The 115,343-nt window shown below is 34.6% G+C and carries 121 protein-coding genes, 18 tRNA genes, 2 rRNA genes, 2 pseudogenes and 2 other annotated features (1 of these 145 running past the window's edge); of the genes and pseudogenes, 114 read left to right on the forward strand and 29 right to left on the reverse strand.

Going from position 1 to position 115,343, the window contains the following annotated elements; all coding sequences use genetic code 11:
* The 20 genes from CIB95_RS00005 to CIB95_RS00100 all read left to right on the forward strand — a co-directional run.
* A 23S ribosomal RNA gene (locus CIB95_RS00005) occupies window positions 1-99 on the forward strand; the annotation flags it as partial.
* Window positions 100-224: 125 nt separating this feature from the next.
* Window positions 225-341 (forward strand): 5S ribosomal RNA (rrf, locus tag CIB95_RS00010).
* A 10-nt stretch (window positions 342-351) separates the two neighbouring features.
* Window positions 352-426 (forward strand) — tRNA-Asn (locus tag CIB95_RS00015).
* A gap of 3 nt (window positions 427-429) precedes the next feature.
* Window positions 430-521, forward strand: a tRNA-Ser gene (locus tag CIB95_RS00020).
* Window positions 522-534: 13 nt separating this feature from the next.
* A tRNA-Glu gene (locus CIB95_RS00025) sits at window positions 535-609 on the forward strand.
* A gap of 10 nt (window positions 610-619) precedes the next feature.
* Window positions 620-695 (forward strand) — tRNA-Val (locus CIB95_RS00030).
* A 17-nt stretch (window positions 696-712) separates the two neighbouring features.
* Window positions 713-789, forward strand: a tRNA-Met gene (locus CIB95_RS00035).
* 3 nt (window positions 790-792) lie between these two features.
* A tRNA-Asp gene (locus CIB95_RS00040) sits at window positions 793-868 on the forward strand.
* A 48-nt stretch (window positions 869-916) separates the two neighbouring features.
* Window positions 917-992: transfer RNA gene (locus tag CIB95_RS00045), tRNA-Phe, on the forward strand.
* 11 nt (window positions 993-1,003) lie between these two features.
* Window positions 1,004-1,076, forward strand: a tRNA-Thr gene (locus CIB95_RS00050).
* A gap of 66 nt (window positions 1,077-1,142) precedes the next feature.
* A tRNA-Tyr gene (locus CIB95_RS00055) sits at window positions 1,143-1,227 on the forward strand.
* A gap of 21 nt (window positions 1,228-1,248) precedes the next feature.
* A tRNA-Trp gene (locus CIB95_RS00060) sits at window positions 1,249-1,322 on the forward strand.
* Window positions 1,323-1,353: 31 nt separating this feature from the next.
* Window positions 1,354-1,426, forward strand: a tRNA-His gene (locus CIB95_RS00065).
* Between the two features lie 18 nt (window positions 1,427-1,444).
* Window positions 1,445-1,519 (forward strand) — tRNA-Gln (locus CIB95_RS00070).
* 3 nt (window positions 1,520-1,522) lie between these two features.
* A tRNA-Gly gene (locus CIB95_RS00075) sits at window positions 1,523-1,597 on the forward strand.
* A gap of 4 nt (window positions 1,598-1,601) precedes the next feature.
* Window positions 1,602-1,675: transfer RNA gene (locus CIB95_RS00080), tRNA-Cys, on the forward strand.
* A 26-nt stretch (window positions 1,676-1,701) separates the two neighbouring features.
* Window positions 1,702-1,790: transfer RNA gene (locus CIB95_RS00085), tRNA-Leu, on the forward strand.
* Window positions 1,791-1,931: 141 nt separating this feature from the next.
* Window positions 1,932-3,929: a bifunctional diguanylate cyclase/phosphodiesterase gene (locus CIB95_RS00090; RefSeq protein WP_094920242.1), complete on the forward strand. Its 1,998-nt coding sequence runs from the start codon at window positions 1,932-1,934 to the stop codon at window positions 3,927-3,929.
* Window positions 3,930-4,153: 224 nt separating this feature from the next.
* Window positions 4,154-5,062 carry a DMT family transporter gene (locus CIB95_RS00095; RefSeq protein WP_094922057.1) on the forward strand — a complete coding sequence of 303 codons (909 nt, stop codon included), beginning with the start codon at window positions 4,154-4,156 and terminating at the stop codon, window positions 5,060-5,062.
* Window positions 5,063-5,184: 122 nt separating this feature from the next.
* Window positions 5,185-5,265 (forward strand) — tRNA-Leu (locus tag CIB95_RS00100).
* 65 nt (window positions 5,266-5,330) lie between these two features.
* Here the strand turns inward: CIB95_RS00100 and CIB95_RS00105 are convergent.
* Complete coding sequence (locus CIB95_RS00105; RefSeq protein ID WP_094920245.1) at window positions 5,331-5,717, reverse strand: nuclear transport factor 2 family protein; 387 nt, start codon at window positions 5,715-5,717, stop codon at window positions 5,331-5,333.
* 258 nt (window positions 5,718-5,975) lie between these two features.
* On the opposite strand from CIB95_RS00105, the gene CIB95_RS00110 reads away from it, so the two are divergent.
* From CIB95_RS00110 to CIB95_RS00145, 8 genes are all read left to right on the forward strand, one after another.
* Window positions 5,976-6,353, forward strand: a complete 378-nt coding sequence (locus CIB95_RS00110) for a VOC family protein (protein ID WP_094920247.1) — start codon at window positions 5,976-5,978, stop codon at window positions 6,351-6,353.
* Window positions 6,354-6,518: 165 nt separating this feature from the next.
* Window positions 6,519-7,292 (forward strand): arylamine N-acetyltransferase family protein, encoded by a 774-nt coding sequence (locus CIB95_RS00115; protein ID WP_094920250.1) that lies wholly within the window; start codon window positions 6,519-6,521, stop codon window positions 7,290-7,292.
* Between the two features lie 68 nt (window positions 7,293-7,360).
* Window positions 7,361-8,119 (forward strand): SDR family NAD(P)-dependent oxidoreductase, encoded by a 759-nt coding sequence (locus CIB95_RS00120; protein ID WP_094920252.1) that lies wholly within the window; start codon window positions 7,361-7,363, stop codon window positions 8,117-8,119.
* Between the two features lie 87 nt (window positions 8,120-8,206).
* On the forward strand, window positions 8,207-9,787 hold the full coding sequence (locus CIB95_RS00125) for an FAD-dependent oxidoreductase (protein WP_094920255.1): 1,581 nt from the start codon (window positions 8,207-8,209) through the stop codon (window positions 9,785-9,787).
* Window positions 9,788-9,908: 121 nt separating this feature from the next.
* A complete protein-coding gene (locus CIB95_RS00130) occupies window positions 9,909-11,642 on the forward strand; it encodes a LysM peptidoglycan-binding domain-containing protein (RefSeq protein WP_094920257.1) in 1,734 nt (577 codons plus the stop codon).
* A 145-nt stretch (window positions 11,643-11,787) separates the two neighbouring features.
* Window positions 11,788-12,240, forward strand: a complete 453-nt coding sequence (locus tag CIB95_RS00135; RefSeq protein WP_094920260.1) for a DUF2269 family protein — start codon at window positions 11,788-11,790, stop codon at window positions 12,238-12,240.
* A 130-nt stretch (window positions 12,241-12,370) separates the two neighbouring features.
* Window positions 12,371-12,444, forward strand: a tRNA-Gly gene (locus tag CIB95_RS00140).
* Between the two features lie 88 nt (window positions 12,445-12,532).
* Window positions 12,533-12,606, forward strand: a tRNA-Gly gene (locus CIB95_RS00145).
* Between the two features lie 78 nt (window positions 12,607-12,684).
* On the opposite strand, the gene CIB95_RS00150 is transcribed toward CIB95_RS00145, so the two are convergent.
* Complete coding sequence (locus CIB95_RS00150; protein WP_094920263.1) at window positions 12,685-13,353, reverse strand: B3/B4 domain-containing protein; 669 nt, start codon at window positions 13,351-13,353, stop codon at window positions 12,685-12,687.
* Window positions 13,354-13,479: 126 nt separating this feature from the next.
* Between CIB95_RS00150 and queG the strand changes: the two genes are divergently transcribed.
* The 9 genes and pseudogenes from queG to CIB95_RS16375 all read left to right on the forward strand — a co-directional run.
* The gene (gene queG / locus CIB95_RS00155) at window positions 13,480-14,613 is read left to right on the forward strand and encodes a tRNA epoxyqueuosine(34) reductase QueG (RefSeq protein ID WP_094920266.1); all 1,134 of its coding nucleotides are present in this window, start codon (window positions 13,480-13,482) and stop codon (window positions 14,611-14,613) included.
* A 33-nt stretch (window positions 14,614-14,646) separates the two neighbouring features.
* Complete coding sequence (locus CIB95_RS00160) at window positions 14,647-15,147, forward strand: methylated-DNA--[protein]-cysteine S-methyltransferase (protein WP_094922060.1); 501 nt, start codon at window positions 14,647-14,649, stop codon at window positions 15,145-15,147.
* A gap of 84 nt (window positions 15,148-15,231) precedes the next feature.
* A complete protein-coding gene (locus CIB95_RS00165; RefSeq protein ID WP_233143859.1) occupies window positions 15,232-16,122 on the forward strand; it encodes an amidase domain-containing protein in 891 nt (296 codons plus the stop codon).
* Window positions 16,123-16,208: 86 nt separating this feature from the next.
* Window positions 16,209-16,682, forward strand: coding sequence for a tRNA (uridine(34)/cytosine(34)/5-carboxymethylaminomethyluridine(34)-2'-O)-methyltransferase TrmL (gene trmL, locus CIB95_RS00170; protein ID WP_094920268.1), 474 nt, complete (start codon window positions 16,209-16,211; stop codon window positions 16,680-16,682).
* Window positions 16,683-17,071: 389 nt separating this feature from the next.
* Window positions 17,072-18,967, forward strand: coding sequence for a PrkA family serine protein kinase (locus CIB95_RS00175; RefSeq protein ID WP_094920271.1), 1,896 nt, complete (start codon window positions 17,072-17,074; stop codon window positions 18,965-18,967).
* Between the two features lie 109 nt (window positions 18,968-19,076).
* The gene (gene lepB / locus CIB95_RS00180) at window positions 19,077-19,631 is read left to right on the forward strand and encodes a signal peptidase I (protein WP_408607177.1); all 555 of its coding nucleotides are present in this window, start codon (window positions 19,077-19,079) and stop codon (window positions 19,629-19,631) included.
* Between the two features lie 178 nt (window positions 19,632-19,809).
* Window positions 19,810-20,991: a sporulation protein YhbH gene (gene yhbH, locus CIB95_RS00185; RefSeq protein ID WP_094920277.1), complete on the forward strand. Its 1,182-nt coding sequence runs from the start codon at window positions 19,810-19,812 to the stop codon at window positions 20,989-20,991.
* A 490-nt stretch (window positions 20,992-21,481) separates the two neighbouring features.
* Window positions 21,482-22,648 carry a hypothetical protein gene (locus tag CIB95_RS00195; RefSeq protein ID WP_094920281.1) on the forward strand — a complete coding sequence of 389 codons (1,167 nt, stop codon included), beginning with the start codon at window positions 21,482-21,484 and terminating at the stop codon, window positions 22,646-22,648.
* A gap of 63 nt (window positions 22,649-22,711) precedes the next feature.
* A pseudogene (locus CIB95_RS16375) lies at window positions 22,712-22,858 on the forward strand (sporulation protein YhbH); the annotation flags it as partial.
* A 71-nt stretch (window positions 22,859-22,929) separates the two neighbouring features.
* On the opposite strand, the gene CIB95_RS00205 reads toward CIB95_RS16375, so the two are convergent.
* The 3 genes from CIB95_RS00205 to CIB95_RS00215 all read right to left on the reverse strand — a co-directional run bounded on the left by CIB95_RS00205 (window position 22,930) and on the right by CIB95_RS00215 (window position 25,593).
* Window positions 22,930-23,730: a hypothetical protein gene (locus CIB95_RS00205; RefSeq protein ID WP_094920284.1), complete on the reverse strand. Its 801-nt coding sequence runs from the start codon at window positions 23,728-23,730 to the stop codon at window positions 22,930-22,932.
* Window positions 23,731-23,779: 49 nt separating this feature from the next.
* Window positions 23,780-24,211 carry a hypothetical protein gene (locus tag CIB95_RS00210; protein WP_094920287.1) on the reverse strand — a complete coding sequence of 144 codons (432 nt, stop codon included), beginning with the start codon at window positions 24,209-24,211 and terminating at the stop codon, window positions 23,780-23,782.
* A 140-nt stretch (window positions 24,212-24,351) separates the two neighbouring features.
* Window positions 24,352-25,593, reverse strand: a complete 1,242-nt coding sequence (locus CIB95_RS00215) for a lamin tail domain-containing protein (protein ID WP_094920290.1) — start codon at window positions 25,591-25,593, stop codon at window positions 24,352-24,354.
* Window positions 25,594-25,854: 261 nt separating this feature from the next.
* Here CIB95_RS00215 and CIB95_RS00220 point away from each other — a divergent pair, with 261 nt between their 5' ends.
* The 5 genes from CIB95_RS00220 to CIB95_RS00240 all read left to right on the forward strand — a co-directional run bounded on the left by CIB95_RS00220 (window position 25,855) and on the right by CIB95_RS00240 (window position 29,978).
* Entirely contained in the window at window positions 25,855-26,184 is a 330-nt protein-coding gene (locus CIB95_RS00220; protein WP_094920293.1) for an ArsR/SmtB family transcription factor, read from the forward strand.
* Between the two features lie 27 nt (window positions 26,185-26,211).
* Window positions 26,212-28,299: a heavy metal translocating P-type ATPase gene (locus tag CIB95_RS00225; RefSeq protein ID WP_094920296.1), complete on the forward strand. Its 2,088-nt coding sequence runs from the start codon at window positions 26,212-26,214 to the stop codon at window positions 28,297-28,299.
* 128 nt (window positions 28,300-28,427) lie between these two features.
* The gene (locus tag CIB95_RS00230; protein ID WP_094920299.1) at window positions 28,428-29,192 is read left to right on the forward strand and encodes an SDR family NAD(P)-dependent oxidoreductase; all 765 of its coding nucleotides are present in this window, start codon (window positions 28,428-28,430) and stop codon (window positions 29,190-29,192) included.
* Between the two features lie 17 nt (window positions 29,193-29,209).
* The gene (locus tag CIB95_RS00235) at window positions 29,210-29,512 is read left to right on the forward strand and encodes an ArsR/SmtB family transcription factor (protein WP_094920302.1); all 303 of its coding nucleotides are present in this window, start codon (window positions 29,210-29,212) and stop codon (window positions 29,510-29,512) included.
* A gap of 109 nt (window positions 29,513-29,621) precedes the next feature.
* Window positions 29,622-29,978 carry a YidH family protein gene (locus CIB95_RS00240; protein WP_094920305.1) on the forward strand — a complete coding sequence of 119 codons (357 nt, stop codon included), beginning with the start codon at window positions 29,622-29,624 and terminating at the stop codon, window positions 29,976-29,978.
* A gap of 43 nt (window positions 29,979-30,021) precedes the next feature.
* Here the strand turns inward: CIB95_RS00240 and CIB95_RS00245 are convergent, their stop codons facing one another.
* The gene (locus tag CIB95_RS00245) at window positions 30,022-30,219 is read right to left on the reverse strand and encodes a cold-shock protein (protein ID WP_094920308.1); all 198 of its coding nucleotides are present in this window, start codon (window positions 30,217-30,219) and stop codon (window positions 30,022-30,024) included.
* A 374-nt stretch (window positions 30,220-30,593) separates the two neighbouring features.
* Between CIB95_RS00245 and CIB95_RS00250 the strand changes: the two genes are divergently transcribed.
* Entirely contained in the window at window positions 30,594-30,890 is a 297-nt protein-coding gene (locus CIB95_RS00250) for a hypothetical protein (RefSeq protein WP_094920310.1), read from the forward strand.
* 24 nt (window positions 30,891-30,914) lie between these two features.
* On the opposite strand, the gene CIB95_RS00255 is transcribed toward CIB95_RS00250, so the two are convergent.
* Both CIB95_RS00255 and CIB95_RS00260 read right to left on the reverse strand, forming a co-directional pair.
* Entirely contained in the window at window positions 30,915-31,508 is a 594-nt protein-coding gene (locus CIB95_RS00255) for a hypothetical protein (RefSeq protein ID WP_094920313.1), read from the reverse strand.
* A 22-nt stretch (window positions 31,509-31,530) separates the two neighbouring features.
* Window positions 31,531-32,073: a zinc metalloprotease gene (locus tag CIB95_RS00260; RefSeq protein WP_142296439.1), complete on the reverse strand. Its 543-nt coding sequence runs from the start codon at window positions 32,071-32,073 to the stop codon at window positions 31,531-31,533.
* A gap of 279 nt (window positions 32,074-32,352) precedes the next feature.
* Here CIB95_RS00260 and CIB95_RS00265 point away from each other — a divergent pair, with 279 nt between their 5' ends.
* The 15 genes from CIB95_RS00265 (at window position 32,353) to CIB95_RS00335 (ending at window position 48,478) form a co-directional block, all read left to right on the forward strand.
* Window positions 32,353-32,712 (forward strand): rhodanese-like domain-containing protein, encoded by a 360-nt coding sequence (locus CIB95_RS00265; protein WP_094920319.1) that lies wholly within the window; start codon window positions 32,353-32,355, stop codon window positions 32,710-32,712.
* A complete protein-coding gene (locus CIB95_RS00270; RefSeq protein WP_233143861.1) occupies window positions 32,712-33,122 on the forward strand; it encodes a rhodanese-like domain-containing protein in 411 nt (136 codons plus the stop codon). Before CIB95_RS00265 ends, CIB95_RS00270 begins: the two co-directional genes overlap by 1 nt.
* Window positions 33,123-33,141: 19 nt before the next feature.
* Complete coding sequence (locus CIB95_RS00275; RefSeq protein WP_094920322.1) at window positions 33,142-33,525, forward strand: DUF302 domain-containing protein; 384 nt, start codon at window positions 33,142-33,144, stop codon at window positions 33,523-33,525.
* Window positions 33,526-33,953: 428 nt separating this feature from the next.
* A complete protein-coding gene (locus CIB95_RS00280) occupies window positions 33,954-35,030 on the forward strand; it encodes a BMP family lipoprotein (protein WP_094920325.1) in 1,077 nt (358 codons plus the stop codon).
* Between the two features lie 82 nt (window positions 35,031-35,112).
* The gene (locus tag CIB95_RS00285) at window positions 35,113-36,645 is read left to right on the forward strand and encodes an ABC transporter ATP-binding protein (RefSeq protein ID WP_094920328.1); all 1,533 of its coding nucleotides are present in this window, start codon (window positions 35,113-35,115) and stop codon (window positions 36,643-36,645) included.
* Entirely contained in the window at window positions 36,645-37,685 is a 1,041-nt protein-coding gene (locus tag CIB95_RS00290) for an ABC transporter permease (protein WP_094920331.1), read from the forward strand. Before CIB95_RS00285 ends, CIB95_RS00290 begins: the two co-directional genes overlap by 1 nt.
* Window positions 37,686-38,639: an ABC transporter permease gene (locus CIB95_RS00295; protein ID WP_094920333.1), complete on the forward strand. Its 954-nt coding sequence runs from the start codon at window positions 37,686-37,688 to the stop codon at window positions 38,637-38,639.
* Between the two features lie 97 nt (window positions 38,640-38,736).
* The gene (locus tag CIB95_RS00300) at window positions 38,737-39,603 is read left to right on the forward strand and encodes a ComEC/Rec2 family competence protein (RefSeq protein WP_094920336.1); all 867 of its coding nucleotides are present in this window, start codon (window positions 38,737-38,739) and stop codon (window positions 39,601-39,603) included.
* Between the two features lie 65 nt (window positions 39,604-39,668).
* Entirely contained in the window at window positions 39,669-40,097 is a 429-nt protein-coding gene (locus CIB95_RS00305) for a CBS domain-containing protein (protein ID WP_094920338.1), read from the forward strand.
* Between the two features lie 138 nt (window positions 40,098-40,235).
* Window positions 40,236-41,774, forward strand: a complete 1,539-nt coding sequence (locus CIB95_RS00310) for a GNAT family N-acetyltransferase (RefSeq protein WP_094920340.1) — start codon at window positions 40,236-40,238, stop codon at window positions 41,772-41,774.
* A gap of 126 nt (window positions 41,775-41,900) precedes the next feature.
* Entirely contained in the window at window positions 41,901-43,391 is a 1,491-nt protein-coding gene (gene glpK, locus CIB95_RS00315) for a glycerol kinase GlpK (protein ID WP_094920343.1), read from the forward strand.
* Window positions 43,392-43,499: 108 nt separating this feature from the next.
* Complete coding sequence (locus CIB95_RS00320; RefSeq protein ID WP_094922069.1) at window positions 43,500-45,131, forward strand: glycerol-3-phosphate dehydrogenase/oxidase; 1,632 nt, start codon at window positions 43,500-43,502, stop codon at window positions 45,129-45,131.
* 47 nt (window positions 45,132-45,178) lie between these two features.
* Window positions 45,179-46,924, forward strand: coding sequence for a phospho-sugar mutase (locus CIB95_RS00325; protein ID WP_094920344.1), 1,746 nt, complete (start codon window positions 45,179-45,181; stop codon window positions 46,922-46,924).
* Window positions 46,925-47,025: 101 nt separating this feature from the next.
* The gene (locus tag CIB95_RS00330) at window positions 47,026-47,676 is read left to right on the forward strand and encodes a DUF421 domain-containing protein (RefSeq protein WP_094920346.1); all 651 of its coding nucleotides are present in this window, start codon (window positions 47,026-47,028) and stop codon (window positions 47,674-47,676) included.
* An 82-nt stretch (window positions 47,677-47,758) separates the two neighbouring features.
* Window positions 47,759-48,478: an SDR family oxidoreductase gene (locus tag CIB95_RS00335; protein ID WP_094920348.1), complete on the forward strand. Its 720-nt coding sequence runs from the start codon at window positions 47,759-47,761 to the stop codon at window positions 48,476-48,478.
* A 36-nt stretch (window positions 48,479-48,514) separates the two neighbouring features.
* On the opposite strand, the gene CIB95_RS00340 is transcribed toward CIB95_RS00335, so the two are convergent.
* A complete protein-coding gene (locus CIB95_RS00340) occupies window positions 48,515-48,865 on the reverse strand; it encodes a hypothetical protein (RefSeq protein WP_094920350.1) in 351 nt (116 codons plus the stop codon).
* Window positions 48,866-49,003: 138 nt separating this feature from the next.
* On the opposite strand from CIB95_RS00340, the gene CIB95_RS00345 reads away from it, so the two are divergent.
* From CIB95_RS00345 to CIB95_RS00420, 16 genes are all read left to right on the forward strand, one after another.
* Window positions 49,004-50,419 carry a SpoVR family protein gene (locus tag CIB95_RS00345; protein WP_094920353.1) on the forward strand — a complete coding sequence of 472 codons (1,416 nt, stop codon included), beginning with the start codon at window positions 49,004-49,006 and terminating at the stop codon, window positions 50,417-50,419.
* Window positions 50,420-50,640: 221 nt separating this feature from the next.
* Window positions 50,641-51,648 carry a LacI family DNA-binding transcriptional regulator gene (locus tag CIB95_RS00350; protein ID WP_094920355.1) on the forward strand — a complete coding sequence of 336 codons (1,008 nt, stop codon included), beginning with the start codon at window positions 50,641-50,643 and terminating at the stop codon, window positions 51,646-51,648.
* Between the two features lie 197 nt (window positions 51,649-51,845).
* Window positions 51,846-53,159 (forward strand): ABC transporter substrate-binding protein, encoded by a 1,314-nt coding sequence (locus CIB95_RS00355; protein ID WP_094920357.1) that lies wholly within the window; start codon window positions 51,846-51,848, stop codon window positions 53,157-53,159.
* An 84-nt stretch (window positions 53,160-53,243) separates the two neighbouring features.
* Window positions 53,244-54,149 (forward strand): carbohydrate ABC transporter permease, encoded by a 906-nt coding sequence (locus CIB95_RS00360; protein WP_094920358.1) that lies wholly within the window; start codon window positions 53,244-53,246, stop codon window positions 54,147-54,149.
* A complete protein-coding gene (locus CIB95_RS00365; RefSeq protein WP_094920360.1) occupies window positions 54,149-54,979 on the forward strand; it encodes a carbohydrate ABC transporter permease in 831 nt (276 codons plus the stop codon). Before CIB95_RS00360 ends, CIB95_RS00365 begins: the two co-directional genes overlap by 1 nt.
* Before the next feature lie 17 nt (window positions 54,980-54,996).
* Complete coding sequence (locus tag CIB95_RS00370) at window positions 54,997-56,334, forward strand: GH1 family beta-glucosidase (RefSeq protein WP_094920361.1); 1,338 nt, start codon at window positions 54,997-54,999, stop codon at window positions 56,332-56,334.
* A gap of 54 nt (window positions 56,335-56,388) precedes the next feature.
* Entirely contained in the window at window positions 56,389-57,381 is a 993-nt protein-coding gene (gene mgrA / locus CIB95_RS00375) for an L-glyceraldehyde 3-phosphate reductase (RefSeq protein WP_094920364.1), read from the forward strand.
* A 28-nt stretch (window positions 57,382-57,409) separates the two neighbouring features.
* Complete coding sequence (locus CIB95_RS00380; protein WP_094920367.1) at window positions 57,410-58,747, forward strand: glycoside hydrolase family 30 protein; 1,338 nt, start codon at window positions 57,410-57,412, stop codon at window positions 58,745-58,747.
* Window positions 58,748-58,830: 83 nt separating this feature from the next.
* Window positions 58,831-62,061, forward strand: a complete 3,231-nt coding sequence (locus tag CIB95_RS00385; RefSeq protein ID WP_094920369.1) for a cellobiose phosphorylase — start codon at window positions 58,831-58,833, stop codon at window positions 62,059-62,061.
* Window positions 62,062-62,177: 116 nt separating this feature from the next.
* A complete protein-coding gene (locus tag CIB95_RS00390) occupies window positions 62,178-62,795 on the forward strand; it encodes an FMN-binding negative transcriptional regulator (protein ID WP_094920371.1) in 618 nt (205 codons plus the stop codon).
* 41 nt (window positions 62,796-62,836) lie between these two features.
* Window positions 62,837-63,154 (forward strand): putative quinol monooxygenase, encoded by a 318-nt coding sequence (locus CIB95_RS00395; protein ID WP_094920373.1) that lies wholly within the window; start codon window positions 62,837-62,839, stop codon window positions 63,152-63,154.
* Between the two features lie 69 nt (window positions 63,155-63,223).
* Entirely contained in the window at window positions 63,224-63,658 is a 435-nt protein-coding gene (locus CIB95_RS00400) for an SRPBCC family protein (RefSeq protein ID WP_094920375.1), read from the forward strand.
* Between the two features lie 44 nt (window positions 63,659-63,702).
* Window positions 63,703-64,200: a metallophosphoesterase family protein gene (locus CIB95_RS00405; RefSeq protein ID WP_094920377.1), complete on the forward strand. Its 498-nt coding sequence runs from the start codon at window positions 63,703-63,705 to the stop codon at window positions 64,198-64,200.
* Between the two features lie 74 nt (window positions 64,201-64,274).
* Complete coding sequence (locus CIB95_RS00410) at window positions 64,275-64,826, forward strand: hypothetical protein (protein WP_094920380.1); 552 nt, start codon at window positions 64,275-64,277, stop codon at window positions 64,824-64,826.
* 274 nt (window positions 64,827-65,100) lie between these two features.
* Entirely contained in the window at window positions 65,101-66,549 is a 1,449-nt protein-coding gene (locus tag CIB95_RS00415; RefSeq protein WP_094920384.1) for a SulP family inorganic anion transporter, read from the forward strand.
* An 18-nt stretch (window positions 66,550-66,567) separates the two neighbouring features.
* Window positions 66,568-66,987 (forward strand): universal stress protein, encoded by a 420-nt coding sequence (locus CIB95_RS00420; RefSeq protein WP_094920387.1) that lies wholly within the window; start codon window positions 66,568-66,570, stop codon window positions 66,985-66,987.
* Between the two features lie 86 nt (window positions 66,988-67,073).
* On the opposite strand, the gene CIB95_RS00425 is transcribed toward CIB95_RS00420, so the two are convergent.
* Window positions 67,074-67,619, reverse strand: coding sequence for a CBO0543 family protein (locus CIB95_RS00425; protein ID WP_094920390.1), 546 nt, complete (start codon window positions 67,617-67,619; stop codon window positions 67,074-67,076).
* 194 nt (window positions 67,620-67,813) lie between these two features.
* On the opposite strand from CIB95_RS00425, the gene CIB95_RS00430 reads away from it, so the two are divergent.
* The 13 genes from CIB95_RS00430 to CIB95_RS00485 all read left to right on the forward strand — a co-directional run bounded on the left by CIB95_RS00430 (window position 67,814) and on the right by CIB95_RS00485 (window position 77,570).
* On the forward strand, window positions 67,814-69,334 hold the full coding sequence (locus CIB95_RS00430; protein WP_094920393.1) for a spore germination protein: 1,521 nt from the start codon (window positions 67,814-67,816) through the stop codon (window positions 69,332-69,334).
* A 14-nt stretch (window positions 69,335-69,348) separates the two neighbouring features.
* Window positions 69,349-70,440 (forward strand): GerAB/ArcD/ProY family transporter, encoded by a 1,092-nt coding sequence (locus tag CIB95_RS00435; protein WP_094920396.1) that lies wholly within the window; start codon window positions 69,349-69,351, stop codon window positions 70,438-70,440.
* Window positions 70,437-71,672, forward strand: coding sequence for a Ger(x)C family spore germination protein (locus CIB95_RS00440; RefSeq protein ID WP_094920398.1), 1,236 nt, complete (start codon window positions 70,437-70,439; stop codon window positions 71,670-71,672). The genes CIB95_RS00435 and CIB95_RS00440 overlap by 4 nt, the downstream gene beginning before the upstream one ends.
* On the forward strand, window positions 71,669-71,836 hold the full coding sequence (locus tag CIB95_RS16115; RefSeq protein ID WP_158217532.1) for a hypothetical protein: 168 nt from the start codon (window positions 71,669-71,671) through the stop codon (window positions 71,834-71,836). Before CIB95_RS00440 ends, CIB95_RS16115 begins: the two co-directional genes overlap by 4 nt.
* A gap of 131 nt (window positions 71,837-71,967) precedes the next feature.
* On the forward strand, window positions 71,968-72,519 hold the full coding sequence (locus CIB95_RS00445) for a histidine phosphatase family protein (protein WP_094920401.1): 552 nt from the start codon (window positions 71,968-71,970) through the stop codon (window positions 72,517-72,519).
* A gap of 97 nt (window positions 72,520-72,616) precedes the next feature.
* A complete protein-coding gene (locus CIB95_RS00450; RefSeq protein WP_094920404.1) occupies window positions 72,617-73,555 on the forward strand; it encodes an MBL fold metallo-hydrolase in 939 nt (312 codons plus the stop codon).
* Between the two features lie 115 nt (window positions 73,556-73,670).
* Window positions 73,671-74,405, forward strand: coding sequence for a sulfite exporter TauE/SafE family protein (locus CIB95_RS00455; protein WP_094920407.1), 735 nt, complete (start codon window positions 73,671-73,673; stop codon window positions 74,403-74,405).
* 215 nt (window positions 74,406-74,620) lie between these two features.
* Window positions 74,621-74,944, forward strand: a complete 324-nt coding sequence (locus CIB95_RS00460) for an Mpo1-like protein (protein ID WP_094920409.1) — start codon at window positions 74,621-74,623, stop codon at window positions 74,942-74,944.
* A 78-nt stretch (window positions 74,945-75,022) separates the two neighbouring features.
* Window positions 75,023-75,331 carry an MGMT family protein gene (locus tag CIB95_RS00465; protein WP_094920412.1) on the forward strand — a complete coding sequence of 103 codons (309 nt, stop codon included), beginning with the start codon at window positions 75,023-75,025 and terminating at the stop codon, window positions 75,329-75,331.
* Window positions 75,332-75,500: 169 nt separating this feature from the next.
* A complete protein-coding gene (locus CIB95_RS16380) occupies window positions 75,501-76,097 on the forward strand; it encodes a hypothetical protein (RefSeq protein ID WP_094920414.1) in 597 nt (198 codons plus the stop codon).
* Window positions 76,098-76,198: 101 nt separating this feature from the next.
* Window positions 76,199-76,666, forward strand: coding sequence for an SRPBCC family protein (locus CIB95_RS00475; RefSeq protein WP_094920417.1), 468 nt, complete (start codon window positions 76,199-76,201; stop codon window positions 76,664-76,666).
* A 14-nt stretch (window positions 76,667-76,680) separates the two neighbouring features.
* Window positions 76,681-77,160: a DUF456 domain-containing protein gene (locus tag CIB95_RS00480; RefSeq protein WP_094920420.1), complete on the forward strand. Its 480-nt coding sequence runs from the start codon at window positions 76,681-76,683 to the stop codon at window positions 77,158-77,160.
* A gap of 14 nt (window positions 77,161-77,174) precedes the next feature.
* Window positions 77,175-77,570, forward strand: a complete 396-nt coding sequence (locus tag CIB95_RS00485; RefSeq protein ID WP_094920423.1) for a hypothetical protein — start codon at window positions 77,175-77,177, stop codon at window positions 77,568-77,570.
* A gap of 64 nt (window positions 77,571-77,634) precedes the next feature.
* On the opposite strand, the gene CIB95_RS00490 is transcribed toward CIB95_RS00485, so the two are convergent.
* Entirely contained in the window at window positions 77,635-78,699 is a 1,065-nt protein-coding gene (locus CIB95_RS00490; RefSeq protein ID WP_158217533.1) for an SDR family oxidoreductase, read from the reverse strand.
* A gap of 125 nt (window positions 78,700-78,824) precedes the next feature.
* Between CIB95_RS00490 and CIB95_RS00495 the strand changes: the two genes are divergently transcribed.
* Together CIB95_RS00495 and pssA are read left to right on the forward strand one after the other, a co-directional pair.
* Window positions 78,825-79,175 (forward strand): nuclear transport factor 2 family protein, encoded by a 351-nt coding sequence (locus tag CIB95_RS00495; protein ID WP_233143862.1) that lies wholly within the window; start codon window positions 78,825-78,827, stop codon window positions 79,173-79,175.
* Window positions 79,176-79,250: 75 nt separating this feature from the next.
* Window positions 79,251-79,943 (forward strand): CDP-diacylglycerol--serine O-phosphatidyltransferase, encoded by a 693-nt coding sequence (gene pssA, locus CIB95_RS00500; RefSeq protein WP_094920432.1) that lies wholly within the window; start codon window positions 79,251-79,253, stop codon window positions 79,941-79,943.
* A 16-nt stretch (window positions 79,944-79,959) separates the two neighbouring features.
* Here pssA and CIB95_RS00505 read toward each other — a convergent pair whose 3' ends face one another.
* Window positions 79,960-80,475, reverse strand: a complete 516-nt coding sequence (locus CIB95_RS00505) for a phosphatase PAP2 family protein (RefSeq protein WP_094920435.1) — start codon at window positions 80,473-80,475, stop codon at window positions 79,960-79,962.
* Window positions 80,476-80,609: 134 nt separating this feature from the next.
* Between CIB95_RS00505 and CIB95_RS00510 the strand changes: the two are divergent.
* The 3 genes and pseudogenes from CIB95_RS00510 to pyc all read left to right on the forward strand — a co-directional run bounded on the left by CIB95_RS00510 (window position 80,610) and on the right by pyc (window position 85,278).
* A pseudogene (locus CIB95_RS00510) lies at window positions 80,610-81,044 on the forward strand (DUF1284 domain-containing protein).
* 254 nt (window positions 81,045-81,298) lie between these two features.
* A complete protein-coding gene (locus tag CIB95_RS00515) occupies window positions 81,299-81,697 on the forward strand; it encodes a VOC family protein (protein WP_094920438.1) in 399 nt (132 codons plus the stop codon).
* Between the two features lie 134 nt (window positions 81,698-81,831).
* Window positions 81,832-85,278: a pyruvate carboxylase gene (gene pyc / locus CIB95_RS00520; protein ID WP_233143864.1), complete on the forward strand. Its 3,447-nt coding sequence runs from the start codon at window positions 81,832-81,834 to the stop codon at window positions 85,276-85,278.
* Window positions 85,279-85,405: 127 nt separating this feature from the next.
* On the opposite strand, the gene CIB95_RS00525 is transcribed toward pyc, so the two are convergent.
* From CIB95_RS00525 to CIB95_RS00540, 4 genes are all read right to left on the reverse strand, one after another.
* Window positions 85,406-85,903, reverse strand: coding sequence for an AAA family ATPase (locus CIB95_RS00525; protein ID WP_094920441.1), 498 nt, complete (start codon window positions 85,901-85,903; stop codon window positions 85,406-85,408).
* Window positions 85,904-85,982: 79 nt separating this feature from the next.
* Window positions 85,983-86,192, reverse strand: a complete 210-nt coding sequence (locus tag CIB95_RS00530; protein ID WP_094920444.1) for a zinc ribbon domain-containing protein — start codon at window positions 86,190-86,192, stop codon at window positions 85,983-85,985.
* A gap of 67 nt (window positions 86,193-86,259) precedes the next feature.
* Window positions 86,260-86,808 carry a hypothetical protein gene (locus CIB95_RS00535; RefSeq protein WP_094920447.1) on the reverse strand — a complete coding sequence of 183 codons (549 nt, stop codon included), beginning with the start codon at window positions 86,806-86,808 and terminating at the stop codon, window positions 86,260-86,262.
* Window positions 86,801-87,295, reverse strand: coding sequence for a hypothetical protein (locus CIB95_RS00540; protein WP_094920450.1), 495 nt, complete (start codon window positions 87,293-87,295; stop codon window positions 86,801-86,803). Before CIB95_RS00540 ends, CIB95_RS00535 begins: the two co-directional genes overlap by 8 nt.
* Before the next feature lie 153 nt (window positions 87,296-87,448).
* Window positions 87,449-87,706 (forward strand) — a binding site (T-box leader).
* Between the two features lie 40 nt (window positions 87,707-87,746).
* Window positions 87,747-87,993, forward strand: a binding site (T-box leader).
* 61 nt (window positions 87,994-88,054) lie between these two features.
* Between CIB95_RS00540 and trpD the strand changes: the two genes are divergently transcribed.
* The 5 genes from trpD to trpA are packed head-to-tail and all read left to right on the forward strand — an operon-like array spanning window position 88,055 to window position 92,439.
* On the forward strand, window positions 88,055-89,083 hold the full coding sequence (gene trpD / locus CIB95_RS00545) for an anthranilate phosphoribosyltransferase (protein WP_094920452.1): 1,029 nt from the start codon (window positions 88,055-88,057) through the stop codon (window positions 89,081-89,083).
* Window positions 89,080-89,859 (forward strand): indole-3-glycerol phosphate synthase TrpC, encoded by a 780-nt coding sequence (trpC, locus tag CIB95_RS00550; RefSeq protein WP_094920455.1) that lies wholly within the window; start codon window positions 89,080-89,082, stop codon window positions 89,857-89,859. Before trpD ends, trpC begins: the two co-directional genes overlap by 4 nt.
* On the forward strand, window positions 89,856-90,446 hold the full coding sequence (locus tag CIB95_RS00555; protein WP_094920458.1) for a phosphoribosylanthranilate isomerase: 591 nt from the start codon (window positions 89,856-89,858) through the stop codon (window positions 90,444-90,446). The genes trpC and CIB95_RS00555 overlap by 4 nt, the downstream gene beginning before the upstream one ends.
* Window positions 90,447-90,461: 15 nt before the next feature.
* The gene (gene trpB / locus CIB95_RS00560) at window positions 90,462-91,661 is read left to right on the forward strand and encodes a tryptophan synthase subunit beta (RefSeq protein WP_094920461.1); all 1,200 of its coding nucleotides are present in this window, start codon (window positions 90,462-90,464) and stop codon (window positions 91,659-91,661) included.
* Window positions 91,654-92,439 carry a tryptophan synthase subunit alpha gene (gene trpA, locus CIB95_RS00565; RefSeq protein ID WP_094920463.1) on the forward strand — a complete coding sequence of 262 codons (786 nt, stop codon included), beginning with the start codon at window positions 91,654-91,656 and terminating at the stop codon, window positions 92,437-92,439. Before trpB ends, trpA begins: the two co-directional genes overlap by 8 nt.
* Window positions 92,440-92,815: 376 nt before the next feature.
* Here trpA and CIB95_RS00570 read toward each other — a convergent pair whose 3' ends face one another.
* The 3 genes from CIB95_RS00570 to CIB95_RS00580 form a co-directional block, all read right to left on the reverse strand.
* Complete coding sequence (locus tag CIB95_RS00570; protein WP_094920466.1) at window positions 92,816-94,288, reverse strand: SulP family inorganic anion transporter; 1,473 nt, start codon at window positions 94,286-94,288, stop codon at window positions 92,816-92,818.
* Between the two features lie 260 nt (window positions 94,289-94,548).
* On the reverse strand, window positions 94,549-95,010 hold the full coding sequence (locus CIB95_RS00575; protein WP_094920468.1) for a hypothetical protein: 462 nt from the start codon (window positions 95,008-95,010) through the stop codon (window positions 94,549-94,551).
* Between the two features lies 1 nt (window position 95,011).
* Complete coding sequence (locus tag CIB95_RS00580) at window positions 95,012-95,803, reverse strand: hypothetical protein (RefSeq protein WP_094920471.1); 792 nt, start codon at window positions 95,801-95,803, stop codon at window positions 95,012-95,014.
* Between the two features lie 128 nt (window positions 95,804-95,931).
* Between CIB95_RS00580 and CIB95_RS00585 the strand changes: the two genes are divergently transcribed.
* The 6 genes from CIB95_RS00585 to CIB95_RS00605 all read left to right on the forward strand — a co-directional run bounded on the left by CIB95_RS00585 (window position 95,932) and on the right by CIB95_RS00605 (window position 98,520).
* Window positions 95,932-96,399 carry a hypothetical protein gene (locus CIB95_RS00585; protein WP_094920473.1) on the forward strand — a complete coding sequence of 156 codons (468 nt, stop codon included), beginning with the start codon at window positions 95,932-95,934 and terminating at the stop codon, window positions 96,397-96,399.
* Window positions 96,396-96,911, forward strand: coding sequence for a hypothetical protein (locus tag CIB95_RS00590; protein WP_094920475.1), 516 nt, complete (start codon window positions 96,396-96,398; stop codon window positions 96,909-96,911). Before CIB95_RS00585 ends, CIB95_RS00590 begins: the two co-directional genes overlap by 4 nt.
* A gap of 63 nt (window positions 96,912-96,974) precedes the next feature.
* Entirely contained in the window at window positions 96,975-97,103 is a 129-nt protein-coding gene (locus CIB95_RS16470) for a hypothetical protein (protein ID WP_269844931.1), read from the forward strand.
* Between the two features lie 119 nt (window positions 97,104-97,222).
* Complete coding sequence (locus tag CIB95_RS00595; protein WP_094920477.1) at window positions 97,223-97,876, forward strand: MIP/aquaporin family protein; 654 nt, start codon at window positions 97,223-97,225, stop codon at window positions 97,874-97,876.
* A gap of 4 nt (window positions 97,877-97,880) precedes the next feature.
* Window positions 97,881-98,300, forward strand: coding sequence for an arsenate reductase (thioredoxin) (arsC, locus tag CIB95_RS00600; protein WP_094920479.1), 420 nt, complete (start codon window positions 97,881-97,883; stop codon window positions 98,298-98,300).
* 64 nt (window positions 98,301-98,364) lie between these two features.
* Window positions 98,365-98,520, forward strand: a complete 156-nt coding sequence (locus CIB95_RS00605) for an imidazoleglycerol-phosphate dehydratase (protein WP_094920481.1) — start codon at window positions 98,365-98,367, stop codon at window positions 98,518-98,520.
* A gap of 32 nt (window positions 98,521-98,552) precedes the next feature.
* On the opposite strand, the gene CIB95_RS00610 is transcribed toward CIB95_RS00605, so the two are convergent.
* Window positions 98,553-99,143 (reverse strand): CBO0543 family protein, encoded by a 591-nt coding sequence (locus tag CIB95_RS00610; protein WP_094920483.1) that lies wholly within the window; start codon window positions 99,141-99,143, stop codon window positions 98,553-98,555.
* A gap of 180 nt (window positions 99,144-99,323) precedes the next feature.
* Here CIB95_RS00610 and CIB95_RS00615 point away from each other — a divergent pair, with 180 nt between their 5' ends.
* The 4 genes from CIB95_RS00615 to CIB95_RS00630 are packed head-to-tail and all read left to right on the forward strand — an operon-like array spanning window position 99,324 to window position 101,759.
* A complete protein-coding gene (locus tag CIB95_RS00615; protein ID WP_198949155.1) occupies window positions 99,324-99,620 on the forward strand; it encodes a rhodanese-like domain-containing protein in 297 nt (98 codons plus the stop codon).
* A gap of 15 nt (window positions 99,621-99,635) precedes the next feature.
* Window positions 99,636-100,199, forward strand: a complete 564-nt coding sequence (locus CIB95_RS00620; RefSeq protein WP_094920488.1) for a sulfurtransferase TusA family protein — start codon at window positions 99,636-99,638, stop codon at window positions 100,197-100,199.
* A 21-nt stretch (window positions 100,200-100,220) separates the two neighbouring features.
* Window positions 100,221-100,616 carry a DsrE/DsrF/DrsH-like family protein gene (locus CIB95_RS00625; protein WP_094920491.1) on the forward strand — a complete coding sequence of 132 codons (396 nt, stop codon included), beginning with the start codon at window positions 100,221-100,223 and terminating at the stop codon, window positions 100,614-100,616.
* Window positions 100,617-100,631: 15 nt separating this feature from the next.
* On the forward strand, window positions 100,632-101,759 hold the full coding sequence (locus CIB95_RS00630; protein ID WP_094920494.1) for an MBL fold metallo-hydrolase: 1,128 nt from the start codon (window positions 100,632-100,634) through the stop codon (window positions 101,757-101,759).
* Between the two features lie 123 nt (window positions 101,760-101,882).
* On the opposite strand, the gene CIB95_RS00635 is transcribed toward CIB95_RS00630, so the two are convergent.
* From CIB95_RS00635 to CIB95_RS00650, 4 genes are all read right to left on the reverse strand, one after another.
* Window positions 101,883-102,230, reverse strand: a complete 348-nt coding sequence (locus CIB95_RS00635) for a DUF3905 domain-containing protein (protein ID WP_094920497.1) — start codon at window positions 102,228-102,230, stop codon at window positions 101,883-101,885.
* 67 nt (window positions 102,231-102,297) lie between these two features.
* Complete coding sequence (locus CIB95_RS00640; RefSeq protein ID WP_094920500.1) at window positions 102,298-103,869, reverse strand: GMC family oxidoreductase; 1,572 nt, start codon at window positions 103,867-103,869, stop codon at window positions 102,298-102,300.
* On the reverse strand, window positions 103,850-104,458 hold the full coding sequence (locus CIB95_RS00645; protein WP_094920503.1) for a gluconate 2-dehydrogenase subunit 3 family protein: 609 nt from the start codon (window positions 104,456-104,458) through the stop codon (window positions 103,850-103,852). The genes CIB95_RS00640 and CIB95_RS00645 overlap by 20 nt, the downstream gene beginning before the upstream one ends.
* Window positions 104,459-104,474: 16 nt before the next feature.
* A complete protein-coding gene (locus CIB95_RS00650) occupies window positions 104,475-104,870 on the reverse strand; it encodes a hypothetical protein (RefSeq protein ID WP_094920506.1) in 396 nt (131 codons plus the stop codon).
* A gap of 136 nt (window positions 104,871-105,006) precedes the next feature.
* Here CIB95_RS00650 and CIB95_RS00655 point away from each other — a divergent pair, with 136 nt between their 5' ends.
* The 6 genes from CIB95_RS00655 (at window position 105,007) to CIB95_RS00680 (ending at window position 108,733) form a co-directional block, all read left to right on the forward strand.
* Window positions 105,007-105,729: a DUF421 domain-containing protein gene (locus tag CIB95_RS00655; protein ID WP_094920509.1), complete on the forward strand. Its 723-nt coding sequence runs from the start codon at window positions 105,007-105,009 to the stop codon at window positions 105,727-105,729.
* Between the two features lie 7 nt (window positions 105,730-105,736).
* Entirely contained in the window at window positions 105,737-106,108 is a 372-nt protein-coding gene (locus CIB95_RS00660) for a DUF4363 family protein (RefSeq protein ID WP_158217534.1), read from the forward strand.
* 91 nt (window positions 106,109-106,199) lie between these two features.
* Window positions 106,200-107,555 carry a TrkH family potassium uptake protein gene (locus CIB95_RS00665; protein ID WP_094920514.1) on the forward strand — a complete coding sequence of 452 codons (1,356 nt, stop codon included), beginning with the start codon at window positions 106,200-106,202 and terminating at the stop codon, window positions 107,553-107,555.
* Window positions 107,556-107,763: 208 nt separating this feature from the next.
* Window positions 107,764-107,967, forward strand: a complete 204-nt coding sequence (locus CIB95_RS00670; protein WP_094920516.1) for an alpha/beta-type small acid-soluble spore protein — start codon at window positions 107,764-107,766, stop codon at window positions 107,965-107,967.
* Window positions 107,968-108,156: 189 nt separating this feature from the next.
* Window positions 108,157-108,408 carry a hypothetical protein gene (locus tag CIB95_RS00675; protein ID WP_094920519.1) on the forward strand — a complete coding sequence of 84 codons (252 nt, stop codon included), beginning with the start codon at window positions 108,157-108,159 and terminating at the stop codon, window positions 108,406-108,408.
* 64 nt (window positions 108,409-108,472) lie between these two features.
* Window positions 108,473-108,733, forward strand: coding sequence for a metal-sensitive transcriptional regulator (locus CIB95_RS00680; protein WP_094920522.1), 261 nt, complete (start codon window positions 108,473-108,475; stop codon window positions 108,731-108,733).
* 52 nt (window positions 108,734-108,785) lie between these two features.
* Here CIB95_RS00680 and CIB95_RS16275 read toward each other — a convergent pair whose 3' ends face one another.
* From CIB95_RS16275 to CIB95_RS00700, 5 genes are all read right to left on the reverse strand, one after another.
* Window positions 108,786-108,962, reverse strand: a complete 177-nt coding sequence (locus tag CIB95_RS16275; protein WP_198949139.1) for a hypothetical protein — start codon at window positions 108,960-108,962, stop codon at window positions 108,786-108,788.
* 132 nt (window positions 108,963-109,094) lie between these two features.
* Entirely contained in the window at window positions 109,095-110,285 is a 1,191-nt protein-coding gene (locus CIB95_RS00685; protein ID WP_094920524.1) for a YheC/YheD family endospore coat-associated protein, read from the reverse strand.
* Window positions 110,282-111,646 carry a YheC/YheD family endospore coat-associated protein gene (locus CIB95_RS00690; RefSeq protein ID WP_094920527.1) on the reverse strand — a complete coding sequence of 455 codons (1,365 nt, stop codon included), beginning with the start codon at window positions 111,644-111,646 and terminating at the stop codon, window positions 110,282-110,284. The genes CIB95_RS00685 and CIB95_RS00690 overlap by 4 nt, the downstream gene beginning before the upstream one ends.
* A 17-nt stretch (window positions 111,647-111,663) precedes the next feature.
* Window positions 111,664-112,731 (reverse strand): YheC/YheD family endospore coat-associated protein, encoded by a 1,068-nt coding sequence (locus CIB95_RS00695; protein WP_094920530.1) that lies wholly within the window; start codon window positions 112,729-112,731, stop codon window positions 111,664-111,666.
* 23 nt (window positions 112,732-112,754) lie between these two features.
* On the reverse strand, window positions 112,755-114,110 hold the full coding sequence (locus CIB95_RS00700; protein ID WP_094920533.1) for a YheC/YheD family endospore coat-associated protein: 1,356 nt from the start codon (window positions 114,108-114,110) through the stop codon (window positions 112,755-112,757).
* Between the two features lie 119 nt (window positions 114,111-114,229).
* On the opposite strand from CIB95_RS00700, the gene CIB95_RS00705 reads away from it, so the two are divergent.
* Window positions 114,230-115,343 carry the 5' portion of a DUF445 domain-containing protein gene (locus CIB95_RS00705; protein WP_158217535.1) on the forward strand. The gene runs 32 nt beyond the window's last position, so the window shows 1,114 of its 1,146 coding nt (coding positions 1-1,114); the start codon lies at window positions 114,230-114,232; its stop codon lies off the right edge, out of view.

The following is a 115,343-nucleotide window of genomic DNA, read 5'->3' on the forward strand; positions in this document are numbered from 1 at the left end:
AAGTAAGATCCCTTAGAGATGATGAGGTTGATAGGTCTGGTGTGGAAGCGTGGTAACACGTGAAGCTGACAGATACTAATCGATCGAGGACTTAACCAAATTTTTAAATGTATGTGATTGTCGTTATCTAGTTTTGAAGGAACGATGTTCCTTTTTATTACAAGAAAATACCATTGTCTAAGTGTAAACTATCATGGTATAATTCATCTTGTCTTTAAAATATGTCTGGTAATGATGGCGAAGAGGCCACACCCGTTCCCATACCGAACACGGAAGTTAAGCTCTTCAGCGCCGATGGTAGTTGGGGGCTGTCCCCCTGTGAGAGTAGGACGTTGCCAGGCATTAAATTAATCCACAGTAGCTCAGTGGTAGAGCTATCGGCTGTTAACCGATCGGTCGCAGGTTCGAGTCCTGCCTGTGGAGCCATTTGGAGAGCTGTCCGAGTGGTCGAAGGAGCACGATTGGAAATCGTGTAGGCGGCTAACGCTGTCTCGAGGGTTCGAATCCCTCGCTCTCCGCCACAAGGTTTTTTGTGGCCCGTTGGTCAAGCGGTTAAGACACCGCCCTTTCACGGCGGTAACACGGGTTCGAATCCCGTACGGGTCACCATATATATATTGGAGGATTAGCTCAGCTGGGAGAGCACCTGCCTTACAAGCAGGGGGTCGGCGGTTCGATCCCGTCATCCTCCACCATTTTAACTTAATATTATCGCGGGGTGGAGCAGTTCGGTAGCTCGTCGGGCTCATAACCCGAAGGTCGTAGGTTCAAATCCTGCCCCCGCAACCAAATGGTCCCGTGGTGTAGCGGTTAACATGCCTGCCTGTCACGCAGGAGATCGCCGGTTCGATCCCGGTCGGGACCGCCATTTTTAGATTGCAATCACTGTTTATTAGCATAATGCATATATTGTTATGGCTCGGTAGCTCAGTCGGTAGAGCAGAGGACTGAAAATCCTCGTGTCGGCGGTTCGATTCCGTCCCGAGCCACCATTTATTCATATGCCGGTGTAGCTCAGTTGGTAGAGCAACTGACTTGTAATCAGTAGGTCGGGGGTTCAAGTCCTCTTGCCGGCATCTTTAATAAAGTTATTGTTGACATTATTAAAGAATGAATATATAATATTAATTGTCTTTCTTAACGGAGGGGTAGCGAAGTGGCTAAACGCGGCGGACTGTAAATCCGCTCCCTACGGGTTCGGCAGTTCGAATCTGCCCCCCTCCACCACTTTTAATAATTAGTTATTAAAGGGGCATAGTTTAAAGGTAGAACTAAGGTCTCCAAAACCTTCAGTGTGGGTTCGATTCCTACTGCCCCTGCCATAATTTAAATTAAATAATTAATAATACAATGGCGGGTGTGGCGAAGTGGTTAACGCATCGGATTGTGGTTCCGACATTCGTGGGTTCGATTCCCATCACTCGCCCTTTAATTTTTAAAATTTTGGGCTATCGCCAAGCGGTAAGGCAACGGATTTTGATTCCGTCATGCGTAGGTTCGAATCCTGCTAGCCCAGCCATACGCGGAAGTAGTTCAGTGGTAGAACACCACCTTGCCAAGGTGGGGGTCGCGAGTTCGAACCTCGTCTTCCGCTCCAAGATGGCGGCATAGCCAAGTGGTAAGGCAGAGGTCTGCAAAACCTTTATCACCGGTTCAAATCCGGTTGCCGCCTCCAAAATTTTAATACTGCCAAATATATTTGCCGGGGTGGTGGAATTGGCAGACACACAGGACTTAAAATCCTGCGGTAGGTGACTACCGTGCCGGTTCAAGTCCGGCCCTCGGCACCATACTTAAATGACCAACCAACATACATTATGTATGTTGGTTTTTTCGTGTTTATTATATTTGTAAAGCGATTCAAATTTCCCCTTTTTTTTACAATATGTGATAGAATATAAAAATATATTCTCCTAGAAAGGGTGTGCACAATGGTTTTAGAAAAATTAAAACTAAAAGCCATTGCCTATCCACTCTCTGCACTTTTTATCTTAGCTTCTATAATAATAGATGGTTTTATTTTTGAGAATCGTGTTGAAGCAATATGGATGGCAAATATTTTATCGATACTCGTTGTTGCTTATATTAGAGGCTTTAAATCAGGGATTATTATTTCAGGAATGGTCACAGGGTCACATGTCTTATTTAGTATATTAATTTTCTCAGATACCTCTCTAATTAATACGGTATTTTTTGCTGTATTTTTCTTTACTATTTCCGTCCTTTTTTGTTATTTAGTTGATATAGTGCAACGAAGAGTGAACATCCTTGAAGCATTTCGAAAAAGCCCAAATGCAATGTTTTGGGTCCGTCTTTTTAATCCAGAAAGAGTTTTTGTAGCAGAAGGTATTGCTCGACTTTATGGAGCTGATCAAAAAGACTTTGAAGAAAATCCAGATTTTTGGTTTGAAAATGTAGTAAAAGAAGATAAGGATAGAGTAAAAGCGCATGAAACAAAGTATTTGAATGGGGAAAACAGTAAGATTGAATTTCGAATAAGACTTAATAATGGTGAGACTAGATGGATTGAAAGTTACGCAATACCAATTATTAATAAAAGTGGAAAACCATTTATGGTATGTGGGTCTGTTATAGATATTACTTCCAAAAAGGAAGCTGAAGTAAAGCTAGAGTACATGGCATATCATGACTCAATTAGTGGCTTGAAAAACCGATTTAAGTTAGAGGAAGATTTACATGAAACCTGTCTGAATGCAAAAGAAGGTAATGAAGGATTTTCTTTATTATTTTTAGATGTAGGACGATTAAAGGAAATTAATGATACATTAGGTCATAATTCAGGAGATCAACTGTTAAAAGAAGTAGGTAAACGATTAATTGATCTTCTTGGTATACAAAGTTATCTTTATCGTTATATTAGCCAAGAGTTTATTATTTTGCTTAGGAATACAAATAGAGAAAAAACAGAAAGTATCGTTAATGATATTATTACATGCTTATCTAATCCTGTAACATTGTTAAATGGCCGTGAGGTTTATCTTACACCTAAAATCGGAATAGTATGTTCAAATGAAGTGGAAGAGCTAAAACCAGAATACTTAATAACAGCAGCTAGTTTAGCCTGTGTCTCTTCAAAGAAAACGAACGCAGGAGCATATGTATACTATAACTTTACATTACGTAATGCAAGTAATCGAACCTTATTATTGGAAGATAGGCTCCAAAAAGTGCTAGCTAACAATGAGTTGGAAATGTACTATCAAGCAAAGGTAAATCTAATGAAGCAAAATATAGTTGGAGTTGAAGCTTTACTTAGATGGAATGATAAATCAGAAGGATTTATTTCACCAATGGAATTCATTCCTATTGCTGAAAATAATGGGACAATAATTCAAATTGGTAAGTGGGTGCTAGAAGAAGCATGCCAACAAGCCAAAAAATGGTTTGATGAAGGTCATCCAATTACTGTTTCTGTAAATGTATCAGTGATTCAGTTTAAGCATATAAACTTTGTGCAAACCGTAAAAGATGCCCTTTTGAAAACGAAACTCCCGCCACAATATTTAATACTTGAGATAACTGAGAGTTTACTTATTTCACCAGATGAAACGATAGAAGTATTTCACGAACTAAAAGAGCTCGGAGTCAAAATATCTTTAGATGATTTTGGCACAGGTTATTCAAGCCTAAGTGTCTTAGTAAATCTACCTATCGATGAACTTAAGATTGATCGTTCATTTGTAATAGATATGATGAGATCAGAGAAAAAGCGTTCTATTATAAAAAATATAATTAAATTAGGGAATGACTTAAATATAAGCACAGTTGCAGAAGGAATAGAAACAGAAGATGATTTAAGTTTCTTAAAAGGTGAATTGTGTGAACTTGGGCAAGGATATTTATTTTTAAAGCCAGTTCCAGCAAATGAATTAATTTTTGATGGAAATGGTGTCTTAGTGAAAAAGTAAGTGGATAATACTTTTTCGCTATCATGCTAAATTCAAGTCCATAGTTAAGTGATCTAACGACATAACTTATTGTGTGTCGTTTTTCTTGTTATAGAAAGGGTTACTAGCTATTTCGAGCTAAATAAAAGATACCTACATATATTAATAGACTTTAATTCTTTCGTTTTTACAAATTTCATATATACTTACAACTAGAATATAAAAAATGCGCGAGGTTAAATATGATGAACCAACCAAAAATAAACCCTTATTTCATGTTAGCAATTGGTGTAATTGCTGTATCAAGTTCAGCAATTTTAGTAAAGCTTTCTTCTGCACCTGCTCCTGTCATTGCTTTTTATCGTTTATTTTTTTCCGTAGTAATTATGCTGCCTTTATTTTTAATAAAATATCGTCATGAACTTAAACTTATAACAAAACGAGATTGGCTATTTTCAGCAGTCTCTGGTGTATTTTTAGCATTTCATTTCATTTTATGGTTTGAATCATTGAATTACACATCTGTTGCAAGTTCAACGGTATTAGTTACATTACAGCCGATCTTTGCTTTCGTAGGAACATACCTTTTCTTCAAAGAAAAGCTTAAGCTTCAAGCAATACTAAGTGGAGCTCTAGGAATAAGTGGAAGTATTATTGTTAGTTGGGGCGATTTTGCTATAAGTGGTATGGCTTTATATGGAGACTTTTTAGCGTTACTCGCTTGTGCGATGGTTACAGCATATTTATTATTTGGGCAGACAGTCCGTAAAAGGTTATCACTTATTACGTATACATTTGTTGTCTATGGTATTTGTACGTTCACGTTATTTTTATATGTGGTTACACTTCAATATGAACTTTATCCATATCCACAGTCTGATTGGCTTTATTTTGTATTGCTTGCTATTGTGCCGACGTTACTAGGGCATACGCTATTTAATTGGTCGTTGAAGTGGTTAAGTACTTCTACAATTTCGATGAGTATACTTTTTGAGCCAATTGGTGCTTCGATATTAGCGTATTATATATTAGGAGAAATGGTATTGTGGACACAGGTCATTGGTGGTGGAGTCATTATTATTGGAATCTTGATGTTTTTAATGAGTGAAAGAAAAGCAAGAAGGTCATTCCAGAAAGCAAGTATAACGGAGTAGTGTTGCTATAATTAAATCTTCGAATTGAGTGGAGCTATTGAGGTAGGAAAACTCTAGTTGACATAGCTCTATTAAGATGTTAAGTTATATCTTGTCCGATATAGTAATAACTATAGTAATATGCCGGTGTGGCGGAATTGGCAGACGCGCACGACTCAAAATCGTGTTCCTCTGGAGTGCCGGTTCGACCCCGGCCACCGGTATCAAACTAATACAAAAACACTCACTTTGTGAGTGTTTTTTTGTTTTACACATTTGTTGAAGTTAATCAAAACATCCCATTCTCATTCGGAGAATTTTCGGGGATTTGTTGGCCGACATCCCACATTTCAACGATTTCGTCATTTTCAAAGCGGAAGATATGGACAATAGCTGCTCCGATATCATCGGCATTTTGCTTCACATGCGAATATACAACAACTCTATCACCTTCTTGCAACGCAAGCTTAACTTCAAAAATCTTGTTAGGGGCATCTACATGATTTTCCTCCATTGCAACGATGAGTGATTCTGCATCACCATGGAAATAAGGGTTGTGATGACATAAATCAGCGCTTGTGTACCGCTTGAATGCATCACGAATGTTCCCAGCTACGACGAGTTTCAAAAAAGCGATTGCTTCTTCTTTCATTGAAATATTTGATTCTATATTCATTTGGTTCATCCTTTCATTCTATAAATTTCCTTTAAACTATTAATTGAAGCTTATGATAGATATGAATCTATGTCAATTTCCTTCCTTAGTAAGAGATGACATAATTGTCTCAGATTAATAATAGTCGAAGGTATATAATAGACACGTAGCGATGATGAAAGATGTATACGAAGGAGATGTGCTTACATAACATAGACAAAAATGCAAAATCAATTGCGTAATAGTATAATTTTAATATGTAACCTAAGGAGTGATTAGATGATAAATAAAATTGCAAAAGTATCTATCTATGTCGAGGACCAAGAACAAGCAAAGGACTTTTGGTTAAATAAAGTCGGGTTTGAAATAAAGCTGGAACAGCCAATGGGACCTGACTTTTCCTGGATTGAGGTCGGACCAAGTGATAGTAATGGTACGACGTTAATTCTTTATTCGAAAGTGGCGATGCAGCAACAACAACCTTCTAAAGTGTCACATCCATCCATACTTTTTAGTACAACGGATATTGAGTCAGCATATGAGAAAATGAAGCAAAACGATGTAAAGGTCGGTGATATGATGAGAATGCCATATGGCACAATGTTCGCTTTCTATGACCAAGATGGAAATGATTATTTATTAAGAGAAGATAAATAGCACAGTACTGTAAAATTGAAACTACTTATTAATGTTGGAAAGCAGCATTATAAGTAGTTTTTTACTTAGCAAAAAGAGGCAAATGAGCGTTTTGTGTGGAATAAAATGATATACAGGTGGCTAACGCAAAACCAACATCGTCTTTATTAAGAAGGAGTGTTGCACTTGAACATCAATTCATTATTCCGAAAAAGAATTGGAATTTCTGAAAACGAAGAAATTACTTTTGAAAAGCTCGCTTACATATTAGTGAAAACTTCACAAACGATACCTTTTGAGAATTTGGTAGTGATTGATAATAGGGAAATTGAAATCTCAAATGAATACTTAGTGAATAAGGTCTTAGTAAATAATGAAGGAGGTCTTTGCTACGAAATAAATCCTTTATTATATCTCTTTTTAAGAGAGAACGGGTTTCATGTAAACTTGTTAAGCGGAAATGTTTATGACAAAGAAAATGAACAGTTTCAACCAATAGGGGATACACATGTCACAATTCTACTTAGTCATCAGAATAAGTCTTATATCATTGATTCTGGCTTTGGCGGGAATTTACCTTTAAAGCCAGTGCCGCTAAGTGGAGAAACAGTGAAGTCAATGAATGGCGAGTTTAAAATAAAGGGGTTAGATAGGCAAGCAGGCAGATATCTGTTTGAGATGAAGATAAAAGATAAATACACGGACTGGAAAGTTGGCTATGCATTTAATGTAGATACGCCAATCGAAAGTATGGATGAATTAAATAAAATAAAAGATATTATTTTTGAGCATGAACAGTCTCCCTTTAATAAACATCCATTGGTTTCATACTTCACAGAAAGAGGAAGAACAGTCCTCACGAATACCTATTTTAGAAGTTGGGAAAACGGTGTGATGAAAAATGAAGAAATAGATGATGAGAGATTTGCAAAGTTGGTATGTCGTATTTTTAGAATTTAATAGAAAAAAGTGTCGTAAATTTAACTAGCATACATAAAACCTAGGAAATATTAGAAAGGATGAGCAACTTGGATCTTGGCTTAACTGGAAAGAAGGTATTAGTTACTGGAGGATCAAAGGGAATTGGAGAAGGAATAGCAAAAGCATTTCTTGCAGAAGGGGCAATTGTTGGCATTGCCGCTAGAGGAGGAGAAGCTTTAGAGGAAGCGAAGGCAAACTACCCTTCCATTTATACCTATCAGTGTGATGTCACAAGCGAATCAGAGCGGACAGCGTTAGTTTCAACGTTCCTCGAAGAACATGGTGGAATAGATATTCTTATTAACAATGCCGGTGGAAGTAACGGTAGTACTGTGATGAAAACAGAAATGGAAGATTTCGAGCGGGCAATGGAGTTAAATTATTATTCTGCGGTCCACTTAAGTAAACTAGCTGCCACTGAAATGAAGAAACAGCAACAAGGAGTCATTATTAATATCACCTCGATTTTCGGCCGTGAAAGTGGTGGGAAAGTAACGTATAACAATGCCAAGGCAGCATTAATTAGCTTCACAAAATCCTTTGCCGATGAAGTCATTAATGATGGCATTCGCGTAAATAGTGTCGCGCCTGGCTCAATCCTACACCCAACAGGTAATTGGCAAAGACGTCTAAACGAAAACCCTGATCAGATTAAGCAATTTGTAAAAGATGAAATACCAGCTGGACGCTTTGGAACAGTGGAAGAAGTAGCAAATGTTGTGACATTTCTAGCTTCTGATAAAGCCTCATGGGTCGTAGGTGCAAGCTGGAATGTTGATGGTGGCCAGTCGAAGATGAATATGTGATGAGTTTACGTAAACTTAAATAAGTATGAATGTTTCCCTCCATTTCTACAAAAACTAAAGCATCTTTGTTTTTAATGGAGGGCACAAATGAAAGAAGAAAATGCACAAGCAGAACAACTACCTAAATCCCCAATATCCTACTGGATCGAAGGCACGGATATTCCGACGTTCAATCAGCTACAGGAAAATATTCATGCGGATGTCGTTATTGTCGGTGGTGGGATTACCGGCATTACGACAGCGTATCTTTTAATGAAAGAAGGCAAAAAGGTCGCTTTAATTGAAGCGGATCAACTGTTGAACGGAACGACAGGGCATACGACTGCTAAAATAACGGCGCAGCACGACTTAATTTATGATGAGTACATTACTCATTTTGGCGTTAACAAAGCAAGGCTATATTATGAAGCGAATATGGAAGCGCTACAGTTCATCAAGGATACAGTGCAAGAGCAAAACATTGATTGTGAATTCGAAACAGAAGATGCATTTTTATATGCGACGACGGAGGAATACGCTAGCAAACTAGAAAAAGAATACGAAGCGTATCAAAAACTGCACATTGATGGACAGCTAGTTGATCAAATTCCGTTTAATATAAAAATCACAAAAGGACTCTCTATGAAGGGACAAGCGCAATTTCACCCACTGAAATATCTCGCGCACCTCATCCAGCTCATGAAGGAAGAGGGCTGTCTATTATTTGAAAAGACGGTTGCGGTAAATATTGAAGAAAATGGTGAAGATGTTTCTGTATTAACGAGGGATGGCTACAGCATCACAGCGAAACATATCGTTTCAAGCTCCCATTTTCCCTTTTACGAAGGAACGGGGTTATATTCAACGAGAATGTACGCGGAACGTTCGTATATTTTAGCGGTGAAAACGAAGGATGAATATCCAGGTGGCATGTATTTAAGTGTTGATCAGCCAACTCGCTCGCTTCGTTCTGTTACGATAAATGGGGAAAAAATGGTTCTCGTCGGTGGTGATAGCCATAAGTCTGGCCAAGGAAAAGACACACTTGAGCATTACAATGCGTTAAAGACCTTTGCTCAGCAGACGTTGGCAAGTGAGGAAGTCGTCTATCGTTGGTCAGCACAAGACTTAATAACAATTGATAAGTTACCGTATGTTGGTGCCATCACACCTTCTAAGCCGAATATACTTATAGCGACTGGCTACAGAAAGTGGGGTATGACAAACGGGACTGCTGCAGCGAGGCTATTAACAGATCTCATCATGGAAAAAGACAATCCATATCAAGATGTCTATAGTCCATCTAGGTTTTACGCTGACCCTAGCTTAAAGCACTTTTTTAAAGAAAATGTAGATGTCGTTAAACATTTAATAAAAGGGAAACTAGAAGTCCCCGTTAAAGAAGTGCATGAGCTCGAAAATGATGAAGGCGCCGCTGTCTTAATTGATGGCCATCGCAAAGGTGCGTACAAAGACAAGGAAGGCAACGTTCATATTGTCGATACGACTTGTACGCATTTAGGTTGCGAAGTCAATTGGAATCATGGTGAACGGTCGTGGGATTGCCCGTGTCATGGCTCGAGATTTTCCTATAATGGTGAGGTCATGGAAGGGCCGGCAGAAAAGCCGTTGCAAAAATATGATTATAAGATTCTTGATAATTTAACATCAGAGGACTCTGGATATTAAATATACTTACAACGTCTACTTCATTTGAAGAAGGCGTTTTTTAATTTCATTCTGTTCATAATTGGTTAGTTTTGACGAATACTACATACATGGAAGTTTAAGGAGAGTGGTGAGTAAATTTATGGAACAATTTAACTATGAATTACGCAAGCAAAATAATGACACATTCGCGCTAGTTATTTTTCTTGAAAATACGGAATTTGCAGATGAACTAGGAAACAAACCGAGCGAGAGATCGGACCTTGTTACAAAAGCAAAACAAATTGTAAAAGAACGATATCCTAATATAAAGGTTACGATGTTGAAAGTGATTGCGGGTGGATTGGTCGTTACTTCCATTCCATTGACGACAGGATTTACAACAGCCAAAGCACATGCTGCAACAAATACGTCAGCAGAAGTTTATTATCACGTTAAGTCAGGTGATACGTTATGGGATTTATCAAAACGATTTAACGCTTCTATCGATCATATAAAACAAGCGAATCATTTAACTTCAGACCTTTTAAAAATCGACCAAGCGTTAATTATTCCGAAAGCAATCCATACCGTTGCGGCAGGAGATTACTTATCTGTTCTTGCGAAAAACTATGGCACAACAGTTGATGCGATAAAAGAAGCGAATGGCTTAACTAGTGATTTCGTAAAAATTGGCCAAACAATAATTATTCCTTCGATTCCAGGAGCTACTGAGGGAAGTGAGACAACAGCACAAACGGCAGTTGGAGTGACAGAGCAAACAGGCAATTCTTACACAGTTGTTGCAGGAGATAGTTTATCAGTTATTGCGGAGCGCTTTGGGACGACAGTTGCGGCCTTAAAAGCGTCGAACAATCTAACCTCTGACTTTCTCCGTGTCGGACAAGTATTATCAATTCCGACAAACGCAACTGTAACTTCTCATACAGTAATTGCTGGAGATAATTTATGGGATATAGCCAGAAAATATGGCACGACAGTCATTGCTTTAAAAAGTGCGAACCAATTAACGACTGATACGTTACAAATTGGGCAAAAATTAACAATTCCAACTCACGCAACGCAATCTACGGATACTGCAAGTAGCAAAAGAGAGACGTTTGTTTACACTGTCGTTTCTGGAGATAATTTAACGTTTATTGCCAAACGTTTTGGGGTAACGATAGATGCCATTCGCCAAGCGAATAATTTATCAACAGATTTATTACAAATCGGCCAAAAGTTAACCATTCAAAATGGCACGAATCAAATGCCAGCCCAACAAACTACAGTGCAAGAAAATACGGTTTCCTACATTACACATACTGTGCAATCTGGAGATAACATATGGGATTTAAGCGTCCGCTACGGTATACCTCAACGAGAGCTGTTACAAGCAAATAATTTAACGACGTCCAGTATGCTATCAATTGGGCAACAGCTTAAAGTGCCAGTTCACACTATTGCCGTAAAGGAAGTCGTAAGTGAACGCCATGGTGAATATTTAGATTGGTTTACCGAAGCACAATACGTGTTCACAATTGGTAAAACAGCAAAAGTAACTGATTTTGAGACAGGGAAAAGCTTTTATATTAAGCGGACGATAGGGGCGAATCATGCCGATTCAGAAACGGTTTCTTACAATGATACAAACATTGCAAAATCGATATGGGGTGGCTACTCTTGGGAAACAAGGGCAGTCATATTAGAAATCGATGGGCGAAAAATTGCAGCAAGTATGAGTTTCATGCCACATGATGTTGAATATATTTATGACAATGGTATTAAAGGACATTTCGATGTTTACTTTGGTGACAGTTTACGTCATAAAGATGGACAACCAGATCCGTACCATCAGGAAGAAGTAGAAAAAGCGGCAGGGATAGCTGGCTATTAAAAATTAATCATTGAAAACGTCTTTCTACAATTTGTAGGAAGGCGTTTTTTTTTTAAAAAGACATTTACAAATATTTGACATTTAACTTGTTGCTGCAACGTACACTATATATGAAGTTTATTAAAAGAAGAAATGGGGTAATAGGATGTCACTCTATGCCATTATTTTAATTATTCATCTCGTGTCTGCTGTCATTGGGTTAGGTGTATCGTTTGGAATGCCAATTGTGTTACGTTTAGTGAAAACGACGACGCAAGCAAAATTTGCTCATGAAGTAAATGTAGGTTTAGAAAAGTATGCAAAAATCGGAAGTATTACGTTGCTAGTAACAGGGTTGGTCATGGGTGCGCTTCATCCGTATTTGTTTAAAGAAATTTGGTATATTGCTTCAATTGTCATCTATATTGCTGTCCAACCAATCGTTGCGGGAATTCTCCCGAAGAAAACGGCAAAACAATTAGAATTACTTCAAGCGCATAAGGAAGAAGAGTTGCCAGAGGAATATCAAAAACTGACGAAAGAAATGCTGCCACTTCACAATGTGTTAATGGTGTCAGTTGTTATACTAGTGGTATTAATGTCGATAAAGCCTTTCTAAGAGAGAGAACTAAGCCAAACTATTTCATAGGCGCATTCACTAACTTTAAAAAAATATAAAAAAGCCTCTTGCAATATGATATCGAACTATGTATAATATTCATATCGTCGCAATTACAATAAGTTTTTGTGCGGGTGTAGTTTAATGGCAAAACCTCAGCCTTCCAAGCTGATGTTGTGAGTTCGATTCTCATCACCCGCTCCATTTATTTTATTTTTAAACTAATGTTTAAATATGGTTGCCAAATAAAGCGGTTATAATATATACTTCATAAAGTAATTATTATTCTTTTGCGGGTGTAGTTTAATGGCAAAACCTCAGCCTTCCAAGCTGATGTTGTGAGTTCGATTCTCATCACCCGCTCCAATACATAATCTCAATGACTTTCTACTTAAGGTAGAGGGTCATTTTCTATGTGAAAAGCTAAACGCATGAAATATGCACTTAGCTCTCCACCACTTCTGATTTAATGACATGTCCGCCATGTACTTGAATAAACATTTTTTCTACAGCGCGCAACATCTCAGTTGCATGTTCATTGCTAATTGACGGAGTAAAATAAATGATTTGTAATGCACGTGTTGTGTCAGTCGTAATCATTGTTCTTTTTGAATCTACAATTGGACTTCCAAAAGGACCGACAGCATCACTTGAAACTAATTTCCCCCCCATATTTACAAGCCTTCCATTTAAGGCATCATACTGACTATCTTCACCACCAATAGATAAAATAACTGGCTCTTGGATTATATCCTTATTATAAATGCCAAATGGAATAGCATATTGTAAGGAGAAAAAGTTATTAATATCAATTGCAGAGTTATCGGTAATAATACTATTTCCTTTTTTAACTCTTCGGTAAAGTGCTTCTGAAGATGGGCGATATTTACTAGGGTCTGTGCCGACTTGTTTAAAAATTGTTCTCCATTCCATTAAACTAGGATACTCACTTATTGCTTTTGTTTCCAATTCAAATTGCAAGGACTGTTCAAAAAACTGTAATCTCCCTTTTATCATTTTAGGAGTTTCGCTAATTGTTATATCGTCATATTCAATTACACCAATTTTAAATCTAGGTAATTTTTCTTTAATGTCATCAGTTATCTTAATCATTTTATGCCTCCATCATTTTCCCACTGGTAACGTACTACTATTGCAAGTTCCTCTACATGTAATTATTATCATAGTATAATGAAGATTAATCGTACGCAAATGTTTAACTTTTGGAGGTGTATGGGTATGGATATAAAAGAGCTCAAGCAAGAGATCATTCAGTACAGTAAACAAATTGGTATTGATAAGATTGGTTTTGCGTCAGCTGTACCATTTCAAACGCTAAAACACCAATTGAAAACGCAACAAGATTTAGGCTATCAATCAGGATTTGAGGAGCCAGATATAGAAAAGAGAACGAATCCGTCGCTACTATTAAATGAAGCTCATTCGATTATTTCCATTGCCCTAGCTTATCCTTCTAAACTAAAAAATGCACCAAAAGGGACGAAAGAAGATCGACGTGGTATTTTCTGTCGAGCTTCATGGGGAATAGACTATCACGATATATTAAGAGATCGTTTAAATAAGTTAGAAAAGTTTATTAGTGCAAAGGTTCCTGGCGTAAAAACAAAATCAATGGTTGATACAGGGGAATTATCAGATCGAGCTGTTGCAGAGAGAGCAGGTATAGGCTTTAGTGGGAAAAATACAGCTATCATTACTCCCGAGTTTGGCTCTTATGTTTATCTAGGTGAAATGATTACCAATATTCCATTCGAGCCGGACACACCGATTGAAGAGATGTGTGGAAGCTGTACAAAATGTATGGATGCCTGTCCAACAGGGGCGTTAGTGCAAGGTGGACAACTAAATTCGCAAAAGTGTATTGCATACCTTACACAGACGAAAGGTTTCTTGCCTGATGAATTTCGTGATGAAATTGGCAATCGTATATACGGTTGCGATACTTGCCAAACAGTTTGTCCGATAAATAAAAAAATGGACTTTCATTTTCATGAGGAAATGGAGCCAGACCCTGAAGTTGTAAAACCGAAATTAAAGCCGCTCTTAACGATAAGTAACCGTGACTTTAAAGAAAAATTTGGGCCAATTTCGGGTTCATGGCGTGGTAAAAAACCAATCCAAAGAAATGCCATTTTAGCGTTAGCGCATTTTAAAGATAAAACTGCTGTACTAGATTTAATTGAATTAGTTGAAAAAGATCCTCGACCAGTAATTCGCGGAACTGCTGCTTGGGCCATAGGAAAAATTGGTACAGAACATGCCAAACCATTTTTGTTGCAAGCCAAGGAAAAAGAAAAAGATGAAGAGGTTTTAAAAGAAATTGACAAAGGACTAATGTTATTGGGGGGATAAAAGGTGTTTAATAATCGATTTTTCTATAGTGAAATGAATAGCCCGATAGGCGTACTCACGATTATTTCTTACTTTGGAGAACTCTGCATGATAAACTTTGATACGAAAGAAAATACGCTTCCAGTAATGAAAGAGAAACTAAAGTTTGGCATACCTATATTAAATGTAATTGAAAATGATAACGAAGAAGTTATATTAAAAACAAAACATCAACTAAGTGAATATTTTGCAGGGAAAAGGAAAACATTCGATGTGCCAATCATTACTGGTGGTACGCCTTTTCAAAGGACTGTTTGGGACGAGCTGCAAAACATTCCTTATGGCGAAGTTGTAACGTATAAAGATATTGCAAAGAAGATTGGTAATGAAAAAGCTGTTCGTGCCGTTGGAGGAGCAAATAATAAAAATGTCCTTCCAATCGTTATCCCATGTCACCGGGTAATTGGTGTAAACAAAAAACTTGTCGGTTATGCAGGTGGTATTGATGCAAAGAAAAAACTACTAAAAATTGAAAATTGTAAGCTTTTCGCTTAAGTCGCTCGGATAGAGCAGCTTCTTTTTTATGTCACATTGCTCAGACCTTTCATATTTTAATAATATCGATAAGGAGGAGCAACCATGAACATCAAATCGCAAATTGAAAAACTTATTCAAAATAGTCAAACTGAAATTATTTATGATGCTTCAAATGGTAATAAACCGGCAGATGAAATCGAGCGCATACAACGTTGGAAAGATATAAATAAAGAGCGTAAAGCAGAAATTGTTAAAGTAAATGCTCGTGGGAAAATTTATAACAGCTCAAAATACGGTAATTATCAAACTGTTGATTATTTGTTGCAGCACGAATATTTAATAAAACAGAAAAACAATCTGTATGTTGAAGAACGTTCGGAGAAAAGGAGAGCAACTTTCTTAAACGGAGTGTTACAAAAAGACGAAGCGATTGCCGAAAGAGGAGTAGAAAGAGAGCATAAAAAAGAAAAAATAGAACGCTATAAGTCAAATGATTCTAAGCGCTTTTATTACAACCGCATGCGTGCAGTACAGTATGCTGAAAATTGGTGGAATACCTATAATTCAAAATATAAAAAGTTTGAAAATGATTGTACTAATTTCATATCACAATGTCTACATGAAGGTGGTGCACCAATTTATGGTATGCCAAATCGCTCAAAAGGTTGGTGGTATACAAATAATAATTGGAGTTATAGCTGGAGTGTAGCGAACGCGTTAATGTGGTTCTTGGCAAGTTCAGAAAAAGGGTTGCAGGCCAAAGAAGTAACATCAGCAGAACAGTTAATCCCAGGGGACGTCATATGTTATGACTTTGATGGGGATGGAAATTGGCAACATAATACGATCGTAGTAGCTAAAGATACGAACAATATGCCATTAGTAAATGCCCATTCAACAAATAGTAGGATGAGGTATTGGGAGTATAAAGATTCACACGCCTGGACACCAAAAGTGAAGTATAAGTTTTACCATATTATAGATGACCATTAAGCTGCTTAAAAGTAGCTTAATTTTTTTGTGCCTACTTTGTAAAGTGATATAATAGTTGAGGAAAAATATTTTAATGAGGTGAAACAATGGGTATACATGTCGTTCAATTCCAACCAGAAATCCCACAAAACACAGGAAATATCGCAAGAACTTGTGCAGCTACAAATACAACACTACACTTAATTAGACCGTTAGGATTTTCAACGGATGACAAGCATTTGAAGCGAGCTGGATTAGACTATTGGGAACATGTGGATGTTAGGTACTATGATTCATTGGAAATTTTCTTCAATCAAAATGCAGATGGAGAGTTTTTCTTTTTAACGAAATATGGTACGAATACATATAGTGACTTCGATATGAGTCAATTAGATAAAGATTATTTCTTTATTTTTGGCCGTGAAACAAGCGGTTTACCAGACGAAGTAATTGCATCTAATAAAGACCGTTGTTTACGAGTGCCGATGACAGATAAAGTTCGTTCATTAAATTTATCAAATACAGCGGCAATTTTAGTTTATGAAGCATTACGCCAACAAGGTTTCCCGCAATTAAGTTAATCGAATCGCATTAAAAAACGACCATGATCCTAGATCATGGTCGTTTATCGTTAAAGAGTTAAGTATTACTTGTTCGCACCAGGCTTACCATTATATCCAGCAGTAAGAATTGCGATTAGGAATGTAATTAGAACTCCTAAAATAATAAGAAATGTCATGAGTTTGCCTCCTCTATTTACAAGTAGCTAATCTATGTACATTATAGCCCATTTATATAGGCGTGTGAATATATAAACTAATAAATAGTTTGTCAATTTTATTACGGATATATACATTTGGATAAATAATCCTATTTTATCTTTTTGAAGTGGAAAAGCATGATAAGCTACCTTTTGCATATGATGTATTAAGTTATCACTAAGAAATCATCTAATGATGAGGAGGTACTCATGGATATTATAAAAAAATTAGAAGACTACCGAGAACATGAAAAAAGCCTTTATTGGGAAGGTACCTTCGCCGAATACTTGGAATTACTTAAAGAGAGGCCGGAGGTAGCCCAATCTGCTCACTCGCGTGTTTATAATATGATTAAAAGTGCTGGAATAGAAAGTAACAATGGCAAAAATGTTTATAATTTCTTCAAAGGTCAAATATATGGACTTGAAGACTCTCTCGAAAGATTAGTGGAAGAATATTTTCACCCAGCTGCAAAAAGGTTAGATGTACGAAAGAGAATATTATTATTAATGGGACCAGTAAGTGGTGGTAAATCAACGATTGTGACAATGCTAAAGCGTGGATTAGAACAGTACTCCCGTACCGATGAAGGGGCAGTTTATGCAATTAAAGGGTGTCCGATGCATGAAGACCCACTACATTTAATACCGAACCATTTAAGAGAAGAGTTCCACAAAGAATACGGCATTCGTATTGAAGGAAACTTGTCTCCATTAAATGTCATGCGCTTGGAAAAAGATTATGATGGAAAGATAGAAGATGTCATGGTGCAAAGAGTCTTATTATCTGAGGATAAACGTGTTGGAATTGGAACATTTAGTCCATCTGATCCAAAATCTCAAGATATTGCAGATTTAACTGGTAGCATTGACTTTTCGACCATAGCTGAATATGGTTCTGAATCTGACCCGCGTGCCTATCGTTTTGACGGTGAGTTAAATAAAGCGAATCGAGGTATGATGGAATTCCAAGAAATGCTAAAATGTGATGAGAAATTCCTCTGGCACTTGCTATCTCTCACGCAAGAAGGGAACTTTAAAGCTGGTAGGTTTGCCTTAATTTCTGCAGATGAACTTATAGTTGCACATACTAACGAAACAGAATATCGTTCATTTATTTCAAATAAGAAAAATGAAGCATTACATTCACGAATTATCGTCATGCCAGTTCCTTATAATTTAAAGGTAACAGAAGAAGAACGCATTTATCAAAAAATGATTGATGAAAGTGATATGAAACATGTTCATATAGCACCTCACACACTTAGAGTAGCAGCAATGTTCTCAATCTTAACGAGATTAAAAGAACCTAAGAAAAATGGCTTAGATTTAGTAAAGAAAATGAGATTATATGATGGTGAAAATGTTGAAGGTTTTAATGCTGTAGATGTGGAAGAGTTAAAGAAAGAGTATAATGACGAAGGTATGAGCGGAATTGATCCACGATATGTCATCAACAGAATCTCCTCAACAATTATTAGGAAAGATGTACCGGCAATTAATGCCTTAGATGTTTTAAGGTCAATAAAAGATGGGCTTGATCAACATGCTTCTATATCTGATGAAGATAAAGAAAAGTATATGAACTTCATTTCAGTAGCAAGACGGGAGTATGACGATTTAGCAAAAAAAGAAGTACAGAAAGCATTTGTTTACTCATACGAAGAATCTGCGAAGACATTAATGGATAACTATTTAGATAATGTTGAAGCATATTGCAATAAAGCAAAAATTCGTGATCCTCTGACTGGTGATGAAATGACACCTGATGAAAAGCTAATGAGGTCAATAGAAGAGCAAATTGGCATCTCTGAAAATGCGAAAAAAGCATTTAGAGAAGAAATTCTCATTCGAATTTCTGCATATGCCCGTAAAGGAAAGAAGTTTGATTACAGATCACATGACAGACTTCGTGAAGCAATTCAGAAAAAACTATTCTCAGACTTAAAAGATGTTGTAAAAATAACGACATCTACAAAAACGCCTGATGAGACGCAGTTAAAGAAAATTAATGAAGTCATTGCAACATTAATAGATGAATATGGTTATAATTCAATTTCAGCAAATGAATTATTGCGTTATGTAGGAAGCTTATTGAATCGCTAGAATGAAAAGTGTGCCTAATTCAGGCACACTTTTTCCTAGTAAAGGCTTAAAAAGTTTCAGTTGAGTAGTTTCCGACACATTGATACAATAAGGGGTAGAGGTTGGAGGAATTAATATGCTCAAACGGAAAAAATCACTGGAATGGTTAAAAGCAATCATTATTGGATTATTAGTAGCATTTGTATTGCGAACTTTTTTGTTCTCCAGCTATGAAGTATATGGAGTATCGATGTTACCTACCGTTGAAGAAGGTGACAGATTGGTAATTAATAAAATTGGTTATTACATATGGGAGCCTGAACGTTTTGATTTAATTGTATTTCATGCTAATGAACAAGAGGATTTTATAAAGCGAGTGATCGGTCTCCCTGGAGAAACCGTTGAATATAAAGATGATAAACTATACATAAATGGTGAAAGTATTGAAGAAAAATACTTAGAAGAATATAAAGAGAGTTTAAATATCGGAAAACTTACCGGAGATTTTCAACTAAGGCATGTGACAGGTGTAACAATTGTGCCAGAAGGTCATATATTTGTTTTAGGTGATAATCGTAGGTTTAGTAAGGATAGTAGACATATCGGTTTTGTAAAGCTAGATGACGTTGTAGGAGAAGTTAATATGCGCTACTGGCCATTGAATCAATTTAAAATAATGAGGTAATGAAGAGCATGAAAGTTCATGTTCTTTTTTTATAAGTTAAATAGTCTGAATAAACTGTCAATTATTGCGCGAACGTGCATAATATAAAAGTAACTCTATTATTATTTTTCGATAATCTGTAATAACAATTCATGAAAAGAAACATCTAATAACAAAAAATGAAAAGGAGGGAGAAAGAGTGAATAAAAAACACTCGAACTCTAAAAACTTTGTGATTTCGCAAGAGAACTGGTCCCTCCATCGCAAAGGTCACGAGGACCAGAAGCGACATCAAGATAGAGTGCAAGATGCAATAAAAAATAATTTACCAGATTTAGTTAGTGAAGAAAGTATCGTTATGTCTAATGGCAACGATGTAGTTAAGATACCAATAAGATCTTTAGATGAATATAAAATAAGGTACAATTACGATAAAAATAAAAATGTCGGTCAAGGTGATGGGGACAGTCAAATAGGCGATGTTGTTGCGAGGGATGGATCACCGCAACAAGGTAAGGATGGAGCAGGAAAAGGTCAAGGTGCAGGAGATAAGCCTGGTGAAGACTATTTTGAAGCGGAAGTTTCCATGGTTGAACTTGAGGAAATGCTCTTTAAAGAGCTTGAATTACCGAATCTAAAGCAAAAAGAAGAACAAAATATCGTTGTAGAAAATATCGAATTTAATGATATCCGTAAAACAGGCCTAATGGGAAATGTAGATAAGAAAAGAACGATATTATCTGCTTTAAAGCGTAACTCGTTAAAGGGAGAAACGAAAGTTGCTCCAATAACGAATGATGACTTGCGATTTAAAACATGGACGGAAACGATAAAGCCAGAATCAAAAGCAGTCGTATTAATGATGATGGATACGAGTGGGTCGATGGGTAACTTTGAAAAGTATATGGCAAGAAGTTTCTTCTTTTGGATGTCGCGGTTTTTACGAACTAAGTATGAAACGGTTGAAATTGAGTTTATTGCGCATCATACAGAAGCTAGGGTAGTTACAGAGGATGAGTTTTTTACAAAAGGTGAAAGTGGTGGAACGATTTGTTCATCTGCTTACAGAAAAGCCTTAGAGCTCATAAACAGTAAATATAGCCCGCAAAAATATAATATATATCCATTCCACTTTTCAGATGGAGATAACTTAACGTCAGACAATGCTCGCTGCTTAAAACTCGTCGATGAAATAATGAAAGTTTCCAACCTGTTTGGGTATGGGGAAGTCAATCAATACAACCGTCACTCCACATTAATGTCTGCCTACAAAAATATTGAAAATGAAAAGTTTAAGTATTATATCTTAAAGCAAAAAGCGGATGTGTATCATTCGTTGAAAAGCTTTTTTAATAATGAAGAAAATGTTGAACATGTGTAAATAACGATTAAAGTGAGAATGTGAGATATCGATCTTACATTCTTTTTTGTTCGTTGATACTATCATTTTAAATAAAGTTAATATCTTACTAATTACATAGTCAGTTTAAGTTTTCCATAAATTTCATATATTTTCTTAATTTATGTATGAAGTTTTTGTTGTATTTCCCAATATATGTTTTATTAAAATCCGTTATAATTAGGTTATAAATAATAAAAGGAAGATTACATGCCAATCTATAAAGGTTCTGTGAAAGGCCATATACTTAATGTTTCAGGGTATGATATTAGAGACTCTTCTTCAGAACAAATAAGACTTACTGATCCATATGATCAAGGAGATAGAGGTGTTCCACTTGGGAATGTATGGCATCCTTTATCCGGTGTTTATATGCAAATTTCAATCACTCTCGTCAAGAATTCATTCATTAACATCTTGTGTTCAGAGGGAAACGATATATTTTTTCCCTCTTCATATTTAGGAGGACTACATGAATAAGAAATCTTTATTATTTATCTTTTTATTACTGTCATTGACAGTAATACTCTACCTTTTATTAACGCCAAATATATCAGAGACTAGTAAAGTTACTGAATTAGATAATAACAATGTAAATAGTACCCCTATAGAAAGTGAATCTTTAGCTAGTAATCTAAATAAGGTGCTCTTAGGAAATAAGGAGTTACAATTAGAAAATTGTTCAACAGAACAGTTCATGGCACCAGTTTATGTTAATAACAATGGCGATCTATACATTAAAAGCCGTCATGATGGCAAAACTTATATATTTTTATCTAAAAATGTAGATAATTATACTTCATGTGAATTAGTACATACTTTTAATACAAGTGGAAATGTTGTGGGATTATCTAATTATATATACTGGACAGAGTATACACGTCAAAAGGAAGGTATAATTTGGGAGATTAAAAAGTTAAACCTGAAGGATGATTCAGTAATAAAAATAGATGAAGGTATTAGTAAGAGAGGAAACGAAATCCCGACGTTAGTATCTGATAATGAAAATGTATATTGGATTGAATATCATACACTAGAAAACGAAATAACAGAATCAACTTTGTTTAAATACAACGATAAAGTAGGAAAACAAAAAATTATAATTGACCAATTACATGAAAAAGATGGTTACAATGGAAACTACTTAATTTATTATTCACAAAATAAGAATAATTCATTAGTATACAAGTCAACTTTTTTAGATGGTGATAAACAATTCGAACTTCTTCTAAATAACGACAAGACAGAAAAAGTAGTTAGTAACCTTACAAACTTATTAGACATAACTATAAACGAAAATTATGTTGCTCTTACTGGTATAGATTTAGTAAATGTCTACAAATACGATGACTTAAAACTTGGTGCTTTAGTCTATTCTGTTAGTGGCAATAAAGATTCCTCTGTACCTAGTTCAGAAAAAACATATGACACACCTATTTTTATAGATAAGAACACGTTAGTGTATAGAATAGGAATGAGTGAAATTTTACTAGTTGACCTAAAAACAAACACTGAATATAAATTGAACCCAAATACAACTATTCTTTCGAAACCGAGGTTTAATAATGGATTTTTAGTGTTTGCATATAAAAAAGAAAAACAAATGGTAGTTAGAGTTTTGGACTTTATTAACAGGTAAGTAAAATTAAATAAGTAGTTTAAAAATTAACAAAGTAAGAGGGTATATCCTAGACATCTATACCAATACAACCGTCACTCCACATTAATGTCTGCCTACAAAAATATTGAAAACGAGAAGTTTAAGTATTATATATTGAAGCAAAAAGCGGATGTGTATCATTCGTTGAAAAGCTTTTTCAATAATGAGGAAAATGTTGAGCATGTGTAAGATGATGACTTACAATCTTTTAAACTAAAGAAAAAAGGAACAATCCATGATGGATTGTTCCTTTTTATATCTTAGTTCGTAAAAGTTGAAACGAGAAAGTTTATATAAGATGGTTGTGGTAAGAGAGCCTCATTTCCAATTTGGATACTGTCAAATGCAATATCAGTAGGAATGCCATACCCACCAGCGCCACCAACCCAGATAGAACCAAACCAAAGCTCTTGTAATGGGTATGTTTCACCTTTATAAGGAATCGTCATTAATTTATTATTATTCAAATATAAACTTACTTCATTACCAAGACCATCAACATAAACGTATATATCTTCCCAAGTATCTTTCTTGATCTCTTCTGAGCTAGAGTATATAGGTTCAGCACTAAAATCTGTAGCTATTCCTAACTGATGGTCTTTATTAGCAACAATTGTTATAGGTCCTGTTGGAAAATATAACGTAGATAAAGTTACAGACGATTGTGTAAATGAATGTAATCGAGCTTTAAAGTGATAAACAAAAGTATCGGATTGGATACTATTTAATCCTTCAGTAGTCATCATGTTAGGGCTAAAGTACTCGTTTCTTGCAAGTTTTACAACCCCGTTTTGCCCGTGATAGTCTTCGAGATGAGTAGCATCAAATGAAGTCCAATTAAGGGACAATTCTTCAAATTCAGTAGAATAGTATGTTTCATTAGGTGTGATAGCAGATAAATATTTACTATAGGAATAATAAGAAGATAACAACGCTATAATTACTGTTATGAAAAGTAATGTTATCAAGAATTTTTTTGTCTTTTTTATTTTTCCGTGAGAATCTAAACTACTTTCTTGCAAGTTATATATAATGTCTTTGTTATTGTGTTTAGTTTCCATGAAATTTCACCAACTATTGCTGAGGATTGTATACAATTTGATAATTAAATTAATTACGAGATTCAACAGTTACAACTGTACGATATCCTGCAGTTAATGCTTCAGATAATGATACCTCTACATTGGCTGCTGTGACAGTCGTTGCACCTGCAGTATAACTAACTGTTTCAGGCGTTGCATCTGTTCCTTTGGCACCAATATTATTTGAAGAATTGTTATAAACGTTTACATAATAATTTAATGTACTAGTAGAGTCACTTGGCATATCGAATTCTAAATTCATATATAGTTTTCCGGTTTTAAAGTTATACCCAGCTATTTCAATTTGTGAAGCATATGCAGCACCTGTAACAAATCTAGTTGTATCCCCTTCAACAGTCGTATCGCCTTTTGTATTACTTTCAGCAAAAACTGGGATGTTCATGAAAATAAGTGTTGCAGTTAAAACAAAAGTGCTTAGTTTAAATAACCTTTTTAACATTTTGTATTCCCCCAATAAATCTATAATTTATAACACATACTTAATTATAGATAATAAAAAGGGGAAATAAAAGGTTTTTTTGACAAAATTCGCTATTTTCAGATAAATATATCATTTACTACTAATAAATAATTAATTTGTTAATTAATAGAAACACTTTTAATGACAATGACGATCCTATAAGCTGCGGGTAAGTCTTGCGTTAGTAATAGATTAATATTTTTTATATCAACATCAGAACTACCAAGGTTGCCAGTAACTGCAATCGGATTAGAGATATCACCAAGATTACCAATTACATTACTAAATTCATCATAAACTTTTATAAAATAATAAAAAGTTGCTGTTTTATTTGTTACATCTTTTTCCGTATGTAGTGCTGAGTTAATATAAAGTCTTTTTTCGCGAATGTTATACCCAGTCATCTCAATTAACGTAGGGTAAGAATCTCCTGTCGCAGTATAACCTTGTGTTCCTTCTACTGTGTTCATCGCTTTAACAGTAATACTATTAGATGTGAGGTTACCGGTCCCGACTAAGCCGTTATCCAATACAGTAAAACTAAAATTAGTAATATCGACATCAAAATTTGTACCATCATATTGCAATGTTACATGTACAGAATAGTCGTTATATCTTTCAACACTACCAATCAATGTTCCAGGTGGTGGGTTATTCAACGTTATAGATGACGCGACATTTGTTGAGTATGTATCATTTTGAAGATTCAGTGAAATAACATTTCCATCTAATGTATGTTCAGTCAATTCTAATGGAGTTGCCTTAACTTTCCGATTTGGATTATTTGATTTTGAGTTAAGAGCTCTAGGAGTTCCATAGCCACCTGTATATAGAGAAATGGAATCATTCCAGTTTGTTGGTACATTTCCTTCAATAGTACCATCTGTTCTTTCCATAGTAGATTTAGTAGTGTTATTTCCTGCATGCCACATATCTACCTGATCTATCAAATTTCTAGTTTGTATATTAGTAGAATCATATAGTGTTAGAGTTTCTCCACTATTTTCTAAACTTCCAGTGTATACTTGGTCTGCAGTTATATTTGTTGACGAATCATCAGTCCGTTCTAATAAGAAATATCCATTTGCAGCAATGCTTCCTTGTAAAACAATCTCGGGGGACCCGTCACCAGCTATAAGCACCCATCCATCTAAAATAATCTCTGTAGCCGAATTGTTATATAATTCAATCCATTCACTATTATAATTTAAGCTAGTCCCCATCCAAGCAATTTCATTAATTACTACAGATAGAGGTGATGAGGCATATCCTCTGTTTATTTCATGTTGCGATTGTATGATTCCATTAGTTAGCAATATTAGTATTGTTATCAGTGAAAATAGAACTTTTGAAGTCTTCATGATAGTCCTCCTATTAAAAGAGAATCCCTCTCTGACAAATCGAAAATTTACATATTTATATAATCATTTTTCCCAATACAGTATACCATTAATATGTGTTTTATTCTGAAAAATGAAAAATTTATCACTTATTGGCAGGAATTGTTTGATTTTAAGAAAATGTATCTTTTGATTTTAAAGCACATTTTTGCTACATTAATAATATATTATATATGAACATATGCTCATATAAAGGGAGCTTTTCTTAAAGGAGAATAATAAATGGATGATTCGAAGTTAAATAAAAGTAAATTAAAACAGGAACAATTAGATGAAGAAACATTATTTATCGTTTCGCAAACCTTTAAAGCACTGTCAGATCCAACACGAATTCGAATTTTGCACCTTCTTTCACAGCAAGAATTATCAGTAAATGATATTGCTAATAAATTGGGAATGTTGCAGTCAACAGTATCTCATCAGCTTAGGTTTTTAAAGAACTTGCGACTAGTGAAGTACCGTAGAGAAGGTACAACTTTTTATTATTCGCATGATGATGAGCACGTAATGAATTTACTTGAACAAACAATTACCCATGCACAACATCATTAAAATTGATAGAGAATGGGGGGAGTTAAGATGAAAGAACATAAACTACAAGGTTTAAGTTGTGCAAATTGTGCAGCTGACATAGAAAAACAAATAAAACAACTCGACCATGGTGATTCGGCAGCAGTATTATTTAATTCATCTAAGTTAAAAATAGATGAGAAAGTTAATATGCAGAAGGTTGAACAAATATTAGCAAATGATGGAGCGTCAATAGTGAAGGAATCTGGTAATGAGGAACATTCTCACAATCATGACTACGGGAGCAACATGAAACTTTTACTAATTATTTCAACTGCCCTATTTATATTGACAATGTTTCTTTCGAAATATATACCTTCATGGGCTGAGATAGCATTATATATTGTATCAATTACGATTAGTGGATACAGCACGTTTATTCGAGGAGCTAAAAATCTAATTAAACTAAAATTTAACATTGATACATTAATGACTGTTGCATTAATTGGAGCCATTGCTATTGGGGAATGGAAAGAAGCAACGGTAGTCGCTATATTATTTGGACTTAATGAATTTCTTGAAGGATTAGGGATGGAAAAAGCTCGTAGATCAATGGAAAAACTCCTTCAAGTCGCACCAAAAGAAGCGGTATTAATCGACAATGGTCAAGAGAAGATTGTTCCTATTAAAGAGTTAAAAAAAGGAGATATCGTTTTAGTAAAAGCAGGTGAAAAGATTCCTTCAGATGGAGTAGTTCTTGAAGGGAAAAGCTCTGTAAATGAAGCCGCTATTACAGGGGAATCTTTGCCAGTCGAAAAAGAAATTGGGGAAAACGTATTCGGAGGAAGTATTAATAACGAAGGTGTACTGAAAGTTAAAATAACTAAAGCTTTTGTAGACTCTTCACTAGCTAAAATATTGCATTTAGTGGAAGAGGCGCAAGAGACGAAAACGCCAACTGAATTGTTTATTAATCGTTTTGCTAAGTACTATACTCCACTTGTAATGATTATTGCAGTAATTGTTATGTTTATTCCTCCACTATTCTTGAGCGGTGATTGGCAAACTTGGATTTATCAAGGGTTAGCAGTACTTATTGTCGGTTGCCCATGTGCATTAATTTTATCATCTCCTATTGCAATTGTTGCTGGTATTACTAGAAATGCTCGTAACGGTATTTTAGTAAAAGGTGGGGTGTTCCTTGAGCAGTTGGGGAAAATATCGGTTATCGCATTTGATAAAACAGGAACGCTCACAAAAGGTGAACCGTACGTATCTACAGTTGTTGAATATGAAGAAAACTTTTTAGAAATTGCTGCAAGTATCGAGAGTACATCCTCACATCCTCTTGCAAAAGCAATCATGAAAAAAGTGAAGCAAGAGGGAATAATTTTTAGTGAAGCAGAGGAAATTGAAACGATTTCTGGGCAAGGAATTGTAGCAAAAATAAATGAACAACGCTACTTTATTGGAAATGAAAAAACAATTGTACACATCAACCCGACAAACGTAGTCCAAGAAGATATTAATCGCCTAAAGGAAGCGGGCTTTACATTAGTTATTGTTTCTGATGAAAAGAAAGTATTGGGAATTATCGGGATTACTGATGAAATTCGTCAGGAGAGTAGAGAAGTAATTTTTGGATTGCACCAAGCGGGAATTAAGGATACGGTAATGCTTACTGGAGATCATCATAAAACCGCCAAAAATGTTGCGGATTCTGTAGGAGTGAAGACATTTTTCACCAATCAACTACCAGAACAAAAGGTGGAAAAAATAAAAGAGTTAAGACAGCATGAAACTGTAGCGATGGTAGGAGATGGCATTAATGATGCACCTGCCTTAGCAGTTGCTGATTTAGGTATTGCCATGGGTAAAGGAACTGATAGTGCAATTGAAACAGCAGATATTGTTTTAATGCAAGACCATTTAGGAAAGCTTCCTAATGCAATTAAGATAGCTAAAAGAATGAACAAGATTATTAAGTTTAACATTTCGATTTCGCTTGGGTTAAAAGTCATCGCATTATTATTAACAATTCCAGGCTGGTTAACGTTATGGATAGCGATTTTAGCAGACATGGGTGCAACAATTTTCGTAACGCTCGTTAGCTTAAGTTTATTAATATCTAAAAAAGAAAAAGAATCAAGCTACTAATGTGAGCTTGATTCTTTTATTATTTTTTGGCTTATCCAAGTTCATCCATTGTTTTCAGTAAACGAATGAATGATAATATGTTTAAATACTTAAACGTTTAAACGAAAGATCAATTAGGAGGCAGAAGAATGACAAAAACAGCATTAATTACAGGCGCGTCAAGCGGATTAGGGTACGAATTTGTTAAACTTTTTGCAAAGGATGGCTACAATCTTGTATTAGTAGCACGAAATGAAAAGAAACTAAATGAAATAAAACAAACTTTTAATAACATTAATATTACTATTATTAAAAAGGACTTAAGTTTAAAAGGTGCCTCAAAAGAAATATATGAAGAATTGAAAACTGAGGGTATATCGATTGATGTATTAGTGAACAACGCTGGCTTCGGTCTATTAGGGTCGTTTGACGAACTTTCAGTTGAAAAGCAAACAGAAATGATTAACTTAAACATTTCTACTCTGACACAAATGACTCATTATTTCCTTCCTGAAATGAAACGAAAAGGAAGTGGAAAAATTTTAAACGTTGCAAGTCTTGCAGCATTCCTTCCAGTACCAATGATGGCAGTTTACGCTGCGACAAAAGCCTATGTATTATCTTTTTCGGAAGCTTTAAATGAAGAATTAAACGGAAGGAATATTTCTGTAACGGCCCTTTGTCCTGGAGCAACAAAAACTAATTTTGGATCTGTAGCAAATGCGGCTGAAACGAAAGTGTTCAAAGAGGCGATGGAAGCAGAAGTTGTGGCGAAACAAGCATATAAAGCATTATTAAGCGGGAAAAGCACGGTTATTACTGGTAGTTTAAATAAAGCTTCTGCTCTAGGAGTTAAATTTCTTCCACGGAAAGCTGTACCAAAAATCTCAAAGCGTATGGCTACGAAGAAATAAAAGGATGGTGAATACAAATGGGACAGGAAGCTATAGAAGTATTTCGTTCAAGTATTCCTTTATTTCAATCATTAAGCGATCCTGCCAGGCAAGATATTATTTTAATGTTAGCAGAGAATGAAAAGCTTAGTGTGAATGAGATAACTGAGAAGTTAACGCTTTCAAGGCCAGCTGTTTCTCATCACTTAAAGATACTTCGCGATAATAATCTAGTTTCAATTGAACAAAAAGGGACGCAGCGGTATTATATGTTGGCAATTGATCAGGCGTTAAAGCTGTTAAAGCACTTAATACAAACAGTTGAAACTACATGTAAATAGCAATAATAACAGCCATCCATTTATGTGGGTGGTTTTTTTACGAATGGAAAAGAGATAAAGTGTAGAAAATAAAAGAAACTAGTAGTAAAAATGTAGGTGAAGAAAGAATATGGAAGAAAAAACAATTGCTTCAAAGTATACGGAACAACATTTAGCTAATGAACGAACATATTTAGCTTGGGTAAGAACAGCTATTGCGATTATTGGTATAGGATTTTTAGCGATAAGTCTTCATTTTAATACAGAAATTGAGACTAGTTATATATCTGATACGATTGCAGTTATTATGAGTATTGGATCCGTAATTACTGGAATGATTATGATGATTTTTTCAACGATAAACTATTTTCGTAAACTTAAACAAATTAACAGTCAAAAATTTTCACCATCTAGGTTTTTAATAACTAACATCACGATCTTAACTATTGTAATAACTTTTTTATTTTTGCTTTATACAATTATGTAAAAAAAGGACTCCTAATTGAATTAGGAGTCCCTTAAAAGTCTTATTACTTTTGAACGTTAGTAGCTTGAGGTCCACGTTGACCTTGCTCGATTTCGAAAGTAACTTCTTGACCTTCTTCTAATGATTTGAATCCTTCACCTTGAATAGCTGAGAAATGTACGAATACATCTTCTCCACCGTCAACTTCGATGAATCCGAAACCTTTTTCTGCATTAAACCATTTAACTTTACCTTGTACCATATGAGTGTACCTCCTGCGTGGATATTATTATCCACTTTGTATTACTATTCTTGCTCAATCATAATTTTCGAAAGATCTATTTCTTTTTTACAATTAATTCCGAAACAAAAATAACTTCTTAAGTATAACAGGAATAAATTATAAAGCAAATTTAATATATAAAAAATATTGTAATAGCTTTTTGAATAGTCTAGAATACTTATTATAGACATAATACATTTTTTAACATTTATAGAAATAATAACATTAACGGTTTTCATAATGGAAAATACTAAGCAAGTTTATACTCGGATACATAGAATCTATCATACTTACATACTATCTATTAATTGACAATGAATGAGAGCTAGAAAAAATGTGGTGGAGGTTATTTTATGAAGGAGTTTCATTTTACACTAGAAACTAATAGTAGAAACACATTTAAAAAGGTTAATTATGCAACGAATGTTATCATTGAGGCATCGAGCATTAGAGAAGCTATCCGTCAATTTACTACTCAAGAGGATTTAAAGTATATTGGAATAACGAAACTAATGAATTCTAATAGTTACCGTGTATTTCTTTTGAAAAAGAGCAAAATAGTTGGTGCTGGTAAGGAATTAGTATATTTAGTTAAAGAAGATGATGGACTAGAGTTTGGGGATTTGCATTTAGAGTATATTAATGAATAAAAAAGTTAGCAACAGCTAACTTTTTTAATTTAGATATTTCTCTTTATATTTTTGATGAACTTGTTTTGCAAGCTTATCATGTAGGTTATTTGCTTTAGAGTCGCTATTTAAATTTTTCAACTTAAATTTCCCGTTGTTCATATTTAACAAAGAATAATTACCAAAAGTATTTTTTCCTAAAAATAAAATGTAAGTTTCATTTACTTCAAGTTCTTCATAATGAGCTAAAGTGACTTTTACTTTTTTTCTAGCATCATACGAAATAGGCTCAATTATTTGCAGTTTGTCGTTTATGGCAAATTTCTCATCTTCTGGTTGTTTAATAATTTTTTCGATTATTATTTCTGTTCGAGTGAACAAGTCCGTAATTCCTGGAAGATCATTCCCATTATTATCTTTCATATACTTAAAAACGTGTTTGCGATCTAAAAAGGCTTGGCTAGTAGTTGCTATTACTATTAAATCTGTTTTATTTTCTAATTGTTCAAGTGTAGTAGCTTCGATGAAATTAGCATGTATGGAAATGACCTTCATTCCTAATTGTTGTTTAGGAACTATATAGAAGGAAATGGTTAATAAAATAGCTATTGTACTGATAAAGGTCCACTTTTTATACATTGTTACCATAACCTCCAGATTTTTAATATCCCCATTTGAAATATAACTCTTGTCTATCATAATCTGTTGTTGAAGAATAAATAGGGTAGAACCCTTTGTTCATGACACTATCATAATAATTAGCCCCGTAATACATAGGTGCATGGCCCATTTTTAATGTATGGCCAATCTCATGAGCGATGTTCATTTTAACGGCATTTGAACTATAGTTACTTGAGGCTCTCATGTTATTTTCATAAATGACAATTTCACAGTAATCCCAATAATCGTTAGATCCAACATTTTCTGATGAGAACCATGTATATTGGTAATATGCTGCCAAACCAATTAAATCTTTTACTTCAGAATTCGCCACATAGTACCGGTCTTGATATTTCTTATGAGAGCCAGTATTTTTACTGATATGGACTTTGGAAGAGTTGTAATTCCAGTAGGTTCGTGCTGCATCGAAATGATATGTATAGCCATAAGCTGCGATACTAGAATCGTACCATGCTGTGTGTGTTCCTAAGCCATTGCGGTCTTCTGGGAAGGTAGTAGCAGTTGTTTTGCTAGTATGAAACATAAAGACTATAACCATTGTAAAAACTAAGGAATTTATTATGACTTTAAAGATGTGCAAAGATGTTCACCTCGTCTTTTTTGGAAATATATGTCGTATTTCATACATATTATAATATTCTATTAAAAAAAAGAAGGAACTATTGAATATATTAGTGCACTATAACTAGCAAAATAGTACATCGGTATTATCGCAATCTATCTATCTATTTTATTTGACTTTATACCAATAGGGGTATATTATTTAATTAGAAGTAGTTAAACATATGAAGGAGGAAACATCATGGAATGGAATACAATACTTTTTGCACTTCTCGTATTGTTTATCGTAGTAAGAATGATGCCTGCTAGAGGAGTAAAGCACATTTCAACAGTTGAATTAAAAAAAGAAATAGGAAATATAGATAAACAGTTTGTGGATGTCCGCACACCAGCAGAATATAAAGGAAGAAATATTAAAGAATTTATAAACATCCCATTACACAAGCTAAACCAGGAATTATCAAAACTTGATAAAAATAAAGAAGTAATTGTAATTTGTCAAAGTGGTATGCGAAGCAACAAGGCTAGTAAGTTGCTTAAGAAGAATGGATTTAAAAAAGTGACTAATGTTAAAGGAGGAATGAGCGCTTGGAGGATGTAATGAGATTTCCTAAGATTATTGGCTTACTAACATTTATTCTCTTAGGTGTTATTATGAATGGATGTCAGTCTGTAGATCATGAAAATGATATTCCTGGGACAACAATTGCGCAAATTAATACAGATGAACTTGCTAGTATAATGCAAGGTACTAACGATAATACAATTTTTATTGATGTAAGAGAGCCATATGAATTTGAAGAAGGGCATATAAATGATATGATTAATATGCCACTTAGTTCTTTAGAAGACAACTATGAAGAGCTTCCATTAGATTCTGAAATCGTAATTATTTGTAGAAGTGGAAATCGCAGCATGAAAGCTGCAAATATGTTAAAGAAATATGGATACACAAAGCTTATTAATGTTCAAGGTGGTATATCTAACTGGAATGGTAAGCTTGTTAAATAAAAAATAGGTAGGTGTTAGAATGTTTCACTATACTGTAGAAACAAATAAGACTGTTACAGAGGCAATTTCTTCTTTAGAAGAAAACTTAATGAAGGAAAAGTTTGGTGTACTTTGGAATTTTGATGTCAAAGGTAAATTAAATGAAAAAGGCCTTGAATATGACAATGAATTTACTGTATTAGAAGTATGTAACCCTAAAGAAGCACAACGCGTATTAAAGGAAGAAATTTTAGTTGGTTACTTCTTACCATGTAAAATTGTTGTCTATAATGAAAAAGGAAAAACTAAAATTGGTATGCCTAAACCATCATCACTAATCGAAATGGTTGATAACCAAAAGTTAAAAGAGATTGCTTTAGAAATTGAAGAGCGTTTAACAACATGTATTAACGATAGTATTTAACACTTAAGATGCCATTTTGGCATCTTTTTACACTGTATGATTTTTAATTTGCTGCTTTAATTTGTAACATAATTTATCCTAAAGGTAATCTATGTGAAGATTATTACATAATTAAAGTGAATATAATTATTTTATTTCCATAGTATTCAATATAAAATGTAAAAAAATCATTTTCAACAACGGTAATTAATGGTATAGTAATGTCGAATAACTTGTGTATTTTGTCGAACTTCAGTTAAGTCTTTGATGAAAGCGGTTTACTTCTTTTTTTATAAAAAAATGTATCATATCAATATGATTGGAAAAATTAACAGTATCCACTCGGTACTGAAGATTTTTAAATCTTATGTTGTGATGGGGTAATTGCATTTGTTAAAAGGTAATGAATGAAGGCAAAACACAAAAATTTTATAGGGGGGAATACAGAGATGAAGAAATTTAGTTTCTTAATGGCTACTGTATTAGCTGCTGGAACACTTCTTGCAGCATGTGGTGGAGCAGATGACAAAACTGGTACAACAGGAGATTACGATGGCTTTAAAGTAGGTATGGTAACTGATACTGGTGGAGTAGACGATAAGTCATTCAACCAATCTGCATGGGAAGGTTTAACAAAATTTGGACAAGATTTCGATATTCCTGAAAAAGACGGTTACAAATATTTACAATCAAATAATGACGCAGACTACCAACCAAACTTAAAAAAATTAGTACGTGACGGATTTGATCTTTCATTCGGTATTGGTTTCTTAATGGCTGGAGATGTTAAAGAAGTAGCACTTCAAAAGCCGGAAAGTAAGTTTGCAATCGTAGATATGGTTGTTACAGATGACGAAGGAAACTTAATTCCTAACGTAGCTAACATCACTTTCGCTGAAGAGCAAGGTTCATTCTTAGTAGGTGTTGTTGCAGGTCTTCATACAAAAACTAACAAAGTTGGTTTCTTAGGTGGAGTAAACTTCGACTTAATTAAGAAATTTGAAAACGGATTCAAAGCTGGTGTTAAATCAGTTAACCCTTCAGCTAAAATTATTGTTCAATATGCAGACAGCTTTGTAGATGTTGCAAAAGGACAATTAATTGCTAACTCAATGTACTCTCAAGGTGCTGATATTATTTATCATGCAGCGGGTGGTACTGGTCTTGGTGCTTTCACTGAAGCAAAAGATCGTAGCAAAAAAGGTGAAGAAGTTTGGGTTATCGGTGTAGATAAAGACCAACATCAAGAAGGTATGCCAGAAAACGTTACTTTAACTTCAATGGTTAAACGTGTAGACAACGCTGTATATGATGTTTCTAAGAAGACAAAAGAAGGTAACTTCCCTGGTGGACAAGTATTAAGCTACAGCTTAGCTGATGGCGGTGTTGGAATTGCTCCTACAACTGACAATGTAAGTGAAGAAGCACTTGCTAAAGTTGAAGAGTACAAGCAAAAAATCATTAACGGAGAAATCACTGTTCCTAAAACAGATGATGAATTCGAAAAAAGTGAGTTCAATAAGTAAATCATAATAGATAAAACTTGAAAGGCTAGTGAAAGCTAGCCTTTTTTTAAAGATTATCCGATGGATGTAGGAGTTGATTTCGATGGAACATGTAATTGAAATGCTTAATATTAGGAAGGAATTTCCTGGTATCGTGGCAAACGATAATATTACATTACAAGTAAAAAAAGGAGAAATTCACGCCCTCCTCGGTGAAAATGGTGCCGGAAAATCCACGTTGATGAACGTTTTATTTGGGCTTTATCAGCCTGAAAAAGGTGAGATTCGCGTTGAAGGTGAAGCAGTAAAAATTACAGATCCAAATGTTGCGAATGAATTAGGAATTGGAATGGTCCACCAACATTTTATGCTCGTAGATAAATTTACAGTTGCCGAGAACATTATTTTAGGTAGTGAGCCTAAAAAAGCTGGTAAAATCGACATGGCTAAAGCAGTTAATGATGTAAAACAAATCTCAGAGCAATATGGCCTAGCTGTTGACCCACTTGCTAAAATTGAAGACATTTCTGTTGGTATGCAACAGCGTGTTGAGATATTGAAAACACTTTATCGTGGTGCTAATATTTTAATATTTGATGAACCTACTGCTGTTTTAACTCCGCAAGAAATTAAAGAGTTAATTCAAATTATGAAGCGCTTAATTGAGGAAGGTAAATCAATTATTTTAATTACTCACAAACTGAAAGAAATTATGGAAGTTTGTGACCGCTGTACTGTTATTCGTCGTGGTAAAGGAATCGGAACTGTAAATGTGTCTGAAACGAACGAGGAGCAATTAGCTTCTATGATGGTTGGCCGTGAAGTCAACTTTAAAGTTGAAAAGACTGAAGCAAATCCAGATAAACCTGTGCTTGAAATAAAAAATCTTCAAGTAAAAGATTCACGTGATGTGAATGCCGTGAATGGATTAAACTTAGAAGTACGTGCAGGAGAAATTGTTGGTATTGCTGGAGTTGATGGCAATGGTCAAACGGAATTAATTGAAGCAATTACAGGCTTACGTAAAACGGCAGCTGGTGAAGTGCTAATTAATAATAAAAATGTAGCTAATTTACCTCCACGAAAAATTACTGAGAGTGGTGTTGGGCATATTCCAGAAGATCGCCATAAACATGGATTAATTCTAGATTTTTCTATCGGAGAAAATATGGTTTTACAAACGTATTATCAAAAACCTTATTCAAACAAAGGTGTTTTAAACTACAAAGAAATATTTAAAAAGGCAAAATCACTAATTTCAAGCTATGATGTGCGTACTCCTGATGAGTTTACGCCAGCTCGTGCACTTTCAGGTGGGAATCAGCAAAAAGCAATTATTGCACGTGAAGTTGATCGAAGCCCAGAATTGCTAATTGCTGCGCAACCGACACGTGGTTTAGATGTTGGAGCAATAGAGTTTATACATAGCAAGCTAATTGAAGAGCGAGACAAAGGAAGAGCAGTTTTACTAATTTCATTTGAATTAGATGAAATTATGAATGTGAGCGATCGTATCGCAGTAATTTATGAAGGCGAGATCGTTGCTGTAGTAGACCCGAAAGAAACGGATGAGCAACAACTTGGACTATTAATGGCAGGGTCAAAAGCAACTGGTACGAAAGCAGGTGGAGCATAATGCTTAAAAAATTATCGGGTATTTATACCCCCTTATTTGCAGTTTTTCTAGGTATCTTTGTAGGTGCAATAATTATGCTAGTAAGTGGATACAATCCAATTGTAGGTTACGGAGCACTTATTGAAGGTATTTTCGGTAATGCTGAATATCTTGGTGAAACAATTAGAACAATGACACCTCTTATTCTTTCAGGACTTGCAGTCGCATTCGCATTCCGTACGGGATTATTTAATATCGGTGTAGAAGGTCAATTAATGGTTGGGTGGCTTGCAGCAGTGTGGGTCGGAGTAACATTCGAATTACCTAAAATCATCCACCTACCAATGGCTATTATGGCGGCTGCAATTGCAGGAGCGCTTTGGGCATTTATACCTGGATACTTAAAAGCTAAATTTAAAATTCATGAAGTAATTACAACAATTATGATGAACTACGTTGCATTATATGTAACGGCATACTTAATTCGTACTTATTTAAAAGCTGGGATGGAGCGTACAGAAAAAATTGCTTCTTCAGCATCATTAGCTTCCGAGTATTTACAGGTAATTACAGAATATTCAAGATTACATTACGGAATTATCGTAGCTTTATTAGCAGCAGTATTAATGTGGTTCATGTTATGGAAAACGAAGCTTGGTTATGAATTACGTGCAGTAGGTTATAACCAGCATGGCGCACACTATTCAGGAATGAAAGTTAATCGCAATATTGTATTATCCATGGTAATTTCAGGTGCATTCGCAGGTGCTGCTGGTGCAATGGAAGGGCTTGGGACATTCCAATATATGTCTATCATGGCTCACTTCACTGGAATTGGATTTGACGGTATCGCAGTAGCACTTCTTGGCGCTAACACGGCATTAGGTGTAGTTTTAGCTTCTGGTTTATTTGGGGGACTAAAATTTGGTGCTGCTAACATGGAGAATGTTGGTGTTCCACCTGAACTTGTTGAGATTGTAATAGCTCTTATCATTTTCTTTGTAGCTTCAAGCTATCTAATCCGTCTCATCATTAATCGTTTTCAGAAGGAGGGGAAATAAGTGGATATTATACAATTAATTATCTCATCTACGATCCTTTATGCAGCTCCCCTTATTTTCACAGCCCTCGGAGGAGTATTCAGTGAACGTTCTGGTGTAGTTAACATTGGATTAGAAGGTTTAATGGTAATGGGTGCATTTACTGGTATTGTTGCTTCCTTATACTTTGAAGGATTAGGTATGGGGAATGCATCACCATGGTTTGGTTTAATTATCGCAATTATTATTGGAGCAGTATTCTCATTATTCCATGCAGTTGCTTCAATTAGTTTCCGTGCTGACCAAGTAGTTAGTGGGGTTGCATTAAACTTTTTAGCTGTAGGTTTATCGGTATTCTTAGTTAGAAAGATTTTTGATAAAGGACAAACTGACGTTATAAAGTTTAGTATTTCAAAAATAGATTTACCTATATTGTCTGATATTCCTTTTATTGGACCTATATTCTTTACAAATATCGCGATTACATCTTATATCGCAATAATCTTAGCATTTGTAGTTTGGTACGTTGTTTACAAAACACCATTTGGATTACGCCTACGTTCAGTAGGAGAACACCCAATGGCTGCTGATACTATGGGGATAAATGTATCAAAAATGCGTTATATTGGTGTTCTACTTTCAGGTGCATTCGCAGGTCTTGGTGGAGCTGTTTACGCATTATCTAGTTCACTACAATTTAGTGGAACAACGATAGCCGGACAAGGATTTATTGCTTTAGCAGCGATGATCTTTGGTAAATGGAACCCAATTGGTGCTCTAGGAGCAGCATTATTCTTTGGACTTGCTCAATCTTTAGCAGTAAGTGGGGGAACATTACCATTATTGCAAGACATACCAAGTGTATATTTATCTATTGCGCCATACGTATTAACAATTGTAGCTTTAACAGGATTTATTGGACGTGCCGATGCTCCAAAAGCTATTGGTACACCTTATATAAAAGGAAAAAGATAAATGGAAAAGGCTCCTCAATTATGAGGAGTTTTTTTCATAGTAAAAAAACGGCGAGGTATACTAATCCTAACTAATAAAATATAGGTGGTTATTCATAATGGTTAGAATAATCAAACTCTTCATTTTAGTTTTGCTTCTCTTAAATGTAGTTACGCCACTTCAAGTAAAAGCAATGAAAAGTAATAAACTTGCTATCCATTATTTAGATGTTGGACAATCAGACTGTATTTTTATTGAAGTAATTGGTGGAAAAAATATGCTAATTGATGCTGGTAACAATCAATCAGGGCCTAAGATTATAGAATATTTGCAACGTCTCGGTATATCAAAGATCGATTTTGTAGTATCTACCCACCCTCATCATGATCATATAGGAGGATTAGATGAGGTTATAAAAAGTTTTAAAATTGGGAAATTTTATACAAGTAATGTAACTCATGATACAGCAAGCTTTTATGATGTTTTAAAAGCTGTAAAAAAGTATAAGTTATCAGTTCATAATGTAAAAAAACAGAAAAAGATAAAACTTGCTGCTGATATAAAGGTTGATTTAATTGGACCGTTGATTGACAGTTACGGAAGTATCAATGAGCAAAGTATTATTGTTTACTTAGTTCATAAAGAAAAATCATTTCTATTTATGGCGGACGCTGGAATTCCTGCTGAAAAAAAACTCCTAATTAAGAAGAAAAAATTAAAAGCAAATGTTTTAAAAGTTGGACATCATGGTGCAGATTCGGCGTCATCTAACACATTTATTAATAAAGTGAAGCCAGATATCGCAATAATTTCAGTAGGAAAGAATAATCAATATCACTATCCATCCCCTTCAGTACTTAATATACTTCAAAAGAACCATGTAAAAGTGTTAAGAACCGATAAACTTGGTACAATAACGGCTTTATCCAATGGGAAAAAAATAATATGGTTTACTAGTAAGTATGGATTCATTTACCCTAGATAAAATAAGTTTATTAATAATGAAATATTGTTAAAGGGCCATAATAAATATGAAAGGTGGTATTTACTATGGCAGAAAGTTTAAAAAATATTATGGCGCAAAATGTCGTTTCTATATCTTCTGAAGCAACAATCCAAGAGGCAGCTTCTTTAATGAGTCAACATAATGTAGGTTCAATTCCAGTCGTTGATGGTGGACAAATTAAAGGTATTATTACTGACAGAGATATAACGTTAAGAAGTACGTCGCAAGGGTTACCAGCGACAACATCTGTTTCACAAGTTATGTCATCTAACCTGGTAACTGGAACACCAGACATGGATATCCATGAAGCAGCTAATATAATGGCTCAGCAACAGATACGAAGACTGCCAGTCGTAGAAAATAATCAAATTGTTGGAATGGTTGCATTAGGAGACTTAGCAACAAAGAACATTTATCAAAATGAAGCTGGAGAAGCACTTTCAAGTATCTCAGTTCCTTCACGGACACAATAAGCAGTAAACATGACCGAAAGCATTCCATAATGGGATGCTTTTCTCATATATAAGTTCTTAATTTTTGAATTATAGGCACTAGTTATGTAACTATATACATATAGAAATCTATTGTGAAATGAAGAAGGAGTGTTTATGATGTCTAAAATAGATATCGGAAAATTTGAGAAAAAGATAGAAATCCGCAACATTACTCCTGAAGATATTGATGAAATTTTAGAGTTACAAAAAATATGTTTTCCAAACATGGATCCATGGGAAAGAAAGCATTTAGAAAGTCACATATCAATCTTCCCTGAAGGTCAATTTTGTGTGGAATATGATGGAGAAATTATCGGAACTAGTGCGAGTTTAATTATAAACTTTGATGAGTATGACGATCAGCATACATGGGATGAAATTTCGGATGAAGGATACATAACGAATCATAATCCTGATGGGTATAACTTATATGGAATTGAAGTAATGGTTCATCCTGAATTCCGCCGTATGAAAATTGGAAAGAGACTTTATGAAGCTAGAAAAGAACTAGCAGAAAAAATGAACTTAAAAAGTATTATTATTGGTGGGCGTATTCCTCATTATTATAAGTACGCTGGAGAAATGTCTCCGAAAGAATATGTTGAGGAAGTTTCTCGTCATAACATTTATGACCCAGTGTTAACTTTTCAGGTCATGAACGGTTTTACATTAATGAGAATTAATAAAGATTATCTTCCTGATGATAAAGCTTCAAAGAAATATGCGACATTAATGGAGTGGAATAACGTAAATTATCGTTCGACTTCAAAAAGACATTTTAGAACGTCATTTCCAGTCCGCATTTCTTCCATTCAATACATGATGAAAAAGATTAACTCATTTGATGAATTTGCGACACAATGTGAATACTTTGTAGATGTCGCTGCAGGCTATGGATCAGACTTTGCTGTTTTTCCGGAGATTTTCACAACACAATTATTATCGTTCTTAGACATAAAGAGCCCTAGTCAAGCCATTCGAAAACTAACGGAATATACAGAGGATTATATTAAACTCTTTACTTTCCTAGCAGTTCGCTACAACGTTAATATTATTGGTGGGTCTCATTTTGTTGAGGAGAACAATAATATTTATAATGTATCTTATTTATTCCGGAGAGATGGAACGATAGAAAAACAATATAAGATTCACATTACTCCAAATGAGCAAATTTTCTGGGGGATTACACCAGGTGATGAAGTAAGAGTATTTGATACGGACTGTGGGAAAATTGCAATACAAATTTGTTACGATATTGAATTTCCTGAACTAGGACGCTTGGCAATGGAAAAAGGAGCAAAAATAATTTTCACACCATTTTGTACAGACGACCGCCAAGGCTATATGCGAGTGAGATATTGTTCACAAGCACGAGCAATTGAAAATCAAGTATATACAGTCATTTCCGGTACTGTTGGAAACTTAACTCATGTTGCAAATATGGACATTCAGTATGCTCAATCAGGTATTTTTACTCCTTCTGACTTCCCGTTCCCGAAAGATGGAATTGTAGGGGAGTGTAATCCAAATATAGAAACGATTGTTGTTGGTGATGTCGATCTAGAAATTTTAAGGCGCGCAAGACAATCTGGCACTGTTAAAAATGTGATTGATCGCCGAACAGATCTATACGAAATTAAGTATAAAAAGAAATAGCAAAAAGCATTCCTACACGGAATGCTTTTTTTACTGTTGAAAGACAACATTATTTAATACAATAGAAGTAATATAAAAAGTTCTTGTTAAAGATTAGCGATGATAGCTATAAAGGGGGAGTTAGCTTTGTCTAAATACGTGTTAACGATCGATCAAGGAACGACAAGCTCGAGAGCAATTCTTTTTAACAAACAAGGAGAAGTTATCGAAGTGTCACAGCGTGAATTCACGCAACATTTTCCTAAGCCAGGATGGGTAGAACATGATGCCGAGGAAATTTGGGAATCAGTAAAAGTTGTTATCGAAGATGTATTAAAGAAAGCAAATATTACAGGTAAAGATGTGGCTAGCATCGGTATTACAAACCAAAGAGAGACAACAGTTGTATGGGATAAGCAAACTGGTAAACCAATTTACAATGCAATTGTCTGGCAATCACGACAATCAACAGAAATTTGCGATGAGTTAAAACGAAATGGATATGAAGACTTAATAAAGGAAAAGACTGGTCTTGTCATTGATGCATATTTTTCAGGAACAAAAGTAAATTGGATTTTAAATCATGTGGAAGGCGCTCGTAAGGAAGCTAATCAAGGACAATTATTATTTGGGACAATCGATACTTGGTTAATTTGGAAACTGACAGGTGGCAAGGTTCATAAAACAGACTACTCTAATGCTTCAAGAACGATGTTATATAACATAAATCAATTATGCTGGGATGAAGAGCTTCTTGAGATAATGGATATACCAAAGAAAATGTTACCGGAGGTTTTTGATTCATCACACGTTTATGGCTCAACGGCAAGAGAACTATTTGGTGAAGAAATTATCATTTCAGGTGTAGCAGGTGATCAACAAGCAGCTTTATTTGGTCAGGCGTGCTTTGAAAAAGGTATGGCTAAGAATACGTATGGCACAGGATGCTTTATGTTAATGAACACTGGAGAAAAAGCAGTGCCATCAAAGCATGGGTTACTTACGACAATTGCTTGGGGCTTGAATGGGAAAGTTGTGTATGCCCTTGAAGGTAGTATTTTTGTAGCAGGATCTGCAGTTCAATGGCTACGCGATGGGATTAAAATTATTTCAACGGCAGCGGATAGTGAAAAGTTAGCAACGAAAGTAGATGAAACAGATGGTGTATACGTTGTCCCTGCATTTGTCGGACTTGGTGCACCGTATTGGAACAGTAAAGTAAGGGGCGCGATATTCGGACTTACGAGAGGAACGACAGATGCTCATCTAGCTAGGGCAACATTAGAGTCACTAGCTTATCAAACAAAAGATGTTTTTTCAGCAATGGAAGATGATGCGAGTATTACATTAAAAACGCTTAGAGTTGATGGTGGAGCAGTAAGTAATAACTTTCTCATGCAATTTCAAGCAGATATGTTAGGTCTGCCTGTCGAAAGACCAAGCGTACATGAAACAACAGCATTAGGAGCAGCGTATTTAGCTGGGCTTGCAGTTGGATATTGGGAAAGTGTTGAAGAGATTAAAGAAAATTGGAAAGATGATCAAACATTTAACGCGAAAATGTCAGCTGAATACCGCGCTGAAAAATATGTTGGCTGGAAAAAAGCAGTTCAGGCTGCAATGAGTTTTAATGAGTAAATCAATATCTTCTATACGTAAACCATAAAGATGTTACATACATATGTAATACCTTTATGGTTTTTTATATGGAAGGGGTGTTTAACTGTGCAGTCGTTTTCTTGTCTAATGCGTGAGAAAAATTTTGAACAAATGGAAAAAGAAAGTCTTGACCTACTTATTATTGGTGGAGGAATCACCGGGGCTGGAATAGCTTTAGATGCAACTTCACGGGGTTTAAAAGTAGGATTAATTGAAATGAATGATTTTGCTTTTGGTACATCGAGTCGTTCGACAAAATTAATTCATGGTGGGTTGCGTTACTTAAAGCAACTAGATATAAAGTTAGTTTCAGAGGTTGGCAAAGAGAGGGCAATTGTCTATAAAAATGCGCCACATTTAACTAGTCCAGAATGGATGTTACTGCCTATCGTTAAAGGTGGTACGTATGGGAAGTGGATGACTTCACTTGGGTTGAAGATTTATGATTGGCTGGCAAGAGTAAAAAAAGAAGAGCGACGAAAGATGCTTTCAAAAGAAAAGACGATTCAAAACGAACCTTTATTACGAGAAGACATTTTACTAGGCAGTGGATTATATGTGGAGTATGTGACAAATGATGCGCGTCTAACTATTGAAGTGTTAAAAGAAGCGGTTTGTCGAGGTGCACATGCAGTAAATTATGTTAAAGCAGAAAATTTACTGTATCAAGATGGTCGCGTTGTTGGAGTTGAAGCAACGGATCAAATAAGTAATATAAAACGAACCTTATACGCAAAAAAAGTTGTTAATGCATGTGGTCCATGGGTGGATACGATTCGTGAAAAAGATCGCTCAAAAACAGGAAAGCATTTAATGATTACAAAGGGAATTCATATTGTTGTCTCACGGGAAAAGTTTCCGTTAAAACAAGCAGTGTACTTTGATAATGAAGATGGAAGAATGTTATTTGCAATTCCGAAAAACGGAAAAACATACATCGGTACGACAGATACAGAGTATGATGGCGATTTAGCGAGGCCAATTGCGACTGAGGAGGATTGTATTTATTTACTGAATGGGATAGCAAGTATGTTTCCATCTATTTGCTTATCATTAAAGGATATTGAATCAAGTTGGGCGGGGTTAAGGCCCCTCATCCATGAACATGGAAAGGCACCTTCAGAAATATCACGTAAAGATGAGATTTTTGAATCGCCTTCAGGTCTTATTTCTATTGCAGGTGGAAAACTTACAGGGTATCGGAAAATGGCTGAAAGAGTAGTAGATTTAGTATGCATGCAATTAAATAAATACACACCGTGTAAGACGGAAAATATTAAGTTATCTGGCGGAAATATGAGTACTGTTGAGAATTTAATAGAGGAAATACGGGAAACTGGTCATTCAATCGGATTAAGTGATAGTGAGATCCATCTATTAACTAGAAGATATGGAAGTAATATTGAAAAGGTGTTCGCGAAAGTGAACGAAGTGAGGGAGTATGTAAAAGGGGAATCGTCTGTTTCATTGTCATTGTTGCTATCTTTATTTTATAGCTTGGAAGAAGAAATGACAGTAACACCTACAGATTTTTTTATTAGGCGAACGAGTGACTTGTATTTTAATAGAAAAGAAGTCGAAGAACAAATGATGGAAGTTGCTACAATTATGGCTTATTACGGGAAATGGAGTGATGAACGTTTATCTTATGAGCTTACTGAACTAAATCAGCAACTAGAAATTGTAAAATTCATGGAAGGGAGTACGAACTTAGTGTAAAATAATGAGAGATAGTAATACGTTTTGTCTAACTTTAGGAGGATCACATGAACTGGAAAGTAGAATATGAGCGTTGGATGTCTGACGCGAATTTAGATGCACAATTAAAACAACAATTAGTAGAAATGAAAGATGACGAAAAGACACTAGAAGATTGCTTTTATCAACATTTAACATTCGGTACTGGTGGGATACGGGGAGTTATTGGACCTGGTACTAATCGCATGAATGTTTATACAATTAGAAAAGCATCAGAAGGTTTAGCACGATATATTGAAGAACAAGGTGAAGAAGCAAAAGCCCGTGGAGTTGTAATTGCATATGATTCTCGTCATAAGTCACCGGAGTTTGCGATGGAAGCTGCATTAACATTAGGGAACCACGGGATTAAGACATATGTCTTTGACGAGCTTCGTCCAACTCCTGAACTTTCGTTTGCCGTACGTTACTTGCATGCCTATGCGGGGATTGTTGTTACGGCAAGTCATAATCCCCCTGAATACAACGGATACAAAGTTTACGGTCCAGACGGCGGTCAAATTCCGCCTGCAGCTGCAAATGAAATAATAAACAAAGTAAATGAAGTCGGTAATGAACTTGAAGTTGAAATTGCCAATGAGCAAGAACTTAAAGACAAAGAATTATTAACGATTATCGGTGAACATATTGATCGTTCATACAACGAAAACTTGAAGAAATTAGTATTAAATCCACATATTATTGAGGAAATGGCTGAAGATGTTAATATCGTTTTCACTCCGTTACATGGAACAGCTAATAAACCAGTACGTAGAGGATTAGAAGCAATTGGATTTAAAAATGTAACAGTAGTTACTGAACAAGAAATACCAGATTCAAATTTCTCAACTGTAAAAGCACCAAATCCTGAAGAGCATGCAGCATTTGAATATGCAATTCAATACGGAAAAAAAGGTAATGCAGACATTTTAATTGGGACTGATCCGGATGCAGACCGTCTTGGTATCGCTGTTAAAAATGACGCTGGAGAATACGTTGTTTTAACTGGTAACCAAACAGGTGCACTAATGCTTCACTACCTTCTTTCGCAAAAGAAAGAAAAAGGAATTTTACCAACTAACGGTATCGTGTTAAAAACGATTGTCACATCAGAAATCGGCCGTGCAATTGCTGCTGACTTTGGTTTACATACAATCGATACGTTAACTGGTTTCAAATTTATTGGTGAAAAAATTAAAGAGTATGAAGAAACAAAAGAATATACATTCCAGTTTGGATATGAAGAAAGCTACGGCTATTTAATCGGTGACTTTGCACGTGACAAAGATGCTGTGCAAGCAAGTCTTTTAGCAGCTGAAATGTGTGCGTTTTATAAAGCACAAGGTAAGACTTTATACGATCAGTTAATGGACATCTTTAAGCAATATGGCTACTACCGTGAAGGGCTAGAATCTTTAACGTTAAAAGGAAAAGAAGGAGCGGAAAAAATAGCAGATTTATTAGCTCATTTTCGCGAAAATCCACCTACTGAAATTGCTAATCATACAGTTGTCACTCGCGAAGATTATGAAGCGCAAAAACGTGTCAACGTGCAAGAGGTAAGCGAGGAAAGTATTAACCTTCCGAAATCAAATGTCTTGAAGTACTTTTTAGCGGATGGTTCTTGGGTTTGTCTTCGTCCTTCTGGAACGGAACCGAAAGTTAAGTTCTACTTTGGAATAAAAGGTACTTCCTTAGAGGATAGTGAAAACAAGCTAACTACAATTTCTGCTGATTTAATGAAAAAAGTAAATAAGTTTCTTGATGAGAATTAATTAGTACTGCGCCAGTGAGAACTGGCGTTTTTCTTTTCCCTAATGTATATTGCCTTCATTATGACAAACAATAAATGGTAGCATAAATAATGGAGGTAGTTATGGAAGCGTATTTAGAAACAGCTGGCAAGGCATTTATTTTGTTCACTGTAGGGATTCTTTTTTTACGTGTAGCTGGCCGGAAATCAATTAGCCAAATGACATTAGCTCAAACAGTAATCATGATTTCACTAGGCTCAATTATCATACAGCCAATTACTGATAAAAGCATTGGACGGACAGCAGTTGCAACGGGTATCCTTGTTGTTTCTTTAATTATTGTTGAATATTTACAAGTAAAGTCGAATGCATTTGAGAAGTTTATTACAGGAAAAGCAAAAGTTGTTATTGAAAATGGCCAACCTGTAGAAGAAACGTTAAAAAAACTAAGGCTAACTGTCGATCAGTTGGAAATACGGCTAAGACAACAAGGAATAGGGGAAATTTCAGATGTGAAAACTGCCACACTGGAAGCTAATGGTCAATTAGGCTATGAGTTAATTCGCGAAGCAAAGCCATTAACAATTGGTGAATTCGAGAAATTAATGGATAATTATATGAAGTCAAATCAACCTGTGAATTCACCTTTATTCAATCAATTGCACCAGGAACAAAATCAAAAGCAAAAGCAACAACCGCAACAAAATGGAAACATATTTGGTGAAGTGAAACAAAATCAAAATAACAATCCTAACCCGACACATTTGCAATAACTATATAAAAATTGATGGACTCCATTACTGGAGTTCTTTTTCACGTTATTGTACAATTTGGAATGAAAGAAAGGATGATTAGATGCTAGCAAGAAAAACAGCAATCGTAACAGGAGCAACACGAGGGATTGGAAAAGCAATCGCTGCTAAGCTTACTGAAGAAAAAATGAATGTCGTATTAGTCGGAAGTTCAAATGAAATCTATAAAGTTGAAGAAGAATTAAAAGGTAAAGGTTGTAATGTTACTGCAATCCAAGCTGACATTTCAAATGAGCAGCAAGTAAAAGAAGCAGTTGAAACAACTATCAATACATACGGTTCGCTTGATTTATTAGTTAATAATGCCGGAGTTGGCTTCTTTAAATTAGCTGAAGAAACAACGTTAGAAGAATGGCAGAAACTATTTGAAGTTAATGTCCAAGGTGTTTTCTTATGTATGAAGGCAGTACTTCCTCATATGAAAGAAAAGCGCGCTGGTACTATTATTACGATTTCATCTGATGTGGCACGTCGTACCATTGCTAATGGATCAGCATACACTGCCTCTAAATATGCAGTGCAAGGATTTTCAGGAGCAGTTTCACAGGAAGTCAGAGAATATGGCATTCGTGTAGGGACGATAAATCCTGGAATGGTCGACACTTACTTTAACAATTCGCAACAAGGGGTACCAGAAAAAGAGGATTGGCTAAAAGTAGAAGATGTTGCTAATGCTGTTGTTTATATGGCTAGTGCACCAAAACATATGGTTGTTGATGAACTTATGCTCCACCCGCTTATTCAAGAATATCCAAATGTATAAGGAATAAAAGAAAGGACGGCCAATTGGCGCGTCCTTTTATTGAACTTTTGTTATCGTGTAATCTCCGCGATCTGTTCGAAGATGAATCATATTATTATCGATATCCACATTATAAACTTCTCCCATAGCTATCTCGTAGCTGGACATTGGAAGGTCCGCAGTCATACTATCCATGATTACTTCACCATCGCCTTGTAATCGAATGACATACGGAGATATGTACCCATCCATTGTTGGCTGATTTTGCATAAAGTCTGTTGCACTTAACTGAACAGATGTTTCATCAAAGTCACCATTTTCCACTTTTCTTACTAGTAATTTACTACCTTGCCATCCCTCTAAGTTTTGTAACACTTCGGCAACTTGAATGCCCCAAGGATTTGTCATTTTCTTCACCTCAGTAAATAGTCTCACCATCTGTACTATTGAATATACTTTCGCAGATCATCCATGAAAGACAAGAAACATGAATCAATCGTAACTCTCATACATTTAAATAAAGAGATATGGAAGGGAGTATTATTAATGGATGAAAAAGTAAGTAAGGACCTGCAATACGCCATAGATGAAATAACGGAAATCGCGACAGGTTTTGGATTAGATTTTTATCCGATGCGATATGAAATATGTCCAGCTGAAATTATTTACACATTTGGTGCATACGGTATGCCAACAAGGTTTTCCCATTGGAGTTTTGGAAAACAATTTCATAAAATGAAAATCCATTATGACCTAGGCTTAAGTAAAATATATGAGCTGGTCATTAATTCCAATCCTTGCTATGCATTTTTATTGGATACAAATAGCTTAATACAAAATAAGTTAATAGTAGCTCACGTACTCGCCCATTGTGACTTCTTCAAAAATAATGTCCGGTTTTCTAATACGAAACGAGATATGGTTGATAGCATGGCCGCAACTGCAGAACGGATTAAGCATTATGAGCATGTGTACGGGAAAGAAGAAGTGGAAACATTTTTAGATGCTATTTTAGCTATCCAAGAGCATATTGATCCGTCATTACTCCGTCCTAAATTACAATGGAGTATCGATGAAGAAGAAAGTGAAGAACAAACGAAAAATCAAGGAGATTCAGCTTATGCTGATCTTTGGGCATTGGATAAAGATAATAAAGAAGAAAAGCCTACTAAAAGGAAAAAGAAACTCCCACCTAAACCTGAAAAAGATATTCTATTATTTATTGAACAATATAGTCGAGATTTAGAAGAGTGGCAACGTGATATTTTAACAATGATGCGCCAAGAAATGCTTTACTTTTGGCCACAATTAGAAACGAAAATCATGAACGAAGGCTGGGCTTCGTACTGGCATGCAAAAATATTGCAAGAGATGGATTTAGATTCAAGTGAAGCAATCGAGTTCGCTAAGTTAAATGCCAATGTTGTGCAACCGTCACGGACGCAAATTAATCCTTACTACCTTGGCGTGCAAATTTTTAAGGATATTGAAGAACGCTATAATAACCCAACAGAAGAAATGATAAAACGAGGAGTTAAGCCTGGGAGCGGACGTGAAAAAATGTTTGAAGTGCGAGAAATCGAGTCAGACATTTCCTTTCTGAGAAACTACTTAACGAAAGATCTCGTTCACCGCGAAGATATGTACCTTTTCCAAAAGCAAGGTCGCGACTACAAAATAGTAGATAAAGATTGGGAAAATGTCCGTGATCAACTCGTTAGTATGCGTGTAAATGGAGGATTTCCTTACATTACAGTAAATGATGGTGATTATCTTAAAAGCGGAGAACTTTACTTAAAACATCATTATGAAGGCATTGAATTAGATTTAAAGTATTTGGAAAAAGTTATGCCGTATATTCATCAGCTTTGGGGAAGACCGGTTCATATGGAAACTTTTTATGAAGAACGGTCAGTAGTATTTACGTATGAAGGAAAAAAGGTCCATAAAAAATATTTATAGGATTAAGAAGCAATTCGGATGGTTAGCCCATGCTGAGTTGCTTTTTTTTATAGTTTTCTCTATGAAACTATAATAATAGGTAGTAGATTATTCTGCTTATAAAAAAACATAAATGATATAAAAGCAAAAAAATCTATTGACTATTACATTTAATGTTAATATAATTGGAATTACGAAAGCGCTTTCGGTAGCGCTTCCATAAACATCGAGGTGTAATAAATATGGTTACTATATACGACATTGCAAAGAAAACAGGCTTTTCAGTAACTACAGTGTCTAAAGCATTAAACGATTATAAAGATATTAGTCAGAAGACGAAAAAGAAAATCCTCGATGCTGTTGATGAACTTGGATACCTTCCTAACTCTCATGCTAGAACGCTGACAACAAAGAAGTCTTGGACAATCGGCGTTGTATTCGTAGAATCGTTAGGTATCGGTATGAAGCACCCATTCTTTAATGCAGTTATTGAAAGTTTTAGACAAAATGTAGAAACAGCTGGATATGACTTATTGTTTGTATCTAGAAGTATTAGTAACAAGCAAAAAAGTTACTTGGAACACTTCATGTATAGGGGCGTTGATGGAGTTGTCATTGTCTGCTCTACCTATAATGACAAACAAGTCCAAGAATTAATGGATAATCCACTGCCTACAGTAGTTATTGATTTAAAAAGTGATAAGTCTAGTGTTGTTTTCTCTGACAATAGATGTGGGAGTAAGATGGCGGTCGAATACTTGTATTCGTTAGGTCATCGAAAAATCGCTCATATATCTGGCCATTCATCTACTTTTGCAGGAGAACAAAGAAAACTAGGTTTTGTCGAAGCGCTAAATGAGCTAAATTTGCCCGTTACTCAAGAATATATTGTCGATGGTAAATTTTTCTCGCGTGAAAATGGCTACAGTGCAATGGAACAACTACTAAAGTTATCTGATCCACCTACAGCAATTTTTGCCGCTGGTGATAATCTTGCTATCGGAGCTATTGAAGCAATTCGAGATGCAGGTTTTGAAGTTCCACAGGATTTTTCAGTCATTGGCTTTGATGATATTGAACTTTCAAAGTATGTTAATCCACCTTTGACAACTATTAAACAAGATACAAGTTTGATAGGTGAAAAGGCAGGAGAACTATTGCTGAAACAAATTAATGATAAAGCAAAAAATAATGAAAGTTTGACAATACCAGTTGAATTAATTATTAGAAAATCTTGTAGAAAAATATAATTTTTTATTTTGATGAATATGAAACCGGTTTCGGAACGAAAGCTATAGTGAAAACTAGAATGGTTGTATATATCATCTTAATAAAATTATATTTATGTGATTTTCGAAACCGGTTTAGTTGATGTATTAACTTTGTTAGTTAAAGACTTTCGGGTCTTTCTAAAATAAAAACAAAAAAGATAATGGGGGTACAAAAAATGAAGAAATTTTTAAGTCTTTTTCTTACTCTTACTTTATTAGTAGGTGTTTTCGCTGGATGTTCTTCAGACGAAGGTAGCTCAGACGATATTTTAAGAGTATGGTCATTTACTGATGAATTACAAGAACCAATTACAATTTTTGAAGAAAGACATGGTGTGACGGTTGAATTCACTATCATTCCAACGGCTGACTATCCAACAAAGTTAAAGCCAGTTCTTGAAAGTGGAGTTGGTGCTCCTGACGTATTTACAGGTGAAATTGCCTTCTTAAAGCAATGGACAGAACGTAACTACTGGGAAAACTTATCTGCTGCACCATACAATGCTGATGAGTTAGCAGGAGATTTTGTACCTTATGTATTTGATTTAGGTAAAGATGCTGACGGTAATGTAAAAGCACTTTCTTGGCAAACAACTCCAGGAGGAGTATTCTACCGCCGTAGTATCGCTAAAGATGTTCTTGGTACTGACGATCCTGCAAAAGTAGGACAAATGATGTCTTCATGGGATGGATTATTTGAAGTCGGTGAAAAATTAAAGCAAGACGGATATCGTTTATTCCCAGATGAAGGTGCACTTCGTTGGTTTGCTAAAGGGGAAGACCCACAACCATGGGTTAACGAAAATAATGAGTTAATTATGACGCAATCGAAATTAGATTATTTTGATAATGCTAAAAAGTTACGCCAAAAAGATTACACTGCATTCGCTCCTGAATGGTCACCATCTTGGTTCGCAGCTATGAATGGACCAATCGCTTATAACGGTGGTTGGGAAGAAGTAAATGAAGAAGCAGATGATAAAACAGAAGTATTTGCTTATGCTTTACCTACATGGGGATTACACCACGTATTAAAAGCTAATGCTGAAGATACAGCTGGAGATTGGGCTTTAACTTCAGGTCCTACACCTTATTTCTGGGGTGGAACTTGGGTTGGTATTTACAGTGGTTCTGAAAAGAAAGATCTAGCATGGGAATTCGTAAAAATGATGACACATGATGAAGAATTCTTAACTGATTGGGCACTAAAAACTGGAGATGTTTTATCTTATCTACCTGTTACAAACAAAATTAAAGATGATTTTAGTGATGAGTTCTTAAGCGGACAAAACAACTATACTTTCTTCCTTGAAGAAGCGAAGAAAATTGAGCCTGGAATTGTTACTAAGTATGATCAACAACTTGATACATTATTCGGTGGGAAAATCCTTGAGTATGTAGAAGGTAAATTAACAAAAGAAGAAGCATTAGAGGAGTTTTATAAAGCTGTAAAGAATGCTTATCCAGATATTAAAACACCTAATAACTAAGAACACATAAGCAAATAAAGAAAGGGATAGAAGTCTCGATTTCTATCCCTTTTTCTTTCAACATAAAGAAAGAAGGAGAGCTTTATGAAAAAACTAGATTATAAAGGCTATTATTTTATAGCACCATTCTTTTTGGTGTTTGCAATATTTAGTATTTATCCAATACTTTTAACTTTTTATTATACATTTACTCGTTATGAAGGATATGGAGAACCAGTTTTTATTGGACTTGAAAATTATGCCCGAATTTTAACTGACACTTACTTTTTAGAGGCATTTATTAATACATGGAAAATTTGGGGATTTAACTTTGCCCTGCAACTAGGTATAGCTTTACTTCTAGCAGCTTTATTTTCAGATCTTCGATTTAAAGTTAAAGGGCTTGGCTTTTTCAGAGCAATTTTTTACTTGCCAAACTTAATTACTATTAGTTCAGTAGCAATTTTATTTAGCATTATGTTAGATTGGCAATATGGATCAATAAATCAATTCTTAATGAAGCTTGGAATTATTAATGATCCAATTAATTGGCTAAATTCACCATTTACAGCTCAAGTTTCGGTATCGTTAATTTTAACTTGGATGTGGTTTGGATATACGTTTATTGTATTAATGGCAGGGGTATCGGGTATATCAAAAGAGTACTATGAAGCCGCACTAATAGATGGTGCAAATAGATGGCAAACATTTATTTATATTACATTGCCCCTATTAAAACCAATTATGTTATATGTGTTAATTACATCATTAATCGGTGGACTGCAATTATTTGATTTACCAATGTTGTTAACAGATGGTCTAGGTAGTCCGGAAGGCTCGTTAAATACGATGGTTTTATATCTATATAACCAAGCTTTTAAGTACAATAACTATGGATATGCAGCAACAATTGCATACGCATTATTCTTAATCACTGTAGTTTTCTCAGTGATAATATTTAAATCGATGTATCGCGATGTTAAATTGTCTAAAAAGAGGGGGAATATGTAATGAAGAAAAAAAACAGATTTAGTAAACCAATTATATATATTCTCTTAATTCTTTTAGCGATTATTAGCTTCATTCCATTCTATATGATGATTGTAAATGCTACGAGAGACAATAAAGACATTCTTATGGGCTTCACTTTCGTACCTGGAAGTAGTTTGATTGATAACTACAAAACGATGATGGAATATGTCAACATTTGGAATGGTTTTAAAAATAGTTTGATTGTATCCATATCTGTTACGGTGCTTAGTGGATATTTTTCAGCGCTAACAGCGTTTGGGTTTGCAGTTTATAATTTTAAAGGAAAAAATATTCTGTTCCTGTTTATGTTATTAATGATGATGGTTCCTGGGCAACTAGGTTTAATTGGATTTTACGAATTAAATAAAGTACTAGGCACGCTTGATTCCTTTATTCCTTTAATTGTTCCTTCTATTGCAAGTCCGTTTGTCGTGTTTTTCTTAAGACAATATCTTAGCTCAACAATGCATCCTGCACTATTAGAAGCAGCTAGAATAGATGGAGCAAGTGAATTTAAAATCTTCCATTCTATTGCTCTACCAATCATGATGCCAGCAGTTGCAACAATGTCAATCTTTACTTTTATCGGATCTTGGAATAACTACATCGTTCCTTTAGTTGTATTATTTTCACCTGAAAAGTATACATTGCCAGTATTAATGGGCTTCTTAAAAGGCTCACAAGTTGCACAAAACTTAGGTTCGTTATATCTTGGAATTGCAATATCAGTAGTTCCAATTATGATTGCGTTCTTATTCTTCTCTAAATATATTATAAGTAGTATTTCAGCAGGATCTGTAAAAGAATAGAAAAGAGGTAGGTTAATTTGAAATTAAAATTTTCAAAGGACTTTATATTCGGTACGGCAACATCTTCCTACCAAATAGAAGGTGCTATCAATGAAGGCGGAAGAACTCCTTCTATATGGGATACTTTTTCTGAGACTCCTGGGAAAGTATTAAATGGAGATACTGGAGCAATTGCTTGTGACCACTATCATCGATATGAAGAAGATATCGAGATTATTAAAAGTTTAGGTGTTGATTCATACCGTTTTTCGATTGCTTGGCCAAGGATCTTTCCTAAAGATGGAGAGTATAACGCTGAAGGTATGGAGTTTTATAAAAACCTATCTATGAAACTTGTAGAAGCTGGTATTAAGCCATTTGTAACACTATATCATTGGGATATGCCACAGTGGGCGCATGAAAAAGGTGGATGGGTTAGTAGAGACTCTGTACAGTGGTTTAAAGAATTCGCAGAAAAATGTTTTGAAGAGTTAGATGAATATGTAGGAATGTGGATTACACATAATGAACCATGGTGTGCGGCACTTCTAGGGTACCATCAAGGAGTTCATGCACCTGGGCATACAAATATGGAAGAAGCATTAAAAGCTGCACATCATATTATGTTATCTCATGGTGAAGCAGTAAAATTATATAAAGAAGAGATGAAACTTAAAAAGTCCATAGGTATAACGTTGAACCTATCACCTGTATATGGTGCTAGTGATAGTCAAAATGATCAATTAGCTGCCAATAACTTAGATGGATATGTAAACCGCTGGTTCCTTGATCCAATCCTTAAAGGTAACTATCCAATGGACATGATGAATTTATATTCTAAATATGTTCATTCTTATGACTTCATTAAAGAAGGAGACTTAGAGTTAATTGCCTATCCATCAGACTTCCTTGGAATTAACTTTTATAACCGCCAGTTAGTAGAGTTTCATTCTGCTTCAGACTTTTTATTTAAGTCAGCATATTCCGATTATCCAAAATCAGGTATGGGTTGGGACATTTCTCCAAAGGAGTTTAAAGAACTAATTTATAGACTTCGTGAAGAATATACTGACTTACCTATTTATATTACAGAAAACGGAGCTGCCTTTGATGACGTATTAGAGGAAGATGGAACTGTTCATGATAAAGATAGAGTTAGCTATGTGGAACAACATCTAACTGCTGTTGCTGAGTTAAATAATGAGGGACATAATATCGCTGGATACTATTTATGGTCTTTATTAGATAATTTTGAATGGGCATTTGGCTACGAAAAGCGCTTTGGAATAACGTATGTAGATTTTGACACGCAAAAACGTTACTTAAAAGATAGCGCAAAAAGATATACAGAAATAGTAAAAGCAAGAGAAATATAAAATTTTTTTGAATATTCACGAAACCGATTTCGTTAATTAAATGGAGTGAGTAAATTGAACTATACCCCAAAAGAAGACCGCTATGAAAAAATGATTTATAACTATTGTGGCAATAGTGGCTTAAAGCTTCCTGCAATATCGTTAGGTCTATGGCATAACTTTGGCAAAAACGACGACTTTGAAAACGCTCGAAAAATGATTCAAACTGCTTTTGACTTAGGGATTACACATTTTGATTTAGCTAACAATTATGGTCCACCTGCAGGTAGTGCGGAAGAAACATTTGGTGAAATTTTACGAAGCGACTTAGACGGTTATCGCGATGAACTGTTAATTTCAACGAAGGCCGGATATGGAATGTGGGAAGGCCCATACGGAGATTGGGGTTCAAGAAAATATTTAATATCTAGTCTTGACCAGAGCTTGAAGCGTTTAGGGTTAGACTATGTGGATATTTTTTATTCACATCGGTTTGACCCAAACACTCCATTGGAGGAAACAATCGGTGCATTAGACCAAATTGTGAAACAAGGAAAAGCATTATATGTAGGAATTTCTAATTACCCTGCACAAGAAACAAAACGTGCCTCCGAGCTATTAAAGGAGCTAAAAACTCCTTTTATTATCCATCAGCCAGCCTATTCGATGTTCAATCGCTGGGTTGAAGATGGTTTAACGGATGTACTAGAACAAGAAGGGCTAGGAGCAATTGCATTCCAACCTCTTGCCCAAGGGTTATTAACTAATAAATACTTAAATGAAATGCCGAAAGACTCTAGAGCTGCAAGTGAAAGTGTATTTTTAAATCAACATGATTTAACAGAAGAAAAATTAATGCAAGTTCGAAAATTGAATGATATAGCTCAAGAGCGAGGACAAAGTCTAGCACAAATGGCAATTGCTTGGGTGTTACGCAAGAAAACGATTGCCTCGGCATTAATTGGAGCTAGTCGTCCAAGCCAAATTATTGAAAATGTTGAGGCTATTTCTCATTTAGAGTTTAGTGAAGAGGAACTTCAAAAAATTGATAAAATTATAAATGCTTAAACAGCTTTAGAGGCTAGGAGTGTTATGAATGTCAGTAGTAAAAATGATTCTAACAGCTAAAGATTCAGAAGATCGTTTGACGGAAAAACATAGTGTTAAATTCACTGAAAATAATAGTGAAAATGCGGATATTTTAATTGATTCTGCAACAACATATCAAAAGATTTTAGGATTTGGTGGAGCGTTTACAGAAGCAACTGCCTATACTCTTTCACAAATGTCGAGAGACAAAAGAAGTGAAGCTATTAAAAGCTATTTCGACCAAAAGGACGGCTTAGGATATACGATCGGAAGAGTCCATATTCACAGTTGTGATTTTGCATTAGAGAATTACACATATGTGGAAGATAATGACGTCGAGTTGAAATCATTTAATATTGAAAGAGATTATAAGTGGGTTATTCCAATGATTAAGGATGCAATGGAAGCGAAGGGAAGTTCTATTCCTTTACTAGCATCGCCATGGAGTCCACCTGCTTGGATGAAAACGAATAATGAAATGAACCATGGTGGTAAGTTGCTACCTGAATATAGAGATACATGGGCAACATATTATACGAAGTTTATTGATGCATACCAAAGTGAAGGATTAGATGTTTGGGGAATTACAATTCAAAATGAACCAGCAGCTGTTCAAGTTTGGGACTCTTGTATTTATTCAGCAGAGGAAGAAAGAGACTTCGTAAAAAATCACCTAGGTCCAATTATGCATAAAAACGGACATGAAGATGTAAAAATAATCATTTGGGACCATAATCGAGACATTATTGTTGAACGTGCTTCAACAGTATTGGAAGATCCTGAAGCTGCAAAGTATGTTTGGGGTACAGGTATTCACTGGTATGTTAGTGAAGAATTTGAAAAGGTAGGCGAAGTTCACGACCGTTTCCCTGACAAACATTTACTATTTACCGAAGGATGCCAAGAAGGTGGCGTAAAGCTTGGGGAATGGTTTACAGGTGAACGTTATGGTAGAAATATGATTGGTGACTTAAATAACTGGGTGGAAGGCTATTTAGATTGGAACATGGTCCTTAATGAAGAAGGTGGGCCAAATCACGTTCGCAACCTATGTGACGCACCTATCATAGCTGATACACAGACAAATGAGTTGCATTATAACAGTTCTTATTATTATATTGGTCATTTTAGTAAATACGTTCGCCCTAATGCGATGAGAATTAAAGTGACGAACAAAAATAAACAACTTCAAACAACAGGTTTCCTTAATGAAGATGGAACTCTAGCAATTATTGTAATGAATGAGACGGATAATACTAGTATTTTCTCTATGGGGTACAAAGGGCAAAGTTGTCAATTAGAGTTACCGCCACATTCTATTGCTACCTATTTGTTTGAAAAGTAAAAACTATAAAAATGATGTTTGGGGTGAAGGTTAATTAATCTTCACCTTATTCATATGACATGATTAATGAGGTGGAAAAATTAATGTCTAATAAAAAATACTCATTCGATGAAAAGAATAGATTTGTAATCGAGGATTATGATAAAGCGAAGACGTTTTCTAGCTTTTTACCTGGTATCGCTGGTGTAAAAGGAATACCAATGTGGACTTTTTACGTGAACCGTGGACAAGGAATTTGTAGTTTTGGTGTAAAAGATAAAAACTCACCGATTATGGAGTTTTCACCTGCCAATATTGCCTATAAAAATGTTCCTGTTAGTGGTTTTCGAACATTTATTAAGCTAAAAGATACTGGAAAAGTCATTGAGCCTTTTGCTCCTACTCCCATTAATCCAAAGATAAAAAGAAACATGTATGTTAGTGCGAACCAACTTACGATTGAAGAAGTAAATAACGTGGAAGGGCTTAAAGTAACGGTAGACTATTTTAATATTCCTGAAACAAACTTTGCTGGTTTAGTTCGTAAAGTAGTAATCACTAACCTTAAAGGTGAAGATGTTGAGGTTGAAGTACTTGATGGAATGCCAGAAATACTTCCATATGGTGTTGAGAATGCCGCTTATAAAGAAGTTGGAAATCTCTTAAGAAGTTGGATGGAAGTATACAACATGGAAAATCAAATTCCATACTACCATGTTAGAGCGAGCATGGGCGATGAAGCAGAGGTTTCTGAAGTAACAAAAGGCCATTTCTACTTAACTTTTACAGAAGAGGAAAAGTTGATTACGCCAATTGTTGATGCAGAATTAGTATTTGGACAAGATCAATCGTTGCAAAATCCAGAAAGGTTTATGAGTAATTCGTTAACAGAAATCATGAATTCTTCACAAGTAACGGCAAATAAAGTTCCATGTGGTTTTACACCTACAACTAGCAAGATTGGTTCGAATAAAAGTCATACGATTTGCAGTATTATTGGACATGTATCGTCGATTGAACTAATTCAGAACCAAGTAGATGAAATGACTAGTATTAACTTCATTGAAGAGAAGCAAAGGGTAGCAAACGAGTTAGTTAAGGAGTTAACAAATACAATAAATACGTCAACATCATCAAATGTGTTTAATGAGTACGCACGCCAAAGTTATTTAGATAACTTACTCCGAGGCGGCTACCCTTATATTTTGGAAAATGGCAAAGATGGATTCGTTTATCATTTATTTTCTAGAAAACATGGAGATTTAGAGCGCGACTATAACTTTTTCTCGATAGCTCCGGAATACTATTCGCAAGGAAACGGTAATTTCCGTGATGCTAACCAAAATAGAAGAAATGATATTTACTTTAATCCTAAAGTGGGAAGATTTAATGTCAAAATGTTTATGAGCTTAATCCAAGCAGATGGTTATAATCCACTTTCTGTTGAAGGATGTTCATTTACAATTAAAAACGACAATAAAGCAAGTGTTAAGGACTTGCTTGAACGATATGTAAATAGTCATAAGCAAGAGTTAGAAAAGCTTTTGCAAGGTAAGTTTACACCAGGTAAAATCGTAAACTATTTGACAAACGAAAATGTTGATTTATCAATAAGTGAAGATGAGTTTCTTGTTGAAGTATTAAAACTTTCAGAGCAAAATATCGAAGCAAGCTTTGGTGAAGGCTTTTGGGTAGACCATTGGACATATAATATGGACTTGGTTGAAAGCTATCTAGATATTTATCCTGAACAATTAGAAGATTTTATGTTTGTTGATAGCAGTTATACTTTCTTTGATAGCCCAGTATACGTCCTACCAAGAAGTGAAAAGTATGTATTATCAAAAGGTAAGGTAAGACAATACGGTTCAATCTTAGAAGATGAAGAAAAAATGGAAAAGCTAGGTATTTCATTAAATGATACAAACTGGTTACGAACGAATCATGGCTTAGGGGATATTTATAAGACAAACTTATTTGTTAAGTTAGTATCATTGTCTTTAAATAAGTTTGCTACTTTAGATCCTTTTGGTATGGGAATTGAAATGGAAGCCAATAAGCCTGGCTGGAACGATGCAATGAATGGTCTTCCAGGAATATTTGGTTCGGGATTAAGTGAAACGTTTGAGTTAAAGCGTGTTGTTCAATTTGTACTTTCTACTATTAAAAAGGTCAAAAACCAAAACGTTAATCTTCCTAATGAGATTTACACGTTAATGCAAGGCGTAGCTAAAAACTTAGAAGCGTATAAACAGGAAGAGCTAACGGACTTTACTTATTGGGATGTTACATCTTCTTTAAGAGAAGAGTATCGTAAGCAAATCCGCTTTGGTATTGATGGCAAAGAGCAAGAAATGAACATTGAAGAGATAGAGGCAATCTTCAAACAAATGCTTTGGAAGCTTAACAAAGGAATAGAGAAAGCGAAAGAAATAGGAAATGGACTATATCCAACTTATCTTTCTTACGAAGCTGTTGAGTTTGAAAAAGTGAAAGATGAAGCAGGGAAACAAATCATTAGTCACTATGGATTGCCTAAAGCAACAGTGAAAGCATTTACAGTCGAAGCTCTACCATATTTCTTAGAAGGGCCAGCGCGTGCTTTTAAAACGATAGAAGACAGTGGTGAGGCAAAAGAAATCTATTCAAAAATTAAAGACTCAGACTTATATGATAAAAAAATAAATATGTATAAAACATCTGTTAGTTTAAATGGTCAATCACATGAAATTGGGAGAATTAAGGCATTCACTCCTGGCTGGCTAGAACGAGAATCAGTATTTTTGCACATGTCCTATAAATATTTACTTAGCATATTTAAAGCAGGTCTATATGATGAATACTTTAATGAAATGAAAACATCATTAATCCCATTTATTGATCCAGATATGTATGGAAGAAGTATACTTGAAAACTCTTCGTTTATTGCAAGCTCAGTAAATCCAGACCAATCTGTCCATGGAAGAGGGTTTGTTGCTAGACTAAGTGGATCTACTGCTGAATTTTTAAGTATGTGGACTTTCATGATGATAGGTAAGAAGCCTTTCAAAATGGAGGATGACGAACTAACGTTATCATTTTCACCAATTCTTCCTGGTTGGTTATTTAAAGAAGATGGAACATTATCGTTTAACTTTCTAGGGCATACAGAAGTTGTGTACAATAATGAGGATAGAAAGAACACTTATGGCGAAAACAAACCAAATGTCGAGTCATTTGTTTTGCATGATGAAAATGGTGAAAAGACTACAGTGCAAGAAAAAAGCTTAAAAGGCGAACAAGCGATGGCACTAAGAAATGGAAAGTATACAAAAGTTGAAGTATTTTTGCGTTAAAATTATCAAAGGGTTATTAATGCTTTGTTAAGACGATGAAAGGACGGTGCCTAATGGCTTCGTCCTTTTTTAATATATTGTGGTAAAATTAAGAAAACTTATAAAAGGTGATATTAATGTATATTCCTCCCCATTTTCAAATCAAAGATAATGATATAGCCAATAGAATAATGAAAGAAAATAGTTTTGCCACAGTCATTTCAACGAAAGATGGTTTACCTGAAGCGACACAATTACCTTTACTGCTAGATGCTGAAAATGAGTATTTATATGGTCATTTTGCTAGACCGAATTTGCAATGGAAGAATATTGAGAATGGGTTAGTTCTCGTCGTTTTCCAAGGGCCTCATTGTTATATTTCGCCATCTTGGTATGAAACTAAGACGGCAGTTCCGACGTGGAATTATGTCTCTGTTCAAGTGACAGGCAAAGCTTATCTTATTAATGACGAGCAAGAATTAACGTCTTATATGCGTCAGTTAGTGCAACAATATGAAGACATTGATAGTACGTATAAGCTGGAAGAAGTAGATGCTAACTATCTCAAAGGTCTAAATAAAGGTATCCAAGCTTTTAAAATTAAAATTAATAAAATAGAAGGAATTACAAAGCTAAGCCAGAATCACTCAAGTGAGAGACAAGCACTAGTCATTCAAAATCTCGAACAAAAAGAAGCGGAAAATGAACGTAAAATTGCAGCACTTATGAAAGACAATTTACATAAAGGAAACTAGAGCTTTGCTGAAGTATCTTCATTTAAGGAAGGGGAGAAATAATGAATAACTATAGTTTATTTGGTAAAATAACTGCCAAAGATGGTGAGCAAGAAACACTATTAACAATTTTATTAGAGGCAGCAGAGGCAATGAAATCTGTAGAAGACTGTGAGATTTATGCAGTAAATACATCTACTGAAGACTCAAATAGTATCTTTGTGTATGAGGTTTGGAAAGATGAACAAGCCCATCTTGCATCACTTCACCTTGAGGTAACACAAACATTAATTAAAAAAGCTAAACCAATCATTGCTGGTATGGAAAGGATTGTCACGCTTCAAGCAAAAGGTGGAAAAGGAATCTCGTCATCCATATAGCCTACTCAAAAAGTACAAAATCAAATGAATCAAATTAGTGACTAAATATAATTATAGGAGTGCATGAAGATGAAAAACGTAACTAAAATGAAAATAGCCAAGCCAGCGATAGAAGTTTTTGAAGCATTAGTTGATCAAAATAAGATCGGTAACTATTGGTTTTCTTCTAGTTCGGAAAGATGGGAAGAAGGAAAAACAATTACGCTAAAATATAATGAATATAATGCCGAAGGTCAAATGGAAGTAGTAGAAATAGAAATGAATAAAAAAATAGTGTTCAAATGGGGTCCAGCTGAAGAAGTACATACTGTAACAATTACACTCAATGAGACGGAACAGTCAAATACTATTATTGAAGTTGTTGAAGACGGATTTATTGAAGAAGACGATAACTTACTGCTGAAAATGTTAGATAATAAAGAGGGCTGGGTTTACATGCTTACATGTTTAAAAGGTTACTTAGAAAATGGTATAAATAATTTAAGAGCAGATTTAGTTAAATAAATTCGAGAGATCAATTATGCTCTCTTTTTATTTGAGGTGAGTCAATGATTGTTGGAGTGGTCTCAGATACACATATACCAAAGAGGGCGAAGAAGTTACCAAAAGTACTACTGGAAAGTTTTAAAAACGTTGATCTTATTATTCATGCAGGCGACTGGCAAACGATGGACGTTTATCGCGAATTGTCAAAATTAGCCCCTGTTGTTGGGGTATCAGGCAATGTTGAAGATGGAGAAGTGTTGGCATTTTTTGAGAAGAAAAAGATAGTACAGCTAGGCGCATTTCGAGTTGGAGTTGTACATGGTGACGGCAAAGGCAAAACGACACTAAAGCGTGCATATGAAGCATTTGAAAATGAAAAAGTGGATGTTATTATTTTTGGGCATTCACATATTCCCTTATTAGAAGAACATAATGGTGTAATCCTGTTTAATCCTGGCTCAGCAACGGATAAAAGAAGGCAACAAAGATACTCTTATGGTTTAATTCAAGTAGACAGTAATTTGAAAATTGATCATGTTTATTATGATAGTAAAGAGTAAATAAATTGAACGGTTTTCAATGAAGTATTGATGAAAAATAAACAATAATTACAGGTTAATAAATAGGAGTTTTTATGGACAAAGTATTCTATCCAAGCAAAAGAATTAAAAATTCAGGGATAATATTATTTATTTTCTTTTTCTCGTTTTTCGTTATAAGTTTTTTTGTGATAAAAGAGACCTTCTGGATAGCATTCTCTGGAGTTTATACTCTGTATCAACTAATCGTGTTATATCAGATAATGAACAATCAGCTTTTTGTTAAAATTAATGATCGGGCAATAACGGTATCTTCACTACCTCTGTTATTTATTAAACAGAATCGAGTCAAATGGGAAGAAATATCAGAATTTAATTATTCATTAAATAAAGGAATTGTATTGTTAACAATACACAGGCGTCACGGAAAAAAAGTGCTTATTAATGGCTATAATGATATGAAATTCCATACAGCATTTTTATCTAATCTTTCAAATGATAAAGGTCAAATTAGACAAACTATTGATGAGTTAAATAATTTATTGATTGAAGAACAAAAACGAGTAAAGAAAAAATTATATTTATCAGCCTTGCTAATAGTAATACCAATATTAGTTCTTATCATTTCTATCGTATTTTTCGTGTAAAGAGTTTGCACTTAAAAATAAAAGAAAAGATAAAAAAACGATTACTTTTGCAGTAATCGTTTTTTTAATTCAGTAAGAAACTAACATCCTTGACAGCTTATAAAACCTTCGTAATAAAACATATAAATAATTGATAACATATGACAAGATGGAAGCAGCACTTGAAAAAGACATTTTATAATATTAGAAAAAAAGCAAGCTCTCGCCTGTTTTTTTCGTTTTTTCATGTAAATGATAAAAACCGCTCATACTACAACAGAAAGGGGGATCAGACTTGGAGAAAATATCGTACAGGCAATCATGGTTTGGAAATATTAAAGGAGATATTCTCTCAGGTATTGTCGTCGCTTTAGCACTAATTCCTGAAGCTATAGCCTTTTCAATCATTGCTGGTGTTGACCCGATGGTTGGGTTATACGCATCATTCACGATTGCTGTAACCATTGCCTTTTTAGGTGGAAGGCCGGGAATGATCTCTGCTGCAACTGGTGCAATGGCACTCTTATTTGTGAACTTAGTCGCTGACCATGGCGTTCAATATTTACTAGCAGCCACAGTCCTAACAGGAGTACTCCAAATTCTTTTTGGCGTTTTTAAATTAGCGAGATATATGAAGTTTATCCCAAGATCTGTGATGGTTGGTTTTGTGAACGCCTTAGCAATTCTTATATTCACAGCGCAATTGCAACATTTCGTGAACGAGAAGTCGATTATTTTTACATTAGTTGCCGTCACACTCGTTATTATTTATCTATTTCCTTATATTACAAAAGCCGTTCCCTCGACGTTAGTGGCAATTGTCGTTATTACAGCATTATCTATCTTTTTGAATTATGGTGTGAGGACTGTTGGCGATATGGGGGCTATCAAACAATCTCTTCCGGATTTTTTATTGCCGAATATCCCATTAACGTTTGAAACATTAATGATTATTCTGCCATACTCTCTAGCCTTAGCAGTTGTAGGGCTCCTCGAATCACTATTAACAGCGACTATTGTTGATGATATGACTGATTCAGGAAGTGATAAGAATATGGAGTCTCGAGGGCAAGGAATTGCTAATATAATAACTGGTTTCTTTGGTGGTATGGCTGGATGTGCAATGATTGGTCAGTCTGTTATTAATGTGAAATCTGGTGGGAGAGGGAGACTATCTGCGTTAGTTGCTGGGGTATTTCTGATGTTTCTCATCGTTGTGTTAGGAGACATTGTCGTACAAATCCCAATGGCAGCCTTAGCTGGAGTAATGATTATGGTTTCAATTAGTACCTTTGATTGGAACTCACTCCGAACATTACATATCGTTCCAAGAAGCGATGCAGTTGTGATGGTTGTCACAGTATTAGCAGTTGTTTTGACGCATAATTTAGCTATCGGAGTTTTCACTGGAATTATCTTAAGTGCAATCTTCTTTGTTTCTAAAATTTCGAAGTTGCGTGTAAAAAGTCATCGAAGTGGGAATAAACGAATATACAACATTAATGGTGAACTCTTCTTTGCTTCCGTCACAGAGCTTTTCTCGATGTTTAATTACTCAGAAGAACTTGAGTCTGTTGAAATTGATTTAAGTCGCTCACACATATGGGATGATTCAGCGGTAGCAGCAATCGATAAGATTGTCGCAAAATTTGAAGCGAATGCAATAACGGTGAAAGTTACGGGTCTAAACGAAGATAGTTCAGAACTTGTAGACAAGTTAGCAAATAAACTTGGTGCGCATTAATTAAAGGTGGTAATTGTCATGTACAAAAAAATATTATTAGCAACGGACGGATCAGACCACGCAAAAAGAGCTGCTGAAAATGCAATTCATATCACAACATGTAGTGAGGGTGCTGAAATTACAATTGTTTATGCAGTTGCTCCTGATAAAGCAAAGTCAGATGTGTTAGCAAATTGGAATGCTTCAGAAATTAATGATGTTCGTAGAGAAAGAGTAAGTGATGTAGAAAACAAAGCGAGAGAAGCTGGGGTAAAGTACGAAGTGAAAATTTTACACGGTGAGCCTGGACCGACAATAGTTGACTATGCTAATAAAAATACTTTCGATATAGTTGTAATCGGAAGTCGAGGATTGAATGGGTTGCAAGAACTAGTGTTAGGTAGTGTAAGTCATAAAGTGGCAAAGCGAGCAAATTGTCCAGTTTTAATTGTGAAATAAAGTTTAAATGGGAACAGCAATAGAATGTTCCCATTTCTACATTTTTTTATATTAATGGTACCTCCCTACCCTCAATATGTTTTCTTTTAGGTTTTATTTTTTTCCAGGAAGTAATATACAAATACTCTAAAAATGATTGGCAAAACAATATAAATTGGTAGGGAATAATAGTAATGCCAGTTTATGGGCTTGTATATTCCTGTATAATCCAAAAATGGTTCTGCAATAAAAGCAGCGATAACACCTATTACAACATTACCTAGAATAAAGTGTTTCCATTTAGTGAAATAGTGATAAACAATCATATATCCAACTGGAATAAGAGTAAAATTATAAGGGTTTAATCCACGATTCGTTTGTACTAATTGGTAGGGATACGCCCATGTCCCAGTCATCACACCAATTTCGTCTAATTGACTTGATAGAAGTCCAATTAATAGTCCATAAGATAAAACTTCAGCTTTTTTTTCTTTAGGAATTACTTTATACCAAATAATCCATGGAACGATAAACATCAATAACAATCCCCACCACTGTAATGAGAAAAGATCATGACCTTTCCAGTATTCAAATCTTAAATGATGTAATTCCTTTTGCACATCAATAACATTCTCAAATGAAGGGTACGACATCGTTTCATCCTAACGTAAGTACTTTTCTTCTTATTATTTATTTCAATTTTAATAATATGCAAAGAAGTCTGCTTATATATAAGTAGGTTTCTTCTAGTTCTCTATACTCTGAATGCACGTCAGCTATTACATAATTTAACTTGCATTGGGCAAATTAACCAAATAAAGAAGTGAGTAGCTTTGGGAGGGCTTGTATGTTCTTTTCTAGAAAGAAACAGCAAAATCAAAGACAAATGCAAGCGACGGCATTAACTAAGAATCTAAATGAAAACTTAGAAATGTTAAAATCTGAGTTTAATTATCCAAAGAATAAAGACTTTTATATAAAAGAGATTTTTATCGCATCGCTTCAAAAAAAAGGGTATTTACTATATATAAATGGAACTGTTGATGTAAAAAGCATGGAACAACTAGTCATTCGCCCACTAATAAATAGTCAAATTAAAGATAAGAATGAAGATGATTATCCTTTTTTGTTACATCACGTATTAACGACTGTTAGTGGAGAAGAAGTTCAAGCGATTTCTTCAATCGTAAATGATCTCTTATCAGGACATACGATAATCATCATCGAAGGAGAAGCAAGTGCACTAACGATAAGTACCGAAGGATTCGAAACAAGACAAATTGAAAAACCAGCAAATGAAACAGTAATAAAAGGTCCGAAAGAATCATTTACAGAATCAGCGAGCAAAAATTTATCGTTAATAAGAAAGCAATTAAAAAATAAAGACTTAGTTACAGAGTTTGTCCAAGTAGGAAAAACTGATAAGCAAAAAGTTTCATTGATGTATGTACAGTCAATCGCAGATGATGACTTAGTCAACCGTGTCAAAAAGCGAGTGGAAGAAATTGAAGCGGATGCCATTCCTGAATTAAGCTTTATCGAACAGCATATTGAAGAGCGGCCATATTCACTAGTCCCTTCATGTTTAATGACGGAAAGACCTGATAGGGCTGCTTCATTTTTACGGGAAGGGCACGTCATAATCTTATATGGACCATCTCCATATGCATTGGTTACCCCGATTACCTTTTGGTCATTATTTCATACCGGTGAGGATTATTATGAGCGCTGGGCATACGGGAACTTTATACGGTTAATTCGCCTCTTAGCTGTAATGGTTGCGCTTCTAACGCCAGCTATTTACATCGCGGCAACGAACTTTCATCCAGAGATGTTACCGACAGATTTACTTTTAGCCATTAGTGCAACCCGTGAGATGGTTCCTTTTCCAGCGATATTAGAAGTTCTAATTATGGAGTTAACATTTGAGTTATTACGAGAAGCAGGTATTCGAATACCGACAGCAATTGGACCGACAATTGGAATAGTTGGTGCACTCATCTTAGGACAAGCAGCTGTAGACGCGAATGTCATTAGTCCCATTATGGTTATTGTCGTTGCAATCACAGGTCTTGCGTCATTTGCGATACCGGAGATTGGCTTTAGTTATATCATTCGTATTTTAAGATTTGGCTTTTTAATTGCCGCAGCAGTTGTTGGTTTTTACGGAATAGCCTTGTTTATGGTCGTTTGCCTTGCTTACTTAGCGTCGATAAATACATTTGGAGTAGCATTTTTATCACCACTTGCACCACATTACCCTTCTTCAAAGGACTTAATTATTCGACCACCAGTATGGAAGTTATGGTTAAGGCCGCAGAATATTCAACCAAAGAAGAGAAATCGCTCGAATAAACCTACCTCTTAATTAGGAGAATAATAATGAAAAAATTGGATGGGAAATTAGGAACGAGAGAATTTGTTGCATTACTTTTATTGACAATATCTTTAAAAGTTACTGACTCTACACCTACAATCCTTTTAGGTAAAGGGGAGAATGCTAGCTGGATGCTTCCAATTATCTCAGCATCTACTATTCTCATCCCATTTTTATTTTTATTGTCACTCTTAAAAAAATATAAAGATAAAAATATTGTGGAGATTGGCTACAGCTTAACTGGGAATATCTTCGGCTTTATTATTGGCATGACTCTATTTCTGATGATGTTTGTCGGAACAATTGCCAATAGTCGAAGCTATGTTGAGATCATTTCACCGATGTTTTTTACTACTACGCCAGTACCTTTCCTTTATATCTTACTTTTGTTTGTTGGTTACTTTGTGGCGAATCGCGGGTTTGAAACAATTGGAAGAACAGCTTGGCTAATCGTTCCTTACATTTCTGTCGCATTAGCATTGCTCGTAATATTTGTTTGGACAGACCTTGACCCGATATTCTTATTTCCGATCGCAGGTCCAGGTCTTAAAGAGTTGGTTCTTAGTGGAGTCAAAAATACTACTATTTTTGGAGAGTTAATCCTTATTGGTGTCATATACCCATTTCTAAGAAGTTATAAAACCTTTAAAAATGGAGCATTGCTCTCCTTAATACTAACGACTATAACTTTAAGTTTATTTTTAGCAATTTATGTGATGGCATTTTCTTTTCCTCCTGCAAAGTTCATTGCTTTTCCATTTCAAAATTTAACGCGTATGGCACAAGTTGGGGAAGCATTAGAGCATTCAGAATCTATTTATTTAGGATTTTGGGTGATGGCCTCGACCATTCATTTTGCCGTCTATTTGTATCTAGCAGCAGCACTTTTTGCTTACACTTTAAAATTAAAAGAGTTGGAGCCACTAATCTTACCAATAGCTGGGCTATGCTTTTTTGTTGGCATGATACCAGAAAACTACGTAGAAACAGTCTTTAAATTTAGGGAAGGGTATTTCAACATATATTCATTAATCTTTTTCTTTTTACCCATATTGTTATGGAGTATTAGTCGCTGGAAAGGTAGGAATAGTGGATGAATAGGAAGTATCTTATTTTAGCTTTGCTACCGTTTCTATTATCAGGGTGTTGGGATAAGTTAGAATTAGAAGAGCAGGCATTTGTTGTTGTATTAGGTGTCGATCTTGCCGAAGATGAGGAGTTCATTGATGTAACTTTTCAAATGGCTAACCCACAAGTGGGGTCAACGACAAAAGCAACAGCGGAAAATGAAAAGCCGTCAGTGATATTAACGTTGCCTGCCACAGACATAATCAGTGCACGTGATACAGCCAATGCACTAGTGACAAGAAAAATAAACCTTTCTCATTTGAAAACGATAATTATAAGTGAAGAATTAGCAAAAACAGATAAATTTGATAAAGTAGTTTCTTCGTCAATACGTGATCGACAAATACGAAGAGAGATTAATATCATCGTAACTAAGGAGAAGGCAGCAGAATTTATTAATAACAACAAACCACAATTAGAAACAAGGCCACATAAATACTTTGAATTCATGCAAAAAAGGTGGAGAGATACAGGATTAGTACCATATTCTACTTTCAACCGGTACTTTCAACGCAGTGAATCAACCAATACGCTTTTTATGGCGATTTTAGCAACGTCCAAAAAGCAAGAGCTAAAGTCAAAAGGATATGAAGATAATTATGAAGCAGGACAAATTAACGCAAGAGGTGGAGATCCGGTTCAAGTAATTGGTTCTGCAATATTAAAAGAAGGTAAGTTAATTGATACAATTACTGGTGAAGAAACGCGAATAGCTTTGTTGCTTCGAAAAGAATCGGAAGCAGATAATTGGTTAGCTACATATGAAGACCCCCTAAATGAGGGGTACCGTATAGCAGCACGATTAATAAAGGATAAAAAAACAAAAATTAACATCAATACTGACAAGAAGACGCCTGTCGTTGATGTTACTGTTCCAATTACGTTTCAAGTTGTCGCTATTCCTAGTCAAGAAAATTATGTCCTAGACTTAAAGAAGCAAAAGCTACTTAAAAAGTCCATTGCAAAAGCACTAGAGGAAAAGACAATGGAATTTGTGAAGAAAACAAAAGAAGAATATAAAGATGAACCATTTTTATGGGGTTATGAAGTACAGAAAAACTTTACTACAAAGAAAGCATATGAGAAATACAATTGGAAAGAAAAATACTTACAAGCAGAAGTGAAAGTGAAATATGAAATTACTATTGAAGATTTCGGTAAGCAATTACGACCACATGAAAAAGAAGGTGGGGAAAATTGAGTCTTGTAATATTGGCAATTGCGATTTATTTAACGTACTATACGATTCGCTATGGCTTGTTAGTGAGAAAGGAAGAATCCAAAGGGGCAAGCATCGTTATTTTTATTCTTGCTTCCACCTTCATTCCATTAATGATTTGGCTAAATTATTTTAGTAATAAATAAAGAATTATTAAGAGCTAATACCTCATGATGTATTAGCTCTTTTGCTATATTTATGAGAGGGAATTAACAAGTTAATATAGAATACTTAGATTAGATAGTTTTTAACAGTAGTCCTAAAATAGGGGGATTTGATGAACAAGGAAATATACATCGTTAGACATTGTGCAGCGGAAGGGCAACCAGCAGACGCAAATCTTACAGATATAGGGATGAAGCAAGCAAAGAAATTAGCTGATTACTTTGTTGATAAGAATGTTGGTAGAATTTTTTCAAGTCCATACGTGCGCGCAATTCAGTCTGTAAAACCTTTAGCTTCTATGAAAGGCATTGAGATAGAAGTTGATGAGAGATTAGCAGAAAGAACGTTAAGTACGGAAAATCTAGCTGATTGGATGGAAAAGTTAAGAGAGACTTACGTTAATTTACAGTTAAAGCTTCCAGGTGGGGAATCAAGCAGTGAAGCGATGGAACGTGCTGTTGCTGTTATTGAAGATATTAAAATTAATGAAACAACATTGATTGCCTCGCACGGTAACTTAATCTCTCTATTATTAAAATATTATGATCCGGCATTTGGCTTTACCGAATGGAAGGAACTCAGCAATCCCGATGTGTTTTTATTGAAAATTACTGAGGGAAATGAAGGTGACTTTGAACGAATTTGGAATAATCCAGATTCGTAAAATATCTAATGAAGAATCTGCTCAATTGCAGGTTCTTTTCTTTTTCTGTAGAAATATTATTTTATATACAATTTGTGGTAATTAAAGGAGAGATTAAATGGTGAAAGCAATATCGTTTAAAAGTAAACATTTCACTCTAGAAGAAATTTGTCATGGTGTTTATGCAGCGATAGCTAAGGATGCTGGTAGGGCTGCAAGTAATGCTGGTTTTATTGATTTAGGTGAACAAACAATGGTGTTTGATACGTTTAACACGCAGCAAGCAGCCGAAGATTTAAAAAATGTTGCAGAGAAGATAACCAAACAACCAGTATCATGGGTAATTAATAGTCACCACCACGGTGATCATGTACGTGGAAACCAAGTTTTTTCAAAGAGTAACATCCTTTCAAGTGTAATAACGCGGCAACAAATACTTGAAAACCAAGCGTTAAAAATTCAGAAACAGCAGAATGATTTAGAAGGTTTGCACCAGTATATTAATTCATTGAAAACGAAGCTTGATAAGCAAGCCGACAAAAATATTGAAAACCAACTTAACTTCTTAAAAGAAATCGCAATCTCACTTCCATCTTTGAAACTTACACCTCCAAACTATACATTTAAGCAAGAATTCACGTTTTGTGGCTCTAAAAGAACGGCGAAGCTAAAGACTTTTGGGAGCGCACATTCAGCATGTGATGCTATTTTATACTTACCAGAAGATGAGGTAATTTTTATGAGTGATTTATTATTTGTAAATACACATCCGGTAATCTTTCCCGAATCTAATCCAGATCAGTGGATGACAATATTAGAAGAAATAGAAAAGCTGGTATTTCAGTTTGCAGTTCCTGGCCATGGTCCAATTGGTACAAAAACTGACTTATTGAACGTAAAAGAATATCTCGAAGAATTATATGAAGTTGTTAGCGACAGTGGAAATGTTGAAGAATTTCAAATGCCTGATAAGTATAAATCATGGTCATCACCATCGCTATATCAGCAAAATATCAAAAACGTAAAAGCTATAAAAGAGAATCATAATAAAGGGTAATAATTTTGAATCACAATTTTCCTGTGGCACAATAGTACCTTGATATGTTTATTTTGGAATATTGTCAGCGTTAGAATTAAACACTAAGAAGATAAACAGGTAGGGAATGATTTTGATGCAATGGGATTTAGTTTTTGTATTTTTAATTGTATTAATTGGAAGTATTATGCAAGGAGCTAGTGGCTTTGGCTTTGGTCTAGTTGTCATGGGTATTCTCCCACTTATGCTCACTGTAAAGGATAGTACGCTGTTAACGATGTCATTAGTTGTGGTCATGACAATTACTATTCTAAGTAAACTTTACAAATATATTGAACTTAAACAGATGCTTATAATTGTTGTATCAGCGTTATTTGCACGAATTTTTTCATTTTTGTTCTTAAATACTTATGGGGAAATGGATTTTTTAAAACAATGGCTAGGGATATTTTTAATAGTACTTGTTCTCTATTTGCTATTTTCGAAAAAAAAGAAAGAAAAGCCTGTCATAACTACACCACTATTGCCTATAATTTTAGGCCTGCTTGGAGGCTTTATTGGTGGAATCTTTGCTGTTGGAGGTCCATTTTTTGTTTTTTACTTTTTAATGATTTATGAAGATAAGCGTAAATACAACGCTAACTTACAGGCGTCCTTCCTCATTACTAGCTTATTTACGATAATCATTCATGGGGCTAATGGAGACTTTGATTCATCGTTTATTTTATATTTCCTTTGTGGTTTAGTTAGTGTTTTCATAGGAACATACATTGGATTAAAGTTGTTTGAGAAATTGTCCAACGAGATAATAAAGAAAATAGCTATGATGATGGTGACGGTTGCAGCTATTATTTTAATCTTCATAGGTTAAATTAAAACTCGAGCAGAGACATAAATTGCAGTTAGTAAAAAAAATCCAAGTATAATAAGTCTCATCCAGATCATTATTATTCCTCCTTAAATTATTAAATCTTATTAAGAAGGAGGGACTACCACATAATTTGAATGAGCTATTAGCAGGTTTTATTGTATTTTAGTTGAATAAACTAAATATAGATGAAAGAAACAAAGAGGATGAGAAATGAAATGATTTTAAGAATTAGAAATGATTTAATTAACTATCAAAAAGCACATCAAAATAAAGTGAATATTCTATTGCATTATTTTGCCTTTTTATTTGCTTTTTTAGGTTGGATTTATTTATTTATTGATATTAAAGTAACTATAATCTTAGCAACCTCACATTACATACTTTCTAGCATTGGTCACATTTATTTTGAGAAGAACAAACCTGGAGCTATTAAGCGTCCTTGGTTAGGTTTTTACGCTGGTTTTCTTTGGTTTTTCATGCGAACCTATGAGCTATTAACAAGGAAAAAAGTATTGCCAAATATATATAGTAATAATTAATAGAGATATGGATTAGGCGGAGTTTATTCTAAGCTAACTAAGTAAAAACGGTGTTTTTAAATCGAGGAGTTGTACATATTGGAGAGCTTCACAGTAAAAGCGATAAAAATTATTAAGTGTATTCCTGAAGGTAAAGTTATGACATATGGGCAGATTGCTACATTAGCCGGTAGCCCAAAAGGAGCTAGACAAGTAGTTCGTATCTTGCATTCGATGAGTAAGAAATATAACTTACCTTGGCACCGTGTAATAAATGCTAAAGGTGAGATTAGTATTCAGGATGAAGAATTATTTATTAACCAAAAGATGATGTTAGAAAATGAAGGAGTAAAATTTTTAGGAGAAAGAACTATTAATCTAAAGCTATACATGTACGTTATAGAATAGCTATTATTTTTTAGCTGCCTTAAAGTATAGGCTGCTTTTTTTGAGCCTTTTTTAATATGAAATTGTTTAAAAGATTTACTAATCGGGTAAATACAAATATCAACTAAGAAGAATTGCTATTTCGAATGTAAGTTTGATGTTAAAATAATAACTAAAGAGGTGGAGCCTGATGCAAGAAATGCTAAATCTGATTATTGAAAAACTTGATTCATTAGACAAAGGGCAGAACCAGCTAGTAGGAAAAGTATCAAATCTTGAGCAAGGCCAAAAAGAACTAGTTGAAAAAGTAACAAAGCTTGATGAAGGCCAAAAAAGTCTTGAGCAAGGTCAGAAAGAACTAGTAGGAAAAGTAACAACTCTTGAACAAGGCCAAAAAAGTCTTGAGCAAGGTCAGAAAGAACTAGTAGGAAAAGTAACAACTCTTGAGCAAGGCCAAAAAAGTCTTGAGCAAAGTCAAAAAGAACTAGTAGGAAAAGTGACAACTCTTGAGGAAGGCCAAAAAAGTCTTGATCAAGGTCAAAAAGAACTAGTAGAAAAAGTATCAAATATAGATAACAGACTAAATAATTTAGAACTTAGGAATGAAGAGATGCAATTTGATGTTACTGAAATTAGAAAAACAGTTCATCGTATTGAAGAAAATCTACCAAAGGACATAGAAGCTATTCTAGGTAGGATTAATAAAAATGTTGATGATAAATGCGACGCGTTAAACAAACGTGTTTTTAAAGTTGAAGCTGAAATTGAAAGATTAAATAGACAGTGACACGGTAATGGAATTCTATATTCATTACTGTTTTTGTTTTAAAGGGATATATTATAAGATTATAGAAATGGTATAAAATAAAATATATGAGGTGGTCTACGATGAAAAAATGGACAAGTGAAATAGAAATTAATGCACCAATAGAAAAAGTATGGGATTTATTTGATGGGTCACTTGAAAATATGCAAAAAATCATGCCGCAAGTAATAGAAAATACTCCGGTTAAAGAAACAGAAGAAAAAGTTGGATCTGTTACTCGCCAAAAATATAAAGAGGGAAAAAGGGTCGAGGAATACGATGTGGAAACTTTATTGTATAAAAATGAACCTAACGAGAAGGAACTTAAAGTGGGCTTTACGCTTGCAAAAATGTTTGAAATTACAGCTCATTATAAACTAGAAAAGATAGATGAAAATAGAACATTTTTTAAGTATACAGTCACAAATAAAGCGTTAAAATGGTTTGTTAAATTCTTTCTTCTTTTTGCTACTGAAAAGGTCGTTACTCAATTCATGAAGCGAGTAAAAAAAGTTGCTGAAGAAGAAAGTGAAGTTTTAGTAAATAATTAAAGGATGTGCAAATAATGACTTTAGTATGGTCAATTATTATTACTATTTTATTTATCTTAAGTTTTATTGGACTTATTTATCCAGTAATCCCAAGCGTACTACTGATTTGGGGTGGATTTTTCATTTATCATTTCTTAATTAATTCAAATGAATTAGGTTTTTGGTTCTATAGTATCATGGTTGGATTAACAGTTATACTATTTGTAGCAGATTTAATTTTTAATAACTTCTTTTTAGATAAAACAAATACTTCAAAGCTAGGAAAAATTGTTGGGGCAATTTCGCTTATTGTAGGCTCGTTTATATATCCGCCTTTCGGACTTTTAATAGTACCGTTTATTTCTGTCCTACTAGTAGAACTTTCACAAAGAAAAACTTTGAAAGAGGCAAGCTACTCTTCCTTAGGAACATTATTTGGCTTTTTATCTAGCTCCTTAGCGAAAGCACTTTTGCAAGTGATGATGATTGTTTTATTTATTATATGGATTTTATAGAAGGACTGGCATAAATGATGAAGAAAACAATGGCGTTAATACCAACTTTAATTATTGCTTTAGTATATATTTTTTTGTTTCATAATGGAGATTCGGTAGAATATGAAGTTCTCACTAGAGAAGATTATCCGAAAGAGATCCAGGAAAAACTGGAACAAAAAATAAGAAATGATAAAGAAATAATAGTGATCCACGACAAAAAGAATACATATATTTATTTTAGTCCAGACCACACTACGAATGAATACATAACAACTTCTTTAGATGTGAAAAAGAACAAAAATAAATATGTTGTAACGGCAAAGGTATCTTATGCGACAAACGATACAAATGTAAATGATGAGATATTAATTAAATTACATAAAATATCAGAAGATGATATTTCAATCAAAGAAATTGATAATAAATAGAAGGCATTAATAACTAAAACAATACAAAAGAGTCTGGCGCTTGTGTCCCAGACTCTTTGTATTTTTATTCGACAGCTACTTTATCGGCCACAAAAGTACTTATGATTTTCTTTAGTGTTTCAAGTGTTAAGTCTAACTCTTTTTCTCCAGCACTAGATAAAAGTTCTTTCGTATTTTCTATTTCAAATGTAATCGTACGGTCCCAATATTCATGGAAAACAGAAAGTGGACTGTTTAAGAAAAGCTCCATTTCTGAAAAATATTGAGGCTCTAGATGTGGTGATAATTCAAGGTTTGGAAAATCAAGTACTTCCCTTATAAGTTCGAATACAGATTCGTGACTTGGAGGGTTAGGGTTAGTAATATGGTATATTTTATTAGCTTCGGCATATTTAAGACCAAGAGCGAGAACTTTTGCTACATAGTCAACTGGAACAATGTTTGATGCAGTTTTCGGTTCAATTTTCAGGCGATAATTCGTCTCTTGCCAATTATCTTGCTTACTAACTTTTCTTTTTAATAGTTTTAATCCGCGAAGTAACCCGTACAATGCAAATGTTGTATCCGCTTCTCCAGTGACAGAGTCACCAATAATGATAGAAGGACGCATAATAGATACTTCAAAATATTTGTTATACTCAAGTGCTAGGTGTTCTGTTGCGCATTTACTCTCCTCATATGGGTTAACGAATAATCCGTTTGTATTGTGTAAAGTTTCGCTTGCATACGTTTTTTTACCAAGTGTATAAGCTGTACTTACATAAATAAATTTAGTAACAGCAATTGCTTTTGCAAACTCTAACACATTTTTTGTACCTTCTACATTAATACGAAACGTTTCATCCTTACGATTTTCATCGAATGACAATAGTGCTGCCATATGATAAATTGCATCAATATTATGCTTTAAGTCATCTGCTACAAGTTGTGAAATGCCGAGATTGATGGATGTAATATCACCATAAATCGCATGTACTTTTTGCGCATCGCTTTTTGACAAGCTTTCTAATAAAGTTTGATATTTATATTCACTACGGACGAGTAGATAAAGTTCGTGCCCTTCAACGATTAATTCCTTAATTAAACGTTTCCCTACAAATCCAGTTGCTCCAGTAAGTAATATGTTCATGCTGTAGCTCCTTTGTTGGATATATTTTTTAACTCTCATTATTATAACATTGATAGAAAAGAATAAGAATACATGCTAGACTACAAGGATAATATAGGAGTATTATTGAAGGGAAGTACCAAATCGTGGATATTAGCGTACATGAACAATTGTTATTCTTAGAGAAACAGCTTCTTGCACATAATGTTAGAAAATCAAAGGATCATTTAGATAAAATTCTTGCTGATGATTTTGTTGAATTTGGGAGCTCGGGAATAGTTTTTACAAAAAAAGATATTATTGATAGGCTTAGCACAGAAGAAGAAATTGATTATGTCCTCACAAATTTTCATACCAAAATCTTAGAAGAAAATGTTGTCTTAACAACTTTTGAAATAGAAAAAAACGCAGGAGTTAAGTATACGTTACGCAGCTCAATTTGGAGAAAAACGGATGGTAAATGGCAAATAGTGTTTCATCAAGGAACACCAAAATAGTCATAATATGAAAGAAAAACCGATGGATATTAATAAAACATATAGAGAAAATAATACATAATGGAGAGTGATTGTATGTTAAAAAGAGGAATTCCGAATGCGTTTACATTAGGAAACTTATATTGCGGGTTTCTTTCTGTCGGATTTGCGGCACAAGGGCAATTTAAGAATGCAGCTATATTAATATTAATCGGAATGATGTTAGACAGTATGGATGGACGGGTAGCCCGTATGTTGAATGCAGAAAGTGAACTAGGGAAAGAATTAGATTCATTAGCTGATGTTGTAACATTTGGTGTTGCTCCAGCATTTTTAGTTTACTACACGTCATTTGCGGATTTTGGTATGTTAGGTTATCTTGTTGCAGCTTTATTTCCGTTATTCGGTGCATTTAGATTAGCAAGATTTAACATTAAAGCAACAACATCTTCATCTAAATATTTTACAGGTGTACCAATAACTGCTGCAGGTGGAATACTAGCACTATTAACGTTATTCGGAGACAAAATTCCTAATATTGTTGTAAGTGTTACCTTTACAGCACTATGTTTTTTAATGGTTAGCAAGGTTAAAATTCCTAGTTTCAAGGAAATTCCACTACCTAAATACGGTACAATTATTACCGTTTTCTTAGGTTGTGTAATATACCTCGTTTACAAACAGACACATGAACAATTTCCAATTTTCCTATATATTGCAATCCCTCTTTACATTGCATATATCGGATATAGAATTAACAAAAATAAAAAGCAAATAAAACAAAAATAATGTAATGAATACCCTTCTAGTGAGAAGGGTATTTTTTCTTTTCGTTTTGAAATCGGTCTACAACAACACTAATAAGAGATCCTATACATGCACTTCCAATAATATCAGACGGATAATGGTGTCCAAGCCAAACCCTAGATAGTCCTGTTAATAAAGACAAAGTCGATAAAACTAAACCTATTCCCTTTTTATACATGATAATGGAAGTCGAAACAGCAAACACTAGAAGGGTATGCTTACTTGGAAATGAAGAGTCCATCTTACAAGGCTTTAATATCCCGACACGATGTTTTACAAAGGGACGGGGTTTATAAGAAAAAATACGGATCATTAGATTAACAAGATAAGCAAGGCACATAGAATAAACAGCATTTTTGCCTACTTCTTTATTTCTTCCTTTACAAATTAATAGAAATAAAATAGCAAATAAATATAAATAGCGTGCTCTATTTGATATTAATATCATCAATTTATCAACCCAAAAAGATCGACCAGCCAGTTGGTTAATTAATTTAAAAAGTTTATAGTCCATAGTGAAATTCCTCCTATATAGATATGGTGTAATTTCCCCTCGTTTAGCTAAATAATTCATAGAGGGAGAAAGGAATTTATCACTTAAATTAGAATAGTTATAGGAGAAATACTTTTATGAATGGATGAAGAATTATGAAGAAATTTAGTAAATATAGAGTATTACGAGGACATCATTTGTTATGTGTTCATGGGTTCCAAGGGATGGGGTATAGCCCAAGTTTCGTAGAAAAAATGAGTGAAATTGTTAATGAGATAAGAAACGAAAAAGTGGACTTTCCAATACAAATTGTAGAAGGCTTTGATGAAGCATGTTCAGCATGTCCTCATCAAGGAGAGACGTTATGCCAAAGTACAGAAGAGGGAGACGCACACGTCAGATAATTAGATAAGAATGTCATGGAAAAGTTAGATATTAAGCATGGTGAAATTTGGTCAAAAGACAAATTAGTAGCGCATACTGCCAAACATATCAATGCAAATGACTTAGACACATTATGTGCTGGATGTTCCTGGTTATCTTACGGAGTATGCAAAGAGGGAATAGAAAAGTTAAAGGAAAAGGTATAGGTATAGGTATAGGAAGTATCGTTGGGGGAGTAATTGTGAAGACAATAGCTTCTTTTTTATTTACATGAACAACTTAATGATTGAGATAATAAAGGAAGAAGGAGGATGCTATGGAAAAACAGGATAAGAGAAAGGTAGTAAAAACACTAAGGAAACATGTTGAAAAATTAGATGCTCTTATTAAAGAAAAAGGGAATTAAGATGCAGATGAGGAATGTATAAGATAGAAAAATAATAAATATGAGGTGAGAGGTATGGCAAAACTTTATAACTATATTTTTTCTAGAAATGCGAGAGAGCAATCAGAATTTTATGCCAAAGCACTAAATGGGGAAATTAAAAGTATACAAACATTTGAAGATGTTCCTAATACAGATGAAAAAATTAAAGATAAAATTATGCATTTAACTCTTGATATTAATGGAGCAACAATTTTCATGGCAGACGCTATAAACGAACCGGTAAAAACAAGTGGATCAGTCGATATCGGATTAGAGTTTGCTAGTGAAGAGGAAGCAAGAATTGCCTTCGCTAACCTAGCAGAAGGTGGGCACGTTATTATGCCAATTGAAAAACAGTTTTGGGGAGCAATGTTTGGTCGTCTCCATGATAAATATGGTATCCTATGGCAAATTGTTACGGAACATGAATAAGATGCAGAGGAGTTTCTTACATTATTAAGAAGCTCTTTTTTATATTAAATAATTTCCATAATATTCTATACAGCACACTTAATGTGTTATACAATATTATTAATATGTCATACTTATTGTAAAGGGGGATTAATATGATAGCCACAAAAAGCATTCGGAAGGTTATGGTAGCCAATCGGGGAGAAATTGCTATTCGTGTATTTCGTGCATGCACAGAATTAGGTATTCGTACTGTAGCAATTTACTCTAAAGAAGACTCTGGGTCCTATCACAGGTATAAAGCAGATGAAGCATACTTAGTTGGAGAAGGAAAAAAACCTATTGATGCTTATTTAGATATTGAGGGTATCATAGACGTTGCTAAAAAAAATGATGTCGATGCCATTCATCCTGGCTATGGCTTTCTCTCAGAAAATGTTCAATTTGCAACACGCTGTGAGGAAGAAGGTATATTTTTTATAGGTCCGAAGCCAATACATTTAAGTATGTTCGGTGATAAAGTGAAAGCACGTAAACAAGCAATTCTTGCTAACATTCCAGTCATACCTGGTAGTGATGGTCCTGCTGAATCATTTGCAGAAGTGAAGCAATTTGCAGATGAGCATGGGTTTCCTATTATCATAAAAGCCTCGTTAGGCGGCGGCGGAAGAGGTATGCGAATCGTAAGAAATAACTCTGAAATGAAGGAAGCCTATGAGCGTGCAAAATCGGAAGCAAAAGCAGCTTTCGGCAATGATGAAATCTATGTAGAAAAATTTGTAGAAAAACCGAAACATATTGAAGTACAAATTTTAGGAGACAATGCTGGAAATATTGTTCATCTTTTCGACAGAGATTGTTCGGTACAAAGAAGACATCAAAAAGTAGTCGAAGTCGCTCCAAGTGTTTCAATTTCAGACCAATTGCGAGAGAAGATATGCAATGCTGCGGTAAAGCTAATGAAAAATGTTAATTATGTTAACGCAGGTACTGTAGAATTTTTAGTTGCTCAAGATAACTTTTATTTTATTGAAGTAAATCCACGGATCCAAGTTGAACATACGATTACTGAGATGATTACTGGGATAGATATCGTGCAGACACAACTTTTAATTACAGATAACCATTTGTTGCATAGTAATGAAATAGAAATTCCTAAACAAGAGGATATTCGTACGAATGGTTATGCAATTCAATCCCGCGTTACTACAGAGGACCCCCAAAATAACTTTATGCCTGATACGGGAAGAATTATGGCTTATCGTACCGGTGGAGGGTTTGGAGTTAGATTAGATGCCGGCAACGGTTTTCAAGGGGCAGTCATTACACCACATTATGATTCATTATTAGTTAAAGTATCGACTTCTGACATGTCGTTTGAAAAAGCAGCGCGAAAAATGATGCGAAATTTAAAAGAGTTTCGAATCCGTGGTATCAAAACGAATATTCCTTTTTTAATAAATGTTATTGAACATGAGAACTTTTTAAATGGGAAGTATGACACCTCATTTATTGATACTACGCCAGAGTTGTTTAATTTTCCAATGCAACGTGACCGAGGAACGAAAATGCTTTCCTATATTGGAACTGTTACAGTAAACGGGTTTCCAGGAGTGAATAAAGAAAAGAAACCTGTCCATGCTATGCCAAAAATTCCTAATGTCGAAAATATTAATTTCCAAAATGGAACAAAGCAAATTCTCGATAATGAAGGGCCAGAAGGAATAAAAAAATTTCTATCAATGCAAAAAGAAGTTTTATTAACTGATACAACATTCCGTGATGCACATCAATCGTTATTAGCAACACGTTTTAGAACTAATGACTTAAAAAAGGCGGCGGAACCAACAGCTAAACTTCTTCCAAATTTGTTTTCTTTAGAAGTTTGGGGAGGAGCGACTTTCGATGTTGCATATCGCTTTTTAAATGAAGACCCTTGGGTGCGTTTGCATACTATTCGTGAAAAAGTACCAAATATAATGCTGCAAATGTTACTAAGAGCTTCTAATGCAGTTGGTTACAAAAACTATCCAGATAATTTAATTGAAGCATTTGTAGAGAAATCAGCTAGTAATGGTATTGATGTCTTCCGGATATTCGATAGTTTAAACTGGGTGGAAGGCATGAAACCAGCGATTGAAGCTGTATTAAATACAGGAAAAATTGCGGAAGCTTCTATTTGTTATACAGGAGATATTCTAAATCCTGCACGACAAAAATATTCTTTAGATTACTATGTTACGCTAGCAAAAGAGCTTGAAAAAGCAGGAGCACATGTTTTAGGGATAAAAGATATGGCAGGCTTATTAAAGCCGCAAGCTGCATTTAAACTTATTTCAACATTAAAAGAAGAGATAAACCTGCCAATTCATTTGCACACTCATGATACGAGTGGAAATGGGTTGTATACGTATGCAAAAGCAGTTGAAGCTGGTGTAGATATCGTGGACGTAGCAATGAGTTCAATGGCTGGCCTGACATCACAACCTAGTGCGAGTTCTCTTTTTTATGCACTTGAAGGAACTGATAGAAAGCCGAAAGTAGACATTGAAGCATTAGATCAACTTTCTCATTATTGGGAAGGAATCCGTCCGTATTATCATAGTTTTGAAAGTGGTATGAAATCACCTCATGCAGAAGTATATAAACATGAAATGCCTGGTGGACAGTACAGTAACTTAAAACAGCAGGCAAAAGCAGTAGGACTGGAAGATCGCTGGGATGAAGTGAAAGAAATGTACAAAGAAGTAAACCGAATGCTAGGAGATATTGTAAAAGTAACTCCATCATCAAAAATAGTTGGTGATATGGCATTATACATGGTACAAAATGACCTTACGGAAGAACTAATAGTAAAAAACGGTTCAGGGCTGGATTTCCCAGACTCGGTTATTGAATTCTTCAAAGGTGAATTAGGGCAGCCATATCAAGGTTTTCCAAAGGAATTGCAACAAGTCATATTAAAAGGACAAAAGCCACTGACAAACAGACCAGGAGCTTTATTACAACCAGTTAATTTTGATGAATTAAAAGAAGAGTTATCGAAACTCACTGAAAGAGAAGTCACGGAGTTAGACGTGATATCTTATGCTCTTTATCCAAAAGTAATAAAAGATTACTTAGCGAAAGTCTCAGCTTTTGGTAATATTTCCGTCTTAGATACGCCTACATTTTTCTATGGCATGCGATTAGGTGAAGAAATAGAAGTAGAGATTGAACAAGGAAAAACATTAATTGTTAAATTAGTATCAATCGGCGAACCACAAGAAGATGGAACGAGAGTCATTTACTTTGAACTTAATGGACAGCCGCGAGAAGTAGTAGTTGTTGATGAGACAATTGAACAAACTGCAGTTAAAAGGCGAAAAGTAGACAGTAATGATGAAAAGCAAATTGGTGCGACAATGCCAGGGGCTGTTATTAAAGTATTAGTAACTAAAGGTGAAAAAGTTTATCAAGGTGATCATTTAATGATCACAGAAGCAATGAAAATGGAAACAACTGTGCAAGCCCCTTTTACAGGAATTGTGAAGGATATCTATGTCGATGCAGGCGAGGCAATTCAAACTGGAGATTTACTAATGGAAGTTGAAAAGGCATAACAAAAATTCGCAATGCAGCTCCACTCTGATCTCACGTAAAAAATTTATAGGGAAAACATAGAAACGCAGAGGCCACGGTATCCTCTGCGTTTCGTCTTATTCGCTAACACGATATAGAACCCATTTGTCACTTCTTTCCATGCATCTCTAAAATGTTTAAACCCTCTGAGACATCAGGTTCCTCAAAAAAATTAGTAACATGAATAAACATCTCTTCCGTGTCAAAGGCTGCTCTTTCAGGTTGTTCTTTACGCCTTTGAGCTATTTGAAGTAGGCATTGTTCGTTACTTAGGTTAAGAAAAATTAGTTGATGTCTTGCATTGACTTCTGATGACATTTCCAAAAACCACTTTCGCAGTTTTTGTGTGTTAGCGGGAAAATCCATCACTACATCCGTACCGACACATAAGAGGTTTTGGACATGCTTTTTCACCAACGGCTTAATCTGCGTTGAGAATTTTAAATAGTCCTCAAATGAAGCTATCTGATTGGGGTAAAGAGATGATAGCCATTCATCCTCAGACAACAGGACAGCATGCTTATCAAGTGCCAATTGTATTGATTTAGTCGATTTTCCTGCGCCCATCTTTCCACAGAAAAAGTATAAAGTTCCCAACTGCTTCAATTTTTTATGTCCCCCTCGTGAACTTAGTAAAGGGATTGTTGCCTACAATATATGTCGCTGATGGTGAGCCACGCTTTTCTTACCCGCCAAAAAACAAGTCAACAATGTTACCAGCAGTAGAGCTTTTTTTGTTGTATAGTTCTGAATAGCCACAGTCTGTACATGAAATGACGATAAATTTATTGTGCTGAATATCTAGTAATTTTGAAAGTCCAGTCCCTGTTGTTGCAATTTCCTTTTGTGTTGTAGTCGTACAACCACATTTCACGCATCCTTTTTGATCACTCATCATTATTCCCCCATATCTATTATCTTTTTATAATTCTTATTCCATAAGACAATAGTTAAAACCTCTTTTATGAAGGAGACTTTTCTTTTCTTAAGCGAGTGTGGATATATAAGAAGGCTGCCAAGTTTAAATAAACAACAATAGCGTAAAAAGGGAAACTTAAAAACAGGTTCCAACCCTTGTATAAAAATAGGTGAAAGAATTCTACTGATACCCACTCAAAAAATGTTAGTAAAGCAGCGCAGATAAAGACAAATGTTGTTTTCTTTGGCCGCTTTACTAAAAAATAGAATAGAAAAATATACAACACACCAGGATAGGTGATGATGTGTAGTGGCATATCAAATAACTCTCCACTATTACGATCAACAGTATCATATAAATCGACAGGTTTAACAGCTAAAACGTAATCTCCAACAGACGCGTAATATATGTTAAATAAAAAAATAAATAGTAATTCTGACAATGATATCTTTCTATATTTTTTATGAAGAAAGATAATAATTAAAACAACCATACTAGTAATGAAGATTATCCACCATTCATTAGCATCAAATTGTTTCGGACTTATTGGCTCATAAATTTTCCTGAAAAGTGAAATTAGATTATTATCCATTTATGTGCCCTTCCTTCTTTAGAAGGTTGCCAAACTTTTTCATGAAAAATATTGAAGTGAGTAAGGAAAAGACATTTAATATTGTCACAATAGTCAAAGGTAATAGTTGACCGTGCTTAATAATGAAAGCCCCTAAAAATATATCGAGTTCAAGTAAGAAAAGGTACCCGATTAGCCAAGAGAAGGAATACAAACTGATGATCTTTATTGACCTCTTTTTCTTAATTGCTCTTAGCACAAATACAAGAAAAAGCGGATACATAATGACAAAATGTACATATGTAGTAAAGAATTCAATATACTTTGCCTTTACTGTTAATGATTCATATGCAGAGTGATACAAGTTAAAAGACCATGAGCAAATTGCTACACAGAAGATGGTAATACATAAAAGTTCAAACCAATGGAAAGTCGTAGTGAATGTTTTAATTTTTAATAAAAGGGTAATAATTAGAATAATACTTATAATTAAAATAAATGGTAACATGACACATTTTCCTCTCGCTATATTAGTTGTTAGTTTAGCCAACTTTTTAAAAAAGATAATTGTTATTGGAAAATTTATGTCATTTGTGTTGACATTTTAATATTTTCATAATAATATGAAAAGCAATAACATTTCACTTACATTCTTTAAATAGATAAAGCGTTGAAGAAGAAGAGTAATGATCATGGAAACTTTAGAGAGCTGGTGGTTGGTGGGAACCAGTGTGGAAATGATTATGAATGGCCTTCTGAGCTTTCAAACCGAATCCTTAATAAAAAGGTAGTAGGCTTTGACGAAATGTCTCATCGTTACAAGAGGCACATATTCAAGCAGTTATTGCTTTGATATGGTTAGAGCTATTGCTTTTTTTAGCAATAAATTAAGGTGGCACCACGGTCCCTCGTCCTTTTGATGATGAGGGGCTTTTTTGTATTTAAAAATAAATAAAATAAATAAATCGTTGAGTAAGAGGAGTACATTTATTTGATGCGTTACAGAGAGTGAGGGATAGTGGGATCTTCACACGCTAGAATAAGTCGAATGGGCTTACGAGAGGCTTTTTGAAAGTTAAGTAGGAAAGCACGGGATTCCGCCGTTAAAAGGATAGAGTATCGGAGAAATAAAATCTCCCGTACTTGAATAGAGAGGGAGTATTAGTTACTCCAATAGAGGTGGCACCGCGAATATTCGTCCTCCATAAGCACATTCGTGTTTATGGGGGACTTTTTTATTTTAATAACAAATTAGGAGGAGTAAAAAATGAAACAATATTTAAACAAACTGATGACTGGTCAGTCCTTATCATTCGTTGAAATGAAAGAAGCGAGTGAGCTTATGCTAAGTGAAAATATTTCAGATAGTGAAATCGCAGCCTTTTTAATTGCATTAAAGGCAAAGGGAGAAAGTGTAGAGGAAATGGCAGGTTTAGCCACAACGCTAAAAAATAAAGCACATTCTTACCAGCGTCCATCCACTGGAATTACTGATAATTGCGGAACTGGTGGTGATGGCTCACAAAGCTTTAACATCAGTACAACCGCAGCTTTTGTAATTGCTGGTGCTGGGGAGAAAGTCGCGAAACATGGAAATCGCAGCATCTCTAGTAAAACTGGAAGTGCCGATGTATTAGAATCGCTTGGAGTAGCATTAGATTTCTCAACAGATGAAGTGGAAGAATTACTGAATGAGAACGGAATTGCTTTTTTATTTGCTCCTTATGTTCATCCAAAAGTGAAGCGAATTGGAAAAGTTAGAAAAGAACTGAAGCTACCAACAATATTTAATTTAATAGGGCCATTAACAAATCCTGTTCCACTTGAGACACAATTAATAGGAATTTATAGAAGAGATTTACTAGAAAAAATGGCTCAAGTTTTAAAACTTTTAGGCAGAGAGCGAGCGATTGTTATTAACGGTGCTGGATATCTTGATGAGGCTTCTTTAGCAGGTGAAAATCATTTTGTTCTTTTAGACAAAGGTAATATTACAAAACATGCTTTTCACCCGAGTGATGTAGGATTACATGTTTATGAAAATAATGAAATTCGCGGTGGTTCTGCCTCAGAGAATGCAGAAATCTTACTGCAAGTATTACAGGGGAAGGAAGGGCCACACTTAACAACCGTCTTGTTAAATGCAGGGTTAAGCCTTTATGCAACAGGTAGAGCTGGATCGATTGAAGAAGGTATTCGGTTAGCTAGACATAGCATTACAAGTGGAGCTGCATTAAAAAAGTTAAGATTTTTGCAAACATACAGTAACGATAGAAAGCGAGGAATGATTGTATGACAATTTTAGATGAAATCATTGCCAATAAGCACATTGAATTAGCAAACCTTCCGAAACTAGATTCAGTAAATGTTTCTAACCGGAAGCCGAGAAGTTTATTTAAAACATTTAAAGAGAATGCAAATATGAATATTATTGCAGAAATAAAAAGAGCATCTCCATCTAAAGGCGATATTAATATCACAGTTAATATTAAGGAACAAGCAAAAGCGTATGTTGAAAATGGGGCAGGGGCAATATCAGTTTTAACTGATGTCACTTATTTTAAAGGAACGATGGATGACTTAAGAAATGTAAGAGATGTAGTCAATGTTCCAATTTTATGTAAAGATTTCATCATTGATCGAAGACAAATAGATATAGCAAAGAATGCAGGTGCCGATGTTATTTTACTAATTGTTGCCGCCTTAACCAAAGCAAGATTAACTAATCTATTTAACTATGCGCGACTTCACGATTTAGATGTTTTAGTAGAAGTACATGATGAAGAAGAACTCTCTGTTGCACTCGATCTTGGTGCAAAGATAATTGGTATTAATAATCGTAACTTACACACGTTTGAAGTTGACTTAAATGTTACCGAGCGCCTAGCTTCTCTAGTAAACAAGAATGAAATTGTAATAATTAGTGAGAGTGGTTTTTCTACAGGAGAAGACGTTGCAAAAGTAGCAAATGCTGGAGCGGAAGGAATTTTAGTTGGCGAAACGTTAATGAAAGCAACAGATTTAAAAGAAAAGATGCAAGAGTTACAGGTGTTAAAAGGAACAAAGCAATGAAAGTAAAGATATGTGGTATTAAAGATTTAAAAACAGCATTAGTAGCATGCCAATTAGGTGCCGACGCAATTGGTTTTGTGTTTGCTTCCAGTAAGCGTCAAATAACAGTTCAGCAAGCAAAAGAAGTGTCTGAATTCATACCAAACAACGTTAAAAAGGTAGGTGTATTCGTTAATGAAACAATAGATAGAATACAAGAGATTGCTTCGATTACAAAACTAGATATGATTCAACTTCATGGACAAGAAACAGAGCAATTTTGCGAGGCTATTCATCTTCCGGTCATTAAAGCATTTTCTGTTACAAGCATAGAAAACATGCAACGAATTAATAAGTTCAAAGTACCGCTATATCTTTTAGATAGTGCACAAGCTGGAAGTGGTCAAACATTTGATTGGCAATTACTTAAAGATAAAGACGTTCAAAAATCAAAATTAATGTTAGCGGGAGGACTAACTCCAGAAAACGTAAACCAAGCAATAAAACTAGTAAAACCAGCATGGGTAGATGTTTCTAGTGGTGTAGAAACAAATGGTTATAAAGATCTGAAGAAAATAAGAGACTTTATTTATAATGCTAAAAGGTAAAGGAGAGAAAAGAAAATGGCAACATCATATATGCAGCCCAATGAAAAAGGTGAATTTGGCAAGTTTGGTGGTAAATATATTCCAGAAACATTAATGGAAGCAACCATTGAACTTGAAAAAGCATACGAATTAGCAATGCAAGATGAATCTTTTACAAAGGAGTTCAGTTACTATTTAAAAGAATATATAGGCAGGGAAACACCGCTTTATTTTGCAAACAACTTAACGAAAAAAGTTGGCGGTGCAAAAATCTACTTAAAGAGAGAAGATTTAAACCATACTGGAGCTCATAAAATTAATAACACAATAGGGCAAGCGCTTCTTGCGGTACGAATGGGAAAAAAGAAGATTGTAGCTGAAACAGGAGCAGGTCAACACGGCGTTGCAACTGCGACAGTTTGCTCTTTATTAGGTCTCGAATGTACAGTCTTCATGGGAATAGAAGATATTCGTAGACAAAAATTAAATGTTTTCCGGATGGAATTATTAGGAGCAAAAGTTGAAGCTGTCGAGCATGGAAGCGGAACATTGAAGGATGCTGTAAATGAAGCTTTACGATTTTGGGTTACAAACGTCGAAGATACGCATTATATTATCGGCTCTGTTTTAGGGCCACATCCATTTCCAAAGATGGTCAGAGATTTTCAAAGTGTCATAGGAAGAGAGACAAAAGAACAGTTTTATCATAAGGAAGGCCGTCTACCGAATGCAGTTGTCGCTTGTATTGGTGGTGGTAGTAATGCAATGGGGATGTTTTATCCATTTATAGATGATAAAGAAGTGAAGTTATACGGTGTGGAAGCGGCTGGAACTGGTGAAAAGCATGCTGCTACGTTAACGAAAGGCTCTGTTGGTATTTTGCATGGTGCGATGATGTATTTACTTCAAAATGAAAGTGGTCAAATTGAAGAAGCCCATTCCATATCAGCAGGATTAGATTATCCAGGTGTTGGACCTGAACATAGTTATTTAAAGGAAATTGATCGTGTTACCTATTCTTCAGTCACTGATGCGGAAGCACTAGATTCTTTTCAGCTTCTTTCAAAAACAGAGGGAATTATTCCGGCATTAGAAAGTTCACATGCAATAGCAGAAGCTGTGAAAATCGCAGAAAAAATGAATGCAGACCAGTCGATAGTTATATGTTTGTCAGGACGTGGAGACAAAGATGTTCATACAGTAATGGAGGCACTTGGAGGGATTGAAAATGGGTAAACAAAAAATTGAACGATCGTTTAAATTAGTGGAAGAAAGAGGCCAAAAAGCATTTGTGCCATATATAATGGCAGGAGATGGCGGACTAGATGCTTTAAAGGAAAGGATATTATTTTTACAAGATTGTGGAGCAACAGTCATCGAGCTTGGTATTCCGTTTTCTGACCCTGTTGCAGATGGACCTGTTATTCAAGAAGCTGGAAAAAGAGCATTAGCAAATGGAACAACGTTAGAACTCGTCCTAAATTGTCTAGATATGATGAAAAATGAAGTTATTGTTCCTATTATTTTAATGACCTATATAAACCCAATCTATGCTTATGGTATAAAAGAATTTGTGGAGCAGTGTAACAAAGTAGGAGTTGATGGTCTTATAATTCCAGACCTTCCATTTGAACAAAGGAATATAATTACGTCATACACTAATGATTTGGGTATAGCCTTGATTCAATTAGTGTCAATCACGACAACAATTGAAAGGAAAAGAAAAATAATAGAAGAGGCAGAAGGATTTTTATATGCAGTGACAGTTACGGGGATTACAGGGGCAAGATCTTCTTTACATAAGAATTTAACGCCGTTTTTACAAGAATTAAAGGAACTAAGTCATATTCCAGTTCTAGCTGGGTTTGGTATTTCAAATAAAAACCAAGCGCAAGACGTAAGTGAAAACTGTGATGGTGTAATCGTAGGAAGTGAGGTAGTAAGACTCTTACATGAAAATAAGAGAGCTGATTTAAAAGAGTTGATGTCATCTTTGAAGAATGTTGAATGCTAATAAACTATGGGAGCTAATTTAGCTCCTTTTTATTTTTCTATTAATATGGGTATACTAATAAGAAATTTTTAATATACATTAAATTATTAGAATATTTGCATAATTAGCATTGCTTTTGTATTATGAAAATAGGGAAGATTATATGATTAGAATGGAGATGATTGATGTGATTTTTGAGACGAAACTACGCAATCAAGCATTCAACAAGATCTGTCCTCCAATGAGCAAAAATGATAAGAAAAGTAATGGGTTATTCAATTATGGATTTTTAATAATTTCAAGTTTCGTAGTGATTATACTTCAATTTCTTTAAAAAAATGCTAAAGAAAAAACTACCTGCATCCAAAATCTATTTGGAAGTAGGTAGTTTTAGTTATTAATGATTTGCTACTTTTGCATGTGCTTTATCATGAACAGCTATCTTCTTAATTAACGTTGAACTTTCAGCATTTAAACCGATAATCTCAACTTTTTTATTGTTCTCTTGATATTTGAGTACAACTTTGTCAATAGCACCTACTGCAGAGTCATCCCATACATGAGCGTTAGTGAAGTCGATTACAATAACTTCCGCTTCTTCTTTAAAATTAAAATTAGTTAAGAAATCTGTTACTGATGCAAAGAAAAGTTGTCCTTGGACATAATAAACTTTCCTTTTCGTAGTTTTATCAAAGGTATTGTTAATAGTCACTTTTGATATTTTTGCTGCAAAGAATAATGCACTTAAAATTACTCCTGCGAATACCCCTTTAGATAAATCATGAGTGTAAACAACAGTAGCAACGGTAACGATCATTACGACTGCGTCTCCTCGAGGGGTTACATGTAACCTAGTTAATGAAGACCAATCAAATGTTCCGATTGAAACCATAATCATAACCCCAACTAAGGCAGCCATTGGAATACTTACTAAAATATCATTTAGTAATACAATCAATGTTAATAAGAATATACCAGCAACTAATGTTGACAATCGTCCGCGAGCGCCTGATTTTACGTTAATTACTGATTGGCCAATCATTGCACAACCAGCCATTCCACCAAAGAAACCAGTAACGATGTTTGCAACACCTTGACCGCGAGCTTCTTTGTTTTTATTACTATCTGTTTCAGTCATGTCATCGACAATTTGTGCCGTTAATAGCGACTCTAGTAAACCTACCATTGCTAATGCAAAAGAATAAGGTAAGATAATCATTAATGTTTCAATAGTGAATGGAACGTTAGGAATGAAAAATGTAGGTAAATCACTTGCTAAATGTCCCATATCTCCAACGGTTCTAACATCTGTATGAAATACAATAGCGATAATAGTCATGACAATTATTGCTACTAATGGTGAAGGAACTACAGTCGTAAATCTAGGTAAAATGTAAATGATAGCTAAAGCTCCAGCAACCATTGCGTACATGACCCAAGATTCACCAACAAAATGGACTAACTGTGACATGAAGATTAAAATTGCTAATGCATTCACAAAACCAGTCATTACTGACCTTGGTACAAACTTCATTAAATTTCCTACTTTAAAAACTCCAAAAACTACTTGAATAATCCCGGTTAGAATCGTTGCAGCTAGTAAATATTGCAGTCCATAATCAGCCACTAACGTAACCATAACTAAAGCCATTGCTCCTGTAGCTGCGGAAATCATTGCTGGCCTTCCACCGATAAATGCAATAACAACTGCGATACAGAATGAAGCATAAAGCCCAACCATAGGGTCTACTCCAGCGATAATAGAGAATGCAATTGCTTCTGGAATTAACGCTAGTGCTACGACGATACCTGCTAATGTATCCCCTTTTATATTTCCAAACCATTCTTGTTTTAATCTTTGAATATCCATTTTCACACCCCAAAATCTCTTAATATAGTAAACTCTCTAAAGAGTTTTGCCGACTTTCACAAGAAGCAATTATATCATGAGTTCGAGATTACATATACCTTTAAATTAGCGGGTTAAAAGTGTATATACTTTAATTTCCTCGTTATATCTCTTAGTAGATCAATTTAATATGCCTATGAGAAGTTTATATATTATGACAATTCAGAAATTAGAGCAAACAAAAAAGAATGCTGAGTATATATATTAATCAGCATTCTTTTTTAATCTCGAAGTAAAACGGCAGTTCCATTAGTTTTATATTCTAAAAATAGCTGCTTTAACTTACGATGATATTGTTCATCACATTGAATAAAGATTAAGACTTCGGAATAATCTTCATCTTTTATTCGTTTTTTGTTTTTTCTCATTACAAAAGAAATAACGTATGCAGATAAACATCCAGTAAAGAAACCAATTAATCCCCAGTTGATTGGCCCCCATTTTAATGTATAACCATAAATTGCTCCAATTACGGAAAAAGCTGTTCCAAATGCAAAAGCTAAATCAATAAACGACAATTTAATCCCATCTTCAATTAAACGTTCAGAATGTATACTTTCTGTTGGAGAGATTTTGTCTAAACTAGTTACAAATATTTGTTTTTTTGAAATTCCATACTTCTGTATATCAGATATTAATAATTCAACATTTACAGAATGGGCAAGTGAAGTAACAACTAACATACTACTCTCCTTTAGTTTTTTGATTCATAAAATAATTAAAAATAGAACTGTTAGCAAATTCTTTATTAAAGTATCTTGCCTGTTCTAATTTAAACATCTTATTTAACTCTTTTGATGCCACAAAAGCATTGTAAATAGAAAAACCAAAAATAGAAGGAATAAATAAAAACCATTGCATTGCAATTAGTGAAGTAGAAACTTCAAAATCACCTATTAAAAACAATGGAAGCGCTGGGATAATGTTTGATTTAAAAATTGTTATTACCCACCAAAGTAAGAGGTAAAATCCCATCACATAGTTATGTAAATATAGCTGTCCTAACCCTGGGCATAAGATTGAATATATTATTGCCATTTTTGGTTTCCGAATTTCTAAATAGTTTAAGTCTAATGGGGAAATAACTGCTCTGAATATTGGTGCTTTTTGTTGATCTGCAAGGATACTCATTTTATTTAATTCAATGGTTATTCTTCTCGAATCCCAAATTGCAAAAAAATATACTGGGATATAAAGTGTAGCTATTCGAGGGTTTAGAACTTCTTTCGCTTTCTCAAATTCTCCAATAAATGAATATAATATTGCTTCGTTAAGTCCCGAATATGAGTTAATGTAAAATTCCCAAATGATTAATATTGATCCGATAAAGTAACGGCATAGCATAATATGTCCAAAACCAGGCAATGCTGCCGACCACCACATGATAATATAAGGGTTTCTAATATAAATGAAATTATTAATAAATGATGAAATAATTGCCTTTGGGTGTCGTGGTGTTGAAGTACTACTATTCATATGTTCACCTCTCACTCATATCTTTTCCAAAATCTGTAATCCAATTCAACGATTAGTAAGAAAATGTTTATATCATCCAGTCTTAAGAAATAATGATAAAAAATGATATGTTTCGGAGAGTGAGTTCATTGACCCTATTTATTTATATCATTATTGCGTGGTTGTTAGCGGGTATATTTGTCATGTTACCGAAACGAAGCGACAATTTAGCCTATTTGTTTCTATTTATGATTTTATCTATAGTAAATATAAATATATATTATATTCGTTATGAAAAATTTCATCTTGCCACATATCCAGAGACGTATTTGGAATATATCTCTTTAATCATTGAGCGAAGTTTAAACGTACCTTTGTTTGTTTTATTTTTTATTTATTCTTTTGAATCTGTAAGTTCTAAAAAAGAAAAAATTGGATTTTTCCTCTTTTGGATAACTCTATTCGGAGTTTACGACTGGCTTGGGACAATGCTAAATGTAAAAATTTATTTGCATTGGAATTCTTTATTTTCTATCCTTTTATATATCTTCTACATCAATTTAGCTTTCCTTTTAAAAAGCTGGTTTAATAAACGGAATTGGGGAGCGGAAAAATGAAGATAGTTTATGATCAATCCTTTAACGCAAATGAAATCTTTGTTATCCTTTTTATTGTTTTAACATTTATTACAATAAAAATATTGCCAAAAAGGTTTTCAAAAAAAGAAACAATTTTATTTATTATTTATGGTGCATTTATAAGCACGATGTTTGATAATCTAATTGGAATTCAGGTAATGAATTATTATGATATAAACGACTCTTCGGAATACTCTATTTATGATGCATTGTTATATATTGGATATGGTCCGGTTAGCTACATATTTTTGTACATCTATGATCGGTATTCAATTACAGGATTAAATACGGTTTTCTATGTTACTTTTTGGTCACTTATTGCAGTTGTCGTTGAGTTAATTGCAGTAAAAATAGGTGTGTTTCATTATTTAAATGGCTATCAAACTTACTTCTCATTCCCCATTTATTTGTTTGTACAATGTGTTGCAATTATGCTCTTTCACTTGGTGAAAAGGATTAAAGCGAATGAAAAGGGAGATTTGTTTTCATAATGTAACGATGTGAAGTATATACATTATTACTGTGTAAAAAAACAACTAGGAGAAGAGATAAGAATGAGAATAATTTTAGTTTTTTCAATCATTGCTTTTATGCTTCTAATTGTTATTCAATTCATTCTAACTGAAGCTGCACCTGTCACGGGTGAAACTAGTACAATAGATATTATTAGTAAAAAAATATAGGATCTAATTGAGGCTGGCATAGTGTCCAGCCTTATTTTTTTACATACCTTTAACAATAGATATTAATGAATTATGGTATTGTATTATTGTGATATCTAATACTAGAGGAGAAAATTAATATGGTGGAAAGAAAATTACTTGCTGAATTTATCGGTACCTATTTTTTAGTTTTTGCTGGTACTGGTGCAATAATAGTTAATGAACTTACAGGACTTATAACACATGTGGGTATTGCATTAACGTTTGGGTTAATCGTAACAGTTTTAATCTATTCTTTCGGACATGTTTCGGGAGCACACTTTAATCCTGCGGTTACAATTGGTTTTTTATGTATGAAACAGATATCCATGAAGAAAAGTATATACTATATTTTAGTTCAAATTATAGGAGCAATATGTGCGAGTTTAACATTGAAGTTATTATTTCCTTCAAATAAATTACTTGGGACTACGCTACCAACTTATTCATGGCAGCAGAGTTTCCTACTTGAAATTATATTGACTTTTTTATTAATGACGGTAATTTTTAACTCCGCAGTTTCTGCTAAAGCAGTTAAACCGTTAGCAGGAATTGCAATTGGTGCTACTGTGGGACTAGAGGCAATGTTTGCTGGACCAATAACTGGTGCCTCTATGAACCCAGCTCGTTCACTAGGGCCTGCCTTAGTTTCTCAACATTTGTCTCACTTGTGGATTTATGTCGTTGCAACAATAATAGGAGCAATACTTGCAGCGGTAATTTATAAGATACTTAAAGATAACAATGAGGTGTAATCAGATGGATAAAAAAACAATTTATTTCTTATGTACTGGTAATTCATGCAGAAGCCAAATGGCGGAGGGTTTTGCTAAAAAATATTTAGGAGAAAAGTTTGATGTATACTCAGCTGGAATTGAAGCACATGGTGTGAATCCGAAAGCTATTAAGGCGATGAATGAAATTGGGGTGGATATTACAAAGCAAACGTCTGACATAATCGATACTGAATTATTAAATAGTGCAGATTTTGTAGTGACATTATGTGGACATGCTAATGATATTTGTCCTGCAACACCTATTAACAAAGAGCGTTTCCATTGGGGATTCGACGATCCTGCCAAAGCAACAGGTTCTGAAGAAGAACAGTGGACTGTATTTCAACGAGTTCGTGATGAAATAGAAGAGCGAATTCGCTCTTTTGCAGAGAACGGAAAATAATATAATGAAAGTTAATCTCTTGCCTCATAATAATAAATGAAATAGATTATTGGGAGGTTAAATCATGACAAGTCGTAATGGAAGTAAAGGAAGTAAAAATCAAAATGCTCCAGATGCAGAATTTTCACGAGAGTTAAGTTCTGGGGATAACAATAAAGGGAACGATTATCGTTCGAAAAAAGGTAGTAAATCACAATTAAAGCATCCGAATAACCATTAAAAAAGAGCTGCCGTTTGGCAGCTTTTTTGTCCTTATGAAACATTAACTCCTAAATAAAATCCTCCTAAAAAGATTGTAACAATTAAGATGAAATGAACAATTGCCCATCCAAGTCTGCCAAATTTTAAGTGATTTGCATCAAGTGGACACCTATCTTCTTTTGAGATTATTATGCTTCCAATCCATTCGAAAATAAGTACATAAATCCACCACCAAGTATAGGAATCCCAAAGATCCCATTTGAAATTGTATTCAATTATATCGGTATACAATAACCCAATTGTTTCGCCTAATACTCCAAGATGAACTATCGCCCAGTAATATGGAATTTTCCAGCTCCATTTTTCTGGGCTAAAACGGACAGAAATTAAGATTAATGCTGGAAATACGGTAGTTATTGTTGTGAATGGCATAATGCTTATGTTTGGGAATAGTCGGTATGGATAAGAATAAAATCCAACCTTAACAAAGATATAACATAAAATATTGCCAACTATTGCACTTAGTATAAAAAGAACTCCATAACGTCTCCAATTAATTTTAAATAAGTAAATAATAATAATAATGCTTAAAAAAATCCCGGAAATATGTATAAATGATTCAATATTCCAACCTATATTCATAATAAATTCCTTTTCTTTTTTATTCAGTTTAAACAAAAAAGGAGAGCTACATACTTAGATATATCGAAGGAATCTTAGAAAATGTCGCAAGAAAAAAGCAAACGACAAGAGGTAACATTAAATGAAAATAAATAATTTCTATTAGTAAATACTAATGGCTGAGGTGATATTATGACAACTATTAAAGAAATTTCTCCACAAGAAGTAGAGAAATTATTAGAGGAAAATAAAGATATATCATTAATTGATGTTCGTGAGCATGATGAGGTAGCGCAAGGAAAAATAAGTAAAGCTAAGCATATTCCTTTAGGAGAAATTCCTGAAAGGTTAAATGAGCTGCCAAAGGATAAAGAGCATATTATGATTTGTCGTTCTGGTGGAAGAAGTGGTAAGGCTTGTGAATACATGCAAGAACAGGGCTATAAAGTTGTGAATATGACTGGCGGAATGTTGAAGTGGGAAGGTAAAAAGGAGTAACGAGGAGGCATTGCAATGACAATAACAGCAGATCAAGTATTAGATGCAAAAGGACTAGCTTGCCCAATGCCAATTGTAAAAACGAAGAAAGCTATTGAACAATTAGAGGCCGGACAAGTATTAGAAGTCCAAGCAACAGATAAAGGTTCGTTGGCTGATATGAAAGGTTGGGCTAATAATACGGGGCACCAATACTTAGGAACGAAAGAAGAAGGCGATGTGTTAAAACATTACCTTCGTAAAGCTAATCCAGATGAAGTTAAAGAGGAAACAAAACATCCTCACATTACTGATATTAGTGAATTAGAAAGTAAGGTTAGCGGAGGCGCAACATTAATTGACGTCCGTGAGCCGGCAGAATATGCATTTGGACATATTCCAGGAGCAAAATCAATTCCACTTGGTGAATTGGATGATCGAATAGATGAATTAAACAAGGATGAAGACATACATTTTATTTGTCGGACTGGAAATCGCAGTGACTTAGCTGCTCAAAAATTAGCTGAAAAAGGTTTTACAAAAGTATGGAACGTAAAACCAGGGATGACAGAGTGGAAAGGCGAAACAAAAAAACTATAAACATCACAGGAGGCATACTTCATGGGAACTAAAGTAGCAATTATTGCAAGTAACGGTGGAATGTTTGACGCATATAAAGTATTTAACATTGCAACAGCATCTGCAGCTACAGACGCTGAAGTAGCAATTTTCTTTACATTTGAAGGGTTAAATTTAATTCATAAAGAAGGGCACCAGCAATTACCTATGCCTGCTGGAAAAGAACATTTTGAGCAAGGATTTAAAGATGCAAATGTACCAACTATTCCTGAATTAGTTCAAATGGCTAAAGAAATGGGCGTTACATTTATTGCTTGTCAAATGACAATGGATGTAATGAAGCTTGAAAAAGAACATTTTGTTGATGGCATCGATGTAGGCGGAGCAGTTACATTTTTAGATTTCGCTAAGGATGCAGATGTAACGCTTACTTTCTAGAGAGGAGGTTTTTGTTTGAAAGCTTATACTGCGAAAGAAATTGCCCAAAAAGTGATTAATAAAGAGAAGTTTTTTATTTTAGACGTACGTAACACAGATGCATTTGATGATTGGAAAATTGAAGGGGATAATGTAGATATTATTAATGTTCCTTATTTTGATTTAATTGAAGGTGTTGATGATATTTTAAGTGACCTCCCTAAAGGAAGTGAAATTCTCGTTGTTTGTGCAAAAGAAGGGTCATCAGTATTTGTTGCAGAACAATTAGTCGAAGCGGGAATTGAAGGTGTTGGTTACTTACAAGGTGGTATGAAAGCTTGGAGTGAACATCTTGAACCAGTAAAAGTAGGCGACTTAAAAGATGGCGGTTCTTTATACCAATTTGTTCGAATAGGTAAAGGGTGCCTTTCTTACTTCTTAGAGTCGAATGGAGAAGGGCTTATTGTTGACTCTGCTCGTTTGACGGAAAGCTATCTTGAATTTGCAAAAGAAAATAATGTACAAATAAAATATGTTTTAGATACACACTTACATGCTGACCACATTTCCGGTGGTCGAGAAATTGCTGAAAAAACTGGCGCTGCTTATTATTTACCACCAAAAGATGCCACTGAAGTAACATTTGAATATAACAAGCTTGAAGAAGGTAATGATATTACAGTTGGTAATACAAAAGTTAAGGTTCAACCAATTTATTCTCCTGGCCATACAATCGGAAGTACATCATTTATCATCGATGATCAATATTTATTAACTGGAGATATTTTATTTGTTGAGTCAATCGGTCGTCCTGACTTAGCCGGTAAAGCCGAAGATTGGGTAGGGGACTTAAGAACTACTTTATATAATCGTTATAAGCAATTGTCTGAAGACTTAATTGTTTTACCTGCGCACTTTAGTTTTAAGCATGAGCTAGGTGAAGGTGGTCTAGTATCTGCTAAATTGAGTGAACTCTATGCTGGCAATGACGGGCTGAAGGTGGATGATGAGGAAGAATTCCGAAAAATGGTGACAGAGCACCTTCCACCACAGCCAAATTCATATCAAGAAATTCGAGAAACTAATATGGGTAAAATATCACCTAATGAAGAGGAACAAAGAGAAATGGAAGTTGGACCCAATCGTTGTGCGGTAAAAGGTTAACAAGAGAGGTAGTCATGGACTACCTTTTCTTGTGATTAGAGAAGTAAGTTAAGATGCCGGTACAATACAACGAGCCTGTCACCTCATGTTATGTGAGGTGACAGGCACTTGTATTTAAGCTATTTAGTCTTTACTATAACTTACATCTTTCGTCGAGTGCATAAATGGAACGCCTTGAGGAGGAATATTTCCTTCTATTAGCTCTTTATTTTCACTCGTATTCCAACCAATGTCATTGGTTGGATGCACCCACTGATCGCCAGCCATAATAGCTGGGTCCACATCATCGCTCCAATTGTTAAGGGGCGAATTTTCTGAATCATAAAAGCTATCACCAATAACCACTCCGTGCTCATTTATAAAAGGCTCTTGCATTTCGATATTTGCATTTTTAAATGATGGAGAGTTAATTTGGTGTGGTATCGTACCATCTAAAATTGGCGAATTTGACTTTGTACTTTTCTTTTTCATCGCGATCACCTCATTTTTTCGGTGTTCATTAAAAGTATGCCCAACGTAATCATTCTTATGTAACCTGCTATGATGATAAGTTTCCCCGTTTCGCTTCAGTAGCAATAAATTCTGCAGTCCGAAGAGCTAGTGCATAAGCAGTTAAAGTTGGATTAGCAGAAGGTGCAGTGACATAAGTAGGTGTACCGACGATAAAAAGGTTTTTAATATCATGTGTTTGTCCATAGCTGTTTACTACGGATGTAGTTGGATCATTGCCCATGCGACACCCTCCCATTAAATGAGCAATTCCTTTTAAATGATATAACGGCTTTCCGCCAGCTGCCCGCCCTATTTCACTCAGCACTTCTTTTGCATCTTCACGTATTTTTAAATCGTTTTCGTGAAATGAAAAGTGTACTTCTGGAACTGGTAATCCATATTGATCTTTATCGATGCTGTGTAACTTTACAAAATTTTGTTCTTGTGCTAAAACCTCGCCGAGCATAGCAAATCCACCAAAATAATTGTAATCGAGCATCCGCTCTCGTAATGTTTCGCCAAAACAGGAAGAATCATTGTCAAAGAACATATTTGCTAATTTTACTGGCCTTGAACCGTAAGAATTCATTAAAAATCCTCTTGCGTACCCCTTTTTCTTACCTCGTTCATAAGGATCCAACGTCAATGCTTGAACTGGATTTCCACGATACATCCTTATTTCTTCATTAAATTTAACAATCATTTGATCGTTCGTATTAGTTATAAGGTACTTACCAACAAGTCCACTTGAATTGGCTATCCCATTAGGATAATTAGCATTAGCTGAATTTAATAATAGTCGGGGTGTTTCTATCGCATAAGATGCTAAAATAACTACTTTTGCAGCTAAAAATTTCTCGATGCCATTGTCCAAGTATTCGACGCCTTTTACATGGCCTTTCTTTGTAGATACAACTTGTGTCACCATTGCATTAGCAATTACTTCTGCTCCGTTTTTCATTGCTTCAGGTACAAATGTATTTAATGGTGTCGTTTTTGAGTCAGGCATACATCCTTCTTCGCAAAATCCTCTGTTAATACAAGGTTCTCTGTTGTTATGAGGTGCAGACAGAATAGCTAAAGGGGAAACGCTATGTTGCAAGCCAATATTTTCGCAGCCCTCGCGAAATTTTAAAGTGTTATTACTTAAATCATGATGCTGTGGCATAGGATAAGGTCCTCCGTAAGGTTTCCAAGGGAAATCATTTGGACCAGAAAGTTGTAAAACCTTTTCCATCCGATCATAAAATGGAGCTAATTCATCATATGTAATTGGCCAATCCTCTCCGACACCTTCGATACTCTTTGTTCTAAAGTCCGAATGATGAAAGCGGAGAAGCTGAGCAGTATAGTGAACGGCACTTCCACCGACACCTTTTCCAGAGTTGCTTCGCGATAAATTAATCGGATCATTTCCTAGACTTATTCTTGGATCATTCCAATATAATTTCTCCATTTCTAATTCATCTGAAGAAAAGTCGCGCTTTGGCTCGCGCATAGGACCAGCATCCAGGCATGTTACAGAGAAACCAGCCTTACTTAGTTCAGCTGCTATTACACTGCCTGACGCACCCATTCCGACAATGCAAAAGTCAACTTCATTCTTCTTTTTTGTCATTACGCTTTGCCTCCCAAGAATCAAATTGCTCCGGTCCAAATGCATAGTATCCCCTTGGATATGCAGGTCCACCATAACCAATATCAGACCAAATGGAGGGGTCAGAATAAACTATAGGGATTAGCTCTTTTAGTAGGGTTTTAAAAAATAGTTGTGGAGAAACTTTTTCCCATATATTTAAATAGCCTAAATTTTTTTGAATGTCTTTTATTACTATCTTTTGCGTATCTTCAGAAAGCTTGGAGAAGATGGTTTCATGTTGGCTATAAATTTGTTTTTGAATATTTTCTAAGCCGATATGAACGATTTGCAGTTTTTTATATTTACTACCTATCGGGTAGCCAATTACTTTTCCATTTGCACAGCGATTTTCAAATAATGTAATTACATCTATTGATAATTCACCTAAATGTGATGGAAAAAGAAGAGGAAGAAGGGATAGCAATAACTCTTTTTCTTCATTAGAGAAGTATTTTTCTCGGTTAGGATTTGTGCGATTATTAATAACTTGCTGAGTAACAACGTCCCAATTTTCCTTTTCTGTTAGAACATCAAAAGAGGGATAGTGTGATTGTTTAGGATGGTCCATTTTTCATACTCCTTTTTTAATACCACAATAAAAGTAGTTGGATAACTCCAAAAGATGCGATAGTAAATGGTAAGACAAAAGGTGGTCCACTCATAACATTTTCCATTTTAAATCCACCTGTTCGCTGTTTTATTGCTGAAATATGTAATAGGCCACCGTATATTCCCGCGATAATTGCTACTGCCGACAAAAGTGTATGGAGTAAACCTAGCCATTCAGTAGTAAAAAGTGCTAAAAATGTAGCAACAATACCGAAAATAGGTAGGGCGATAACAGGTATCCACATTTGCCATTTATGAAATTTTCCTCGCCAATGCCATACAGTTACTTGTAACCATAACATTACATATCCAATTCCCAGAATTAACGTTAGTAATCGCGCCAATGACCAATCATCCCAACCTAGTAGCATGTAAGTTTCCTCCTTTAAATTATCTTTTGTTAATTTGTGGTTAATAGATGTAAATTATTCCTGTTTAACTCATTGAATGAAAGGAGTATTAGGAGAAAACCTATAGATATCTATAATGAAAAAAAGGATGATAGGAATGGATGAATCAATTGTTGCAATCGTTAGGGCATTTATTACTTTCTTTTCCTTACTGATTTATACAAGAATGCTTGGGAAACAACAAATTGGCAACTTAACATTTTTTGATTATATTAATGGCATTACAATCGGCTCTATTGCTTCGAGTGTCGCTACCGATCTTTCTTCTAAAGCATGGGTACATTGGATAGGCTTAACTACTTTTGTATTAATTACATTTCTGTTTCAATTCATTACTTTAAAAAGTCATTTGTTTGCCAAAGTTATTGATTCGGAACCAATTGTTGTCATTCAAGATGGGAAAATATTAGAAAGTAATTTAAAGAAATTAAGAGTGAAATGTGATGAATTATTCATGTTACTTCGCATGAAAGGCATTTTTGATGTGACTACAGTAGAATTTGGGATATTAGAAGGAAACGGTCATTTGTCGGTATTAGTTTATGGAGAAGAACAACCAGTGAGAAGAAAAGATTTAAATATAGAAATTCAAAAGCATTCGTTAACAACGACGTTAATCTTAAATGGCTCTATTATAAAAAAAAATTTAGTTAACCTGAAAAAAGACGAGAAATGGTTGAATGAACAATTAAGCAAAAGAGGGATTACTGATATAGAAGAAATATCTTTTGCAATGATTTTACCAAATGGTAGGCTTTATATAGATAAAACAGATGACCACTTAACAGAGACCAACAGTGATTTTGATGGAAGGGTGTAAGTATGAAATGAAGTCAAAAGCGAGCTGGTTATATTTTGTAATTCCTATAATTCTTTTAGGGGTAAGTATCTTCATTATGACTTCGGGTTATTGGTGGAAAATGACTGACGAAAGTAATGAAATAATAGCTCTTGTAAACGAGATAGAAGAATTAGTTCTTGAGGGAAAATGGGTAGATGCTGACAATAAAATTTTAAAAACTTCAAAAGTTTGGGAGAAAAATATTCGAATTATCCAGTATGGGGTTGAGCGAGATCGCATTTTTGAAATAGATGAGACGCTAGCTAAAATGAAAGGAGCAATAAAGACTAAAGATAAATCCAGTGTGATACAAGAAGTTCATGTTTTTTATAAGATTTGGGATGACTTAGGTTATTAATTCTTTAGTTAGGAACAACCATTGCATGTTATGATTTTTGATGATACGCTAAATGAATAAAATTGGAAGTGAAATTTAAAGGTAGGATTTTATGGAAAAAAAACTAGCGCTGCTTAAACGAAAGCAGCTATCGTCTTTTCAATTAATAGTGTTTTTTTATTTTAGTGCAATATTGATTTCAACTACATTGTTAAGTTTACCTATAGCCCATAAACCAGAAATAAAGTTATCATTTATTGATGCGTTATATACTGCTGTAAGCGCTGTTAGTGTTACAGGATTAACAGTAGTATCTACAGCCGACACGTTTAGTATGGTTGGGACATTAATGCTTGCGTTTATCCTCCAAATTGGTGGGATTGGCATAATGACATTAGGAACATTTATATGGATTATCTTAGGTAAAAAAATAGGGCTAAAAGAGAGACAATTAATAATGACTGATCAAAACCAATCATCATTGTCTGGTCTAGTCAATTTAATTCGATCAATACTAGGACTAATCTTAATTATTGAAGCTATTGGCACGTTAGTTTTAGGAATCCACTTTTTAAAATATTTTTCTACATGGCAAGAGGCTTTTTATAACGGCTTTTTTGCTGCAGTTAGTGCAACTACTAATGCTGGCTTTGATATAACGGGATCTTCTTTAGTCCCATTTGCAAATGATTATTTCGTTCAATTTATTGTAATTATATTAATGATACTAGGAGCTATTGGATTCCCAGTATTAATAGAATTAAAAGAATTCTTAACAAGAAAAAATGATTCATATTTCCGTTTTTCTTTATTTACTAAGATTACAACTGTTACTTTTTTTGGTATGACAATTGTTGGAGTAGTATTAATTATCTTACTTGATTATACGAACTTCTTCGCAGATAAATCTTGGCACGAAGCACTCTTTTATGCATTATTTCAAAGTGTGACAACGAGAAGTGGTGGATTGTCTACGATGGATATGAATGAATTTACAAACGGGACATTACTTGTATTAAGTTTAATGATGTTTATAGGTGCATCTCCGAGTAGTGTTGGTGGGGGAATTCGAACAACCACCTTCGCAATAGTTTTACTTGGAATCTTGTTTTTTGCAAAAGGAAAAACTTCAGTAAAAGTCTTTAAAAAAGAAATTTATCCAGATGATGTAACACGCGCTTTTGTAGTCGTGTGTGTTGCTATAATTATTTGGAGTATTTCAATTATTTTATTGTCAGCGACTGAATCACAGCCATTACTTGCAATAATTTTTGAAGTGAGCTCCGCATTCGGAACTTGTGGACTGTCGATGGGCATTACCCCGGAGCTTTCAACTTTTGGAAAGATTTTAAGTATGATGCTCATGTTTATTGGAAGAGTTGGTATCTTAACTTTCCTATTCCTAATCCGCGGAAAAGTAATTAAAGAAAATTTCCATTATCCTAAGGAAAGAGTAATTATAGGTTAGAAAACGTCTGCTTTTGCAGACGTTTTTATTTTGAAAATATTTAATATTTATGAACGTAATACTATATAAAGATGGCTATTTTCTTGTGAAATTAGCATCTTAGATAATTGGAAATTAACTTGTTTTATTTTTCTATTAATTGGTAAAGTTTTTTTTACATAAGAAAAGCAAAAAGATACACAATAGATAGTACAAGGAGGTGATATCCATGGCACAACAAAACAGCAGCAACCAATTAGTAGTACCTGGTGTACAACAAGCTTTAGACCAAATGAAGTATGAAATCGCATCTGAGTTTGGTGTTCAACTTGGTCCAGACACAACTGCACGTGCAAACGGTTCAGTTGGTGGTGAAATCACTAAGCGTTTAGTCCAAATGGCAGAACAACAACTTGGTGGATATCAACAATAATTGAATTAAGATATGGCTAGAAGGGGTGGGAAACCACCTCTTCTTTTTTTTTTGAAACATAAATTAAGAAAGTTGGATTTTAGACTTAAAACAAATCATCTTCTCGTGAATTTCCATCTCGAATTTTATCGAACATACGTAAAAACATGAAAAAATGGGAAAAGTATAAAAAACAACGGAGGTGGTTTTTTGGCAATCTGCCCGTTATGTAATCAGTTAGAATCAGCGAATTACTCTTGTAAGAAATGTTCTTCATTTTTAATAGATGGTGGACGTCTTATGGACTATTTTGATGACTATAGTGCCTATTTAGATATTGATGGTATGAAACAATTTGATGGAATACAAAGCGATGGTCAAAAAAATCTTTGTCCACATATGTTTTATTGTTCATTATGTGGTTCTAGCGAAGTAAAACTAATTTCTGAAGCAGTTCGTTAGTATGATTATTTAAAGTTTGTGTTATAATCGTTTTAAATTATTTGCATCATTAGGTGGTGAATGTATGGATTATCCGAAAGATATAAAAAATCGTTTAAAACGTATTGAAGGTCAAGTGCGTGGCGTTTTAAGGATGATGGAAGAAGAAAAAGACTGTAAAGAAGTAATTACACAGTTGTCTGCAGTACGGTCTGCTGTCGACCGTAGTATTGGATACATAGTAGCTAAAAACTTAGAATCGTGTTTAATTGAACAACAAGAAAAAGGTGAAAGTGCGGAAGAAGTCATCCAAGAAGCTGTAAACCTATTAGTAAAAAGTAGATAAAGCCTACTCCATCCTTTAGATGGAATAGGCTTTATTTATTATATAAGCAATGTTAGTCTTTTTGTGCTGTTACTTGTGGTGGATCTTCTTGTTCAAATTCATGGCAATCTCCAATTTGTCGTTTATATTTATCGACAGTTCCTCCTGCTAACCCTTCATTCATCATCCTGTCAACATCCATGAAATATTCATCTCTACCTTCATGTTGAGAATCTTTACGATCTGCCATGTGTGTGCCTCCTTTAATTTTAGATAACCTCTATCTATTAGCTTGAGGAAAAGCTCACAAAAATATGCATTTCTGTTATCTCAAGTGATATAGGTTTACCTAGGTTAAGAAGGCATAGCCATAAAAGAATATTTACCCGTGCGTTTCTTGGTTAAAACTTGAAAGTTCATAACAAGTACTGACTAATTTTCTTGTCCGATCAAGTTCTATCTCAGGCTCATCAAATAGCATCGGTTTTGAATTTACTTCAAAAATGTAGTAATGTCCTGTATTACTTATCCCGACATCCATTGAAAATTCTCCAAGTAACCCAAATTGTTCTTCAAGCATATGGCCAACTCTGTTTGTAATAGTATTGACTTGGTCATATTGCAGTTCTGTATCCAACTCTGCAATAGTTGCTATTTTTCCACCTTGTGGTACATGTGTCGTAATTTTATTAGTATTTGCTACGCGAACACCAATACCTGTTATTTTCCATAAGGTTTTAGAACGATGTGCATGGATCCTCAAATCGTACTTGTTATTATAGTGAGTATTTAGCTTTATTGCTTCTTGAGCAATATATTTCTTATTCTTCAATAGTTTTTCAACTGCTTGCCAGCAAGAAGTGACTGAGAAGAATTTATGGGAAGAGTTTTGCGTTTGTAGTGTTATACATGTTTTTGAGAAGGTAAGGGTAAATATGCCCTTACCTTTAGATCCTTCAACGGGCTTTATATATACTTTTGAAAATTTATAATATAAATATTGTAAGTGCTGTCTGTTAGAAAAGGGAATTGTATGAGGAATGTGCCTTCTTATTACAGGATCTTTTTGCAAATGAGACAGAACTTTTTGCTTATTAAAAAAATGAGGGTTAAAAAAAGGAATTTCTTTATTTTTTAGTAAAGATGTTAACTCCTGAAATAAGGGACTGCTTTCTTCTTCTCGCTTACATAAACGATTATAGACAATATCAGGGAGTGGAAAAGTAGATTTTACCCATTTTGAAGTTCTTAAATTAAAGATATATCCCGTAATATATGATTTTCTTACCCCTCTTAATGTGAAAATAAAAAGGATGCCACCTTTGGAAGCCAATTGTTTTTGTAAAGTTAAAAAAAGCTTAATATTACCTGTAAATTGTTTTTTCTCATGGTAAGTGGCTAAAATGCCAACTAGCGGGCCTATTTTATTTTTCTTCACAATTACTGGGAATGATAAGTCACTTTCAATATTTGCAATAGAAGCAATTTTTTTTTCTTCTTTTCCCCAATAAAGTTTCCTGTCTGTTTTTAGATGTGTCCACCGTTTTTTTTTCTTATCCCAATAAATATTCAACGTTCATTCAACCTTGTTAAGCCAACCTGGTTTTTTGAAGGGTCTACTAAATAAATTGCATATTCAAAAGGCATTGTTCTAGTTTTTAATTCATTTGCTTTAAGATCTGGATGAGAAAAAATTGAACGACCAGGCTTTGAATTAGCTTCAAATACCCACATCTCACCTAAAGTGTCTATTCCGATATCGTAGCCAATTTCACACATATAACCATCGACATTTTTTTCTAAATAGTTACTAAGGGAAAGCGTAAACGATTTTAGCCTATTTGTTACATTCTCAGCTAAAATATTGGGAACTAGGACTTCAGGTAAAGCTTTTACTTTCCCGCCGAAACGAGTATGTGTTGTTACGCTACCAGTTCCGGCAGTTTTTATTGCAATGGCACTCATTTCCCAGCGTCCTTCATTATTTTTATTCGTATGAATTCGGAAATCATATGGCTTGTTTTTATAAGTTAGTAATTCGATTGGTTGTTGGCAGATGTAGGATGATAAACTATTTCCCTTAAACTGAACTTCAATGAGCTTTTCTAAGGATTGAAAGCGGCGAAGTCTATTTCCGACATTGTTACGATAGCGACAATAATATTGATCTTCTCGCTTTAATATTTTATATATTCCATAACCAAGGCTACCATTTACAGGTTTTAAGAAGCAGCCGCCATATTTTTCAATAATTTCGGTGATATCTGAAAGTGAAGGAGTTAAGATTGTTTCTGGGAAGTGATTTTTAAGTTCTTTACTCTTTGATGCTAATTCATGAATGGTCCACTTATCAAAAAAACCTGGATTGTACCATGGAATCTGAAATTTTCGTTTTAAAGTATCTTTTACTTTTTTTATGATATGAAACGATTCAGACTTCCGATTAGGTAATCGATCGTAAATAACATCAGGAAAAGGTACTTCATGCTCAGTCCAACCTTGTGCAGTAAAAAATAAACCATTGATTACCTTTTTCTCAAAATCAATTTGATGCACGCCAAAAACGAATGGAATTGTGCCAGCATACTGACCTGCTGCTAAGTATTTAGCAAATAGTAGTGATCTTTCACCAATGGGGCGTAATTTACTATCAGTAAATCCTGCAGTAAATACACCGACTAATGGACCTAATTTTAACGTATCATCCTTTAAGAAGAGGTGGACTTGTAGATCAATTGGGAGGTGCAGTGAATCAATGATAAGTTCAGAAACCCCGATTGCCTCCGTGTCACTTTTTTCTACATTGCATGTGATTTCCTTTGCTCCGAATGAGAGTTTCTTTATGTTTTTTGCTCGGTCATAAAATGACTGTGGTAATAATATTTTTGGTGCATTTCCTGTTATTTTAATAATAGTCGCAGACCCTAAATTCATATGCTCATCTCCTTTTATTACTGCTGGACAGTGCTTAAATAATTACAATAATGGAATGGGGCCTCGAATAGATCATCATTAATCCTTTTTTTATTTTGTAATATGATTTGACGACCAGGCTTGGAATTCGTGTCTAGTAACCATATTGAGTAGTCCTTAGCCATACCTATATCTAAGCCAATTTCGAATAATGGCGAAAAATGTTCGTCTAAACATGTTGTAGCTTGCTTAATAAGCAAATCAATTTCAGTATTAATAAATGATCTCTTTCTTTGAGGCATGCTTCTTAACCAAGAGGAATATGAACCGACTTTTCCACCACGATGAAGGTTTGAAAGAATATTATCTTTACTTCCTCTTCTAACAGCTCTGCCACGTTCTTCCCATGTTCCTTCTTTATTTTTTTGAATAAATACTCGAATATCAAATGGGTGCTGTTCTTTATCACTTAAGCTAAGGAAAGGTTGCATTAAATATGAGGATAAGGATAAAACATGTTCGAGCCATTTTTCGCATTCAGCCAGTTTTGTAAAATGCTTCTCAATAACTTTATCTTCTTTTGGAAGTCGTAGAGATAATGTTCCATTACCCTCAATAAGGGCAAAAATTCCTCTACCTTGTGAGCCACTTTCTGGCTTACATAATATTCTTTTCTTCGTAAGTGCATAGTCGATAATACTTTTTGCTGACGTAGCTTTAATTGTTTCTGGAATATATGGTGAGAGTATTTTGTGGTTGGAGAACACTTCGTAAAGATGCCATTTATTAGGAAGTCCATACCCTAAAAAAGTAATTTCTTTTTTATTTTTCAACCAATTAATAATAGGGTAATTTGTTTTGAAGTGAGACCTGTTTTGATAAAAGCAACGGTCATAAATAAACGATGGTATTGGATATACATCCTCTACCCACTGACAAGAAGATTCATCATATTTTAACCCATGAACTTCCTCAGTAAGTGGGTTAATATCTGTTGGGGAAAACATATATATTTCAAAAGAATGTTGTATTCCTTTTTGAGCCATTTCATTAAAAAAGTGTCTTTCTTGTTTATAGTCTAAAAGTAAAATTCCAAAGGATTTCATATTTTACTTCTCCCTTCAAATAATCAATGGTTTGCTAAAAAACTTCCAAACTGCAATATGGCTTTAGCGGAAGGTCTTACTTTTAATGAGGTAATTTGATCATCTAAATCTTTGGAAGGTTTAATGTTTATTTCAATAATCCAAATATTTCCTTTTTTATCTAATGCAAGGTCTACCCCTAATTCTCCATAGTCTCCTTCAAAGTTCTTGCTTACTTGTAAACATAGTTCTAGTGCTAGTTCCTGTAATGCTTTGATGAATTGGTCTCTTTCTTTTTTTGCATACATACTTAGAACATCTTCAGGCTTATATAACTCTCCTCCTTGAGCAACGTTTGAAACAAAAGTTTTTGGAGTTGATAAACGAGCCATTATCGAGGAATTAAACCATTCACCGTTATAATTTCGATTGCATAAAACTCGAAAATCTACAGTCCTTCCTTTATGCTCATATAAATTAATTCCTTGTTGGACGATGTATTTCTTTTTAGAAATTTTTTGTTTCAGAAAGTGAAATAAATCACTATCATTTTTAAAGGTAAGTTTATCCGTTGATGTAAAACCAGAATTTTCGAGAGAGTACGTATCATTTTCATTTGTTATTCGATAAATATGTCTTCCTTGACTTCCATATATCGGTTTCACATAAATACATTCATAATTATTCACTAAATTTGCAAAGGAGCGTTTACTTGAAAATATTGCAGTTTCAGGTAGATGAAGTTTTAAATGTAACTCAGAAGAAAGCATTTGGTGAACTTCCCACTTGTTTAAAAAACGATTGTTAAAATAAGGGATTTCCTGCTCTTTGCACTGAGTAAATAGTCTTTGAGCAAGTTCAGATCTTTCGATTATTCGAGAGTGAATTCGATTGTAAATTACGTTAGGTTTCGGTAATTGATGTTTTTGCCACATCTGATTTGAGTAGGTGTATCCATAGACCTCGTTGTCATTAAACTCATCTAGTGAAAATACATAAAAAAATAGCCCATGCTGCTTACAAAATGATGCAAGTTCGATACAAAAGTCGTTAATTGCGGGAAAAGAAATTGGGTTTTGTTTATTTTTAAAAGCAGTTAATACTGCAAAAACAGGGCCGAAAGACATATAGTTATTTTCTCTCTGGTAGGAAATAGATAAAGGTGTAGGTAAGTGCGGAAGAAGTAGTTGTTTTGCTAATGTATGACTGCAAAATAGTGTATCTTCATCTTCCTCATGGATTTTACAACGAACTTCGAACTTGCCATGTCCAAAAGAAATAGTTAACATTTTGTTATGAAGTTTCCATGCGTGGAACTTTTTTGGGAAAATCATTTCATTTGTATCGTTAAATGTAAGATCTGGCATTGGTTGAATTGTAATTTTTGCTTTTAGTGTCATAAAAATTCCCTCAAAAATGTTTAGTAGTGACCTTATAGGCGAATATTGATACCGTATACTATGTTAAAATTTTTTATATGTGAGTTTGAAGGTAAGACAAAAAAGTAAGGATGAGAAAGATGAATGAATTAGTTATCGTAATAATTATGGTTTCTGTTGGTGCTTTGATAGGTGGTTTTACTAACGCATTAGCTATAAAAATGCTGTTTCGTCCTCATTTACCACGATACATAGGAAAATGGAAAGTCCCATTTACTCCAGGACTTATCCCTAAACGAAGAAGTGAGTTGGCGGAGCAATTAGGAAAAACAGTAGTAAAGCACCTGATTACAAAAGAGGCAATTGCACAGAAACTTAATGAAGATTCCTTCCAGCGAAACCTTCTCTTATGGCTTCAAGCGGAAGTTAGAAAACTTTTATGCTCTAACAAATCGGTCGGTGAACTTTTCGAGATGTTTTCTTTTGATGTCGGAAGTTTGCAACATTTTGCTGATGACAAAATAGAGCAATTCCTACATTCTACATATGAGGAGTACTTGGAAGATCTTCGCAACAAGTCTTTAGGCGAAGTGTTACCACATACATGGGATAGGAAAGTTGATACGATAATACCCCCAACAGCTAATTTAATTGCTGACCGCTTAATTACTTATTTTCAAAGTAGTGAAGGTAAAAGTAAGCTGGGTGATACAATTGATAAATTTCTTTCTACAAAAGGAATGCTCGGTAGCATGGTAACGATGTTTTTAGGAAATGAACGTGTAGTTGATAAGGTGCAACCAGAAGTAATAAAATTTTTGCAGGATGAAGGGAATCGGAAACTAATTGAAACTATCGTTCAGAAAGAATGGACGAAACTAAAAGAACAGAAAGTAGCTGTTTTTGAATCGCTATTAGGTAAAGAAACGGTAAAAGAAGAGGTAACAGATTTTATAAAACAACAATTTAAATTAGAAAAACTAACAGGAAAAAAATTAAAACATATTATAGGGCAAGAATCATTAGAAGCAATAATTGATAAGGGATTACCTAAAGCAATGCAAATTACAATAGATTTTTTAGAACGAAAATTAGAGCCTGCCTTACGTTCACTTAATATAGAGAACATAGTAAAAACACAAGTCGAGTCTTTTTCACTAAGTCGATTAGAAGAAATGGTTTTAGATGTTTCTCGGAAAGAATTAAAAATGATTACTCTTTTAGGTGCGGTTTTAGGTGGATTTATTGGTTTAA

It is taken from the genome of Lottiidibacillus patelloidae (genome assembly GCF_002262935.1).
In the GTDB taxonomy this organism is placed as follows: Bacteria; Bacillota; Bacilli; order Bacillales; family SA5d-4; genus Lottiidibacillus; species Lottiidibacillus patelloidae.

Coding starts and splice junctions, on each gene's coding strand:
- CIB95_RS16470 (WP_269844931.1), top strand. CDS start 96,975: ATGAGAATAATTTTAGTTTTTTCAATCATTGCTTTTATGCTTCTAATT.
- CIB95_RS00395 (WP_094920373.1), top strand. CDS start 62,837: ATGAATAACTATAGTTTATTTGGTAAAATAACTGCCAAAGATGGTGAG.
- CIB95_RS00330 (WP_094920346.1), top strand. CDS start 47,026: ATGGAAGCGTATTTAGAAACAGCTGGCAAGGCATTTATTTTGTTCACT.
- CIB95_RS00695 (WP_094920530.1), bottom strand. CDS start 112,731: ATGAAATCCTTTGGAATTTTACTTTTAGACTATAAACAAGAAAGACAC.
- CIB95_RS00220 (WP_094920293.1), top strand. CDS start 25,855: ATGGATGATTCGAAGTTAAATAAAAGTAAATTAAAACAGGAACAATTA.
- CIB95_RS00210 (WP_094920287.1), bottom strand. CDS start 24,211: ATGTTAAAAAGGTTATTTAAACTAAGCACTTTTGTTTTAACTGCAACA.
- CIB95_RS00275 (WP_094920322.1), top strand. CDS start 33,142: ATGTTTCACTATACTGTAGAAACAAATAAGACTGTTACAGAGGCAATT.
- CIB95_RS00290 (WP_094920331.1), top strand. CDS start 36,645: ATGCTTAAAAAATTATCGGGTATTTATACCCCCTTATTTGCAGTTTTT.
- CIB95_RS16380 (WP_094920414.1), top strand. CDS start 75,501: ATGCAAGAAATGCTAAATCTGATTATTGAAAAACTTGATTCATTAGAC.
- CIB95_RS00670 (WP_094920516.1), top strand. CDS start 107,764: ATGGCACAACAAAACAGCAGCAACCAATTAGTAGTACCTGGTGTACAA.
- CIB95_RS00390 (WP_094920371.1), top strand. CDS start 62,178: ATGTATATTCCTCCCCATTTTCAAATCAAAGATAATGATATAGCCAAT.
- CIB95_RS00680 (WP_094920522.1), top strand. CDS start 108,473: ATGGATTATCCGAAAGATATAAAAAATCGTTTAAAACGTATTGAAGGT.
- CIB95_RS00660 (WP_158217534.1), top strand. CDS start 105,737: ATGAAGTCAAAAGCGAGCTGGTTATATTTTGTAATTCCTATAATTCTT.
- CIB95_RS00230 (WP_094920299.1), top strand. CDS start 28,428: ATGACAAAAACAGCATTAATTACAGGCGCGTCAAGCGGATTAGGGTAC.
- CIB95_RS00175 (WP_094920271.1), top strand. CDS start 17,072: ATGGATATTATAAAAAAATTAGAAGACTACCGAGAACATGAAAAAAGC.
- CIB95_RS00445 (WP_094920401.1), top strand. CDS start 71,968: ATGAACAAGGAAATATACATCGTTAGACATTGTGCAGCGGAAGGGCAA.
- CIB95_RS00305 (WP_094920338.1), top strand. CDS start 39,669: ATGGCAGAAAGTTTAAAAAATATTATGGCGCAAAATGTCGTTTCTATA.
- CIB95_RS00620 (WP_094920488.1), top strand. CDS start 99,636: ATGACAATAACAGCAGATCAAGTATTAGATGCAAAAGGACTAGCTTGC.
- CIB95_RS00265 (WP_094920319.1), top strand. CDS start 32,353: ATGGAATGGAATACAATACTTTTTGCACTTCTCGTATTGTTTATCGTA.
- arsC (WP_094920479.1), top strand. CDS start 97,881: ATGGATAAAAAAACAATTTATTTCTTATGTACTGGTAATTCATGCAGA.
- pssA (WP_094920432.1), top strand. CDS start 79,251: ATGTTAAAAAGAGGAATTCCGAATGCGTTTACATTAGGAAACTTATAT.
- CIB95_RS00575 (WP_094920468.1), bottom strand. CDS start 95,010: ATGTTAGTTGTTACTTCACTTGCCCATTCTGTAAATGTTGAATTATTA.
- CIB95_RS00225 (WP_094920296.1), top strand. CDS start 26,212: ATGAAAGAACATAAACTACAAGGTTTAAGTTGTGCAAATTGTGCAGCT.
- CIB95_RS00255 (WP_094920313.1), bottom strand. CDS start 31,508: ATGTATAAAAAGTGGACCTTTATCAGTACAATAGCTATTTTATTAACC.
- CIB95_RS00345 (WP_094920353.1), top strand. CDS start 49,004: ATGGATGAAAAAGTAAGTAAGGACCTGCAATACGCCATAGATGAAATA.
- CIB95_RS00665 (WP_094920514.1), top strand. CDS start 106,200: ATGGAAAAAAAACTAGCGCTGCTTAAACGAAAGCAGCTATCGTCTTTT.
- CIB95_RS00455 (WP_094920407.1), top strand. CDS start 73,671: ATGCAATGGGATTTAGTTTTTGTATTTTTAATTGTATTAATTGGAAGT.
- CIB95_RS00595 (WP_094920477.1), top strand. CDS start 97,223: ATGGTGGAAAGAAAATTACTTGCTGAATTTATCGGTACCTATTTTTTA.
- CIB95_RS00250 (WP_094920310.1), top strand. CDS start 30,594: ATGAAGGAGTTTCATTTTACACTAGAAACTAATAGTAGAAACACATTT.
- CIB95_RS00410 (WP_094920380.1), top strand. CDS start 64,275: ATGGACAAAGTATTCTATCCAAGCAAAAGAATTAAAAATTCAGGGATA.
- CIB95_RS00515 (WP_094920438.1), top strand. CDS start 81,299: ATGGCAAAACTTTATAACTATATTTTTTCTAGAAATGCGAGAGAGCAA.
- CIB95_RS00650 (WP_094920506.1), bottom strand. CDS start 104,870: ATGCTACTAGGTTGGGATGATTGGTCATTGGCGCGATTACTAACGTTA.
- CIB95_RS00380 (WP_094920367.1), top strand. CDS start 57,410: ATGTCAGTAGTAAAAATGATTCTAACAGCTAAAGATTCAGAAGATCGT.
- CIB95_RS16275 (WP_198949139.1), bottom strand. CDS start 108,962: ATGGCAGATCGTAAAGATTCTCAACATGAAGGTAGAGATGAATATTTC.
- CIB95_RS00555 (WP_094920458.1), top strand. CDS start 89,856: ATGAAAGTAAAGATATGTGGTATTAAAGATTTAAAAACAGCATTAGTA.
- trmL (WP_094920268.1), top strand. CDS start 16,209: ATGGGTATACATGTCGTTCAATTCCAACCAGAAATCCCACAAAACACA.
- CIB95_RS00320 (WP_094922069.1), top strand. CDS start 43,500: ATGCGTGAGAAAAATTTTGAACAAATGGAAAAAGAAAGTCTTGACCTA.
- CIB95_RS00095 (WP_094922057.1), top strand. CDS start 4,154: ATGAACCAACCAAAAATAAACCCTTATTTCATGTTAGCAATTGGTGTA.
- trpA (WP_094920463.1), top strand. CDS start 91,654: ATGGGTAAACAAAAAATTGAACGATCGTTTAAATTAGTGGAAGAAAGA.
- CIB95_RS00540 (WP_094920450.1), bottom strand. CDS start 87,295: ATGTTACCATTTATTTTAATTATAAGTATTATTCTAATTATTACCCTT.
- CIB95_RS00655 (WP_094920509.1), top strand. CDS start 105,007: ATGGATGAATCAATTGTTGCAATCGTTAGGGCATTTATTACTTTCTTT.
- CIB95_RS00435 (WP_094920396.1), top strand. CDS start 69,349: ATGAAAAAATTGGATGGGAAATTAGGAACGAGAGAATTTGTTGCATTA.
- CIB95_RS00645 (WP_094920503.1), bottom strand. CDS start 104,458: ATGGACCATCCTAAACAATCACACTATCCCTCTTTTGATGTTCTAACA.
- CIB95_RS00420 (WP_094920387.1), top strand. CDS start 66,568: ATGTACAAAAAAATATTATTAGCAACGGACGGATCAGACCACGCAAAA.
- CIB95_RS00110 (WP_094920247.1), top strand. CDS start 5,976: ATGATAAATAAAATTGCAAAAGTATCTATCTATGTCGAGGACCAAGAA.
- CIB95_RS00430 (WP_094920393.1), top strand. CDS start 67,814: ATGTTCTTTTCTAGAAAGAAACAGCAAAATCAAAGACAAATGCAAGCG.
- CIB95_RS00490 (WP_158217533.1), bottom strand. CDS start 78,699: ATGAACATATTACTTACTGGAGCAACTGGATTTGTAGGGAAACGTTTA.
- CIB95_RS00340 (WP_094920350.1), bottom strand. CDS start 48,865: ATGACAAATCCTTGGGGCATTCAAGTTGCCGAAGTGTTACAAAACTTA.
- CIB95_RS00640 (WP_094920500.1), bottom strand. CDS start 103,869: ATGACAAAAAAGAAGAATGAAGTTGACTTTTGCATTGTCGGAATGGGT.
- CIB95_RS00125 (WP_094920255.1), top strand. CDS start 8,207: ATGAAAGAAGAAAATGCACAAGCAGAACAACTACCTAAATCCCCAATA.
- CIB95_RS00350 (WP_094920355.1), top strand. CDS start 50,641: ATGGTTACTATATACGACATTGCAAAGAAAACAGGCTTTTCAGTAACT.
- CIB95_RS00365 (WP_094920360.1), top strand. CDS start 54,149: ATGAAGAAAAAAAACAGATTTAGTAAACCAATTATATATATTCTCTTA.
- CIB95_RS00700 (WP_094920533.1), bottom strand. CDS start 114,110: ATGACACTAAAAGCAAAAATTACAATTCAACCAATGCCAGATCTTACA.
- CIB95_RS00355 (WP_094920357.1), top strand. CDS start 51,846: ATGAAGAAATTTTTAAGTCTTTTTCTTACTCTTACTTTATTAGTAGGT.
- CIB95_RS00260 (WP_142296439.1), bottom strand. CDS start 32,073: ATGTTTCATACTAGCAAAACAACTGCTACTACCTTCCCAGAAGACCGC.
- CIB95_RS00310 (WP_094920340.1), top strand. CDS start 40,236: ATGTCTAAAATAGATATCGGAAAATTTGAGAAAAAGATAGAAATCCGC.
- CIB95_RS00605 (WP_094920481.1), top strand. CDS start 98,365: ATGACAAGTCGTAATGGAAGTAAAGGAAGTAAAAATCAAAATGCTCCA.
- CIB95_RS00135 (WP_094920260.1), top strand. CDS start 11,788: ATGTCACTCTATGCCATTATTTTAATTATTCATCTCGTGTCTGCTGTC.
- CIB95_RS00400 (WP_094920375.1), top strand. CDS start 63,224: ATGAAAAACGTAACTAAAATGAAAATAGCCAAGCCAGCGATAGAAGTT.
- pyc (WP_233143864.1), top strand. CDS start 81,832: ATGATAGCCACAAAAAGCATTCGGAAGGTTATGGTAGCCAATCGGGGA.
- CIB95_RS00580 (WP_094920471.1), bottom strand. CDS start 95,803: ATGAATAGTAGTACTTCAACACCACGACACCCAAAGGCAATTATTTCA.
- CIB95_RS00460 (WP_094920409.1), top strand. CDS start 74,621: ATGATTTTAAGAATTAGAAATGATTTAATTAACTATCAAAAAGCACAT.
- CIB95_RS00235 (WP_094920302.1), top strand. CDS start 29,210: ATGGGACAGGAAGCTATAGAAGTATTTCGTTCAAGTATTCCTTTATTT.
- CIB95_RS00530 (WP_094920444.1), bottom strand. CDS start 86,192: ATGAGTGATCAAAAAGGATGCGTGAAATGTGGTTGTACGACTACAACA.
- CIB95_RS00690 (WP_094920527.1), bottom strand. CDS start 111,646: ATGAATTTAGGGTCTGCGACTATTATTAAAATAACAGGAAATGCACCA.
- CIB95_RS00570 (WP_094920466.1), bottom strand. CDS start 94,288: ATGGATATTCAAAGATTAAAACAAGAATGGTTTGGAAATATAAAAGGG.
- CIB95_RS00215 (WP_094920290.1), bottom strand. CDS start 25,593: ATGAAGACTTCAAAAGTTCTATTTTCACTGATAACAATACTAATATTG.
- CIB95_RS00440 (WP_094920398.1), top strand. CDS start 70,437: ATGAATAGGAAGTATCTTATTTTAGCTTTGCTACCGTTTCTATTATCA.
- CIB95_RS00130 (WP_094920257.1), top strand. CDS start 9,909: ATGGAACAATTTAACTATGAATTACGCAAGCAAAATAATGACACATTC.
- CIB95_RS00450 (WP_094920404.1), top strand. CDS start 72,617: ATGGTGAAAGCAATATCGTTTAAAAGTAAACATTTCACTCTAGAAGAA.
- CIB95_RS00535 (WP_094920447.1), bottom strand. CDS start 86,808: ATGGATAATAATCTAATTTCACTTTTCAGGAAAATTTATGAGCCAATA.
- CIB95_RS00240 (WP_094920305.1), top strand. CDS start 29,622: ATGGAAGAAAAAACAATTGCTTCAAAGTATACGGAACAACATTTAGCT.
- CIB95_RS00280 (WP_094920325.1), top strand. CDS start 33,954: ATGAAGAAATTTAGTTTCTTAATGGCTACTGTATTAGCTGCTGGAACA.
- CIB95_RS00285 (WP_094920328.1), top strand. CDS start 35,113: ATGGAACATGTAATTGAAATGCTTAATATTAGGAAGGAATTTCCTGGT.
- CIB95_RS00405 (WP_094920377.1), top strand. CDS start 63,703: ATGATTGTTGGAGTGGTCTCAGATACACATATACCAAAGAGGGCGAAG.
- CIB95_RS00160 (WP_094922060.1), top strand. CDS start 14,647: ATGAATAGCCCGATAGGCGTACTCACGATTATTTCTTACTTTGGAGAA.
- trpB (WP_094920461.1), top strand. CDS start 90,462: ATGGCAACATCATATATGCAGCCCAATGAAAAAGGTGAATTTGGCAAG.
- CIB95_RS00385 (WP_094920369.1), top strand. CDS start 58,831: ATGTCTAATAAAAAATACTCATTCGATGAAAAGAATAGATTTGTAATC.
- CIB95_RS00360 (WP_094920358.1), top strand. CDS start 53,244: ATGAAAAAACTAGATTATAAAGGCTATTATTTTATAGCACCATTCTTT.
- trpC (WP_094920455.1), top strand. CDS start 89,080: ATGACAATTTTAGATGAAATCATTGCCAATAAGCACATTGAATTAGCA.
- trpD (WP_094920452.1), top strand. CDS start 88,055: ATGAAACAATATTTAAACAAACTGATGACTGGTCAGTCCTTATCATTC.
- CIB95_RS00505 (WP_094920435.1), bottom strand. CDS start 80,475: ATGGACTATAAACTTTTTAAATTAATTAACCAACTGGCTGGTCGATCT.
- CIB95_RS00480 (WP_094920420.1), top strand. CDS start 76,681: ATGACTTTAGTATGGTCAATTATTATTACTATTTTATTTATCTTAAGT.
- CIB95_RS00335 (WP_094920348.1), top strand. CDS start 47,759: ATGCTAGCAAGAAAAACAGCAATCGTAACAGGAGCAACACGAGGGATT.
- CIB95_RS00090 (WP_094920242.1), top strand. CDS start 1,932: ATGGTTTTAGAAAAATTAAAACTAAAAGCCATTGCCTATCCACTCTCT.
- CIB95_RS00105 (WP_094920245.1), bottom strand. CDS start 5,717: ATGAATATAGAATCAAATATTTCAATGAAAGAAGAAGCAATCGCTTTT.
- CIB95_RS00590 (WP_094920475.1), top strand. CDS start 96,396: ATGAAGATAGTTTATGATCAATCCTTTAACGCAAATGAAATCTTTGTT.
- CIB95_RS00485 (WP_094920423.1), top strand. CDS start 77,175: ATGATGAAGAAAACAATGGCGTTAATACCAACTTTAATTATTGCTTTA.
- CIB95_RS00325 (WP_094920344.1), top strand. CDS start 45,179: ATGAACTGGAAAGTAGAATATGAGCGTTGGATGTCTGACGCGAATTTA.
- CIB95_RS00195 (WP_094920281.1), top strand. CDS start 21,482: ATGAATAAGAAATCTTTATTATTTATCTTTTTATTACTGTCATTGACA.
- CIB95_RS00300 (WP_094920336.1), top strand. CDS start 38,737: ATGGTTAGAATAATCAAACTCTTCATTTTAGTTTTGCTTCTCTTAAAT.
- CIB95_RS00150 (WP_094920263.1), bottom strand. CDS start 13,353: ATGATTAAGATAACTGATGACATTAAAGAAAAATTACCTAGATTTAAA.
- CIB95_RS00270 (WP_233143861.1), top strand. CDS start 32,712: ATGAGATTTCCTAAGATTATTGGCTTACTAACATTTATTCTCTTAGGT.
- CIB95_RS00475 (WP_094920417.1), top strand. CDS start 76,199: ATGAAAAAATGGACAAGTGAAATAGAAATTAATGCACCAATAGAAAAA.
- CIB95_RS00625 (WP_094920491.1), top strand. CDS start 100,221: ATGGGAACTAAAGTAGCAATTATTGCAAGTAACGGTGGAATGTTTGAC.
- queG (WP_094920266.1), top strand. CDS start 13,480: ATGGATATAAAAGAGCTCAAGCAAGAGATCATTCAGTACAGTAAACAA.
- CIB95_RS00205 (WP_094920284.1), bottom strand. CDS start 23,730: ATGGAAACTAAACACAATAACAAAGACATTATATATAACTTGCAAGAA.
- CIB95_RS00610 (WP_094920483.1), bottom strand. CDS start 99,143: ATGAATATAGGTTGGAATATTGAATCATTTATACATATTTCCGGGATT.
- CIB95_RS00425 (WP_094920390.1), bottom strand. CDS start 67,619: ATGTCGTACCCTTCATTTGAGAATGTTATTGATGTGCAAAAGGAATTA.
- CIB95_RS00635 (WP_094920497.1), bottom strand. CDS start 102,230: ATGAAAAAGAAAAGTACAAAGTCAAATTCGCCAATTTTAGATGGTACG.
- CIB95_RS00165 (WP_233143859.1), top strand. CDS start 15,232: ATGAACATCAAATCGCAAATTGAAAAACTTATTCAAAATAGTCAAACT.
- CIB95_RS00245 (WP_094920308.1), bottom strand. CDS start 30,219: ATGGTACAAGGTAAAGTTAAATGGTTTAATGCAGAAAAAGGTTTCGGA.